We start from the raw sequence: 85,414 nt of genomic DNA on the forward strand, positions 1-85,414 counted from the left end.
AAGGCCAACGAGGGCAGCGGCAAGCCGTTCTTCGCTTACGCCGCTTACACCTCGCCGCACTGGCCGCTGCAGGCGCCGGATGCCTATCTGGACAAGTACAAGGGCGTTTATGACGGCGGTTATGCCGAGGTGCGTGATGCCCGCATAGAGCGGATGAAAGAACTGGGTCTCTACCCTGAGGATATGCAGCCGGCCAACCGTATTCCGGATAACCCCAAGCTGCCGCAGTGGGAGCAGCTGGATGAGGAGCAGCGCCAATACCAGGCCCGCCTGATGGAGGTCTACGCCGCCATGGTGGATAACCTGGACGATAACGTGGGCCGGGTGATCGATTATCTGAAAGAGAGCGGTCAGTACGACAACACGATGATCCTGTTTATGTCGGATAACGGCGCCTCGGGTGATAACCATACCCGCTTCTATCCCCACGGACCGGATACCGATAACAGCCTCGATAACCTGGGCCGGGTAAACTCCCAGGTGGATTACGGTATCCGCTGGGCGGAAGTCAGCTCCGGCCCGCTGAACAAGTTCAAGATCACCAGCTTTGAAGGTGGCATCAGCGTTCCGGCCATCGTGCGCCTGCCTGAAGGGATGTCCCGCACTGGCCTGGTGAATACTCGTATGCGTGTGGATGACCTGTCACCGACCTTCCTGGAACTCAGTGGCACACCGCTACCGGGGGATAGCTACAAGGGACAGGCCAAGCACCCGATCACCGGCCAGTCCATGCTGCCGGCCCTGCTGGGTGAAACCAACGCTGCTGGCGCGAAAAGTGAAATGGCGGGGGAACTGTTCGGTAACCTCTATTACCACGAAGGCGATCTTAAGCTGGTGGGCTATCGTGACCGCCGCACCAAGGAAATGAACTGGGAACTATATGACCTCAGTGTCGACCGCGGTGAAACCAATGACCTCTCGGACAGCCAGCCGGAAACGCTGGAGCGTCTGAAAAAGGCCTGGATGGAATACGCCGATCGTGTGGGGGTAGTGCGACGTCCGGAATGATCTCTAGTTCGTTGTCTGGGTTCATCCTTTTGGCCGCGCTTTGCGCGGCTTTTTTCGTTTTGAAGGAGACTTCCCCCCTAGTGAGGAAATGTGGTTTCAAAGCAGAAAGTTGAGTAAGCAGCAGATGACCGTCAGCTTCATCACCCCTGCTATGGCTTTCTGATCCCGATCTCCCGGACTAGATAGATTGTTTTTTAGGTTTAACACTGCTTTTTAATTATTGTTACACTATAACGTTACATATCGTCGGGGAGGCTTCCCTATCCTGTGAATTCTGATAACGGCACGAGTAACAATGAATGCAATAAGCTCCGCGGTTTTTACCGAGCAACCCGGTCGAGTGGCACGTATTGGTGACCAACCCCGGGTACTGGGTGACATTTACCAGACCGACTGTAATCTGGCTGTCTGGAAACGCGACCTTGATAAAGAGGTTGAACACTACATGGCTCAACTCGCTGAATCGAAGCGTCAGGTTCACCTCCGTTGTCTGGTCGGTACCGGCGAAGAGATGCGAGAAGAAACTGCCACTCAACTCAACCGCGTATTGCCTGCTTTCGCTGGTAAAGACGAGTTGATCGACAACATCTGCGAACTGGTGGAGATGTACCAGTGCCTGTTTGAGCCAAAGCAGATTGGTGTGCGCCTGGCCACACTTACGCGTGCCATGTGTCCAAAATTTCACGTGGATTTTCTGCCTGCTCGCCTCGTTACCTGTTTTAGCGGCGCGGGCACCCAGTGGTTACCGGAACCGGAAAATGCCGGCCCACGTATCCCGGAGGCTGAACCGGACAGGGTCGAGCAGATCAGTACGGGGGATGTGGCTCTATTGAAAGGGGATGGCTGGTTTGAAAATGAGGGCTATGGGATAGTGCACCGCTCTCCGCCCGTGTCAGACGGAGAGATGCGACTGTTCCTTTCTTTAGATTTTGCGGATTGAGTTTGGCAGGGCAGAAGCGCGATTCATGGCATTAACTGCATGAGTCGATGGTTGTTCTGATACTGCCACCTGGGTCGATGAGACTGCTCTCAGGATTCAGACTGATTCACCGTGCTACTTGCCTTCGCCAGCTGCCGCGATACCTCATCCCCGGTAATATCCAGCATCAGGTCTCTGACCCAGCCAATGACCGGATCCAGATCCCGGTATTGGTGCCACTGCAGGGACCAGGGGATTTTCGGGAAGTCGATCTCGGGTTGAACGATGCGGATCGGCAGGAGTTCGCCCCAGAAGTCCGCCAGACGTTTGTGCACAGTGGCGATGCGGTCGGTGCCGATCACGTACTGGGGCAGCTGGCTGTAGGCGCTGACGGTCATCGCCACCTTGCGCTCAACGCCGGCATTTTTTGCCAGTACCGCATCGATACCGGGGCGCAGCTGGCTACCGAAGCCCACGCCGATATGATCCGCTTCTGCGTACTGCTCATGGCTGATGCGGTCACCGATATCGGGGTTATCGGCACTGCAGATGCAGACAAACTCTTCGATAAACAGCTGCAGCTTGGGATGATCGTCATTAAGGAAGGTGTTGGGCATCAGCAGGAAGTCGATCTTGCCCTGATCAAGCTCGGCCCAGGGGTCGTCCCCAGGGGGGGCGATCTCCAGTGAGATACCGGGTGCCTGCTTGCTGATCTCCCGGGCCACGGCCGGCATCACCACGGTGGAGGTGTGGTCCGACATCAGGAAGGTAAGCTTGCGGCTGATATCCGCCGGGTTCATCTCCGGCCGGGTTTCCAGCGTGGTCTGCGCCTGGATCAGCAGGCTGCGGATCGGCTGCACCAGGCTTTCCGCCAGCGGTGTCAGCACCATCTTGCGGCCTACCTGTACCAGCAGCGGATCGTCGAAGTAGTCTCTCAAGCGTGCCAGCGCACCGCTGGTGGCCGACTGGCTCAAAAACAGGCGCTCGCCCGCCCGGGTGATGTTGCGCTCTGTCAGCAAGGCATCCAGCACCACCACCAGGTTCATGTCGAATTTATTGAGTCTCATTGCCTGTTCCTCTGTGTGATACGCCAGAGCGCGCTAATACATTGACCTTACAAGGGATTATGCCGTCAACCAAGGCTGGCCAATATCCGATTAAGGTAAATATTGGCCAACGCTCGGTGAGGCTGGAGGGGAATGGTTAGATATATTCCAGGGTTTTCTGCTCAATCAGCGGTTCTGCCTTGAGCTCCTGGGGCTGTTTGCGTGCCGACGGAAACAGCAGGTAGGCCAGCGCCGGTAGCAGGATCAGTGCACCGACCATGTTCCAGATGAACATGAAGGCCAGCAGGATACCCATATCCGCCTGGAACTTGATCGGCGAGAAGATCCAGGTACCCACACCGATCGCCAGGGTGACACCGGTGAGCATCACCACCTTGCCGGTGAGCAGCAGGGCTCGGTAGTACGCCTGGGACAGGCTCTCGCCCTGGCGCAGCTGGGCCAGCACGATGCTCATCACATAGAGCGCATAGTCGACACCTATGCCCACACCCAGGGCGATGACCGGCAGGGTGGCCACTTTCAGGCCGATATCCAGGCTGACCATCAGTGCTTCGCAGAGGATGGAGGTGAGCATCAGCGGCAGCACCGCACAGACCACCGCTCTCCAGGAACGGAAGGTGATCATGCAGAGGATAATCACGGCGGAGTAAACCCAGATCAGCATATCCTGGTTGGCGTCTTCCACCACGATATTGGTGGCGGCTTCGATACCGGCGTTACCGGCAGCCAGCAGGAAGGTGGCGTCTTCGCTGTTGTTGGCGGCGGCAAAGTCCTCTACCCAGTCGACCACGCGGGTCAGGGTGTCGGCCTTATGATCGGCCAGGTACGCATACTGGGTCAGCAGGCTGCAGGCATCGTTATACAGACCACGTGGCGCGCTGGCGGTGATCATGTTCAGTGTGGCCTGGTTGTTGAGCAGCTCGTACCAGCTCGGGTTGCCTTCCGACAGGCCCACCAGTACGCGGCGGTTCAGCATCGCCAGAGAGTTGGTGGATTCCACGCCGGGCAGGGATTGCAGCTGCCAGTCCAGGTCATCTACCAGTTTCAGCGCTTCGTACTGGGAGCAGCCGTTTACCGGTGTTTCCACCATGATGGCGAAGACGTCGCTGCTGGCGCCGTAGTTGGAGGTGATAAAGGCGTTATCGAGGTTGTAGCGTGAATCCGCTCGCAGCTCAGGTGCGCCGGCATCCAGGTCGCCCACCTTCAGATTCTGGCCGATAAAGTGGCCGCCCAGCGCCATCAGCGCCGCAACACCGATGCAGATAAATGCCCACTTCTTCGCCGTGAACAGGTCGAGGAAACGCCAAACCGGGTGACGGGCGCTGCCCTCCTTGTCTTCCTGCATCGCCTGCAGACTGCGCGCCGCAGCTTTGGGGCTGACTCCAAGGTAAGACAGCATTACCGGCAGCAGCACCAGGTTGGTGAAGATCAGCATCGCCACACCGATACTGGCGGTAACGGCCAGGTCCTGAATCACCGGAATGTCGATAAACATCAGCACGGTAAAGCCCACCGCGTCACTGAGCAGCGCGGTCAGGCCAGCGATAAAAAGACGGCGGAAGGTCTGACGTGCCGCCACAAGCTGGTGCATGCCGCGGCCGATATCCTGCATCACGCCGTTCATCTTCTGGGCGCCGTGGCTGATACCGATGGCGAACACCAGGAAAGGCACAAGCACGGAGTAGGGATCCAGGGCATAACCCAGCACCGGCAGCAGGCCCAGCTGCCAGATCACGGCGGTGAGAGAGCAGAGCATCACCAGCAGGGTGCTCTTGATACAGCGGGTGTACCAGAACAGCACCAGACCGGTGATCGCGATGGCGAGGGCGAAAAAGGCGAGAATCTGTTTCAGGCCGTCGATCAGGTCACCCACCACCTTGGCAAAGCCGGTGATATGGATGCTGATGCTGTCGCTCTGATGAGCCGAGCGCAGGGATTCCAGCTGTTCGGAGAGCTGGGTGTAATCCAGCGGTGTACCATCTGCAGTGGTTTCCAGCAGCGGCACGAAGATGATGCTGGAGCGCTGATCAAAGGCCACCAGCTGACCGATCTCACGGGAGCGCTCCACGTTGCGGCGCAGGTCTTCCAGGCTGTCGGGGGAGCCGTCGTAGCCATCGGGGATTACCGGGCCGCCATCGAGACCGTACTCGGTAACGCCAACCCAACGGGTGGACGGCGTCCACAGCGATTTCATCTGCGCGCGGTCGACACCGGGCAGCAGGTAGATCTCATCGTTCAGCTGGCGCAGGGTGGCCTGGTATTCCTTGTCGTAGATATCGCCGGACTTGTTGGCCACGGCGATACGCACGGCGTTACCCAGACCTGCCAGCTCATCCTGATGCTTGCGGTAGTTCTCGATAAACGGGTGGCTGCCCGGAATCATCTTGTCGAAACTGGAGTTGAAGTTCAGCCCCTGCAGCTGCCAGCCCAGCAATACGGTGACCAGCAGGCAGATTGAGATGATCAGCGGGCGGTGGTTGAAGATCGCGCGTTCAAGCAGCGAACCCGACTTGGTATCGAAATCTTTCATCTTGTTATTCTGTTCGGTTGGTTGCATTGGGGCTTACTCCGCAGCCGCTTTGCGTTGGGTATCCAGCACGTTGGGGCCGTTAAAGCCGATACCGACGAGCTTGCCGTTGGCGGCGCGTACCAGGTCGGTCAGCGGTTGATGTGCATCGGCGAAAGGGATCAGACGTCCGTCATCCAGCAGGCGCAGGATATGGCCACCCTGGTTGGCAAACAGGTAGCCACCATCACCATCAAGGGCGGCGTTGATCGACACAGGGATAGGGTTGGAGAGCGGCTCGAAGGTGTAACCGGTATCGCGGGACTCCAGTACGGTGCCGCGCAGGCCGCCGACGAGTACTTCCGCAGGGGAGGGGGTCAGCAGTGTAAACAGGCTGCCCGGGTAGCCCACATCGATCTTGTCGAAGTGCTTGCCGCCATCCAGCGAGCGGATAAACAGGCCCTGTTCACCGGCCAGATAGAGCGAGTCGCCGTTTTGGGTGATGGCGTAGATATGTGCGCCCCAGTCGTTGGGCAGGTCACCGATCATTGAACTCCAGGTTTCGCCGCCATCGCTGGTGCGAAACGCCAGGCCATAGGCGCCGCCGATGATGCCGTGCTGGCGGTCGCTGAAGTGCAGCGACAGGAAAGGTTTGTCCGGGCCATCCTGGGCCAGCAGTTCAGCGTTACTCAGGCGCTGTTCGTCATCGGAGCGCTGCGCTGCATTGAGCTCGATCTCGATCGCTTCGTTGCCGTCCAGCTTTAGCTTCCAGCTCTCACCGCCATCCTGTGTCGCCAGCACCACGCCGGCATGACCGATGGCCCAGCCGTACTGGTCATCCACAAACTGCACATCGGTCAGCGTCACGCTGACGGGAACACTGACCTGGCGCCAGTTATCGCCGTTATCGTCGGAGAGCAGAATGACGCCCCGTTCGCCCACGGCGACCAGTCGCTTGCCGGCTTCTGCCAGCCCCAGCAGCACAGCGTGTTGAGCGATGGGCGTCATCCGTGCCGGCTGTTGCAGAACGGTCGGCGTGGTTGCCTGTGCCAGGGAAGGTGAGAGCAGAGATAGCGCCAGGCATGCGCTCATCAGGGTGTTGCGCATGCTGGTTGGGAGCGCCCAGGAAACTCGGGAAGCCTGCGCTGCCTGGTTCGAATTAAGGCGTGCAGGGCGGAAAAATTCACTCATTACTGCGGACCTCGGGTGGTATGTCCTGGTGGAGAACAGGCCGGCAGATCTGTTGGGTGTATGCTGCTTCATTATTGTTCTCCAGCATTCGATTCTTGTTGTAGAGCCTTTTTGGGCTGTGCCGCATCCATGTTCGGCGACTATCAACATACGTGGATAGCTATAGATTCGTCTAATCGATAATTAAGAGGTTAGGTATCCGTGTTGCCGATAGTTGGCTCTTGGCCTCGACTCTTGCTCTGGAATCTTGCTCTGGACTCTTGTTCTGGGTAAGGGCCTGAAATGCGAACGCCGGCAGAGCCGGCGTTTGGGGGAGGGAAGCGGGGTAGCTCCCTTGCTTGGCAGGGAGCCGGGCGAAGCGGGCGTTTCTACTCGCTGCTCTGTTCCGCTGCGATCATCTTGTCCAGAACCCTGCGCGCACGCACCGCGGCGGCATCGCCCACCAGCAGGATCGGCTTCATATCCCAGAACTCGTTTTCGCCGATCATGTTCTGCTGGGCTTCCAGCATCGGCAGGTCTTCGGTGCTGAACGGTACCTCCAGGCCGGAGACCTGCGCCTCGGCGATGGTAGCACCCTGTTCACCCATCTGGACCGGCATCGGGAAGGCAAACCAGTAGTGGGTCGTGGTGTCGGTTTCCGGGCTGAACAGGTGCGGCAGCGGGGTTTCTGTGCCATCACTGCGCGGCGCGCCGGTCGGCGTAGCGCCGGCCATCAGCAGCATGTTGGCCGGTGCGTCCCAGCGTACATCGGTCCAGCGATCCACCGGTGTGCCGTGGGGAATACCCATCGCCGCATAGAGGAAGTCCGGCATGATTTCGTTCACGGTCTGGCGGAATGACCAGACGGTGTTCTCGTTCTGCTCAATGCTGGTGATCGCCTGGTTAACATGGTCGCTGCCCAGGGTGCTGGGATGCAGATACTGGATATGGGAGAGGTCCAGAATGTTGTCAGACTCCAGCACGTAGTTGGCCTTGGCGTGCAGGTAGCGCTTGGCCACGTAGAAACGCTCCGGATCCATGCAGGAGAAATCCGGAATCAGCGCTTCGTCGGCGGCTTCCTTGTCGCCCATCCAGATCCAGATCAGGCTGTACTTTTCCACGACCGGATAGGCTTCTACCTTGGCCGCGCGGGGAATTTTACCATCGCCGTGCGGGTTCTTGCTGCAGGCGCCACTGCCGTTGAACTCCAGGCCGTGATAGGCGCACTGGACGGTGTTACCGCAGTGGCGGCCCATGGAAAGCGGTGCGAAACGGTGCGGACAGCGGTTGTGGATCGCCTGGACCTTGCCGCTCTCATCACGAAAAAACAGCACCGGTGTGTTGAGAAGTGTGCGGGTGAACAGGCCTTCAGCGGGGACTTCGTTATCCCAGCCGGCTACGTACCAGGTGTTTTTAAGAAACGGCATCTTATTATTATCCTCATCGATGGATGTTATTCTTTTTAATGTGAGCAGTGCTTACATTAGTATTGTGGATTCAGTTGGTCAAACGGATAAGTATGAAAAAAACCGATACCTACCATCACGGAAACCTGCGTCAGGCACTGATCGATACCGCCTTGGAGGTGGTTCTCCAGCAGGGGCAGGAAGCGCTCTCCCTGCGTGAGCTGGCGACCACGCTGAACGTATCCCGGGGCGCACCGTACCGGCATTTCCCGGACCGGAATTCACTCCTAGCGGCGGTGGCGACCGAAGGCTTCGTGATGATGGGAACGCTGCTGGAGCCGCTGGAAAACAGCAGCGATAGCAGCCTGTCCATCAGCGGAGTGGGGCAGGCGTTCCTTGAGTTTGCCGAGGGCTATCCGCTGCTGTTCCAGCTGATGTTCGATACTCATCTGATGGCGCAGGCAGTGCCCGGCAGCGAGCTGGGAGAGGCGGTGGAAGCGGTGTATAGCCGTGTCAGCGTACTGGTGAAAACTCTGCTGGGGATCGACGATGAGGGTCAGTTGAAACAGCAGATGGTGGCGATGTGGTCGACGCTTTACGGCTATGCGCATCTGCGTCATGCCGACATGCTCAAGCCCTATATGGTGGCCGGTGTGGGTAAAGAGGAGGTGGAGCGTGCGGTATTGGAGACAGCTTTTTCCTTTTCGGGTCGTGCACTTTAGCGGGCAGCTCTTTTGCTGGACCTGAATCAATGGGAATCGCTATCCTGTCTTCAGAAAATTAGTAGTATCTGAAGTGACTCATTGATCTGGAAGCAGGCCCGTTATGAAAAATAAATTGCTTTTAATTGCCGCTGCTACACTTCTTCCCCTTTCCGTGGCGCAGGCCGAAATCACCATCTCCACCGACAAGATGGAGATCAGCAAGGACTGCATCAAGCTCGAAGGTGACAATGTCCAGGTGAAGTCGGATGACTGCAGCTCAGGCAAGTTCGACAAGGGTGACCATGAGAACCGCAGCGTGCATGGTGATGACAACCCGGGTCAGGGTCACGACAAAGACAAGAAGCACAAAAAGTAAGTAATGCCTACCAAGGGCTCTCTTCAGGAGGGCCCTTTTTAGTTGTCGTTTTTAAGATCCTTTAGTCGAGGTCATGCCTTTCTTGTGCGGTAAAGATAACGGGGCTCTATGCCTCATGGCTATCTGAACGCAGCAATCCATCCCCTTTGGCGCAGCTGAGCATCGCAGGCTGAAAGAGAAACAAGGGAAAGGCTGTTTGAACCGCGAAGCGGTGAGTTTCCTTTCCCGCTCTTTCAGACGAGAAGCGCAGGGAAGTCGGCGTAGCCGACCAAGCCTTAGGGGCGGTTTGGGATTGCAAAGGGACTTGTCCGCACAAGTCTCTTTGCTCGGCAGCAGCCGAAACCGGCCTAAAAAAGACTAGGATTCGTGTGATCCCGGCATTCGTCGGTAGGTTTACACAAGCTCTCTTAATATGGAATTTGGTGCAAATCCACCTGATATGCAGGTGGATTGTAATGTCGAAAACGCTGGCTGAGGGTAGTCTGATAAAGCCTGGCGAGGTCGTTACCCGCAGAAAAAGAACCGGCTGCAGGTCATCAAGACCTTGTGAACGGGCTCTGTAGCACGTTCACCTTCACCGGCTGTTTCCAAAGAGAGGTTGCCCGTTAGCCTGTCATCGGACGCCCTCTCGACACGAGCCAAAAGCAGTTGGCTACAAAACCACCGCACCCGTTCAGGTTAGACAAGCTCAGCAGCCTTGGGTAATCCTAAGTGGCGATGGGTTGTATCTGTGCAGCGGATGGAAGCGCTGGTCGACATGCACACGAAAAATACCCGATCAAGAGCCTGTCCTGACCGGGTATCCGTTATCCAGTAGTTAGAACCTAGAACCTAGAACCTAGAGTGTCGCGAGACTCAGCGGTTAGAACTGCATCTCAGGCACATGATCGGGCACAATCAGTCGGCCCGCGGTTTTCTCACGGATCTCTTCAACGCTGACGCCGGGCGCGCGCTCCTTGAGGATAAAGGCGCCGTCTTCGACCTCCAGCCAGGCCAGGTCGGTCAGTACCCTGGTGATACAGCCGGCACCGGTCAGCGGCAGGCTACAGCTCTCCAGTAGTTTGGATTCACCGCTTTTGGAGGCGTGGGTCATGGTGACGATAATATTATCCGCACCGGCCACCAGATCCATGGCGCCGCCCATGCCTTTCACCAGCTTGCCGGGAATCATCCAGGAAGCGATGTTGCCGCTGACGTCCACTTCAAATGCACCGAGTACGGTCAGATCCACATGGCCGCCGCGGATCATGCCGAAGGATTCGGCCGAGGAGAAAATCGACGCGCCGGGGATGGTAGTCACCGTCTGTTTGCCAGCGTTGATCATATCGGCATCCACTTCTTCTTCGGTGGGGAAGGCGCCCATGCCGAGAAGCCCGTTCTCGGATTGCAGCATCACCTCCATCCCGTCCGGGACGTAATTGGCTACCAGCGTCGGAATGCCGATGCCGAGATTAACGTAGAAACCATCCTGAAGTTCGCGCGCCACGCGCATAGCCATCTGTTCACGGGAAAGAGCCATAACAGCCTCCATGTTCGTGAGAAATTATTATTCGATTAAGTAGATCAGGCAGTGCGCAGGGTGCGTTTTTCGATGCGCTTCTCGAAGCTGCCCTGGATCACACGATCCACATAGATACCGGGAGTGTGGATCTCGCTGGGGCTCAGCTCGCCGGGTTCGACAATCTCCTCGACCTCAACCACGGTGATCTTCCCGGCGGTGGCCACCATCGGGTTGAAGTTCTGGGCGGTGTGGCGGTAAACCACGTTGCCGTAGCGGTCTGCCTTCCAGCCTTTGACGATGGCGAAGTCGCCGCGGATCGATTCCTCAAGAATATGTGGTCGGCCGTTAAACTCACGCACCTCCTTGCCTTCACCGACCGGCGTACCGTAGCCGGTGGCGGTGTAAAACGCGGGGATACCGGCGCCGCCGGCACGGATCTTCTCGGCCAGGGTGCCCTGGGGGGTCAGCTCAACCTCAAGCTCGCCCTCGAGCAGCTGCTTTTCGAACAGGGCGTTTTCGCCGACGTAAGAGGCGATCATCTTGCGGATCTGGTGATCTTCCAGAAGGATGCCGAGGCCAAAACCATCGATTCCGCAGTTGTTGGAAACCACTGTCAGATCGCGGACGCGCATCCGTTTGATCTGCGCGATCAGGTTTTCCGGGATGCCGCAGAGGCCGAAGCCCCCGGCGATCAGGGTCATTCCGTTATCGAGTCCTGCCATCGCTTCTTCGTAGCAGCTCACCACCTTGTCGAAACCAGCCATAGGGCTTCCTCCAGCGCTATTGTTGTTATCTGTATGTGTGAGTAGTTATGAGCTGTAGATTGCGTTAGAAAGATTGATAAATTAATTTTGTTTTTTATTTTTATTTATTTGTAATAGTTATCAATCTTCGAGGCGACCCATGACGGTAAAACAGCTGCGTGCTTTTCTGGCGGTGGCTCGAACGCTGAACTTTGCCGAGGCGAGCGAGCTGGTGCACCTGTCGCAGCCGGCACTGAGCCTGGCTATCAAAAAGCTGGAAGAGAGTCTGGGCGGGCCTTTGCTGACCCGCACCACCCGCAATGTAGCGCTGACTCCGGAAGGGGAGGCGCTGTATGAACGGGGCGAGCGCCTGCTGGCAGACTGGGACAACCTGGAGGAGGAGCTGCACCAGCGCTTTACTCTGCAGCGGGGCAAGGTCGCCATCGCGGCGATGCCATCCTTCGCCGCATCATTATTGCCTCTCGGGTTGCTGGCGTATCGGGATGACTACCCGGGCGTGAATGTCGAGGTGCACGATGTGATCGCCGAACGAGTGGTCGATATGGTGCGTGAACACCGCATCGAAGTGGGGATCACCTTCGATCCGGGCAGCAGCGAGGACCTGCGCTTTCAGCCGCTGTTTGAGGATGAATTTATCGCCGTGCTGCCGGCGGATTGTCCCTACGGTAGGGACGGATCTATTACTTGGACCGATCTGCTTAAGTCCGACTTTATCACCCTGCAACGCCCGTCACGGCTGCGATCATTGATTGAGCACCAGCTTTCGGAAAGGGGGTTGCACCTCAATGTGGCGTTTGAGGCGCACCAGCTGGTCACTGTTGGTCGCATGGTGACGACAGGGCTCGGTGTGGGCGCGGTGCCTGGTTTGTGTAAACAGCAGATGGAAGAACTGGGGGCCCGTTGCCTTGAACTGACCGAACCCAGAGTATCCCGGCGCGTAGGCATTGTGACCCGGCGACGGGATCGACTGTCGGCGGCAGCCCAGGCGTTTGTGGATGTGATGGTGCGGCGGTTTAAGGAGTGATATCAGAGACCCGTTATTAGTGATGCTTAAACCAGAAACCTCCTGTCCTTGAGTGAGTATGCGCATGATTTCTCGAGACTGTGCCGAGTTCTGCTGTTCTAAACCGGAAAACATTAGAAATAGGTGGGCCAGCTGATATTAAAGATGAGAAGTAGATTCATCTGCGTTTTTATTTAGGGAAAGCGACGTTATGAGCGAGTGGTTGTAAAAACATGGTTTTAGGTCGCTGAAAATGGGAATGCCAACAGATTATTAATAGCGGCATTCAATGTTTTTTTGCCTGAGATATATATATACGCCGCTGTATGTAAATTGAATTGAAATGTCCGATCCAATAGGGTTCATGGTGTTCACCTCATCGGTGAATCGAGTCTTTTTGCTCCAGAAACAGCCACGCCAGGCATTCTCTGCAGCAGCGCTCTATCTCAGAGCAGAAGCCTGCTTCCGGCTTTTATCTGTCCATGCAATATGAAAAGATTTGATTTAGCTTTTGCTTAATTGTCTCTGTGCAGTGACATTGGCAGCGGTTTCCAGGTTCGGTGCCGCCAGGGTTAGCGATTATCTATTTGGATTTTAAATGGTTTTTGAAAATAGTCGTTTCCAATTTTGTTTCATGTACATAGTGAGCCACTTTCGTACAAGCGTTTGACTTTTACCCCTCCCTTCATAGACTCCCATGCAAAGGAATTAGCGGGCGTGATAAAACCGTTCCAAAAACGAATTGGATGCGGGTAGTTGTTGTTTCAGCGCAGCCGTTGGATGAATTTGCGGTAGGGATACCTATTTTGCAGGGCTTGGAGTTGCTCGAAGGTTTGATTGATGTTGTTAAGGCTCAGTAGTATCTGACCGCGCGACTGGAAGCCCTTTTCCACCCAAGTGGGGTAGGGGGCAAACAATGGCTTTCCCATTTAGTTCCGCTAATGTTTCTCGCGGAGGGGCTCGACCTGTGTTCGAGCCCAACGAGCTATCCTGGTTCGCGCGCAAATCGATACCGCGCAAAGTTCCCCGGCTTTTCAAACGCAAATCACATCAGGGCTCGCCAGCGCTGCCTCAGGTAGAGGCGCTCGAACCCCGCTTTCTTCTCTCCGCTGACCTCGTTCCCTTCGACTTTGCTATCGCCTCTGATTTAGCCGCCGATGTCACGCTGAGATTGGACGATGCCGACGAATATCTGCAGATCGTCGATCAGGATGGTGAGCTTCTCGAAGAGCGCCTGCTGCAGGAAACCTCAGAGGTCCGCATTACCGGCAGCGACCAGTCCGATAGCCTGACCATCGGCCTGGACTCGCCGCTGAGCATCGATGTGCTTTTTTTCGGTGAGCAGGGCGATGACCGCTTGATCGGCCCGAGTAATGATGCGCACTGGATTATCGATGGCGAGAATAGTGGCGAAGTGTTCGGTGTTCGCTTCAGCGATGTTGAGACCCTGGAGGGCGCTGCAGGTAACGAGGATCTGTTTACCTTCGAGTCTGGCGGTTTCGTTGACCTGCTGGAGGGCGGTGATGGTGGCTTCGATACGGTTGAGGTAAGCGGCGGGGCATCGCAGACATACACGCCAACCGGACCTGATTCCGGGTTTATCAGCGTCGATGGTGAATTGATCGAGTACAGAGGGTTTGAACCGGTCGAGATCACCAACCCGACCCTTGGCACCGGCACCATCACCTTCGATCTTTCATCCCTTACCGACGACTCCTTCAAACTGAGCTTCGACAGTAACCCAGACGATTTTAAGCTTGAGTCACTAAGCGGTTCCATTGAGGAGCATATCTTCACCGACCCAGGAGTGGGCGGCACAATTACCATCCAGCTGGGTTCTGGTAATGAATCTATTACCCTATCCAATCTTGAAGATCTCAATGCAGACGTCGTGATCCTGGGCGGCGCCGGCAATGATACCTACTACATCGAAGATGGCTGGGCGCCTAACCTGACCCTGACCGAGGGCGATTCCGGCGGCGACGATACTCTCAATTTCTCCGGCTTTGCCGCTGGTCCGATCAGTGTTACGCCCACTGGCGCGAATGAGGTGACCATTGTCGATAGCGCAGGTGCCGAGAGCGCCTTTGTGCTAAGCGGCGGCACCGAAGACAACATCGAAAATATAGTCGGCGCTGATCTGGAAATGGCGGATAGCCAGTTCACCGAACTGCTCGATGGTGTCGACAGCCTGATTGCCTTCTCCACGCAGTTGATGAGCTACGAGCAGTTTGATACCGAACTGCCGATCCTGCGTGATGACAGCGGCAACGGCGTCAAGCTTGGCCAACTTAATGGTCTTGTCGAGCTGTTAGACGAGCTGCGTCATGAGATCGCCGACTACCAGATCGATAATGCCGGTGCGCTGGATACCGATAGTCTGGTAACCCATCTCGATAACGCTTTCTCCGGTGGTGGCCGCACCCTCGAGTACCTCGGCGCTTCCATATTGGCACCACTGGGCATAGAGGATGGAGACTGGACCACCAGTGATGAGTTCAGCTTTGTCATCTCCACCGCCAGTGGACTGCTAAGCCTGTTCGATAATGAGACTGTCACCGTTACCACCAGTGACGACACGGTGCAGAGCTTTGTCGATGACCTAAACGCCGCTCTCATTACGGCGGGCTTTACCGGCCAGTTGGTGGCCGGTGAACGTGATGGACGTATCTACTTCCAGGTCACCAGTGATGAGGTCAGTGATCTCCAGGTCTCCGCTGCAGATACGGCTACGGCCGACCTGTTTGGCATTCCCGAGGAAGGGATTATCCCCGGTGAGCCCAATATCGCGATCGATGATGTACAGAGCTATCTCAGTAACACCGGTGATCTGACACTTAAAGTTCTGGGCGGTGCGGGTCTGGTCGTCAGTATCGAGAATGGTGCACCCAAAATCCGTCTGGATCTGGACCTTGAGGGTACCCGCAGCAGCGATTTCGGTATCCAACTCGGTGATGAGGGCGATGGCAACGGCATTGTTTTCTCTGACCTGTCCCGTATGCAGGCGGATACCAGCGTAAACTTTGATCTGTCTCTTAGCCTGCTGAGCGCTTTTGGCGGCGACGATTTCAGTCTGGATGTGAGCAGCCTTGAATCGGGAATCAACGCCAATTCCACCACGACCAAGGATGCGGTAAGTGGTGTCGATGCTTCCCATCTACAGGCCGAGGTCGGCTTCCTGGCGGTCTACGCCGAAGGTGAGCTGGATCTGGATGCCGGATTGCAGGTGAATCTGGCGCAAACCAGCGATATCGATCAAACGGATCTGTCTGATGACTTCGATACCAGCGGTACGCTGATCGATACCGATGCGACACCACTCACTGAAACCGATGCGGCGTTCACCGGCAGCGCAAGCATGACCATCGATCTGCAACTGCGTATCGATGACCATATCAACGCAATGGATAACTTCGATTATCTGGCGGCCATTACCACTTCGGACTCCAACCCCTTCCTGTCAGCTAACCCGGACTTGCTGTTCGATGGCAATACCGAGGGGAGCGCGGTAACCGGCGGCTTCCAGCACTTCCTTAACTTCACCGCTATCGATCCTACCGGCATCGTTTCTGTGTTGGGCCAGTATGCATCCACGCTGGATAAACTGCGCAACAACGATCTGCTGCACTCGGTGGAGATCCCCTTTGTCTCGGCCGGGCTGGATCAACTGTTGGACTGGGGCGAGATCTTCTCCGATGCGTTGCTGTTCGATGAGGGGGCCGACGATAGCAAAGATGGCGGTAACCGCCTGGTAACCGATCTGAACAACGCGCTGGAAACCGCAGGTCTGGGCGGCCTGGTTAAGGTGCAGGGTAGCGGTAGTGCCATTGAATTTATTACCGTTGATCCAGATCTGACTAATCTGAAGGTCGTAGAGGTCGACTCCGGTATTTACGATGCGTTTGGCTTTACCGGGACAGAGGAGCTGGCTGTCGATGATGGCGATGTCTGGCGCCTGGTTGCTTCGCCGGCTGTGTTGGGCTCACTGGCAGCCGGTGTGTTCAAGGTCAGCTACAAGCGCAATGGCGTGGGGAGCTTTATTGAAACCGACGTGGAAATTACCGCTGATATGCTCAGCGATAATACCGGCCTCGGCGACGATACCGCAAAACTGCTGGATGCCAACAACAGCGCGACCTACCGCACCGCGCAGGAGTTTGCTCAACTGCTGCGTATCTTCGGCATCGATCAGACCGCTAACTACAGCAGTGGCGCCAACTACGACGAGAGCACTGAGCGCCTGAGTTACGAGATCAACCTGGCCAGCGCCGATCTGTTCGCGTTTGAGCTGCCCACCGACTTCGAACTGGATCTGGCTCCGCTGCTGGATATCGAGAGCGATACCCGCCTGGTGGTCACCGCCGATGGTGGTCTGGATATGATCCTCGGCTTCGATCTGTCTGATGCAGGGCTTGCCGGCGGCAGCATCAATGGCGAGAACCTGAGTGACTTCGGTGTCGAGGTGAAAACCGATCCGGCGATCACCGCCGAAGCCTCGCCCAGTACCCTGGTCGGCCGCCTGACTTCGGATGCTCACTTCACCCTGACGGTTACCGAAACCGACAATAATGTCGAAACCTATGACTTCACCATCGCCGCTGCCGATACTGAAGACAACGTAACCATCGAAGATCTGGTATCGGATCTCAACGATCAGCTGGCAAATGACGCTGCACTGGATGCGTTGATAGAGTTTGGCTGGATTGATAACCGAGTCGCGGTAGCTGAGGAGGTAGCCGGTAGCCTGAAGAGTATCCAGGCCAGTGCAGAGAGTTCTGATTCCGCCGTCAGCCAGATCGGTATACCGTCGGTTAAGCTGATAAACAATACTGACCCTGGTGCCCTGGACAGTGGAGATCGCCTGTTTATGGCCGGCACTGGCGATGCCAGAACCATCATCGGCCAGCTGGATGCGGACGCCAGCTTTGATATTACCCTGAACTACAGCGGTACCGATTTCGACGCGGCTGCCGATACAGGTAACCGTGTGACAACCACGGTCACCATTCTGCAGGCGGATACCGAGTCCAATACCAATATTATCGATCTCCAGGCAGATATCCGTAACGCCTTTGCCAACACCTATCTGGGGGGCTCCGAAACCTTCCTGGGCAGCGATCCAGCAGACCCTGAAACTCCCACATTGAGCCAACTGCTGGATGTGAATGTGCAGGGCACACGGCTGGTGATCACGCTGCAAGATGGAGCGAGCTTCAATGCTGACGACGTGGAAGTGGCTGTCAGTGAGTTCAAACTCACATCCGGCAGTAATGCCGATCAACTAGGCTTCGGCGCTGCGGCGACAGAGTTCGACTCCAATAATGCCGACCTGCTGATTACCCAGGCAGATGGCACCAGCTACACAGTCTCCTTCGATAGTGGCGATCTTACCTTCGATGACATTATCGGAGCGATCAATGCGGCTGGGTCGGTGGTCGCCTCCTACGGTTTGGACGACCCGAGCACGCCCAATGATGAGTCCAATACCTACATTGTCCTGACTGATCCGAGCTTCACCGCGTTTGACGAGGGTGAGGTCGATCCCAACCCGGCAAGCTTCAGGGTGGAAGGGCTGAACGCCTCGAAGGCCAGCATTCAACTCGGCCTTAATGCGGGCCTGTTCGATCCCGGTATTCACCCCACCGGTCAGATCGAGGGTAAGGCGATTGGCGGTGTCACTGTGGCTGATCGTTTCTACGTCAGTTCTTCCAATCTGGACCAGTTCCTGACCGCATCGGCGCGCGTGCAGGCCGGCCACCTGATTGAGGGACTGGAGGTCGTCACCACCGGAGCGAGCACTGAACTCACTTCGGGCGATTATGCCTTTGCCAGCGACGTGGTCGGGCTGGATATAGAGGTATTCGATGCCAGCGGATTTGTCGCCGGTACCTATGAAATTACCGCCGTCGATACCAATACCAACACAATCACTATCGACTGGGATACCTCTGCGCTCAGCATTGCAGGTCTTAGCGGTGGTATTGGGGTGCTGCAGACAGGCGTCAATGCAACCGCAAGGGTCGGCTTCGTTGGCGTGAATATCACTGGTGAACTGGACGTCGGCATCGAAGTGGCACTGGGTATCAGTGACGATGCAGGTTCACTCTTCGACACGGACGGTGTTCTAACTCTCGATCAGTTGCAGAATGTCGACTTTAGCGACCTGGGCCTGCGTGATGTGTTTGACCTGCCGACGCTTTCGCCACTGGCCGAAATTCAGGCGATAGATGCAGCTAACGAGTATGGCTATCTCGACCTTGAGGTGGGTATAGAGGCGGGTTCGGTCGATTTCTCAGCTATTGCAGCCCTGTTCGATGCGGATAATCCCACCATATCCATGCGCATCGTAGCCTCTGGCGATCCGCTGCTGGGGCTGCGGCTGGTGGAGGCCGACTATACCCAGCTGAGTGCCACCACGTTTGAAGTGGATGGCGATTTTAGCGCACTACTGACCGATGCTGAACTTGATAGCGACAGCAATGGCGATCCCGATGGTGACGAGCAGTATCTGGTGATCACTCTGCCGCCTGTGGATCCTGATGATGAAACCAGTAAGCCGACACGGGCCAAGGTCGTCTCAGCCGTTTATGACAGCATCGACGAAACCACACTGGTGACTATCGAAGCCTTGTCGGCTGACGATAACTACGACGACTTTACTCTGCCTGACGAAACGGTAGCCGCCGAGCTGGAACTGCTGGAAAGCGCCTCACTGTCGCCGCTGGTGGATGTGGATACCACCGGTTTCGATAGCCTCCTCGACTTTGAGAACTTCGGCTTCGGCAACATACTTGATCTGCTGCAGGCTGTTTCAGCCTTCCTCAGTCAGTTTGAGTCCTTCGACTTCCTTGATGTAAACCTGCCGGTCATCGATAAGAGCTTCAACGACCTGCTGGGCCTGGCCGAGCAGTATACGCAGATGATCGATGATGCTATCGACAACCCTGCAACGACATTGCAGCTGCTTGAAACTCAGCTTAATACCGCCATCGGCATCTCTTCATCGCAGTTCGACGCGATAGTCGATGTACTTAATGCCAATGACGAGGCGGACCCGGGGGATACCGATCCTTTCTCGGCTCCAACCGATGCGGTGGATATCGCGCTTGTCGATGGCAACCTGCTGCAGTTGAGCCTTAATCTGGGTGCGGTGTTTACCGAGAGCCTGCCGGTGGGCTTCAGTGACAGCGACCTGAATCTGCCGGAAGTGTTCGGCGATACCCTTAACCTGGCCGGTTTTGCTGATCTGGCGGCTGAAGGTGCCGTGTTGATGACGCTGGATTTCGGTATCGATACCGAGACCGGTGAATTCTACATACTTGATGGTACCCAGGCGGTAGGCGGTATCACCGTGGGTGGCGAGCATATTTCCTTCACTGCTGGCCTTGGACCGTTCATGGTCGCTATCGGTGATAAACGACTGGATAACCCGGCGGAGACCGATATTTCCCAGATACACCTGCAGGCAGCCGCCGGCGTGAAGGTCGATTTTGCAGCAGGGGGGATGACGACCTCAGAGTTTGATGGTGGTGCGATCGAAGGCGCACTGCTGGACGTTAGCGGTGGTGTAACGCTGGGCGGTATCGGCTTAGGTGGTGCATTTGAAGGTACCGTTGGTGATGGCACCGAGGTGATCTCCGGCTCGGTCGATGGTCGTCTGCCGGTATTCTTCCCCAACGAAGGTAACCATATCGGCGATATCCTGATCGGTGAAACCTTCGGCAGCGGTTACGGCGACCTGGCCAATATCGACAGCCCGTTCTTTAAGGTTGACGGTACAAGCCCCAGTGCAGGCGATCTGGTGGTGGATCTTTCCGAGCCGCTGGGCTTCTTTACCGACTTCAGCCTCGATGATCTGAGCCTGTTCTCTACTCTGATTCTGGCGGTGGACGGTGTCGATTATCTGCTTGAATTCCTCCATGACACACTGTCCGGTGAGATAGGCGGCTTTACCTTCCCGATCCTCGGCGATGATTTTGCCAAGGCGGCGGATTTCTTCCAGACCATTCGTGATGAGCTGATCGGGCCACTGCGTGATGCGATTGAAGCGGTGGAGGATGCGGCCCTCGACTTTGCCGATCCGGACAAGAACATCATCTCCAAGATGTTGTTTGATCTTTTAGGCCCAGACGGACTCGGTATCCTGTTGCCAGAGGGCGCGGACCCGAACTCATCGTCTGATCAGGTGTGGACCGATGCATTGAGCCTGGCATCGCCAGGCGAAGCGATCGGCCTGATGACCAACTATGACGACTACCTGTTCGGTACCGGCTTTGATGGTCTGAACGATTACAGCGAAAGCGAATCGGATGAGATCGGTGAAACCGAGATCCTCTGGAACATGACGCTGGGTCAGGTTTTCTCTCTGGTCGATGCGGGCTTCGGCTTTGATATCGGTATTCCGGGCCTGGGCCTGGAAACTGAAGGGGATTTCGGGCTCGATGTCTGGTGGGCAATGGATTTGACCTTCGGCCTCTCTTTCGCAGAGGGCTTCTTTATCCAGGTGCGCAACGATGAGGGTGTCGATCCCGAGCTTGAGGTACATCTGGAGGCCGAGTTTAGTGAAGGCACCGAGATTACCGGGCAGCTTGCATTCCTGCAGTTGGTCGGCACGGTGACCGACCTAAATATCGACAATGATCTCGATATTACCAACGGTATTGATATCAGTACCTTCTCTACTGGCATCACCGCCGCTTTCACCATTGACCTCTTCAATGAATCCCTGGATGAGGATGCCGGAGACGCCCGTATCGGCTTTACCCAGTTGGGTAGCCTGGGCTTCGACTTCCACGTCGATGCCGAAGCCACGGTAGCCTTGGCGCTTGAACTGGGGTTAAACGACGACTTAGGGCTGACCGGATTCCCCACCGTCACCTCCGACTTCCTGCTCTATTGGGCAATCAATGCCGATCTTGAGGATCTGTCAGGTGACATGATCTCTGACGGCCTGAAAGTGGTTGGCTTCTACGATATCCAGCTGGATCTGGGTGAGTATGTCAGTGAAGTACTGGGGCCGATCGTCGACGAGGTGGCCAAGTTTACCGGGCCGATTCAGCCAATTATCGATGTGTTTACCACACCGCTGCCGCCGCTGGCTCAGTTAGGTCTGGAGCTGACGCTGCTCGATCTTGCGGCCACCTTCGGTGACTTCGATCCTTCGCTGATCGAGACCATCGCTGAGGTGATTACCCTGATCAACGAGATCGCAGCGATCAGTGATGATACCAGCCTGTTGCTGCCGATTGCCGACCAGTTCGTTGTTTATAACAACGGTTTCGATGTCCTGTTCTCATTGACGCCGCTGCTGACCAGCGCGGCTTCGAAAGCTGAGGAGGTGTTTGAGGATGCTCAGGATGTTGCCGGTGCTATAGGTGGACTGGTGGGAGATGTCGCTTCTGCCATCGGTAATCTGGATGGTTCCGGTAGTGCCGATATCGGCAAGACCAAAAAGACAATGACCAAGGTAACCAGCCATGAGAAGGGGGCCTTTGGCTTCCCGATCTTTGAAGACCCAATGCAGATATTGGGGCTTCTGATGGGCAATGATGCGGTGCTGGTGACCTACGATATCGGTCGTTTCTATGCCGCTTTCCAGTGGAGTCAGTACTTCCCGGTTTATGGTCCCTTGGGTATTGCCATAGGGCTGGAGATCTCCGCTGAGATCGATTTTGCCGTGGGCTTCGATACTGCGGGTATTCGTGAGTTTGCCGAAACCGATTTTGAAAACCCGGCCCTCATTCTGGGCGGTTTCTATATTTCCGATACCGAAAACCCGGATGGCTCCGGTCTGGATGTGCCGGAACTGACCTTCCTGGGCGGTATCACCGCGGCGGCTGAATTGAACCTGGGTATTGCTCGCGCAGGCGTTGGCGGTGGCTTGTTCATACAGATTGAATTTGATCTGTTTGACCCGAACAGCGACGGTAAAATCCGCTTGCCTGAACTGGCAGGCAACTTTTTGAATGAGGCCAAGTACGGTTCTCCGGTGTTAGCGCCTCTGGCTATTTTTGATGTGACCGGTGAAATTTTTGCCCAGCTGTTCGCTTATCTGAAAATCGACTTCAAACTCTTCTCCATCGATCTTGAGTTCGACATTACGCCGCCGATCACGATACTCACCTTCGAGATCGACTTTGCGCGGCCGCCGATTCTGGCCACAGAGCTGGATAACGGCGACCTGATCCTGAATACCGGTGACTACGCCGAGGATCGTCTGCTGGGCATTACTTCAGACATCGGCGAGGTGCTGACCATCACCAAGCACAACGCTTCAGGTGGCAAGGTACAGATCGATGTCACCAGCCCCGGTGCTGTGCTGGGTGAAGACTCCGATCTGCTGCTCAGTTATGAAATGGATGAAGGCAGCACGCTGAAGATAAACGGCGGTGCCGGGAATGATGAGTTCCAGCTGATCGGTTTCGACGACGACGAGATCTACCTGGAGGTAGACCTGGGCGAAGGCGATGACATCCTCAATGTTCAGGGGGCACCGACGAGCGGCGTCAGCGGCAGCCGCTTCAATATCATCCGTGGCGGCGCCGGCAATGACATCATCACGGCTACCGGCGGCAGAGATCTGATCATCGGTGGCTCCGGTGTCGATATTATCGATGCCGGCTATGGCGATGATCTGGTGATTGGCGATGAGTATGAAGAGTCTGGCCCGACCCTGACCGTGAAGGTGAAGGGAACTGACAGCGGCGATACCCTGAGCGGTGGCGCAGGCAACGATATTCTGATCGGCGGTGGCGGCGTTGACGATGTCAGCGGTAATGGCGGCACCGATCTGGTGGTTGGTGACGGTGCGCTGCTCACCTTCAGTTCGCCCTCAGCGATCAAGGTATTCAGTAATCTGAAAGCGCTTAATCAGGGCGGTGTGCGTGAAACCGAAGAGCTCGCTACAAGCTTCGGCGACACCCTCTCCGGTGGTGCCAATAACGATATTCTGTTTGGCGGTAACGGTGGCGATACCATCGATGGTGATGGCGGTGCCGATATCATCTTCGGCGGCTTCGGTCCCGACTCCATCAATGGTGGCAGCGGCGCCGATATCATCTTCGGCGATACCGGCTTCTTTGCCGAGGCTGACGACAAAGACAACGCGGTTAACGGCGATGGCGGCGAGGCCGATGAGATCTACGGCGGCACCGGTGAGGATCTAATCTTCGGTGGCGGCGGCGGTGACCTGATCTACGGGGATGAGGGCGATCCGACCAGTGGCGCTGCCGATACCATCTACGGCAACAGCGGTGCCGATGTTATTCACGGTGATGGCGGTGCCGACTGGATCTACGGTAACGGTGAAGGTGACCAGATCTACGGCGATGATGGCGACGATAACCTGGACGGTGGCGCTGGCGGTGACCTGATCAAGGGCGGTGATGGCGATGATGTGATTACCGCCACCAAGGGTAACGACTTCCTTGATGGCCAGGAGGGCAGCGACAACTATCTGACCAAGAACCAGGGTGGGGCTACCGGCTCGCTGATCAGCGTTATCGACTCTGGCGTCAATGACGATGATAACGATGTGCTGCTGATTACCGGTACGCCGTTCGATGATACTTACCTGCTGCGTTCCAATACCGATGGCTCCAACGCCTTCGTCGCCCTGCTGAACGACTTCAACGCGGTTGAGCGGATCAACTACTCCAAGTCATTGGAGCGGATCAAGCTGGATACCAGCCTGGGTGATGACTATGTTGCGGCCGATGATACCGCCGCTGAGTTCACCATCGACGGTAACCTCGGTGACGACCGCTTCCAGATCGGCCAGATGTTCAGAACCCAGCGTACCGAGAGCGATGCTAATGTCGCCATCGATGATGTGTTCCTGACCATCGAAACCACCCGAGGCTGGCTCTCCAACGGTATCAGTCAGGCGATGACCATCGAAGGCAGCGCCGGTAACGACGAGTTCACCGTATTCCATAACCTGGCGGTGTTGACCCTCAACGGCGGCGATGGCGACGATATCTTTACCGTGCGTGCCTTTGCGCTGGCCGGCTCTCAGGAACCGCAGCGTGAGCGTACCGATATCACCGGCGGTGCCGGTGCCGACCTGGTTGAATATGCGGTCAATGCACCGGTCAATATCGATGGCGGTGACGGCTTCGATACCCTGGTGGTGATCGGTACCGAGTTTGGTGATGACTTTGTAGTGACTGAGGATGGCGTCTATGGCGCCGGTCTCAATGTTAACTTCGTCAATATCGAGTCCCTGCGCGTGGATGGCGCCGAGGGTAACGACCGCTTCTTCGTGCAGTCCACCAGCGAGAAGGTGATGACCGAGCTCTTTGGTGGCCTGGGTGAAGATACCTTCTTCATGTCCGGCGATACGCCGCCGGTGGTTTCCAACGACCTGCTCGGCCATAGCGGTCTGGTGCTGCATAACATCGAGACTACCGAAGACAGCGACGAGAGCTTCAGCACCCAGTCCCTGTTCGGTATCTCCAGCAATGTGGCGGATAACGAAGAACCCTTTGCGGTGATCCGTCAGACCGATGGCTCTACCATCGTGACCGAGAGCAGCATATTTGAGGGTGGCGGTGACTCCTACGAGATCGTACTGACCCGCAAGCCGGATGAGGATGTGGTGATCAAGGCGCTGGCGCCGCTGCCGTCAAGCCAGAACCGCGAACTGGGAGCCTTCGCCTTCAGGGTCGAGTCGCCCACCGGCGTTGAAAGTGCCGATGGCACCTCCGTGAGCCTGACCTTTACCACCGATAACTGGTATCTCCCACAGGTGGTCAATGTTTACGCAGATACAAAGGTACTTGAGGATAAAACAGGTAAGTCGCCGATAGGCGGAGTATTTGTTCGTCCTGAAACCGATGGCTTTGATCCAATCGCCGATGACAACACGAACGGCATCGCCGACGATCTTGAGTTCAGCTTCGATGATAACGCCTATGAAGGCATCCACTACGGCGTGATCAACCATATCGTAGTGGCCGGTACCGACGCGATTCAGGGCGACCTGGCCTCAGATACGGTTGAGGATGGCTTGACCGTTACCCTTACCGATCCTCTCAACGGCTGGGCCGTTGAACAGGTGATTGGACGCTCGATCCAGATCATCGAGGGCATAGGTATTGGGGATAGCCGTTACATAGTCGATGCGGTTGATAATGCCGGTACCTGGACGCTGACACTGGATCGCGCCTGGAGCGATACCGATCTGCCGGATACCGATAGCACCTTCGAGATCCGTATCGACGATGCTTTGGTGGGCATGGTCGACAGCGTCAACGAAACACCGGATGCGCTGGATATAGACGGTTACCCGGATGATTCCACTATCTTCTACGCAGAGGCCGATTTCCCGGCTAACTACCTGCCGGGTGGGCTGGGTGCCGAAGGGCTCACCGGACGCATACTACAGGTTATCGGTGGTGCCGGTGCCGGCCAGCAGAGGATGATCCTTGGCCACACCGGCGATAATGGACTGATCCTTAACGGCGACTGGAGCACCGATCTGGACAGCACCAGCGTCTTCCGCATTGAAATCTACGATGGCCTGATCCTGCCGAGCGTGCAGGTGCAGATCAACGACAACGATTTCAACGGCATCCAGGTCGATGAAACCGTCGGCTTCGATGACGACGATGATGTGCTGAACGCATCCGATGTGGTGGATGATTACGACACCATTACCGCGGTGATTGAAGGTGGCGATGGCGATCAGATCGGTGAGTGGGATGTGCTCAATATCAAGCTGAGCAAAGTGCCCACCGGTGATGTCACCGTTAACTTCATCTTCGACGAGGATCAGCTCGAAATTCTTGATGCGACCGCTATTGGCAGTGGTCCGATCACCTCGATGATCTTTAGTAATACCGACACCGCGAGCATCGTCGTGCGGGCGGTGGATGATGGCCTGCGTGAAGGCTTCCACAACGAACTGATCCAGTTTGAGGTCAGCGGTGGCGATAGCGATGCCACCAGTGAACAGACCGATAACTTCTTCTATACCGAGGATAATGCGACTTACTTTGTGGGTCTCAACCACCGTCCGGACCCGGCAGCCATTGGCACCACCGACGGTATCATCTCCGTTACCGTCGATGGCGTTGATATCTACGCGCTGGAGAGCGAGAGCGAGAGCGCCGGCGATATCCGTTACGTAATCTCCGGTAACAAGATCATCTTCACTGATGATGACCTGGAGAATCCGGGACTTGTTTCAGTCAGTGGGCCGATCATTGTCGAGTACAAGACCACCAATGATGGCTTCGCCAGCACCTTCAACCCACCGATACTGGTGCGCATGTCCGATAACGATGCGCCCACTGTGCTGGTACGCGAGACCAACGGCTCTACCGACCTGATCGAGGTGGATGTGGATGGTATCGAGGATATCGCGGCCGAGCTGCGTGGAGATACCTATCAGCTGGTGCTGACAGCCTCACCGGAGGATGGCAAAACCGTCACGCTGACGCTGACCCCCGAGATCACCAAAACCACCCGCACCGGTGGTATCCGCCACGATGCCATACAGGTCATCCTGTCCAACCCGGATCTGGATGCCCGCATGGTGGATAACGGCGATGGCACCTTCACCGTTACCTTCGACGACAGCAACTGGGATATCCCTCTGACCGTTGGTATAGAAGCGATAGATGATGAAGTGGTCGATGGTGGCGATACCAAAGAGTTCGCACCGGGACCGAATACTCTCAGTGGCATTCTTGGACCGGTATTTGTCGATGGCGCGGGTGGTTCCGGCTCTATGGATATCAATAATCCGCTGATGTTGCCGGATGAAACCAACGTAAAACCGGCCAATGGCGACCTCCTGGATATCTCTGAAGATGGCCGCTTCCTCACCGTGAATTATGATGATCTCGTTGGCTCACTGGCCGAAAACGGTTTGACCGAGATCGGCGAACTGATCGACAACACCATCGAGGTAACAGCGGTTCAGGACCTGGAAAATCTGCTTCACTCCACCATCGGCCAGTTCCGCCAGATTATCGGTCTGACCGGTGACCTGGCCGGTACCGGTGACAAAGAGGTGGTTATCGAAATCAACGAGGCATACGGTTTCGATTCGGAAGCGGGCGAAAGCTGGACCGATATCAAGAGCTACGCCATCACCGCGCAGAGCCTGAACTTCTTCGTTGATGAGACGATCCAGATCGACGTGATGTTTGTCGATGATTCCGACAGCCCGGCAGACAGCACCGGTACCCTGACTACTACACGCCTGTACGGCCTGAATATGGGCCCGGATATCACTATCGGTGATCAATTGCGTCCGGGAGGTATCAGCTACAACGACCTTGAGGTGATCGACATCAATCTGGGTGTGGGTAACAACACTCTGAACGTACTCGGCACCTACAAGCGTGATGATGGCTACCAGAGCTGGACCATTATCCGCAGCGGCGACGAGACCATTCCCTGGGATAGCGACCCGAATCGTGATGGCGATGAAATGGGCGATGTGGTTAATCTCTTCGTCAACGAACAGGATATGCTGCTGTTTGGCCTGAACGATGAGGCCAGCAATCCTGAAGATGCCCTCGAAGTGACCGACTACACCGGGCCTGAGCCTAATGCCTACGCTGAGATCTACTCTGAAGGCGCGGATTTCGGTGGTGATGACAGCCTGGCGGGTATGCAGCTGCAGATCATCGAAGTGGATGGCGATAACGTCACCGTCAAACAGTCGCTGAATATCGTCGGCAACAGTGCAGATACGCTGGAGCTTGAGGGCGAGTTCATCCCGGATGAGATTGCGGGCGATCCCGCTGACTTCCCGGATGGCTACCAGTTCCGCATTATCAACCCGGCGGATGGCAACATCGCGGTTGATCTTGGCAAGGGTGACGACATTCTCAATGGCGCCCCGAACTGGGGACCGGGCGGCTCGGCACTGGAATCCACCCTGCGCATTATCGCCTTCGGCGGTGAAGGCGATGATCAGATCACCGGTGGCTCCGGCAATGACATCCTGTTTGGTGATAAAGGGCGTGTGGACTTCTTCAATGAAGAGGGCGCCATCGTTACCCGCCTGGGTTATGCGGTGGATCCGATCCTCGGTTTTGTTACCTCCTACGTGGATGACACTAACGGAGATGACCCGGATACGCTGACCGACAGTGGTGCTGCCTTCCCGACACCGGATGAACTGCAGGACGGTCTGGGCAGCGACGATATCGGTCTGCGTGGGCTTTATGTGGACGTCAACAACGGCTTCGGCTTCCTGCAGACACCGAAGCTGATTCTTGGTAACGACGCCACTTCTCTTACCACCGAACCGTTCGACGATAGCCTGGATCCGCCGGGACCTGAGGCGGGGGATGAAAGTGAATACCGTATCTCCACCTATCCGGAAGACCAGACCGATGGCGTGGTCCGTGATCCGAGCCTGATTCTGACCGTGGATAACGGCGTGGGTGGTAACGATCTGATCAACGCCGGTGCCGGTAATGACCAGGTATTCGGCGGTGCCGGTAACGACACCATTGATGCCGGTGACGGCGACAATATGGTGGCCGGTGACGGTGCGCGCATCGATCTGACCCTGCCTACTGGCGATCTGGCGGTGTTCGACTCGGAAGATCCGACACCGGTTATCTCTCTGCTCACCAGCTTCCGCAGCATCGGTTTCGCCTACGGCGGTAACGATACCATCACCTCCGGCAACGGCCGTGATCGCATTATCGGTGGCGCCGGTAGCGATACCGTTCACAGCGGAGATAACGAAGACATCATCTTCGGTGACAACGGCAAGATCAGCTATGACGATGGTGTGATTACCACCATCGAAACGCTGGACTACGTCGGAGGCCCGACCGATGGCGCGGGTGTCTACAACGACACACTGAACGGCGAGGGTGGTAACGACATTATCTTCGGCGGTCTTCAGGGCAGCCCGGATATCATCAACGGCGGTGCCGGCGACGATATCCTGCTCGGCGATAACGGCAAGCTGACCTATGACGCCGATGCCGGTGGCGATCTGAGCACCCTTGATACCATTGAAAGCTATCAGGATGGTATGGGCGGCGCCGATACCATCTCCGGTGAGGCGGGCTCCGATACTATTCTCGGCGGTACCGGTGGCGATACGATCTACGGTGACGATGTGTCCGCCTCCAACGGCAGCGATGATGGCGGTGATCTGATAATCGGCGACAACGCGGTGATCGATCTGATCCTCAACAGCGTCAGCCGCATCACCAGCAGCATCGATGACGGTACCACTGGCGGCAACGATATAGTGGAGGCCAATGCCGGTGCCGATATCGTGATGGGTGGCTACGGCGGCGATATGCTGGATGCCGGTGACGGTGACAATATCGTGATCGGTGACGATGCCACCCTGATCTACATGGGCCTGGCCTACTTCCCGGCCATGCCGACAGTGCGCCCGGGGGATGATAATGATGCCTCCGACATCGACGAGATCATCTCCACCTCCACAACCTCCGGCGGTGGTGTCGATACCATCACTACGCTTGGCGGTAATGACATAATCATCGGTGGCCGTGAAGGTGACACCATAGATGCCGGTGACGGCGATAACCTGGTGATCGGCGATAGCGGTCGCATCCGTGCCGCTGCAGCAGACGCTCCGCAGATCAGTGGTCAGCCGATGACGCTGGGCACTGTTGAAACCACCCAGTTCGATGATGGCGGTGCCGATATCATCAATACCGGAACCGGCCGCGATATCGTCTTCGGCGGTGCGGGTGGCGACAATATTGATGTGGATGCCGGCGACAACCTGGTCATCGGCGATGACGGTAAGATCGTCTACACCGGTACCGACTTCGGTGGTAGTGGCGTTGGTGATGACAGCAACCCCGCCGACATTGATGAGATCGTCTCTACCTCCACTACAGCTGGCGGCGGTGCCGACAGCATCACCTCACTGGGCGGCGACGATATTGTTATCGGTGGCCGCGAGGGCGATACCGTTGATGCCGGTGATGGCAATAACGTCGTGATAGGCGATAGCGGACAGATACTTGCCGCCGCAGACAATGCGCCGCAGATCAGCGGCCAGCCGATCACCTTCGGTGTGATCGAAACCACGGAAACCGATGATGGTGGTGCGGATAGCATCACTACCGGCAGCGGTGAGGATTGGGTACTCGGCGGTTATGGCGGCGATACCCTCTATCTGGGAGCCGGGGCTGATATCGCACTGGGCGATAATGGCGAGCTGATATTTGATCGGGATGTGACCGTTAGCGTCGATGGCGAGAGCGTTTCCATCATCGAAAACGGCGGTGACGATGCATCCACCCTTGATCGAATTCGCACCACGGCACCGACCCTCGGCGGTAATGACACCATCAACGGTGAAGCTGGCGGCGATATTCTGATCGGCGGTACCGGTTCAGACTGGGTCATGGGTGATGACCTGACCGGTTCCCACGGCGATACCGACGGTGCCGACCTGATCGTCGGTGACCAGGTGGATATCGGCCTCGTCGGTAATGTTCTGAAAGGTGTTATCACCACCGAGCGCGATACCAGCGATGCTGGTGATGGCGATGTGCTGATCGGTAACCATGACGAGGATATCCTCATCGGTTCGCACGGCGACGATATGATCGATGGCGATATCGTCAGCGGTGATGCGGATCTGAGTGACGATCTGATCTTCGGTGATCAGGTCTCCCTGTATAACCGCGACAGCGATACCACCAGCCTGCGCTACCGTGTGCTGAGCGGCGATCATATCTATGGCCGTAGCGATATCGACGGTACTGATATAGAGAGTGGCTCGGTGCTGGTCACTGGTGGTGCCTACGATCAGCGCAATGCGATTGATACCCAGACGGACAACGGTGAAACGCTGATCCCGTCCGGCAGCACCTCCGGTTGGGCCAGCTGGCAGATTGTCGAGCTGGATCACAACACGACCGTTGCCGCGCTGGAATCCAACCGTTACGGCGATGATTACATCGCCGGTAACGCCGGTCACGATATGATCTTCGGCCAGCTCGGCAACGATGTGATCCAGGGTGACGGTTCAATCGAATCAGCCATCGCTTCGGTTGATCCAGACAGCGTTGGCGCCGAGCGTGTCGATGATGGTCTGATTGAAGTAACTCCGGGGCAGTCTGTTGCTGCGACCAGCCTGGATGTGACCGCCTCCTTTGAAGCGGTAACCGACGGCGATGACTATATCGAGGGTAACGGCGGTGACGACGTGATCTTCGGTGGTCTGGGTCAGGATGATATCGTCGGCGATAACTCCAGCATGTTCTCGCTCGACAGCATCGATGAGCGTACTCCATCCGGTTCAGATCTGATCTTCGGCGGTTCCGGTGAGCGTATCGACCGTAACGACCTCGTGGGCGATAGCGAAGCCGATATCGTCTTTAACGAACGCCATGCTCGCGATGCCGATGCGATAGCGGGTGATAACGCCAATATCTATCGTCTGGTAGGTATTAACGGCGCAGAGGGTAGCGATCCCTTCCTCAGCTTCAACTATGACGCTGACAGCAACTACGAAGATCGTGGTGATCGCCGTATTATCGCCCGCGCCGTCGATCTGCTCGACTACACACCGGGCGGTGAAGACTATGACGCCAACGCCTCAGCTGATATCGGCTTTGCCGACGAGATCCACGGTGAATCCGGTGATGACTTTATCTACGGTATGGTCGGCGGGGATATCCTGTTCGGCGATAGCGAAGATGACGATCTGATCGGTGGCTACGGTGCCGACTGGATCTCCGGCGGAACCGGCGGTGACGGTATCCTCGGCGACGATGGCCGCATCTTTACCAGCCGCAACACCACATCCGGCGAGTCGCTCTATGGCGTGGCGGGCTTCGCCAACAACGAACTCGATCTGACCATCAGCACGCCGGGTAATATGCAGCAGGCGGTGATCAATGTCTCGGGCGAGCTGAAGAAAACCGTCGATCTGACACCGTTCAAACTCACCGACAGCGATTACGATGCCGATGATCCAGCCGACGCCGACGATATCCTCTACGGTGGCTGGGGCGATGACTTTATGCACGGCGGCGCCGGTGACGACGCCATGTCCGGTGCAGAGGCACTGGAGATGTTCTTCGATTCACCCATCCCGATGGACGATGTGCTGCGCTTTGGCGAACTTCGTGCCGGTGAGTTCTACGACTACGACGAGTACAACGCACTGGCCCGGATCGGCGGCTTCCTCCTCAACTTCAATGAAGCTGAAGGTGAGGCTGTTGATGATGATGTTTCCAGTGATGGCAACGACCGCCTGTTCGGTGATCTGGGCAACGACTGGATCGTCGGTGGTACCGGTCAGGATCGGATGTACGGCGGTTTCGGTAACGATCTGCTCAATGCCGATGATGACCTGAGTACCAATGGCGGCCATAACGACGTGCCGGATACCGATCCGAGCTACGAGGATATCGCCTACGGCGGTGCCGGACGCGATGTGCTGATCGGTAACACCGGTGGCGACCGTCTGATCGACTGGGTCGGCGAATTCAACAGCTACCTTGTACCGTTCGCGCCGTTCGGCGCAGCGACCGTCAGCCGCACACTGCAGCCGCAGTTGATGGATTACCTCTACGACCTTTCCGAGGGGGATGGGGCTGACCCGACCCGCGCGGCCGATACCGGCTCAGACCCGGATCGTAATGGCGAGCCCTATGGCGAGCTTGGCGTAGTGGTTCAGAAGGACTTCTACTGGCAGGATCAGACCGGCGCACCGGCCGATCCGCAGGCAGGTAACATCCCGGGTGGTGCACGTGATGTGCTGCGCTCTGCAGACTTCAACGATGGCCAGAACCTGACCATGTTCGCCGATAGCGGCGAGTGGACAGTGGATGGCTCGGTACTGCAGGTTACTGCAACCGATATCGGTGGGGATGCAGTGGCCGTGCTTGATCTGGATGACCAGCTGCCAAGCTACTTCGAGATCGTCGCCACCATCACCATGGAGAAACCTAAGGGTGGCTGGAAAGCCAACAGCTACGTCATCTTCGACTACCAGAGCGAGACCGACTTCAAGTTTGCCGGTATCGATGCCTCCCGTGACAAGATGCAGCTGGGTCACCGCACCGCCGAGGGCTGGATCATCGATGCGGAGACTTCCGCCAAGATTCGCCCAGGGGAGTTTTATAACGTCCTGGTAGCGGTCAACGGTACCAACGTAACGGTGGCGGTGAATGGTCAGGATTACTTCGCCCATACCTATGATCCGCGGGTTGATGCCGATGGTTGGGTCTACGGCCTGAACGACGGTATGGTCGGTTTTGGGGCCGAGAACTCCAAGGGCACGCTGGATAACATTGCTGTCCAGGTGCTGCCGCCGGAGTACACCCTGAACCTGACCGAGGACTTTGAAGACGCCGATGTTCAGTTCCTGGCGGTTCCGGTCAGTGGTGAGTGGACGCTGGCTGGCGGCGAGTATCAGGGGGTTGCGCAATCGGGCAGCCGTGCCATCAGCCTGCTCGATGTGGGTATGGGCCACGACGGCGGCCTGCAGGAGAACTCCGTACTGGATATCTCCGCCACCCTCAATACTGAGGCTACCTCCGGTATCGTCTTTGACTACTACAGCTCAGATGACTTCAAGTACGCAGGTTTCTCTGCCGAGGGTGACGAGATAGTCATCGGCCACTACAAGGGTGGTCAGTGGTATGTCGATAGCCGCAGTGATTATGTGGTCAGTGCCGGCGTCGATTACGACCTGGGTCTGTCGATCAAGGGCACGACTGTGGATCTGTCTCTGCGCGAAAGCAGTGCCGAGAACTGGCAGGCCAAGCTGGGCCATGTCTTCAACGCGGTTGCCGTGGATGGTGGTTTTGGTCTGCTGGTCATTGAGGGTAGTGCCAGCTTCGACAGTGTCAGTGTGGCCACCAATGATGCCTTCTTCAGCGAACACAGCGATGCTCTGATGGCCAAGACCCTGGGCGCCGAGACCGAGGCGACCCCGGTATCGGCAGAAGCGCTGAATCTGTTGTTGGTCGAATCGAAACAGCGTCTGGCTCGGCTGATGAAGCTGGGTGACGCGGAAATGGCTCTGCTCGATAGCGTCCAGATCGATTTCGCCGATCTGGAAGGTCGAGTGCTTGCCGAAACCTCAGGTTTGACTATCACCCTGGATCACAACGGCGCCGGACATGGCTGGTTTGTCGATGCTACCGCCTCTATGGATGAGGAGTTCCGCAGCTTTACACCGCAGAGCGGTAATCGTGTGGCGACACCTAGCAGTGAAGCTGCAGGCCAGAGTGACTTGCTCTCTGTCCTGGTTCACGAACTGGGCCATGTGTTGTCTCTTGAACACGGTACAGGATTCATGGATGCCAACCTTGCGGCCGGCGAGCGCTTCCTCATGCCTTCTGAGGCTTTGGCGACACCTCAGCAGGGGGCCTCATTGGCTACCAAGGAAGCGGCACAGGTGCAGATATTCGATGAGGTTTTGGATCGGTTGTATAACCCGGCAGAGGCTCGTTTGATCTCAATGTTCAATATACAACCGGCGGAACTGGAAAATACGGAAGAAAATACCGAGTTCCTGATCAAGATCGATGATGAAGGCAATAGTTTTACCGCTGAGAATAATAAGAAGCCGGCGAATCCAGGTGTTATCGCCAGTGACGTAGGATCAGCCGGTAAAATTAAAGCAGGCGTAGTCAATTGGTCAGATAAAAGCAATATTGTTAGCTTGATAAAATCGAAGATTTGATTTTTAAGATATTGAATACTAAGGAGTAAATTGTTTTTCTATTTAACTGGATGAGATCTATATGCTGGTCTAGTCTGTAAAAGACTCTTTGATATCAACCAGAAGGGAAACGTTATGGATAAGAAACAGAGCAACGGTGAAAATGGTGCAAATGTTGAAGATGGTCGTCCAGCAGCACCGATCGTGGACTGGGACGACTCTGATATGCGAAGTACCTATGCCAATGTCGTGAATGCATCAAGTACCAGGGAAGAGGTAAACCTGTTTTTTGGTACAAACGAAACTTGGAAAATAAGCGAAAAGCAGGAATTTCACGTTAAACTCAGTGACCGCCTTGTTCTGAATCCCCATGCAGCCAAACGTCTCTGGTTGTTGATGGGAGCTGTATTAAAGCAGTATGAATCCCGCTACGGGTCTCTCGATATAGGCACTTCAGCGGCACCCACTCCGACCACTCCCCCGACAGATAAAAGTGTTCAGTAGTCTCTTTTGATCTTTTCTCCCTCCGGGCGTACTCCCGGAGGGCGTTATTGTAGGGGGAGGGACCCAGTGTGAGTGGCACACATACCGCTGGTCAGGCTACTGCAGGTGAAAGCCGAAGTACCTACACGCTGCTTGAACAGGCCCTGTGGAAACAGTTCCGCAGTGCTTCCTCCAATGAAGAGTGGGCCAGTCACTGGCTCGCGCTGCAATGTCATCTTATCGGTGATGCACTGAATGCCGTGCTGGTATTGGGCGAGCCTGAGGTGGGTCCCTTTGCGCCGGCGGCGGTCTGGCCGCCCGAATCCTCAGTCGCTGCGGAAACCGTCAAGGCTGCCGAAAGCGCCATGGCCGAGCGCAGAGGGGTGGCGCTGCACAATGGTGGCACAACCGCGACCTCTATCTCTCTGGCTTACCCGATTCTATTACGCGAGCAACTGTTTGGCGTTGTGGCGATCACGGTAGGTGATGCGGCGGTCGATTCGCGCCGCGCGCTGCGTCAGCTGCAGTGGGGGAGTGGTTGGGTCGAGGTGCTGATCCGTCGAACCCAATATGACGATGATCTCGAACAACGTCAGCAAACCGAAGCCGCCTTTGATCTGATCGCTTCAGCCCTGGAGCCAGCAGGGGCTCAGGACGCCTGTAACAGCGTCGTGACAGAGCTGGCGCAGAAGCTGGATTGTGACCCGGTCAGTGTTGGATTTATCAGCCGCTCGGGTTGCCGGGTTTATGCGATCTCGCACTCCGCTGAGTTTGGCAAGCGCATGAACCTGGTACGCAGCATCGCAGATGCGATGGACGAAGCGGTTGATCAAGAGGTGATTGTGCATTACCCGGTTCAGGAAGGTTGGGAGTACCGCGTCACCCGCGCCCATCAGTGGCTTGCTGAACAGCAAAATTGTTCCGCGGTACTGACTATTCCCCTTCGTGCAGCAGGCTCCCCCTGTGGAGCGCTGGTGTTGCAAAAAAGCGAAGGAACCTTCAGTGAAGCGGACATTACGCTGTGTGACGGGGTGGCATCAGTACTAGGGCCTATCCTGCTTGAAAAGCGCAATAATGACCGCTCGGTCCTGTTCAAGATTTATGAGTCCCTGCGGCTGCAACTGGTACGTTTGTTCGGACCACATTATCTCGGCCGCAAGCTGGCTTCAGTGATCCTCCTGGGGCTGGTTGTTCTGTTTTCCTTCCTTGAAGGCGAGTATCGGGTGACCGCGCCTGCTCGCGTCGAAGGTCAGGTACAACGGGTGATTGTAGCTCCGCTTGAAGGCTACCTTTTCACTCAGCATGCACGGGCCGGCGAAGAGGTAACAAGTGGTCAGCTGCTGGCAACGCTCGATGATCGTGACCTGGTACTGGAGCGGTTACGCTGGAGCACCACCCTGCATCAGCGTCAGAGTGAGTTCGATCGCGCGCTGGGTAACAGGGAACGGGCAGAAGCCAATATTATTCAGGCACAGATCGACCAGGCCGCGGCCCAAATAGCGCTTTTGGATGAACAGCTGGCGCGTACCCGCATCGTTGCACCCTTCGATGGCGTGCTTGTCAGCGGAGATCTGACCCAGTCGATTGGTGCCGCAATGGAGCGGGGCCAGGAACTGTTTACTCTGGCTCCGCTGAATGAATATCGCGTCATCCTTGAGGTCGATGAAACCGATATCGAGTCTGTGTCGGTGGGGCAGACCGGTTTATTGCGGCTGTCGTCGGCACCGGAAAATGAACTTGAGTACCAGGTTGAGCGCTTGACGCCCTTGGCGGAGCAGGCCGATGGGCGCAACTTCTTTGCCGTTGAGGCTTCGCTCTCAGCGGCGGATAGCCATGTACGTCCGGGGATGAAGGGGGTTGGGAAAACGCTGGTGGGTGACCGGCTGCTGATACGTATCTGGACCGAAAAAATGGTCGACTGGATACGCTTGAATCTCTGGAAATGGATCCCCTGAGGAAGCGCTTATGTCATCCAGATCGTTCTATAGCGCCAACTGGTATCGTGTCGCCAATTTTAAGCCACGCTTGAGACACCATACCAATATCCATCGCCAGACCTACCGTGGACAAATCTGGTATGTACTCCAGGATCGCTCTTCGGGTCGCTTTCATCGTTTTACGCCTGGCGCCTACTTCGTTATTTCGCTGATGAATGGTGGCAATAGCGTCGAGCAGATCTGGGACCAGGCCTGCGAGCACCTTGGCGATGATGCCCTGACCCAGGATGAGATGATCAGGTTGCTTGCACAGCTGCATCAGGCGGACGTGCTGTTTGGTGATGCCTTGCCTGACCTGCATGAGCTTACCGAACGCGGAACCAAGCGCAGCCGCAAGAAAAAGTTGATGAGCCTGATCAACCCGCTGGCGCTGCGTATCCCGATTTGGGATCCCGATGACTTTTTGAGCGCCACGCTGCCGTTGGTGCGCCCCCTGTTCTCCTGGTTTGGCATTTTGCTGTTCATCGCGGTAGTAACCTATGCATCAGTGCTGGCCGGGATGCACTGGTCCGAGTTGACACAGAATATAGTTGACCGGGTTTTAGCCACCGAAAACCTGTTTGTACTCCTGTTTACCTATCCCTTCGTTAAAGCCTTTCATGAACTGGGCCATGGCTACCTGGTTAAGCACTGGGGTGGTGAAGTGCATGAGCTGGGCGTCATGTTTCTGGTATTTATTCCGGTTCCCTACGTGGACGCCTCGGCCGCTACGGCGTTTAAAAACCGTTATCAGCGAGCATTGGTTGGCGCGGCAGGCATAGTCACCGAGCTGTTTGTCGCGGCGCTGGCGATGTTTGTATGGCTGAACGCGGAAGAGGGGCTGGTACGGGCGATCGCCTTCAATATGATGCTGATCGGCGGTATTTCTACACTGCTGCTGAACGGGAATCCCCTGCTCAGGTTCGATGGCTATTACATCTTCAGTGACCTGATCGAAATCCCCAATCTGGGGATGCGGGCAAACCGGTATATCGGCTACCTGATTCAGCGCTATCTGTTCGGGGTCCCTGATGCCCAGTCCCCCGTTACCCAGAGTGGCGAACGGCCCTGGTTCGTTTTTTATTCTATCGCTTCCTTTATCTATCGCCTGATTATCATGACGGCGATCGTGATGCTGGTTGCCTCCAAGTTCTTCGTGGTCGGCGTCCTTATCGCTATTTGGTCGGTCATTTTGATGCTGGGTATCCCACTGTTCAAAATGCTCGCCTTTCTGTTCTCGGCTCCCATATTGCGTCGCAACCGGGGGCGGGCTCTGGGTGTATCCGCGTTGTTTGTTCTGCTGGTGTCTTCGGTGTTGCTGGCCTTGCCCTTGCCCTATGCCACCCTGGCGCAGGGAGTCGTCTGGAGTGACGGTGAAGCGGCGATCCATGTGGGCGCTGATGGTCAGGTAGTGGAGTTGCTCGAACAGCCCAATCGGCGCGTTCAGGCGGGCACACCGTTGATAAAACTTGAGGATCCGCTGCTCGCCTCACGCACCCGCATACTGCACGCCCGGGTGGATGAGCTGGAGCTACGTTACGCAGACCGGGACTTTGTCGATCTGACGGAAGCAAAAATGATCGCCGAACAGCTGCGCCACGCAAGGGCGGATTTAGAGCTGGCAAGGGCGAAACAGAACGCTCTGCTGATCAAGAGCCCCAGAGATGGCGTGTTCATTATGCCCCGAGCCCAGGATCTAATCGGACGTCACCTGAGCAAGGGGCAGATCCTGGGTTATGTCATTGTGCCTGATGAGCCGCTGATCCGAGTCGTGGTGCCAGAGGAGGAGGCAGACCTGGTACGCGAACGCCTGGAAAAGGTTGAGATACGTACAGCCGATCGGATCGAGCGTGTATTGCCGGCGGGGATCGTTCGAGTGGTGCCCGAGCTGTCGGATAAATTACCGAGTTTTGCGTTGAGTAAGTCGGGTGGGGGCCAGTTCTCGCTGGATCCTGCACAGCAGGAGCAGATGATCTCCCTGAGTCGTTTTCTGGTTATAGAGCTGAAGCCCGAACTCGAGCTAAATGCCAAGGAGATGGGCGGTCGCGTTCATGTGCGTCTCAGTCACGGTTACGAACCGTTAGCGGGGCGGATCTATCGTCATGTGAGGCAGGTCTTCCTGAAACACTTCAATGTCTGATACCGGTTTCCTTCTTCCGCCCTTGTGCTTCCATGATGAGCGCAGCGACCCCGGTCTGAGTTGGTCCGACCGGGCAGAGGCGCGTTTGACGGGGATAGTGGCACCTGTGAACGACCGGCTTGAGCGCTATCGAACAAGGAGTTTTATCACCCGAATTGGGGTGTTAGAGGACGATATATCGCTGCTGGACGATCAGGCCTTGTCAGAAGAGCTGACCCGGCAGCGTCAATATTTACGTCGTGAAGGGCTCAAGGGCGACGCGGTGGTCAGAACCTTTGCGTTGCTGAGAGTCATCGCTGAGCGGCAGTTGAAAAAGCGTCCTTTTGATGTGCAGCTACAGGGGGCTCATGCACTGCTCAATGGGCGGGTGGCGGAAATGGGCACGGGTGAAGGCAAAACGTTGACCGCCTCACTGGCTGCAGCGACGGCAGCTCTGGCGGGGATCCGGGTACATGTCGTTACGGTGAATGATTATCTCGCACAACGCGATCAGCTGGAGATGAGCGCCTTCTACACTGCCCTCGGGCTCAGGAGTGCATCTGTGGTTCACGAAACCGCGCCTGAGCAGCGCCGGCAGGCTTATGCGTCCGATATCGTGTATGTCAGTAACAAGGAGGTGGCGTTTGATTATCTGCGTGACCGCCTGGTGCTGGGATCAGCGCCCAGCAACATACGCATGAAGCTGGGATCCATCACGCACCAGGCACAGCAAACAACCGTAATGCGGGGGCTGCATTTCGCGATTGTTGATGAGGCCGACAGTGTCCTGGTGGATGAGGCTCGCACCCCGTTGATTATCTCGAAAAAGACCGACGCTGCGGCCGAAAAAGTCTGGGCGGAAGCCGCCTGGGACCTGGCTGCGCTGCTGGAGCAGGAGGTGCATTTCAGCCTCGACCCGGCCCGGCGACAGATTCAGCTGACCGAGAAGGGAAAGGCGTTTCTGGCGGACCAGGGGGAGCAGCTCGGTGGCGTCTGGCGCGGAAAGGTAAGGCGCGAGGACGGGGTACGTCAGGCCCTGATGGCGCGTCTTCTGTTCCATCGCGGAGAGCATTATCTGGTCGTCGATGGACGGGTGCAGATCGTCGATGAATACACCGGCAGGGTGATGGAAGATCGCAGCTGGAGTGATGGTCTGCATCAGATAATCGAAGTTAAAGAGGGGTGTGAGGTGACCAGTCGCAAGCTGGCTGTTGCACGCATGACCTACCAGCGCTTCTTCCGTCGCTATAAACGGCTCGCCGGCATGACCGGGACGGCTGCCGGGTTGGCCGATGAGTTACGTGCGGTTTACCGCCTGCCTGTCACGCGTATACCGCCAAACCGAGCCAGCCAGCGCAAGAGGCACCCGGCCTGCTACTGCCGCACGCAGGATGACAAGATGCGCTTGATAGTGGCGGAGGCGGCAGCGCTGCAGGAGGCGGGGCGTCCCGTTTTGATAGGTACCCGTTCGGTGCTGGCTTCGGAGCAGGTGAGTTCTGCTCTGAGCGATAGAGGGATAGAGCATGTCGTGCTTAACGCCGCCCAGGACCAGGAGGAGGCACAAATTATCGCCGAAGCGGGTTGGGCCGGGCGCGTCACCGTTGCGACTAATATGGCGGGTCGAGGCGTAGATATTCGGCTGGGGCCCGGAGTTCACGAGCGCGGTGGGCTGCATGTGATATTGAGTGAGCGACATGACGTACGTCGGATCGACCTTCAGCTGGAAGGGCGCTGTGGTCGCCAGGGGGACCCCGGGAGCACCCGGGTGTTGCTCTCCATGGAGGATCCGTTACTTGAGGCGCTGCCTGGCCGGCAGCTGTGGTTTTCGCTGGCCAGATTGCCAGGCCTCAAGAGCATGATTCTTGGCCTGGCTTTTTCCCGGGCGCAGCGCCGGGTTGAACGGTCTCACTCTCGGGTTAGAAAGGAGTTGATGGCTGCAGATCAGAGACTTTCCCGTATTTTGGCACTGTCTGGAGGTATGGAATGAAACCGTTTCCGCTGTATGGAGCTTTGCTGGTCGGATGTTTAGCGCTTGCGCCGGGCCTGAAGGCGGAAGAGTTCTTTGCACAGGGGTACAAGTGTGTGATCGAGCCTAGAGCCACCATTAAGTTAGGTAGCTCGGAGGATGGAGTCATCGAAGAGGTGCTGGTGAAAAGAGGGGAAAAAGTCACAGAGGGGCAGCCGGTCGCTAATCTGGAGCGTGCGCTGGAAACCATATCGGTCGACCTGGCCAAGATGAAGGCTGAGAGCAATGAGGCAATACGCTCCGCTCGTGTGCAGGTCGATTTCAGGCGCAAGGAGCTCGATCGTTTAGTCTCTCTGCGGGAAAAAAATGTCATCTCCGCCAAGGATTACGATCAGGCGGAAGTGGAGCTGCGCCTGACCCGTTTGTCGCTCGATAGCGCCGCCTATGACAGGGATATAGCGGAGGTTGAATACGAGTATGCCAAGCAGAAGCTGGCACGAAGAGTTATTCGCAGCCCGGTCGATGGTATCGTCACAGAAGTCTCGCTCGGCAAGGGTGAATATGCTTACGAACAGGCGCCGTTAATGACGATCGCCGCGATAGACCCCCTGCATGTGGAAGTGTATCTGCCGGTTCAGCTTTACTCTGAAATAGAGATCGGAATGGCAGCCGATGTCTCTCCTGAACTGGTGTCGGATAGCAGCTATCGGGCGTGGGTTATAGCGATTGACTCGGTGTTCGATGCATCGAGCCGCACCTTTGGCGTGCGTTTGGAGTTACCTAACCAAGACTACCAGTTGCCCGCCGGCATGCACTGCTCGCTCCAGTTTCTTCGCGGTGAGGAGGGCTCCATTGCCCAGCAGGCCCAGACCGAGGCCGGTTCCTGAACACTGGAAGGTCCTTTTGATGGCGTTCAGCCGGGCAGCGTAAACCTTGCCACCAGCCCCGGTTTTCCATCTTCCCGGTCGAGTAGCTTGACCTCGGAGCCATGCAGCTCGGCGATCTGATGTGCGATCGACAGCCCCAGCCCGCTGCCGTCGCTCTTGTTGTGGCCGCGGTAGAAGCGCTCGAACACCCGCTGTTTCTGCTCTTCGCTAAGTCCGGGTCCTGAGTCGATGACACTGATCTGCACCTGGCCTTTCTGATTCTCCAACTCGAGTGTGACCTCGCCCCCTCGCGGGGTATAGCGCAGGGCGTTATCCACCAGGTTGCGCAGCAGAATACTGAGGTAGAGCGCGTGGCCCTTGGCCTGCAGATCGGTATCGGGCGCTGTCAGGCCCAGGTCGATCTGGCGGGCGATGGCAAAGGGAATCTGATCTCCAATCAACTCGCGGCAGAGTTCGGTCAGGTTGAGCGGCGTGTTGTCTGCCAGCCGCTCCTGCGGGTCCAGACGGCTCAGGTGCAGCAGCTGCTCGACGATGCGGTTCATCCGTTTGAGTCCGCTGAGGATCTGTTCGCCACTGCGCCGGGACTGCTCATCCGTGAGCTCCGCAAACAGGTTTTCGCAATGGATCTGCAGGGCCGCCAGCGGAGTACGCAGTTCATGGGCGGCATCGGCCGTGAAACGGCGCTCGCGCTCGAAGCTGAGCTTGAGGCGCTGCAGCATGCGGTTCAGGGCGCGCACCAGACCGTTAATTTCAGTGGGTACCTCCTGTAGACGCACCGGATCCAGGTGACCGGAACCGCGCTCGGAAACCTCCTCACTCAATGTAACCAGAGGCTTGAGATTACGGCCGATCTGCCACCAGATCGCCAGGCAAAGCAGAGGCAGGAAGACCAGAATTGGCAGGGTGTTGGTGAGGGCGATTTTGGTGGCGATCTCGGTACGTGCCTTATCGCTTTGCACCACCTGGATATGGTTCTGGCCCTGTTCGCCGATCAGCGTAAACATGCGCCAGTTCTCGCCCGGGTGATCCAGGTCGTGATAACCATCCACCGGCTCATGGTCGATCCATGCGGGAAAACTTGGTGAGGCGATCAGCACCTGGCCGGCGTTGCTGACGATGCGGTAGGAGAGTTTCTCTTCATAGGGGTGGGCGGGCGTCCAGGGCTCTTCGTTCTCGATCACCAGCGGCAGCGAGGCGTCATCCGGTGCCAGCTGTTCCACCAGACGTGCCATCTGTGCCATCTGCGCGTCGAACAGCTCCTCAGCCTCTTCCTTGGCGGCAAGGTAGGCAAGGGTGGCGGTGGTCAGACCAGCCAGCAGGCCGAAGGTAAGCAGGCTGATGGTCAGCGTTTTACGGATCGAACGCATCTGTCTATTCGGCCTTGTCGATCATGTAACCCACACCGCGTACGGTGCGGATCAGAGAAGGATCCAGCTTTTTACGCAGATGGTGGATATGCACTTCCAGAGTGTTGCTCTCCACCTCGGCACCCCAGCCATACAGAGTCTCCTCTAGGCGGTCGCGGCTGAGGATGCGGCCGGCGTTTTCTGCCAGGGTTTGCAGCAGGCCGTATTCTCGTCGAGACAGGGTGATGTTTTCACCGCGGTATATAACGCGCTGTGCCTGGGCATCGATCTGCAGTTCTCCCAGAGTCAGCAGGGTATCGCTATAGCCCTTGTAACGGCGGGTGACGGCGCGCAGGCGTGCCTTGAGTTCAGACAGATCGAATGGCTTGAGCAGGTAGTCGTCGGCGCCGGCATCGAGCCCGGCGATACGGTCCTCGACCGCATCGCGAGCGGTCAGGATCAGCACCGGCAGTTCATTGCCGTTGCGACGCAGCTTGCGCAGCATCTCCAGGCCGTCCATACCGGGAAGGCCCAGATCCAGCAGCAGACAGTCAAAGTGCTCCAGTTGCAGTGTATGCCAGGCATCTTCGGCCGAGGTGACCCAGTCAGCGGTTTCTCCAGCTTTCTGCAGCGCCGCCCGAATGCCGTCGCCCAGTAAGCGGTCATCTTCGACCACCAGTATTCTCATACCTGTTCCTTAGCTCAGTTTCTCGAGCAGTTGTTCCACTTCCTGGCGACGTCCGGCGTCGGCCTTGGGACGTTGTGGCCTCGGCGGTGCAGCCAGCGCTTTTTGCAGAGCAGCTCGCGCGGCGGCTTTATCGCCCTCATCCAGCAGGTAGCTGCCGTAAAAATAGTTGCTATCGAGCCCGTTCGGGGAGATCTCCAGCGCCTGCTTAAACAGCTCGGCGGCCTTGTCGTCGTCGCCGAAACCCAGTGGCCAGCCGGGAACCTTGTGGTACAGCGTCCCCAGGCTGGTCAGCGCCGAGCCGTTTAGCGCGGCCGGGTTCTGCTCGATCGCCTGTTCAAATAGTTTGCGCGCCTTTTTTGCCAGTTTTAGTGCGCCCAAACCGCCTTCGGCGCCTGCCTGGGAGCTGACCGCTATACCCTGCCAGATTAGCAGTTCGGTATCCTCAGGGTACCTGTCACGTGCCGCCTCAATCAGCGCGGCGAGGGTGGCAAAAGCGCTGGCACGCTGTTTTTCCGGAAGATCATACTGGATTTTCGCCCACTGATGCTGGATCGGTAGCAGCTGCTCATCGGTGGCTGCCTGAGCGGGCAAGGCCAGGGAGGCTGACAGTCCGAACGCTGCGCTGAACAGAGATATACGCAAAAACTGGAAAGGCTTCATTTTCAGGCCCCTTTACCGCTCAGGGAGCGTTCCTTTAATGGATGTTGATCCCGGTGTGATGCTTGATGGCGAGCAGTCTGCGCGCCTGTATCTACGTCAGTGCTGCGCGCATAAGGTTTTATCTTGTGCAGCTGACGTTTGAGCATCGCGCTGATCAGTTCCGGGCGCAGGCCGTTGAGGCGTACCAACAGCTTTTCCGGCCAGCCGACGGCGGCCTGGGCCTTGCCCGACTCCAGCAGCTTAATGGCCGCCTCGGCCACCGTTACCGGTGCATCGCTCTTACCGCCGGTGGCTGCCAGCATCTGATTGGCGCGATACGTGTTGATTGCGGTGGGGCTAGCACGGGGTGCCAGATATTGAACCTTCAGTGATGTGTCGGCGTATTCCCGTGCCAGAGATTCGCTGAACATGCGCAACGCGCCTTTACTGGCGCAGTAGGTGGTGTAACCGGGATAACCGATGGCGCCGAAGGCGGAACCGATATTCAGGATGCGAGGCTCAGGTTTGGCGGTAAGATTTGGCAGCAGCGCCTGGGTGAGCAGGATCGGCGCGGTGACGTTAGTCGTGATCAGCCTTTCGATCAGCTCCGGCGATTGCTCGTCAAACAGGTTGAAGCAGCCGATACCCGCGTTGTTGATCAGTGTGTCCAACAGGGGGAAAGAGGTAGAGACGCAGTCAGTCAGCCGTTTGCGGCCCGCTTCATTACTGATGTCGGCGCTGCAGGTCACCACCCGCGGGCACCCCTGTTCCATGCACTTGCTGGCTATCTCATCCAGCGCTTTCTGGTTACGCCCGTGAAGCAGCAGACTGCTGCCACGGCGTGCCAGAAGGATGGCCAGCGCGCTGCCGATTCCGCCAGAGGCTCCGGTAATAAGAATGTGACGATCTCTGAATTGCATCGGTTTTCCCTTATTGCGTTGGCAGGCTGCGGAAAATATCGCCGTAAAGACGATAGAAAACCCGCGCGCTGTGGATAATACGTTGCTGTTGCTGAGGACAGTCGATCCGGTTCATCAGTTCTGCAAAGAATTGAATGTGGTCCTGGTCCAGCGAACCGTGGGAGCGCAGGTAGCTGAATGCGGCATCCGGCAGGCCCAGCTTTTGCTGGATGATGTGAGACATCGGCGTGGCCAGGTTCACGCTGGTACCTTCCAGCACCTGCACCATGCCGAAGAAGCCCACCGGCGCCACGCGATGGATCAGGTCATAGGCGTAGGCCACCATCAGTTCGGTTTCTATGGCGGGTTGGCCATGGCGGATCGCTTCCTTGTCGGCGCCACAGGCGGCCAGGTCGTTGAGAATCCACTCCTGGTGGCCGGTTTCCTCTTCGATATATTCCGCCACCGCCTCACGCAGCCACTCCTGGCTTTCATGCAGACGACTACCGCAGGCCATCAGCAGCGGCAGCGTATGTTTGACGTGGTGATAGGCCTGGGTCAGAAACGCGATGTATTGGTTCTGACTGATATCGCCGTGCTTGCACGCCTGAATGATCGGCGCCTGTAGCAGATACTCACGGGCGGCTTCGGTTTCCTGTTGCAGCGTTTGATAGAAAGACATGATTAACTCCAGGCCAGAGGGGCGGGCTGATAAAGCGCTTCGATGCGGTCGGCGTAGCGCGATGCGATGGCATCTCGGCGCGGACGACCATTGGCGGTGTAAAGACCGTTCTCTGCGGTCATGGCGGTTTGAATCCGGCACCAACCGGCAACGCGGGCATAATCCGGCAGTTGTGTATTCAATCGCTGGCGGATCGCTTCCAGGGTGCTGTCATTCAGTGAAGGCGCGTGAACGAGCAGCACGTTGAACGGTCTGGCTTCGCCGAACAGTACCGCCTGTTGCACACGGGGCTGGGCCACCCATTCCGATTCGACCCACTCCGGGCTCAGGTTGCGGCCAAAACTGGAGATCAGCACATTGCGCTGGCGGCCGCGAATGCTTAGAAAACCGGTGTCGCCGATCTGTGCCAGGTCCCCGGTGGCGAAGTGGTCGCCTTGTGGCGCTTCACCGAGGTAGCCCAGCATCAGGTTGCCTTCGATGATGAGCTCGTTGTTGGGGCTTAACCTGACGCGGTTGTGCGGCAGGACACAGCCCGCTGTACCCGGCTGATCCCTGTCCGGTGTGTTCAGGCTGACCACCGAGGCGCATTCCGACAGGCCGTAACCTTCGTAAGCCGGCAGGCCCACCTTGCGGGCGCGCTCGATCAGGTCTGCACCGACGCGGGCACCACCCACGGCGATAAACTTAAGCACAGGCAGCTCGACGCCGGCTTCCACTGCGCCGGTCAGCGCTGCAAGGATCTGCGGCAGACCGATTAGCGAATCGGGTTGGTAACCCTGAAGGCTGTGGGCGAGGGCGCGCAGATCGAGCTCACTGGAGCCCTTCAGACCCAGTGTTTTTAGCGAGGGAGTGAGTAGAGTGCCGCCCAGCAGCAGGGCGCAGTAAACCCCGGCGATATTCTCCAGCAGCGTCGCCAGCGGCAGCAGGCAGAGGTGGCGTGACAGGCCCAGGTGCGTCAGGCGTTCTACCAATGACTTAGCGACTCGCAGCTGGTTGTCACTGCTCAGGCAGACGCCCTTGGGAGTACCGGTGGTGCCGGAGGTAAAGGTGATTTTTGCGGTGCCAGCGTGCAGCTCTGGGTAGCCGCTGGGCAGGCGGGTAATCGTCAGCTGGTCATCGGTCACAGTAATCAGCGTGTCGATACCGCTTGCTGCCAGCAGGTGCTGGCGCTGTGGCTCGCTGAAAAACAGTGGCACAGGGACCAGCACCCGGCCCAGCTTCAAGGCGGCCAGATCGGTCAACACCCATTGGCGGCTGTTATCGGCCAGCAGGGCGATACGCTCGCCGGCCTCAGTCTCCAGGCGTTCGGCCAGCTGGTCGATCGCTACGGGCAGGTCGCGCCAGTACAGCGTCGTGGTTTCATCCTGCAGTGCCGGTTTGTCCGGTTGAATGGCAGCGTAGCGCGCCAGTTCAGTGAAAAAGCGATGTTTCATGGATGCGTTCCATCGGCAGCAGAGGGGTGGTCGATGTGGGACGACGGACACCCAGGCTTTCGAGCATCTGCAGCCTGGGCTGGTTGAGCGTCAGATTGATCGCCACCACCTGTGGATTCTGTTCGTAGTAGCGTCCCCAGTAGCTGCGGCTTTTGCCGGGAAGCGAGCTCAGTCGTTCTGGCCGGGCCGCCGCCAGGGGATGCAGCACCAGACCGAGGCGGGTAAAGCTGTTGATCAAAGTGGGTGTCAGTGTCAGTACCGCCCAGTCCATACCGCGACGGCCAAAGTAGTTCGCCAGCACCAGAATCAGCTGGCGAATAGCGCCAGGCCGGTCGGTGGCCAGATTGCCAAACTCGACGATCTGGTGGCGCAAAGCGGAGTGCTGTCCGAGCTGGCGTAACCGTCGTTCTATCGGTGTGTCCAGGTAGGCTTCCAGGAACAGCTCGCTTTCGTTGGCCCACTGGAAGCCGGCCGCAGCGTGGATCTGACGACTGTCGGTTTGCGTACTGATCAAGGTAGGCAGAAAGTCGTCGATCCAGGCCGAATGAATGGCAGCAAAACGCGCGCGGATAAACGCCTGTATACGCACGCGGGAAAGGTCTTCCAGCCTGTGCAGTTGTAAGGTTAAAGCGGTTTCCTGGGCGGGTATGCGTGCCTTCATGGGCGGCCTCCTGTTCATAACTCTGCGAGTCTAGGGAGGTAAACTTAAAAGAGTCTTAAATGAGCAGGGTCTGAATTAATATCTGGCGGCAGGGTAGGGCGGGGCGCACGCGTGAATGATCGTGATGTTGCGGGGCAGAGTCTGGGCCAATTCGGTGTAAAGAAGTGTAAAAACACTGTTACCTTAATCGAACTAACTTACCATTGGACCCCAAGTGGACAGGATTTGTAGCGAGAAATCAGTGGGAAATGATGTATGTAGTCGGTTGGGATGCCGGGCCTGGCCGCAGCCGTTCCGAGACCGGTATAAAAGGATAAACAGTGCCCGAGCAATACTCGGGGCTGCGGTTGTACTCTTTATGGCGGGTTGTGCAGCTCCGGAATCGCTGACCATCGATCAGACAACCCAGGTACCTGAACAGTGGCGAGCCGATCAGGCTGACGAGCCGCGTGAGCAGGCTAACGCCCCCGGCTGGCTGGCAGGGTTTAACGATGCCAGCCTGGAAGCCCTGGTTCAGGAGGCGATGGATAACAACCCCGGCCTGGGTGCCGCACGGGCGCGGGCCGAGCAGGCTTATCAGGCGGTGGTCATCGCTGGAGCGGATCGTTACCCCGGCGTGGGTTTGAGTTATGACCTGAGCCGGCCGGAGAGCGGTACCACCAGCTTTTCCCTGGCGGCCGGTTTCAGCTGGGATGTGGATATCTGGGGTGAACTCAGTGCTCGCCAACGCCAGGCTCAGCTTGAGTATGCCAGCGCGGAAGCGGACCTGAAGCAGTCCCGCGAAACCCTGGCTGCGGATATAAGTCGTGCCTGGTTTCGTGTGCAGGAAACTCAGCTGCTGCTCGATCTCTTCCGCGAGCGTAGCGACAACCTGAAATCCGATCTGGCGGTGATCGAGTCCGGCTATCGCCAGGGGCTTTATGAGGCGCTGGATCTTTACCTGGCGCGCAACGACCTGAATGCGCAGTTGGCCACCGTATCGGAACAGGCGCTGGCACTGGCCGAATCCCAGCGTGAGCTTGAGCGGCTGCTGGGGCGCTATCCGGCGGCTGCGCTTAGCTCGGAGCAGAGCCTGCCGGTGCTTGAAACCGCGGTACCGCTGGTGCTGCCCTCTGAGATGGTGGTACAGCGGCCGGATCTGCAATCAAGCTGGCTGAGTCTGTTGGCCGCCGATGAGGGTCTGGCGGCGGCCCATCGTGCCCGCTTCCCCAGTTTTTCGCTCAACGCCGATTACGGCGGTAGCAGCGATGATCTGAGTGAACTGGTCAGCAGCGGTAATCTGGCCTGGCTGTTGGGGGCGTCCCTGACTCAGCCGCTGTTTGATGCCGGCAGACTGCGGGCGCAACAGGATCAGCAGCAGGCCCGGCGTCAGGAGCTGGAATTTAACTACTTGAGTGACCTGTATAGCGCATTCAGTGAGGTTGAAAATGCGCTGGATGCCCGTGACGCACTGGCAGAACGCTATCGCCTTTATCTGAGTGCAGAAGAGAACGCCCTGCAGGCGGAGCAGCTGGCGTTTGAGCGTTATCAACGAGGCCTGGAGGAGTTCACCACCGTGCTGGAATCCCAGCGACGTTCCCTGGATGCGCAGACCAGCGTGATACAGCTGCGCCGCTCACTGCTGGAAAACCGCGTAGCCCTGGCGGTTGCTCTGGGCGGTAGCTTCGAAAACCTGTCCACTGAAAACCTGGCAAACGCCGAACCGGAGACGACATCCCAATGATCAAGAAGTTATTGCCGTTGGTGGTTATCGCCGTGCTCGGCGGCATCAGTTACCTGATTTTTCACAACCCGCCCGAGGCGAACCGGATGCCGGCGCAGCGTGAGGCCGCGATCAGTGTCGAAGTGCAGGAGATCAGCCCCGCTGACTACCCGATCCAGATCGAAAGCTACGGCCGGGTACGGCCGCGTACACAGAGCGAGCTGCTGCCGCAGGTTTCCGGTGAAATAGTCTGGGTTCATCCCGACCTGCGCGCCGGCGGTTTCTTTGAGGCGGATGAAGAGCTGCTGCGCATCGATGATCGCGACTACCGCACCGCACTGGCCGAAGCCCAGGCGAGCCTGGCCACCGCCCGCCAGACCCTCAGCGAAGAGCGCGCCCGCAGTGAACAGGCGCGGGCCGACTGGACCCGTTTAGGCAATGGTGGCGAAGTACCGGATCTGGTGGCGCGCATGCCACAGCTCAATGCTGCAAAAGCCGCGCTGGCGTCAGCGGAAGCGGCGGTCAGTAAAGCAAGGCTGGACCTGGAACGCACCAGTATTCGCGTGCCCTACGCCGGGCGCGTGCTGGAAAAATCGGTGGATCTTGGCCAGGTGGTCTCCAGCGGCACAGCGCTGGCCACCGTGTATGCGGTGGACTATATCGAGGTGCGCCTGCCGATCCAGAGTCGTGACCTGGCTTATATCGACCTGCCGGAGCGCTACCGTTATCAAGATGAGGTCAGCACGCCGCAGCCGGATGTGACCTTTATCTCCGATCTGGTTGGCTATGAAGAGTGGCAGGGCAAGGTGGTGCAGACCGAGGGCGCCATCGATGAAGCCAGCCGCCAGCTCTACGTGCTGGGGCAGATCGATGATCCCTATGGTGCCAAGGCCGAGGGCCGGGTGCCGCTGAAGATCGGCCAGTATGTTCGAGCGCGCATCAAAGGTCGCACGCTCTCTGATGCGATAGTGATTCCCAACCGGGTGATCTACCAGGGGAGTTATGTCTACCTGGTTGAGAACGGTACCGTGCAGCGTCGCGAGATCCGTATTGGCTGGCAGGATGAAGAGCAGGCACTGATCAGTGCAGGCCTTGCGGCCGGCGACCGCCTGGTGATGACAACCCTGGGGCAGGTGGTGTCCGGCACGCCGGTGCGTGTGCGGGAAGCAGCTGTGGTCAGCTCCCAGGAGCAGGGGGCGGAGCCTGCGCGAACGGGAGGTGACTCATGATCGCCTGGTTTGCGCGCAACCATGTAGCCGCCAACCTGCTGATGCTGACCATCGTGTTTGCAGGGTTAATGTCGCTGAATTTCCGTATCCCGCTGGAGATCTTCCCCAGTTTTGAAGCGGATACTATCAGTGTCCAGGTCACCCTGCGTGGTGCCAGCCCGGAAGATGCGGAGACCGGCCTAGCCACCCGTATTGAGGATGCAGTGGCAGACCTTGAAGGGATCGAAGAGCTGAGCAGCCGCTCCGTGGAGGGCGGTACCACGGTGAATATCGAGGTGGAGGATGGCTACGACCCTCGCGATCTGCTGGCCGATGTAAAATCCCGTGTTGATGCGATCAGCGCTTTCCCCGTGGATGCGGAGAAGCCGGTGGTGTCACTGGCGACCTGGACGCGCGAGGTAATTACCGTAGCGCTCTCCGGCGATCTAAGCGAAAAGGAGTTGCGCAGCTACGCCGAAGATGTGCGTGACGACCTGCTGCGGCTGCCCGGTGTCACCCAGCTGGAGCCGGTGGGCGTGCGCGCCTATGAGATCGGCATCGAGATATCCAAGGACCGGTTGCGTGAATACGGCCTGACCCTGGAAGAGATCGCCAGCCGGGTGGGCAACAGCTCGCTGGATCTATCCGCCGGTAACGTTAATGCCGCCGGCGGCGATATCCTGATCCGTGCCAAGGGGCAGGCGTATCACCGCGATGAATTTGAAAATATCGTCATCAAAACCAATCCGGATGGCAGCACCCTGCGTCTTGGCGATGTGGCCCGGGTCAGCGATGGTTTTGAAGAGAGTGATCTGCGCAGTCGCTTCAACGGCCAACTGGCGGTGATGCTGGAGGTGTACCGCGTTGGTAACCAGAGTGCCATCGATGTGGCCAACAAGGTGAAAGACTACGTGGACTCCCACCAGGGCAACCTGCCTCAGGGGCTGACCATGAGCTATTGGGATGATGATTCCCAGATCGTTAAATCGCGTCTTAACCTGCTGATCAGCAACGCGGTGCAGGGCGGCATCCTGGTGCTGTTGATGCTCACCCTGTTCCTGCGACCCTCCATCGCTCTCTGGGTGTTTATCGGCATCCCGGTCAGCTTTATGGGCGCGTTTCTGTTGATGCCGGTGTTCGGTATCTCGCTCAATGTCATGTCGCTGTTCGGCTTTATTCTGGTGCTGGGTATCGTCGTCGATGATGCGATCGTCACGGGGGAGAACGTTTATACCCATATGCGATCGGCGGAAACCGGGCTTCAGGCGGCGATTCGCGGCACCCAGGAGGTGTCGGTGCCGGTGACCTTCGGTGTGCTCACCACGGTGGTGGCGTTTCTGCCTATCGCCTTTATCGAGGGGCACCGCGGCGCGATTTTCGCCCAGATCACCTACGTGGTGATTCCGGTACTGCTGTTCTCGCTGATCGAATCCAAGTTCGTGCTGCCTTCTCACCTCAAGCATATCCGTCTGCGCAAAGAGGAGGCGAGTGGTCGCTTCTCCAGAATGCAGGCGCGCTTCGCCGATGGTTTTGAACGCGCGATTCTGCGCTATTACCAGCCGATGCTGGGTATGGCGCTGCGCCATCGACTGACCACCCTGGCGATCTTCAGCGGTACCTTCATTCTGATCCTGTCGCTGGTGTTCAGTGGCTGGACTCAGTTCGTGTTCTTCCCGCGTATCCAGAGCGATACCGCCCGGGCACGGCTGACCATGCCTGCGGGAACGCCCTTTGAAGTGACCGATCGGGCAGTGGTGCTGATGGTGGACGCGGCGAGAAAGCTGCAGGAGCGCTACCGTGATCCGGATACCGGCGACAGCGTGGTGGAGAACATCTTCTCCGCCACTGGTCACGGCGGCAGCCCGGAAAGTGGCCGTGTCGACTTCGAGCTGACCCCGTCTGAACGGCGCGATCCTTCCCTGAGTACGGCGAGGCTGGTGCGGGAGTGGCGCGAGATGGTCGGCGAGATCCCTGGCGCGGAAACCCTGACCTACCGTGCCGAGATCGGTCGCGGTGGTGATCCGGTGGATATCCAGCTCAGCTCCAATAACGTCGACGATCTGGCCGCCATGGCGGCGCTGATTCGTGAACGGCTGGAAACCTACCCGACCCTGTTCGATATCTCCGATAACCTGTCCGACGGCAAGGAGGAGCTCAAGGTTGAGCTCAAGCCCCAGGCCTATGCGCTGGGTCTGACCCGCAGCGATGTGATCCGCCAGGTGCGGGAGAACTTCTTCGGTATCGAGGTGCAGCGGATCCAGCGCGGCCGCGACGAGGTCCGCGTTATGGTGCGCCTGCCGGATACCGAGCGTGAGGCGATCAGCAACCTGCGCCGGGTGGAGATCGCCACCGACAGCGGCCTGGTGCCGCTCGATGAAGTGGCCGAACTGGTGCCGGATCGCGGCGCGGCAACCATCTACCGTATCGATCAGCAGCGCACGGTCAGCGTACTGGCGGACCTGGACAAGGACAGCACCAACACCACGGTGCTCTACCGCGATCTGGCGACCTTCCTCGATGACCTGATGCTGCAATACCCGGGGGCCAGCTACACCATGGAAGGTGAGGCGCGGGAGCAGGAGGAATCCTTCTCATCCCTGCTGGTGGGCCTTGGTTTTGTGCTGTTTGCGATCTACAGCCTGCTGGCGATCCCGTTCCGCTCCTATCTGCAGCCGCTGATCGTCATGTCGATCATCCCGTTCGGCGCTATCGGCGCGGTGGTCGGCCACTGGATCATGGGTATAGACCTCACCATTATGAGCATGCTCGGGCTGCTGGCCCTGATCGGCGTGGTGGTGAACGACAGCCTGGTACTGGTGGAATTTACCAACCGCCGCCGGGCGGAACTGAGCGAAAAACTGGGCCAGAAAGCCGCCGTCTTTGAAGCGGTACTGACCGCCGGCGCTTCCCGCTTCCGTCCGGTTATTCTCACCTCGGTCACCACTTTCTTCGGACTGCTGCCGCTGCTGTTCGAAAAAGCGGTACAGGCCCAGTTCCTGATTCCAATGGCGGTTTCCCTGGGCTTCGGCATCCTCTTCGCCACTCTGATCACGCTGATCATGGTGCCGGTGAACATCATGCTGCTGGAAGACCTGAAAGGGCTGCTGCGCGGCAAATCAGCAGACTCGCAAGAGGGCGATGAACCGCCGCAAAACGGCCGCCTGGAATCCAGCCACAGCTAGGCGGGTTCAGGTAGAAAAAGCCGATTTGATCCTCCGTGCCAGAGGGGATTGAATCGGCTTTTTTATGCGTTGGCCTTCGAAGTGTGCTGTTAGGCGGTGGTAATAATGCCTGTCTGGTTTCTGCCCAAAATCCAACAGGGCTCGATTCCCAACGACTCTACTGAGTACGTTCTTAGATCCCCTTCGGCGCAGCCGAGCATCGCAGTCTGAAAGAGAAGTTAGGGAAGGGCTGTTTGAGGCGAAGCCGAGTTTCCCTTCCCGCTCTTTCAGGCGAGAAGCGCAGGGAAGTCGGCGTAGCCGACCCAGTCGTTGGGGCGGTTTGGGATTATCAAGGGCCTTGTCCGCACAAGGCCCTTGATACGCCAGCAGGCGGAACCTGCGTTCAAAAAGTGCTGATGAATTTGAGGATATCCACTTTGTTCATAAATCACACAAAAGTGTCTTCCTCGAGATAAGACCGCACAGGCTGCCTCCTGCCCCACTGGAACTCAAACCCCGTCCCATATTCTGCAACCCCCCGTTCCGACCTCAGACAGATTCAACCCTCTTCGAAAGTGAGATAATGAGAATCGTTATTAAAACGAAAAGCGTTCGGCAAGACGCTGAACCGGATCTTATTCGATGGAGAACGTAATGCGCGTAGGCAAAATTCTCGCTGCCGGTGCCCTGGTACTGGCAGGTAATGCGGGGCTGGCTCAAGCGGCTGGGCAGCGGGTCATATCTTTCGATCACGGCAGCCTGGATACCCTGGACGCCCTCGGCCTGGGCGATCAGGTCGTAGGCCTGCCGAAACAGGCGCTGCCGGCCTACCTGGAGCATTACAACACCGATAAGTACGTCGATGCCGGTGGTCTCAAAACGCCTGATATCGAAGCGATTAAAGGTAGTGCACCTACGCTGATTCTGGTTACCGGACGTCAGGGCGAAGCGATCAAAACCCTGGAAGAGGTGGGTATCGTTCACAACACCACGCTGCCGGAAGGGGAATACTGGTCGGCGGTCTCCAGCAATGTTATGGCGCTGGCCGACTACTTTGATGCCGCCGACAGCGGCGAGCAGGCGCTGAACGAGCTAAAAGCCTATATCGATGATCGCAAGGCTACGCTGGATCAGTCAGAGACCCTGCTGGTCGTGACACACAACGACGGTAACTTCGGCCTACGGACCGAGCCGGTGGTTTACGATCTGCTTGGCTTCTCCGTGCCCCAGCTGCCGGATGACGTTGAATCTCACACCCGTGGCACCCGCGTATTCACGCCGCTGACCCTGGATAACATTCTTGCCATCGATCCGGATCAGCTGCTGATCGTCGACCGCAGCCAGGCGATTGGCCAGACCGACAAGGCCCTGGATCTGGATAAACTACGCAGCGATCTGAATGCTGCCGGTGGTGATTCCATCGCTATCAACTACCTGACACCGAAACTCTGGTACCTGTCCGGTGGTGGTCTTGAGAGCGTTCGTCTGCAGGTGGATGAAGTCGCTAGCGGACTTTGATGCGAACGACCAGGTGACACGAAAAAGGCCAGCATTTCTGCTGGCCTTTTTCGTATGTTTTATCCAGTCCTGAATAAGGCTTATTGCTGGGAGAATAGACTAAGTTTCTGAGCGCAGATTCTGTTCCCCTTTGACGCAGCCGAGCATCGCAGGCTGAAAGAGAAACAAGGGAAAGGCTGTTTGAACCGCGAAGCGGTGAGTTTCCTTTCCCGCTCTTTCAGACGAGAAGCGCAGGGGAGTCGGCGTAGCCGACCAAGTCTTAGGGGCGGTTTGGGATTATCAAGGGCCTTTCCGCTAAGGCCCTTGATTCGCCAGCAGGCGAAACCTGCATCCAAAAAGTGCGCGAATATCGATGAGCAGAAGGGGGAGTCGGGAAGTTGACTACTAAGCTTACCGCCGCGCCCTCCGCATATTCGTCAGCATCGGGCTGCCGGTGACCGGGTCCGGCATGATCTCGCAATGCACATCGTACAGGTGATAAACCAGGTCCGGGGTCAGGATATCCGCAGGGGCGCCCTGGGTGATGATCTCGCCGTCGCGCATGGCGACCAGATGGTCGGCGTAGCGGCAGGCGCTGAGCAGGTCGTGAACCACCATCGCTATGGTCTTGCCGTGGTCTGCGCTGAGGTGGCGGATCAGTTCGAACACTTCGATCTGGTGGCCCAGGTCCAGGGCTGAGGTGGGTTCATCGAGCAGCAGCATCGGTGTGGCCTGAGCCACCGCCATGGCGATCCAGGCGCGCTGTCGCTGGCCGCCGGAGAGCTCGTCCAGTACGCGGTCTTCCATCCCTTCCAGGTCCGCCGAGCGGATCGCCTTGGCGACGGCGTACTGGTCTTCTTCGGACCACTGGCTGAGCCAGCTCTGGTGTGGCTGACGGCCAAAGCGCACCAGGTCGGATACGGTCATGCCTTCAGGCGCCGTCGTTTCCTGCGGTAGAAGCGCCAGTTTGCGCGCCACCTCACGAGCCGGTTCGCGATGGATATCGCGGCCATCAAGCAGGATGGTGCCTGCCTTGGGTTTGAGTACGCGGCTCAGCGCGTTAAGTAGCGTGGACTTGCCACAGCCGTTGGGGCCGACGATGGCGGTGATTTTGCCGCCGGGAAGTTGCAGGTCCAGTCCATCGATAATCACCCGGTGGCCGTGAGCCACCTCCAGTGCCTTGGCTTCGATAGGGGCGACGTGTTTGCCCAGGTCGATGGTGGGTGAGGTTACAGCATTCATGGCTGGCTCCTGAAAGAGGGGTTTAACAGCATCCAAAGCAGGTAAGGGCTACCGACCACGGCGGTGACTATCCCTACCGGTATTTCCAGTGGTGCCAGCATCATGCGACCGGTCAGGTCCGCCAGCAGCATCAGCAATGCACCGCAGAGTGTTGATGCCAGCAGCGGAACGCCGCGATGCCGACAAAGCGTTCTTGCAAGTTCCGGTCCGATCAGTGCGACGAGGCCGACCGGGCCTGCGACAGCGACAGCTAAACCGGTTAGCAAGACGGAGAGGATCAGACCGTTTCGGCGCACCCGTTTGAGGTTGATCCCCAGGCCAATGCTCACCGCCTCGGACACCTGCACCAGCCGCAGCGAGCTGGCCCAGCGCAGTGCCAGCAGGAGGCAGGGCAGCAGTGCGGCACCGAGCAGCAGAGTTGCCTCCTTGCTCCGTGCGTTCAAGCTGCCTACGGTCCAGGGGAAGGCCGCATTGGCATCATCAATCGCCACGCGGCTGAGCATGAACTGTGTGATGGCGCCACTGATGGCGCCGATGGCGACGCCTGCGATGATAAAGCGGTAGCCGCGGCTGCCGTTGTCACCAGAGAGTCCAAACGCCAGCGCGGTTGCGGTGGCGGCGCCGACCAGTGACATAGCCGGTGGCGCCAGAGCGATACCGGTGCCGATTACCGACGCGACCGCAAAGGCGGTGGCGGCGTTGTCGATACCGATAATACCTGGTGTGGCAAGGCGGTTACGGGCCAGAGTCTGCATCAGGCAGCCCGAGAGCGCAAAGGCGGCGCCGGTGGCGAAGCCCGCCAGTACCCGGTGCAGCCGCAGCTCCTGTACTACCAGTTTATGCAGCGCTGGGCCCTCGCCCCAGAGGGCGGTCCAGACCTCGGCAGGGGAGAGCGACATGCTGCCCATGCAGAGGGAGGCGGTAGCGGCGGCGAGAGTGAGTACAAGCAATGTGAGGTTAACTGCCACGGACCTGCGTGGTACGAGCACAGAAAGTTGTCTTGAACCCAGGCGGCCCTTGAGCAGCCAGTAGCCCCTCGGGGCTGTCGATCCTGGTAGCGTTGAGGATAGGGGCAATTCAGCATTCATCGTATCTTCCTCAAAGCGCAGGCATGCGTTTGCCGCGCACAACCAGCAAAAGCACCGGTGCGCCGATGATCGCCGTCAGGACACCCAGCGGGAGTTCCGCCGGCGAAACGAGAAGGCGTGACAATATATCCGCTACGATGAGGATGATCGGACCGATTGGCAGACAGAGCCACAGGGTACGTCGGATATCGGGGCCTGCGATAGCGCGGGCGATAAAGGGCACAACCAGGCCAACAAAGATGATCGGCCCTGCCATCGCAGTGGCTGCACCCACGAGCAGTGCGACCACCAGCACGGTTATCAAGCGTATACGGCCGGGTTTGTGGCCCAGGCCTTGTGCTGCCCGTTCACCCAGAGATAGTGCCGCCAGGGGGCGGATAACAATCAGCATCAGGATGATAGCCACGGCCAGAGAGGGCAGCAGATGATAGAGGTCGTCCAGGTCACGCCCGGCCACGCTGCCGGTAACCCAGAAGCGGATCTCGTCGGCGCTGCGCTGATCGAACATCAGCAACAGTGAGGTCATCGACAGCAGCAGGCCGGTCAGCGTGGCTCCTGCCAGCACGAGACGAATAGGATCGTTCCCCACGCCCTGAATACGGGCAGCGCTGAGCACAATAAGACACCCGGCGAGGGCTCCGAGCTGGGAGACGTAAACGGTCAGAGTGGCCGCGCTGGCACCGAGCATGAGCATCACCGCGACGGCGAAGGAGCTGCCGGCACTGATGCCGAGCAGGCCAGGTTCGGCCAGTGGATTACGCGACAGGGTTTGCATCAGGGCTCCGGCGCAGCCCAGTGCAGCACCGACCACCAGTGCTACCAGGGTTCGCGGCATTCTTAGCTCAAGCACGATAAAGCGCGCTTCGTCGCTGCCACCACCGAACAGCACTGGCAGTGCATCCGCTGGGGTTACGTCTCCGGCGCCAAGCAGCAGGCTGGCGATACAAATGATAAACAGCAGAAATCCCGCGGCCAGAGGCGGCGGGATTAATCTGTACGGAGGTAAGGACGAAATCATTGCTCTGTCTGTTCGATAACCATTTCCAGTCGGTCGAGGATGGCGTTAGCCGCCATGGGTCCGCTGGTGCTGCTGAACAGCTGACCATCAACTGGCACGACGCGATCGTTTTTGACCACTTCCAGTCGCTGGAACGCCGGTGATTTGCTCGCGGCTTCCACGGCTTCGCGTCCATCTTCATTCAGTGTGGCGAGGAACAGCCAGTCGCCGTCGATCAGAGAGAGTTTCTCGAGGCTAAGCGGTGAGCTGTGGGCACGATTTTCATCGATAATACCGGCAGTCTGCATCTCGAAGCCCAGACTGGCCAGTACATTGGATGCAAACAGTTTATTCGACATCAGCAGTGCGCCCTGGGGCATCCAGCGCGCCAGTGAGGCGTTACGGCCTGTATCCGGCATGCTGGCGTCCAACCGGTCTTTCAGGCCAGTGGCGCGCTCGGCGATATCGTCCAGAACCTTATCCATCTCCTCTTCGCGACCCAGTGCCTTGGCGAACAGTTTGCTCTCTTCTTTCCAGGCGCCTTCCTGTTGGAAAACATTGACCGAGGGGACGATGGTCGGTGCGACGGCGCTAAGCAGTTCATACTGCTCCTCGCTCAGGCGGGAAGAGGCCAGGATCAGGTCTGGCTGCAGTGCGATAACTGATTCCAGATTGGTCTCCCGAGCGGTGCCAACGATGCTGATGCCTTCTACGGAAGGCTGAATGTAACTCGCAACGCTGTCACCCTGTCGGGTTGTAATCGCGCCGACGGGTTTAACACCCAGCGCGACAGCCGCATCAAGTGCTCCCTCGTACAGGGTGATCACGCGCTCGGCGCTGTCATCGACGGTGACGCTGCCGTAACGGGTGTCTAGCTGTACTTCCTCGGCCAGGGTCTGGCTGGCGATCAGGCCAAGCGCCAGAGCACCGGTCATCTGACGTAGCGAGGGGATCAGGGATTTAAGTGACATAGTCTATGTACTCCGTTAACCAGGATAATGTCGGTCTAGCTTTAAAATGTGATGTTTACGGCCAGCCAGTAGCGGCGGCCATCGGCGATGTAGCCGTATTCGTCGTAGTCGATCTCTTCATCAAACAGGTTGTAAACGCCGGCCTTGAGAGTGGCCTGATCATTCAGACGGTAGCCAAGACCTGTATCAACCTGGGTGCTGGACGGTGCCACAATCGAGCTTTGGGAAGGGCCGGTTGTAGGCTGGCTCTCCTTGCCGCGATAGGTCAGACGGGTCCAGTGACTGAGTGATTCGGTGGCCTGCCAGTCAAGGTTTGCCGAGAACAGATGCTTGGGTAACTGGGTCAGTGGTTCGCCTTCGTTTTCGCCGCTCTTCTGCTCTGAGTCGGTGTAGGTGTAACTGGCACTCAGATCCAGACGATCTGTCAAAGCCATATCCAGGCTAAGCTCCACGCCCTGGGTTACCGCTTCGTCCACATTGATTCGGTAGGTGGGGTCTGATCCGAACTGGTTGGTGCCATCGGTACACACATCGGCGGGGCAGGCGATGCGGGTAATCTTGTCGTCAAAGCTGTTATGGAAAACAGTTATCGAAGCATCGACGTTATTAAATCCGTTGTAGTAGAGCGCAATTTCCTTATTTAGAGAGGTTTCCGCTTCCAGATCAGGGTTGCCGTAGATATTGCCGCCACGGCTGACCTGGCCCCAGTCGGGGGTGATTTCACGCAGGTTTGGAGCGCGATAACCTCCTGCGACGCCACCTTTGACGGTCCATTCAGGAGCCAATTGGTAGACGGCATAGAGTCGAGGGCTAATATGATCGCCATAATTGTCGTCGTCGTCCAGACGTGCACCGGCGGTCAGGCTGAGCGAATCTGTCAGCATCCACTCATCTTCGGTAAAGATTGCCCAGCGGCTGCTTTCGATATTTGACAGGTCAGAGATCTGGTTGGTGGTGCCGTCCTCCAGCTCCTCTTTCTCGTAGCTGGCGCCGATGGTTAGGCGATGATCCTGGCCTATGGGGGCCACCAGGCTGGTTTTCGCGGTGGTGTTTGTGATTTCGATTTCGCGGGTTTTGTTCTTGGTGCTTTCGCGCTGGATATGGCTGTCGGTGGTGCCGAAGTTCCAGCGTCCGTTATGGGACAGCGCGAAATGGGTGTTTTTATGCTTGTCGTGGGAGTCGCTGCAGGCGCCGCGACAGCCTTCTTCCGGCAACGACGCGCCCATATGGGCTGTGCGTTCCTGGTCCGTCAGGCCTGCCTCAAACAGAATGTCATGATTTTCGGTGGGCGTAAGCGAGAGCCGGGCGTTAATGTTCTGTAGCTCTTTATCCTCGTTGCCCTCGAGGATCTGGTCCTCTTCACGGTTGTAGAGGCGACCATAAACCTGCAGGCCCAGCTTGTCTTCAACCAACGGTCCTGAAAGGTTGAAGCTGGATTGATAGTAGTTACCCGAATCCTGATCTTCCTGAATAGTGACATCCTGCTGGATACTGCCACCCCACTCATCCTGAACTTTCTTGGTGATGATGTTGATCACACCACCAATGGCGTCAGAACCGTAGAGGGTGGACATGGGGCCACGAACCACTTCAATGCGTTCGATCGAATCCAGCGGCGGCAGCCAGTCGGTTTCAAAGCCTGCGCTGCCGTTGGGACGGCTTTCGCGGCTGGATACGCGCTTGCCATCGACCAGCATGAGGGTATAGCTGGCAGGCATGCCTCGCAGGCTGATGTCGAGACCGCCACTGGCACCACCGCCACCGGTAACGGTGACTCCGGGCGTGCTGCGCAGGGCATCGGTGAGGTCTGAGTAAGCACGTTTTTCCAGCTCTTCACTGGTGATAACGCTGATGGAGGCGGGCGCTGAAGTGACATCCTGTTCGAAGCCGCTGGCGGTAACGACCAGATCGTCGAGTTGAATCGTGTCCTCGGCGTGACCGATTCCGGTGATCAGAGCAAGTCCCAGCGCGACGGTCAGTTGCGACCGAAGCATCCTTGGCTTCGCGGTGTGGGCTTCAGGCATGTCCATCTCCTGTCATTAGCTGAATAAGTGTCAGTCCGTTTAATTAGTGCTAATGATAATGGTTCGTATTTATTTTTGCAGTCTGGTAGAGTAGCACAACCTGTTGCATAAAGTGGAACGTTTTAAGGAGTGAAAATGTTTGGTCTTAAAGAGCTTGAGGCTTTTGCTGCCGTCATGGACAGTCGCAGTCTGACCGACAGCGCCCGCGAACTTTATCTGCCGAAATCGACCATGAGCCGGCGCATCCGGCACCTGGAAACCGCGCTCGGCCAGCGTCTGCTGCGACGTGAGTCGAACCGTCTTATCCCCACTGAAGCGGGGCACCTGTTCTACCAGTACTGCCAGGAGATCCTGAATCTGGCGTCCCAGGGACATTCGGCGCTTGAGGAGCTGAGCCAGGATGTCAGCGGTCGTCTCGATGTCTATTGTCATGACCTGCTGCTGCGTGGCTGGTTCAGTCGTCAGGTGCTGGGTTTTATGGACGCCCATCCGGGGCTTGAGATGCAGCTGCATAGCCAGTTCAACCCGCCGGGCCCGGACATGGTGGAAGGGATCTGCATCTGGGTGGGGTCGGAACCGGATACAGCCCTGCGTTGCGAAAAGCTGGGCGTGCTGCGCCAGGGAATATACGGCCATCCCGATTATCTGGCGCGCCTCGGCGAGATCAGCCACCCCCGAGAGGTAGCGGAGCACGCCTGGGTGGATCTGACCCTGCAGGGCAATCAGGGGATTGAGCTCTGGCATCCCGATGAGGGGTACTATCGTCCGGTCGGTCCCTCCCGGCGCTTTGCCGTGGACAGCGCGCTGATCCAGGTTGATGCCATCGTCAACGGGGGCGGTGTGGGCCTGGTACCGCACTGGACCGTGGAGCTTCGAATGAAGCATCATCCGGGCACGCTCGAGCAGTGTCTGTGTGATTGGCAGGGGCCTTCGCTGGGCGTGTATCTGCTCTATCCCTATGGTCAGCAGCCGCGCCGTGCGCAGGTGTTTCTCGATACGATCCGGCATGCCGTGCCGGAGAACTGGCGTACCTGAGCCGCGCACATATCCCGCGTCGTAAATTGCCAAATTCGCCGCCAGATACGATCCTGAATCATAAAAGCAGAGATGATCGGGGGTATCGGCGGCTATGCTTAACTACCGTTTTCCGCGCAAACAGGCGCTTTTCCTGATTAACGATGTGGTGGGTGTTCCCAAGCCTGCGGGTGATGCGGACCATGACGAACTCGATGCCGAAATGCTGGCGGCTATCTTTGATGAAGCGGCACGCTTTGGCGAAAACCTTCTCGCTCCTTCCAACCGGCAGGGCGATCTGGAGCCGGCTAAGCTCACCCCCGACGGGGTGCAGGAAACCTCCGGCTTTGCCGATATCTACCATCAGTTTTGCGAGGCCGGCTGGCCCTCTCTGGCCGGCGATCCGGAATATGGCGGTCAGGGCCTGCCCAACCTGCTGTCTGTCGCCACCAACGAAATCTGGCAGTCATCCAACCTGGCCTGGGCGCTCTGCCCGCTGCTGACCTCCGGTGTCATAGAAGCTCTGGGCGTTCACGGCACCGAGGAGCTGAAAGCACTCTGGCTTGAGAAAGTCACCAGCGGCGAATGGACCGGCACCATGAACCTGACCGAGCCGGATGCCGGCAGTGATCTGGCTGCGCTGAAAAGCCGCGCTGTACCGCAGGGTGACCATTATCTGATAACTGGGCAGAAGATCTATATCACCTGGGGCGATCACCGGATGGCGGAAAATATAGTGCATCTGGTGCTGGCGCGATTGCCGGATGCCCCCGCTGGCGTAAAAGGTATCTCCCTGTTCCTGGTGCCCAAATACCTGCTCGATGAGCAGGGCAGCCCCAGCAAGCCGAATGATCTGCGTGCGTTGGCGGTGGAGCACAAGATGGGGATCCACGGCAGCCCCACCTGCGTGATGAGCTACGGCGATAACGGCGGTGCGGTAGGCTACCTGGTCGGTGAGCCGCACCAGGGGTTGGCCTGCATGTTTACCATGATGAACAGTGCGCGCCAGGCGGTGGGTCTGCAGGGGCTAGGCATTGCCGAGCGCGCTTACCAGGCGGCGCGGGATTACGCCCGCGAGCGGGTGCAGGGTACTCTGGCCGATGGCAGCCGGGTCACGATTATCAACCACCCGGATGTGCGCCGCATGTTGGCGCAGATGCTGGCTTCCTGCGAGGCAATGCGCGCCTTCGCTTATGAAGCGGCCGCGGAAGTGGACCGCGCCCGCGTGGCGGAGGGCGATGAGCGTAAGAGACGCGAGGCCCGGGTGGCACTGTTTACACCCTTGGTGAAAGGCTGGATGACGGAACTTGCCCAGGAGGTGTGCTCCCTGTCGATGCAGGTACACGGCGGCATGGGCTACATCGAAGAGACGGGCGTCGCTCAGCTATACCGGGATGCTCGTATTCTGCCGATCTACGAGGGCACCACCGGGATTCAGGCGCTGGATCTGATCGGTCGAAAAATTGCGGCGGACCGGGGCGCAGCCCTGGGTGATCTGTTTGCCGAGATCGATGCGGCCATCGACACCTGTACGCTGGCGCCTGCGGTGCTCAGCGATGGTCTGCGTGAAGCGCTGGCGCAGTCTCGACGCTGTGTCGATGGCCTGATGGCGAGGGTCAAGGCCGATCCAGCAGCGCCGGCAGCGGGCAGCGTTAACCTGATGCTGCTGCTTGGTTATCTCTGTGGTGGCTGGATGCTGCTGCGCAGTTCACAGCGCGCGGCAGAGCATGAGCAAAAGGGCGAAGATAAGGCTTTCTGGCAAACCCGGCAGCAGGTGGCCAGTGCGTATGCGGAGCAACTGCTGGGGCGCTGTAGCTCACTGGCACAGGCCGCTGGCGCCGGTTCAACGACATTGATGGCCATCGATGAGGAGCAGTTCTAAGTCACACCAGGGGTGTGTCGCCGGGCCGGGCTAAGAAGCTCTTTGCCCGGCCTCCGCTGCCTGAGTGAGCAGCTGGCTTAATTACCTTCCGCGTCGGCATCCTCGCGCTTGATCACCTTGTGCTGATCTTCGCTGCGACCGCGTTTCCAGTAGCTGGAGATATACAGGCGTTCACGCGGCGGCTGCCAGGTCTCTTTGAAGTGCTGGCGCAGTGCTCTCATGCTGGTGAACTCGCAAGCGGTCCAGATCGAGGGCTCGCCCTCCGGCAGATCCAGTTTGCTGATGTAGTTCAGCAGTGTCTGGTTATCGTCGCGGGGCGAGGGATCTACGACCCAGTGCAGTTTGATGTTCTCGGGGTGTTTCAGCGGCTGGGCATCGTCTTCATGCATGATCGATATCACCGCGTGTCCGCGGGCGTCCTCGGGCAGCTGCTCCAGGTTAACGCTGATAGCGGGCAGGGCGGTCATATCGCCGGCCAGCAGGTGCCAGTCAGCCTCCGGGTTGATCATCTTCTTAGGGCCGGGGCCGCCGACCAGGATACGCTCACCCGGTTGGGTGCTGGCCGCCCAAGTGGCGGCAGGACCTGCGCCCTGAGCGTGTTCAGCGTCGCCGTGCAGGTTGAAGTCCACATCGATCTCGCCGGGGCGTTGATGGCGCACGGTGTAGGTGCGCACCAGCGGCTTCTCACCCTCTGCCTGTGGGAAGAACAGCTTGATATAGGCGCTTTCCTGATCGTCCGGGAACTGGCTCATTCCCTCACCGCCCAGCGTGACGCGGTGCATGTTGGGAGTGATACGGGCGGTGCGGATCACCTCTAGCTCTCTCGGTTCGGGCTTTTTCATATAATTTAACCTGCCTCTTTTTCTGTTGGGCGATGTGTTGGGTCCAGTGCCGCCTGCTCCGTCATACGACCTGCGATCTTTTCAAAGATTTCAATCTCATCCGCTGTCAGCGGGGAGGTCAGGCGTTGGGTGACTGCCTCTTCCACCTGGTCCAGCCGTTCTCGTAGCTGCAGTCCCGCTTCAGTGGGTTCAAGCAGCTGGCTGCGCCGATCCTGCGGATGGGTCACCTTCATGATCAGTCCATTTTTGACTAGCTCACTGACTACCCGGGCAATCTGAGCCCGGTCGCGGCGCATCTGGCTGGCAATATGGTGGGCAGTGCACTCTTCAATGCGGCAAATCCCCTTGAGCACGCGGATATGGGTGATCGGCAGATCGATACCCTGTTCGCGGATGGTTTCCAGCATCAATCGCCGGTAGGCGTGCATCAGTTTATGCAGGGTGTCGCTGAGAGGACGGGGTGACATGGATAGACCTGTTTTTGAAACTCGATATTAGTTGATAAAGTCATCTTATTTTTTATTTGATGATAATGTCAATCATTTGCGCTTTTGGCTCGATATCGGAAGAACCTTTGTCGTGGCCGGCGAGACAGGGCTGAAACGCCCATAGCCCTTGTATGTCGGGGCGCAAAGAGGCGTGAGCTGGGCCGGTGAGCGATTTTGATCACTCTATGTTGTCGAAATCATGTACAGCTTCTGCAAGGGGGTTAGATCGCCCTGTGTTAATATTGACGCAGATCAAAAGTTGTTCAGGAACCATTCTGAACGGCGCTCTTGCAGCATCCTTCTTCGAATTTATAACGCCTGGCCGATTCTCTGGCGGGGCGTCTCTGTATTTACGCTAACAGTCCTATCAGGAGTGCTATCGCGAACCGATTTTTCAATTGATAGTCAGGAAACAACCCATGAATGCATGGTATCTACTCTGCTTGTTATCGGCCTTGGCCGTGCTCATCGCTTACACCAACCAGTATGTTCTGAAACTTCAGACAACGATTGCTATAACCACCGGATCGGTGGTGATCTCCCTGCTTTTAATGCTCTCCTTCAAGCTGATCGGTGACGATCTGGCGACATCCATCACTCATACCCTCGGTAGCCTTAACTTCAACCAGTTACTCCTGAAAGGGATGCTGGGCTTCCTCCTGTTTGCCGGTGCTCTGGAGATCGACCTGCCTGCGTTGCGCAAGCAGCGCTGGGAGATCACCGTGCTGGTGCTGTTCTCGACCCTGCTTTCCACCGTCATCGTCGGCTACCTGGCCTACTGGCTGCTGGGCGCGCTGGGCTGGTCGGTACCGCTGATCTACTGTCTGCTGTTCGGTGCGCTGATCAGCCCTACCGACCCCATCGCCGTGCTGGCGATCATCAAGCAGATGAATGCTCCCCAGGGTATTTCGATTCAGGTAGAGGGGGAGTCTCTGTTTAACGATGGTGTCGGCCTGGTGGTGTTCACCACGATTTTTGCGGTGGCGTTTTCCGGTACCGAGCCTACTGTGGCGGGTGTCGCAGAGCTGTTTTTCAGCGATGCCCTCGGTGGTATCGCGTTCGGTTTTGTGCTGGCGCTAATCGGTCACTTCCTGCTGTGTAACTCCCGTGAGGACGCCAATATCCGTCTGTTGATTACGCTGATGATCCCCTCGGCCGGTTTTGCCCTGGCCAACATGATGGAGATCTCCGGTGCGCTGGCGATGGTGGTGTCCGGTATCTTTATCGGCAACGTCACCCGCGCCAAGGTGGCAGACCCGAATGACCCGAGCAGCTCGCAGTACATCAACAACTTCTGGCACGCCACGGACAGTTTTCTCAACGCACTGCTGTTCCTGCTGATCGGCCTGATGCTGGTGACCATGAACGTGACCCTGGTTGAAGTGGGACTGGGGCTGCTGATGGTGCCGGTTGTGCTGCTGGCGCGCTTTATCAGCGTGGGTATCCCGTTCAGCGTGTTTCGACGCTTCCGTCGTTATGACGTCAACTCGGTGAAAATCCTCACCTGGGGTGGTCTGCGTGGGGGCTTGGCACTGGCCATGGCGGCGTCGATCCCCGATGGCGAAATGGTGGTAAAAGGGGTGGATATTCACAACCTGCTGCTGATCATCACCTATATGGTCGTGATCTTCTCCATCGTAGTCCAGGGGCTGACCATCGCGCCGATGATCCGCAAGAGCATCAAGGCGAACCGCATCGAGGTGCGCAAGGAAAAGGCGGAGCAGCGTTCGGAAAAGCCCGCCTGAGATGAGATCAATGGTTTGCGAGGATGTTCAGTAAAGCAGCGTCCGAGAAAAACGCTAAAGCGAAAAGCCGGGCCGCTCAGCCCGGCTTTTCGCTTTCAGCCCAGGCGCTCAAACACGGTCGCTATCCCCTGTCCCATACCGATACACATGGTCGCCAGGCCCAGCGATGCGTCACGCTGTTCCATCAGGTTGACCAGGGTGGTGCTGATCCGGGCGCCGGAGCAGCCCAGTGGATGCCCGAGGGCGATGGCGCCGCCGTTCAGATTCACCCTGGTGTCGATCTGATCCACTAGCTTCAAGCCGTTGAGTACCGATAGCGCCTGGGCGGCAAATGCCTCGTTCAGCTCGATAATATCCAGGTCGGCGAGTTTCAGGCCCGCGCGTTTTAGCGCCTTTTCGGTGGCCGGCACCGGCCCGTAACCCATGATGGATGGATCGCAGCCCGCTACCGCCATGCTGAGCACGCGGACGCGGGGCTTCAGCCCCAGTTGCTGCGCCTTGTCGGCGGACATCACCAGCAGGGCGGAAGCACCGTCGGAGATCGCTGACGAGCTGCCCGCGGTAATGGTGCCGCCTTTAGGGTTGAATACCGGCTTCAGCGTGGCCAGGGTTTCGACGCTGGTGTCGGGGCGGATCACCTCATCCTGCTCTATCAGAATCTTAAAGCCGCGCTCATCGAGCCCTTCGGTGGCGATGATCTCGTTTTGCCAGCGCCCCTCCAACTGGGCCTGATGGGCCAGCCGGTGCGAGCGGGCGGCAAACTGGTCTTGCTGCTCACGGGAGATGGCGTTCATCTGTCCCAGCAGTTCGGCGGTAAGCCCCATCATCATCGAGGCCTTGGTGACCTGCTTCGATAGCGCCGGGTTGATGTCGATACCGTGATCCATGGCCAAGTGGCCCATATGTTCGACGCCACCGACGATAAAGCAGTCGCCGTTGCCGCTCTGTATCGCCTGGGCGGCGCTGTGCAAAGCGGACATAGACGAGCCGCAGAGGCGGTTGATGGTCTGACCCGCGACGCTGTGAGGCAGGCCCGCCAGCAGGGAGCTGTTGCGGGCAATATTGGCGCCCTGTTCCAGGGTCTGGTTGACGCAGCCCCAGATCACATCCTCGATATTGGCCGGGTCCAGCGCCGGGTTGCGCGCAAGCAGGGCGCGCAGGCAAACAGCGGAGAGTTCTTCGGCGCGCACCTGGCGGAAGGCGCCGCCCTTGGAGCGGCCCATGGGGGTACGCAGGGCATCTACGATCACCACATCGCTGGCTAGAGTGCTCATGCTTTATCCTCCCTGCCGAAATAGGTTTTACCGGCCTTTGCCATCTCCAGCATCTTCTCGGTGGGCTGGTACAGCTTGCCCAGATCGTGAAAGCGTTCAGCCAGGCGGCAGACGTTGTCGAGCCCCTGTTGATCCAGGTAGTAAAGCGCGCCGCCCCGAAACGGCGGAAAGCCGATGCCGTAGATCAGCGCCATATCCGCTTCTGCCGGGGAGCCAACGATTCCCTCCTCAAGGCAGCGCACGGTCTCGATACAGAGCGGCAACATCATTCGGGCGATGATCTCCTCGTCGCTGAATTCCCGCGGTGTGCCGGTCAGATCGCCAAGCAGGGCGGGCAGTTCATCATCCACCAGCTTTTTCGGCTTGCCCTTGCGGTCGGGTTCGTAGCGGTAAAAGCCCTGGCCGCTTTTCTGCCCCAGCCTGCCCAGCTTGAATAACCGCTCGATAGCGGTCTCACCGCTATGAGCCATGCGGTCCGGGTAACCCGCAGCCAGCACCGCATCGGCGTGACAGGCGGTGTCGATGCCGATCACATCCAGCAGGTAGGCCGGGCCCATGGGCCAGCCAAAGGCCTCCATCACCTGGTCGATCTGGCGATAGTCGGCGCCATCGTTCAGCAGTGAGGAAAAGCCGATGAAGTAGGGGAAGAGTATGCGGTTGACCAGAAACCCCGGGCAGTCGTTAACCACAATGGGTGTTTTGCCCAGCGCCTTGGCGTAGGCGACAGTCTGGGCAATGGCACGGTCAGAACTCTGTTTGCCGCGAATCACCTCGACCAGCGGCATGCGGTGTACCGGGTTGAAAAAGTGCATGCCGCAGAAATTTTCCGGATGCTTAAGCGCGCCGGCCAGATCGGTGATCGATATGGTGGAGGTGTTGGACGCCAGGATCGCCCCCTCGGGCAGCTGTTCTTCTACCTCGGCGAGCACGCTTTTTTTAACCTTTGGATTCTCCACCACCGCTTCAACTGCCAGATCCACGGTGTTGAAGTCGCCAAAACTCAGGGTGGCGCGGATATTATTCAGCGCTTTCGACAGCGTCAGGCTGTCTATCTTGCCACGCTCCAATTGTTGGTTGAGCAGCTTCGTAGCCTCATCGAGCCCCAGTTGTAGCGCCTCTTCGTTGATATCTTTCATCAATACCTTGGTGCCTCGCGTTGCACTCTGGTAGGCGATGCCGCCTCCCATGATGCCGGCACCGATGACCGCCGCCCGGCTCACAGGTGGCGCGTTTTTCTCATAGTGTCGGGTGATTTTCTTCACACCCTGTTCTTTAAGGAAAAGGCCAATAAGCGCCGCCGTAGTGGGGTGAGTCGCGACCTTTGGAAGCTCGGCGGTTTCCACTTCCAGCGCCGCATCACGTGATAGGGAAGCCTGTTTCTGGATTGTCTTCAGCGCTGCAAGCGGGGCGGGGTAATGGGGGCCCGCCTTGGCGCCTATTAAACCCTTGGCGGATTCAAACGCGAGAGTTTGTTCCAGCGCTGACAGTTTGATCGACTGAAGTTTTTCAGTGCGGCGAGCCCGAAAGTCGAACCTGCCGGAGATGCACTCCTCCAGCAGAGCGATAGCGGCATCGTGGAGTAGCTCCGGTTCCACCAGCGTATCCAACACGCCCACCGCCAGAGCATCGGCCGCCGAATATTGGCGTGCGCCGCAGATCCACTCGATGGCGTTATCCAGACCAATCAACCGCGGCAGCCTGACCGTGCCGCCCCAGCCCGGGAAAATACCTAGCTTCACTTCGGGAAAGCCGATTTTGGCTGAGCTATCCCCGACCCGGTAATCGCAACTAAGTGTCAGCTCCAGCCCGCCACCTAATGCCGCACCGTTTATGGCGGCAACGGTGGGGAAGGGTAGGTCCTCTATGGCGTTGAATAACCCTTGGGTTGCGCTGGTCAGCTTACGGATTGCGGCCTCGCCCGCGGCAAAGGCGGGCAGAAACTCTGTGACATCGGCGCCGACGATAAAACTCTCTTTATCGCTGCGCACCAGCAGACCCGTCACTCCAGGTTCAGCTTCTAGCGCAGTGATCGCTTCATTTAACTCGGCGAGGGTGGCCTGGTTAAGCGTGTTGACGCTCTGGTCGCCGCTGAATATGAGTTCGTGGATGCCCGCGTCGAGCGCCCTGAGTTGGACCGAATGACCTGCCATCAGCATGCTGGCCTCCTTGGTTGTGAAGCGGGGTGACTTGTTATTTATCCCCGATATTCACCAGTTTAGAAGATGAATCGGTTCCAACAATGGTTAGGGATATTGTCGACGCCAGCTTCCTGATCGGAAGTGTTCCATTTTTCGGCATGGCTTGTGCCACGCTTTAAACTATTGATTACGAATAATAACGATTATCATTAACTAAATCTTGTATTTCAGTTGTTGCACGTTTGTTGAAAGGTGATGAAGTTGAACCACAAAGAAACTAACTCAGTAGATCCGGTACTTTGGCGTCGGGTGCAAAAAAGTGCGTTGCAAAGAGGCGTATGCGGCCTCGGTCTGGCGGTCAGTGCGTCGATGGCCTGGGCGGCAGAGCCGGTGCAACTGGATGAGATGGTTGTTTCTGCGGCAGGTTACGAGCAGGAAGTGGTTGATGCCCCGGCATCTATCAGCGTTATCACCCGTGAAGACCTCGAAAAGCGTCCGTTCAAGGATGTCACCGATGCCCTGTCCGACGTGCCGGGTGTGGTCGTTACCGGCGGTGGCTCCAGCGCCGATATCTCCATGCGCGGTATGGGCGGTAAATACACGCTGATCCTGATCGATGGCAAGCGCCAGAGCACCCGTGAAACCCGCCCGAACAGCGATGGTCCCGGTATCGAGCAGGGCTGGATTCCGCCCCTTTCAGCCATTGAACGCATCGAAGTGGTGCGTGGCCCCATGTCATCGCTGTATGGCTCAGATGCGCTGGGCGGGGTAATCAACATCATCACCCGCAAAGTGGCTCCGGAGTGGGGTGGTGAAATCAGCGCCGAAACGATTCTGCAGGAAGATGACGATTCCGGCGATGAGCGTCGCACCAACTTCTACGTTAACGGCCCGATGATCAACGACAAGCTGGGCCTACAGGTTTACGGCCAGTATTCTGAGCGTGATGAGGATGAGATCCTCAACGGCTACAGCGATCAGAGCAACGGCAACATCAACGGTAAAATGACCTGGATGCTGTCCAAGGATCAGACGCTGAAGTTTGAAGCGGGCCACTCACGCCAGCGTCGCGCCACCAATCCGGGTAAATCCTCACCCACCAGCGGTCGTGGCAGCGATCCTACCGATGTGGTTTACGAGCGCGACAACTTCGGCCTCACCCATGAGTTCAGCAGCGATATCGGTCAGCACGATACCTACTACACCTATGACGAGACCGATAACCCCACCCGCGACATGAATTATCAGGAGCAGGTGCTCAACCACAAATCGGTATTTAACCTGACCAACCAGGTGCTCACGATCGGCGCCCAGTACGACAAGCAGGAACTCACCGATGGCGGTAACCAGACCGGCACCATGCAGGACCTGACACGCTGGCAGATGGCGCTATTTGCCGAAGACGAGTACTTCCTGACAGATAGCCTGGCGATCACTACCGGCCTGCGTTACAACCGCGACGAGAACTACGGCAGCGCCTGGACTCCGCGTATCTACGGTGTCTGGCATGTTGATGATCAGTGGACACTGAAAGGTGGTATCAGCTCCGGTTATCGTTCACCGGATCTGCGTCAGGCCACCGATGGCTGGGGGCAGGCCACTGGCGGCCGCGGCGGCAACGCGGTGATCGTGGGTAACTCGGATCTGGAAGCGGAAAAAAGCGTGACCGGTGAGATCGGGGTGAACTGGCAGAACTACGAGGGTGTTCAGCTGGGGCTGACGGTCTACCACACCACCTACGAAGACAAGATCACCGAAGATCGCTACTGCGATGTGAGTAACGGTGATGCTTCCTGCGTATACATGGGGCACGACTACGACTTTATCAGCACCCGTTACAACGTGGATGAAGTGGTAATGCGCGGTGTTGAAGCCACTGCCAGCCTGCCGCTGACCGACACTCTGGAGCTGGGCGCCAACTACACCTACACCGACTCCGAGCAGCGCTCCGGTGACTTCAAGGGCGAACCGCTGAACCGCCTGCCCAAGCATATGTTTAACGCCAGCCTGGACTGGACACCGAGCTACGAGCTCAACGTCTGGAGTCGCCTCAACTTCCGTGGTCGCTCGTCGGAAGGCCTGAGCCGCACCAGCATGGTTGAAGAAGTGCCGAGCTACACCTTTGTCGACGTCGGTCTGCGTTACCGTCTGACCGATAGCACCACCTTCTATACCGGGGTTTATAACCTGCTGGATAAAGACGTGTACTACGACAAGTACAACAAGGTGCTCGATGGCCGTCGTTACCAGGCCAAGATTCAGTACAACTTCTAAGGTAGTCCTTCAGTAATTACTTTTTTAGCCACCCTTGCGGGTGGCTTTTTTTTGTCTGAAAAAACTCCAGCCAATTTGCTGCAGGCCGGTAGTGCTGGTATATCCACTCTGGCTGTATGAGAATTGGAACCGTTGATCGGCCGAAGCAATATCGCCCGCTTTATCTGGCCGTCAGGGACGAAGTTCAAACAAGGAAAGGTTTATATGAAGATGCATCTCGCGCTCGCTGGCGCAATCCTTCTGGCAGGCTGCACAAACACGGTGGAGACCATAGACGGAGCAGCTACTCAGGAAATGGAGTTCAGCGTTGGTCCCGAAAGAGTCGATTGCATAGGTGTTGGTCCGATGAAGTGCCTGGTTGTGAATGGCTCGATGTTCTACGACAAAATACAGGGCTTTGAGTACGAAGAAGGCTACCAGTACCGGTTGAAAGTAGCGCGTAGTGAAAGGGAAAATCCTCCCGCGGATGCCAGCCGTTACGAATATCAGTTGATCGAGATAACCAGCAAACTACAGGTCATGCCCTGATAACCTGTTGCCCCAGGCTGGCTCAGTGCTCTAACCCATTCGCTAAGAGCCAGCGATTCATTTAATACACAGCGCACGGCAGTGCATCCTCAGATCTGTTTGATTTTTTCCTCCCCAGTGGATGTTCGATAGCCTATTTGGGCATGCTATAGCTACCCGATAGGTAACACCTATTCCATCTATAGCGAGATGAAAATTCCATCTCGGCCATGAGCTGCTAACTTGAAGTCATCCGAAACGCACTGGGCCGCGTAGTTTCCAGGTCAGTGTGTTGATACAAGCCGCAGGCTAAACAGGGTCGTTGAAAATCTCAATTAAAGAGATAAACCGAGAGAGGTGGGAAAGATGGATCATAACAACAGCTCAGCCGGCAAATGTCCCGTGATGCATGGGGGCAACACGGCGAGCGGTCATTCGAATACCGATTGGTGGCCGGAATCACTGAACCTCGACATTCTGCATCAGCATGACAGCAAGACTGACCCGATGGGTCAGGATTTCGATTACAGCGAAGAGGTACGCAAGCTCGATTTCGACGCGCTGAAAAAAGATATGCACGATCTGATGACCGATAGCCAGGAGTGGTGGCCGGCTGACTGGGGCCATTACGGCGGTTTGATGATCCGCATGGCCTGGCACGCGGCGGGCAGCTACCGTATCGCTGATGGTCGTGGAGGCGGCGGTACCGGCAATCAGCGTTTTGCGCCGCTGAACTCCTGGCCTGATAACGTAAGTCTCGACAAGGCCCGTCGTCTGCTCTGGCCGATCAAGAAAAAGTACGGCAACAAGGTTAGCTGGGCTGATCTGATTATTCTGGCCGGTAACGCCGCCTATGAATCCATGGGACTGAAAACTTTCGGCTTCTCCTTTGGCCGCAAGGATATCTGGCATCCGGAAAAAGACACCTACTGGGGCGCAGAGAAAGAGTGGCTGGCGCCTTCCGATGAGCGTTATGGCGATGTGGCCAAGCCGGACACCATGGAAAATCCGCTGGCTGCGGTACAGATGGGGCTTATCTATGTAAACCCTGAAGGGGTGAATGGTCATCCCGATCCGTTGAAGACCGCCGAGCAGGTCCGCGAGACCTTTGCCCGCATGGCGATGGATGATGAGGAAACCGTAGCGCTTACCGTGGGCGGACATACCGTGGGTAAGTGTCACGGTAATGGTGATGCCGACGCGCTCGGCCCCGAGCCGGAAGCGGCCGACGTGGAAGAGCAGGGCCTTGGCTGGAAGAACCCCAATAAAACCGGTAAAGGGCGTTATGCCATCACCTCCGGTATTGAAGGGGCCTGGACCAGCAACCCGACCCGGTTTGATATGGGCTACTTCGACATGCTGCTTGACCATGAGTGGGAGCTGAAGAAAAGCCCTGCCGGTGCCAACCAGTGGGAGCCGGTGGATATCAAAGAGGAAGATAAACCGGTTGATGTAGAAGATCCCTCCATCCGTTACAACCCGATCATGACTGACGCCGATATGGCGATGAAGATGGACCCGGCCTACCGGGAGATTCTCGAAGGCTATCGCAAGGATCCGGCCCGCTTCCAGGATGCATTTGCTCGTGCCTGGTTCAAGCTGACCCACCGCGATATGGGGCCGAAATCCCGTTATATCGGTCCGGAAGTACCGGCCGAAGACCTGATCTGGCAGGATCCGGTGCCGGCAGGCAGCACCGCATACACCGAAGAGGTGGTGCGCGAACATATCGAACACTCGGGGTTATCGATCAGTGAAATGGTCAGCGTGGCCTGGGACAGCGCCCGTACCTTCCGTGGCTCCGATATGCGCGGTGGTGCCAACGGCGCACATATCCGCCTGGAGCCGCAGCGCAGCTGGGAGGGTAATGAACCAGAGAAACTGGACAAGGTGCTGGCGATCTACGCTGATATTTCAGCGAAAACAGGGGCTAGTATTGCCGATATCATCGTGCTGGCCGGTAGCGTCGCTATCGAGAAGGCCGCCGAAGCGGCGGGCTACGATATTCGTGTACCGTTCAAGAAAGGGCGCGGCGATGCCAGCGAAGACCAGACTGATGCGGACTCCTTTGCACCGCTGGAGCCACTGACCGATGGTTTCCGTAACTGGCAGAAGAAGGACTACGTCGTTAAGCCGGAAGAGATGCTGCTGGATCGCGCTCAGTTGATGGGGCTGACTGCACCGGAAATGACCGTGCTGATCGGTGGTATGCGTGTTCTCGGCACTAACTATGGCGGTACCAGTCATGGCGTGTTTACTGATCGCGAAGGCCAGTTAACCAATGACTTCTTCGTCAACCTGACCGATATGGCCTACACTTGGAAGCCGGCGGGCAAGAACCTCTATGAGATTCGTGACCGCAAGACCGATGCGGTGAAGTGGACCGCGACCCGGATCGACCTGGTGTTCGGCTCCAACTCGATCCTGCGCTCTTACGCCGAGGTGTACGCCCAGGACGATAACCAGGAGAAGTTCGTCAACGACTTCGTTAAAGCCTGGACCAAGGTGATGAACGCGGATCGGTTCGATCTCGACTGAGGGCCAGTAGGTCTGGCAATGAAAAGAGCCACCGTCGCAGGACGATGGCTCTTTCTTTTTCTGCTCAAATTACCGCGCATCGGGAATTTACGGGTGTTAGGGCCCCTCAGAGCTCCCGGAGATAGTAGTCTCTAACCTTTACCATTCGTGCGGACGGCACCCGATTGAGCAGTGTCTCAACGCTGTTGCTGTATCTTGAAAACACCGACGCTACCCGGTCGGTGCGTCTCATCAGGTGATAGCACTGCATAAGTCCGATGTAGTGATCCTCTTCAGTCGGATCGAGTTCCAGGGCCTTTTCGAAGTAGGGGATAGCTTCTGCATGGGCTTCTAGGGCGATAAGGTAGTGAGCAATTTTTTCCAGCAGGCGATTGAAGTTCCTGTTGATTCTTTCACGGGCGCTGTCGATCCAGGCTTCGCCATGATATTCATATAGGAACGGCTGCTTGAAGGTGTCTGCTAATACCTGAGCGCTTTGAACGTTGCACGAGTCGATATCGGCCGGGGACTCCCAGAAAGCAAGTGCATCGACCCAGCAGTCCTCCGACAGTGATAGGGTGTTGTTGCGGGTAATAATATACTGATCATCGCCCAGGCTTTTTCTTAGGCGGTAAAGCGTGGTTTTTAACGATTTGTAAGCCGCATCGCCATCGGCGTCTCGCCAAAGGTTATCTGCGATAAAGTCGAAACTGATGTTTTTGCCGCCGTAAGAAATAATGAATTTCAACAGCTCGAGCGGCTTTTGTTGCAGTGTGATGCTCTCTTCGAGATCGCCTGCGGCTGCTACTACCTGGAAGCTATCGAGCGTATGAATTCGGATGCTGTACGGCCAGAGGTGTGCATAGAGCGACGGCGATACAGGCAGCAGGTTGTGTTCCTTTATGGTCTTTTTGACATAGTCTGCTTCAATACCGTTGAGTAGGGCTTTCTCACATAAACAGGTAAACAGTTTCTTACCGATGGTCGGTATAAAGATAAAGTTCTGCCGGTGGGCGAGCTCAAATGCATCGGTCAGCTTGTCACTGCTTCTATCGTTTTCGTTGCTATATTCCAACCAGGCTTCTACGCATAACGCTTGGTATTTCAAATAGTTGGATCCAAGCCACTGGCTATCCGATAGTTCCGTAAGAATGGACCGGGCCTGATCTAGTTCCCCCAGCTCATGACAGGCAAACGCCAGTACTATGTTCGACCAGTGCACCGGGTAGGTCGCTCCGGAGGTGCGATACAACTCATTGGCTTTGCCAAGATCGTGCTTGGCTTTAAACAGGTCCGCCTTGTACAAAGCGGAAACACCGGACAGGAAAAGAATATCGGCACGGCGGACGTCGGGCATCTGAGTATACTGGTCCATCAGCAGCTTTATTTCATTGTCAGCCAATGCAAACTCATCATCGCGAAGCAGGGATAAAATCAGAATATAACGGAACCAGAACTCATATAATCGAATACCGGATTTATGACCCTCTTCTAGACTGTTTCTACACACCTCAATCGCTTTTTTTCCGCTCCCCAGAACATAGCCGTACTGAAAAGCGTCGATCAGTTGCGTCTGCAGTTTTAGAACAGGAATAGATTCCAGCTGCTGACGTATGGGCTGCAAAATATTCAGCAGGTGATAGGTGCTGCGATCTTCCCCGGCAAAACGATAATAGATCATCATGTTGTTGCAGCGCCTTAGCAGGGCAACCGGGTCGTCACAGTGTTCCAGTGCCGCCTTGGCAGCGGCTTTCCAGCGCTCTTGCAATGGGTGGTTCAGTGTCCTGAATGAGGTTGCAAACAGCACGACGCAGGCCAGGCTCTCGCACAGGGGGGTTATATCGCTTTTACAGCGTAGCAGCAGCTCCTCCAACTCCTCGAGGCAGGTTTCAAGCAAATCGTAGCCGGTACCGGAGATCGCCAGGGCTTCAAAGTAATCCCCGTAGGCTAGAATCGCCTGTTCGATCTGCTCAGCTTCAGTGTAAGCATTGATGGCCCGACGGATCATTGTGCAGGCGTGAACCGGTGAAGCGATAAGCTGGATCTTGCCTATCAACAGAAGTGTATCCGGATCTCCATTGATGAACTCATCTGGTATGCAATCGAGCCAGCGGGTGAGCTGTTGTATCAATCCCTGGTCGATAAAATGTCGCGCATTTATTGTAATCAGCTGTTTGGCATCGGAGAAACGGCGGGTGTCTATGTAAAGCTCAATCGCCGCTTCATAAGCTACCTGGTCGACGAGTAGCTGTGCTGACTGGCTTAGGGTCTCTGCGAGCTCCTGTGGCGAGTAGGTCGCAGCAAAGACGTTATTCAGATATTTCTTGAATAAAGGATGGAAACTGTAGGTTTCATTAGCGCCAGGATGAGATTCAATAAAAAGATTAGATCTCTTCAGAGTATCAATCAGCTTGGCACTATTATTAAGGCCCGTTATCTTTTGCGCCATACCTTCGGTGAAAAATGGCATAAAAGAAGTTTTTAATAATAGTGTCTTGGTATCGGATGATAAACTATAGAACACTTCTTTTGCAAAAAACTGAAAGCTATCCTGGTTAAGGTATTTAGATAAGTTGCTGCTCGTTCCCGAGGGAAATGTATTAGCGCTTAAGATAAGGTTAGATGAAATTAATCGGATTCCCGCCGCCCATCCAGCAGTTTCCTCTAAGATGATATCTATCAACTCAGAATTTACATTATCTGTATATTCTTGTTTTAAAAACTGCCTGGTTTCTCTTCGGTAAAATTTTATATCTTGCCAGTCGAGGCGATACATGTTGCCTCTTGCCTTAACAGTTACAAACTCCGGCGTCGGTGTCTCGCGACTGACCACAATAATCTTGAAGTGCTCGGGCAGGCGTTCAGCAAACCGGCTTACAAGTCTGTGTACAGGGGACTCGGACGAAAGCTCGTGGTAGTCATCAAGAACCAGAAGCGTCTTGTTCTCAGGGGCATGAGTGGCGAGAGTATTAAAAAAATTGTCTGAGAATGTATCGGGCCCTAAGGAGTACTCAAGCGTAAACTTTGGCAAGTTCAGATTGTCATCGGAGAATGCTCTTTTAGCAGCAAGCGATAAATGGTGGAAAAATGCTCCTGGAGAGCAATCTGAATGATCGAGCTTTAACCAGATATTAGTAGTTTTTTTATGCTGAACGAAGTCTGCGATCAGCGTTGTTTTGCCTGCTCCACCAGGTGCTGAAATCCAGATCAAAGGCGCCTGTGAAGAGTCCAGAGACTCAATCAAATGATCGCGACGCAAGATGTTCGACAAAATGGGAGCTGTCAGCTTACTGCTGATGACTGAAGATCCGTCCATGAATAACTGTCTGTTTTTCCACACTTAAATATAGAGGTCGGCCTTCTCTCGACCGTATAGGAATGCGTTGCCTTGAGTTTTTATTAGTTTATTTGAATATAATTAAGGCTTTCGTCTACGCTTTTGGTTATATGACGACCAATATACATTTCCTGTCGCGTCGGGCAAGTTTAAATCGTAAACAGGCTCTACTGGCTCGGCACAGAGGATGGGATTATTAGGAATAAAATCAGTGGGATGCTATGAAAGAGCAGGCCTGGACAGCTTGTGTGTCGGGGCTGGCTCGTCAATGATAGAGCCATTAGAGATAGTGGGGGAGTCAGGCCTTTGTGCTTATCGCTGCTGTGGCTTCTTGCAGCTCGCAAACTGAGACCGCCCGGGCCGAAGTGGTTCGGTCAGGGCGGACTGGAGAGACTGTCTTCAGAAAGTTGTGAGATTCAGGGTAATCTTATCCCGTTATCTACGACTCTGACTTCGGTATACAGAGTCTCGCGTTGATCCTGGCCAGCTGTATTTTTGGCGTTGGGTATACGCTGGGCCTGCTGGATACTGCGGTGGTAGGGCGTACCGACGGTATCCATCGGGGCGATGATTTCTAACACGCTCTCGTTAAAGGTCAGAGTGTAGTTAGCCGCGTCGAGTCCATATGGCACCAGGCTGAAGATTCCGGCTTCACTGGCCCCTTGAGAGGAGCCCCCCCACTGCAGGAGACCGGTGAGCACCGATGCATCTGCCTTCGGAGAGGTAATCCTGCTGTTGAGAATAGATGAAGCATATGCAGAAAAATAATATTTTTCAGTGATTTTTATACTTATTATAAAATTTTGGTTATATTGATCAAGGATTAAACAGCCATCCTGGGGATGGCTGTTTAATATCAATTCTTACAGGTTAATTGGTGGGCGCAACCTCTATACCGGTATTTCCATTAGCTAAGTTTTTCCACTCAATTCTGAGCGGGTCAATTCGAGATACGACGAATTTTTCTTCGCCATCACTCTTTTCATGATCGCCTAAAATATCGCCGCCATAGATTGAAATGTCATAGTGATCGGATACGAAAATAGCTTTCAGCGATGCAGGCAGTAGAGCGCCATTAATGCCGTCTATTGCTACACTAGCCGCGGAAACACTGGTCGACGAAATCGCGAGAGCGGTTCCTGCAGCTACCAGGGCTGTGCTACTTCCACCGCTGAAAGGCACCAGAACAAGCCCTGCGACACCGATAACCACACCAGTAATGGCCGCACCAAAACTCAATATGTTGGCAAAGTCTTGATCGTGATTGAATTTGTTGCTTTCTGTACCTACAACTGCGTGAAAGTCAGACCAGCCCATGCCAAACTTATCAAAGTTATATGACTCGCCAGGCTGAAGATCATTTTTGTAGTACTGGACAATACCCTTCCAAGTCATGCAAATATGTATAGGAAGGTTAGTATTATTGGTGATTTTTATGTTGCTCATTTTTTAAATCCTTTTAATAATATTTTATTTTACTAAAGTTTATAGTGGTTACTTATCTCCTTTTTGACCGGTCTATACGATGTATATTAAAGGCCTTTGGGTAACAGATCGGTCACAAAACGTATTTTTTGAAAATAAAAAGGGCGATTAAAAATCGCCCCGGATACGTAAATGCTAGTTGTATGGTTGAACTGGATTAAAAACGATAATTCACGCTGGCCCAGACCCGCGGGTTTCTGTCCTTGGTGTCGGACTCGGGCTGGCCGCCTTCCAGGCGCCAGGCGGAGGTCAGGTTGAACTGCCAGTCCTTCAGGCTCGCACGGAGGCCAAGGCCGGCACCGGCCAGTTTGCGATGGTTATCGCCTTCGGCCCAAGGGCGGGTATTTAACTCTATGGCGCCTGCATCGTAGAACAGATAGGGCTGAAGCTGTTCGTACTGATAGCGAAGTTCCAGCTGAGCCAGCCAGCCGCGATCACCAAAGGCTTCACCTTCGGGATAGGCACGCACGCCGTTGGCGCCGCCCAGGCCCATGCCTTCCGATGAGTCCAGGTTGTCGTAGGTCCATTGGCCGTTGATACGGCCGTAGAGTGTCCACTGATCGTTCAGGCGCTGCAGTCGAGCGAGCTCCAGGTTCAGCTTGCTGTATTGGCCTTCGGTTTCCGCGGTCATCCGATCCACGAAAGCAAGTGTCTCGTCCAGGTCCAGGTCTCCAGAAGTAAAGCTGAAATCAGACCAGGTCAGACCGCCGCCAAAGAAGCCGTCGCGATGGTCGAAACGCAGGCTGGCGGTTACCGATTCGCTGGATTTCTTATTACTGAAAAAGGGCGAGGCGGGTTTGTCCTGAAGGTGGTTATAGCTGTAGCCCAGATCCAGGTAGAGGTTGGTGTTCTGTGAGCGGATCAGCGGATACTCCACTCCCAGGGTGCCGATTCGTGCTTTGCCGGTGGCACCGAGATCCTCGAACTCTTCACCCAGTTGGTAGTAGGTTTGGGTATAGCGCAGGTAGCCGCGAGCACCGGTGTTGGCAATGGGCAGGCTATATCCCAGGTTGCCGTACCAGAGCTCCTCTTCAGTAGCCATCAGTGCGAGATCCAGCCTGTCGCCGACAGTAGCGAGACGGTTGACCGAAGCGGTCGCCAGGGTGCGCCAACTACCGGTATAGCGGTTACCATGATTGTCTACGCCGAGGGATCCGGAGACCTTTTCCTCTGCCTTCACTGCGATTGCTAGGTCGCCGGTACCGGTGGTTTGCCCAGGCATTAATACCGGGTCGATGCTGACCCCGGGAAGATCGCCTAGCAAGTTGATGGCACGGTTGAGGCTATTGCCCTGGATTGGGTCACCGGCCTGCAATTCAGGCAAGCGGGCAGCCATGGATTGAGCGAGTTCATCGGAGCCATTAAACCTGATTTCGCCATACCGGCCCTCAACCACGCCAATAACCAGCTTGCCTGATTTCAGTGTCTGCGGGGGAAGATAAGCGAGGCTGAAGGGGTAGTCCTGCTGGTGATAAAAGTCGGTAATACGCTGGGACAGGCGCTGCAGTCCCGCCATATCCTGAGACTCACCAACCGCATCATTGATCACGGCCAGAAGCTGCTCCTGCGTGAACAGGCTGTTGCCCTCAAAGTGAATCTCACTGATCTCAATCTGAGGGCCACCCGGTTCTGCGGTGGGTTCCAGGCTCTGCTCATCGATTGTCATGGTAGTAGAGCGCAGTGTTGGTTGTGCTGGCTGACGCATCTCATTCAACACCCGGCCAGCATCTGGCGGAGTTTGCGCGAGAAGCGGTGTGGTCTGGCTAAAGGCGGCAAGAGCAACAAGCAGTGGCAAGGGACGTAAACGAAAAGACAGAGGGCTGGTGTGATTCATGAGCTTGGCAGTTCCTTGGTAGTGCAATGCATTTAGAACGTCAGACGTCCGGGTCAGTGTCTGCCGTGTGCCCCGTTATTCCGCTTAAGTGCGTTGGGCACATCGTAAACAAAGGCAGGGAGAGGGCGACTGTGTCGCCGCCCCTTTGCCGAGTAATCAGGGTAGGCGGATGCCGCGATCGACAACTTGCAGTTCGGTATGCGTGCTCTGCTGAGCGGAGCTGCGCGCGTTCACCGGTTTACTGCTAACCGCCAGCTGCTCTGCTTGCTGGATACTGCGGCGGTAAGGCACGCCGACGGTATCCATCGGAGTGATGATCTCTAACACGCCCTCGTTAAAGGTCAGAGCGTAGTTAGCCGCGTCGAGTCCGTATGGCACCAGGCTGAAGATCCCGGCGTCTCTGGCCCCTTGAGAGGAGCCACCCCACTGCAGAAGACCGGTGAGCACCGATGCATCTTCGCCATTAACAAAGCCGCGATAGGTGACTCCATTTCCGCCTCTCCAGGCGGAACCATCCAGTACCCAGGTCAGATCGTTGGCCGTGATAATCAGCGGCGCCTTATCGATGGTCAGGGCGCCATCGACAAAGGTCAGTTCATAGTTACCGTCGGTGCCGGCTGCGCGGTGTAAATAGGTACCGGCGTTCTTGCCACTACCGCCGTTGGTGCTGACATCGGTGAGCACGCTCTGATCTTCGCCGCCGACCAGACCGTCAACCGTAAAGCCGTTCACCTGCTGGTTAGCGCCGTTATAGGTGGTGCTACCGCTGTTCGCGGTGACGGTAGCCTGTGCCTTATCGATGGTGAGGGCGCCATCGACAAAGGTCAGCTCATAGTTGCCGTCGGTGCCGGCTGCGCGGTGCACATAGTTACCGGCGTTTTTGCCGCTACCGCCGGAAGTGGATACATCGGTGAGAACGCTCTGATCTTCACCGCCGACCAGACCGTCAACGGTAAAGCCGTTTACCTGCTGGTTAGCCCCGTTATAGGTGGTGCTGCCGCTATTGGCGGTGACGGTGGCCTGGGCCTTATCGATGGTCAGGGCGCCGTCCACAAAGGTCAGCTCATAGTTGCCGTCGGTGCCGGCAGCGCGGTGCACATAGGTGCCCGCGTTCTTGCCGCTACCGCCAGAGGTGGATACATCGGTGAGTACACTCTGATCTTCGCCACCGACCAGACCGTCAACGGTGAAGCCGTTCACCTGCTGGTTAGCGCCGCTATAGGTGGTGGTACCGCTGTTGGCGGTGACGGTGGCCTGGGCTTTATCGATGGTCAGGGTGCCATCGACAAAGGTCAGCTCGTAGTTACCGTCGGTACCATCAACTGTATGCGCG

General features: G+C 57.0%; 48 protein-coding genes (1 of these 48 only partly in view). 21 read left to right on the forward strand and 27 right to left on the reverse strand.

Annotated elements, in window-relative coordinates:
- Both CLV83_RS12055 and CLV83_RS12060 read left to right on the forward strand, forming a co-directional pair.
- Positions 1-1,008: the 3' portion of an arylsulfatase gene (locus CLV83_RS12055; protein ID WP_132292421.1), read on the forward strand. It extends 630 nt beyond the left edge of the window; only the last 1,008 of its 1,638 coding nucleotides appear in the window; its start codon lies off the left edge, out of view; it ends in the stop codon at positions 1,006-1,008.
- A 295-nt stretch (positions 1,009-1,303) separates the two neighbouring features.
- Positions 1,304-1,948 carry a DUF1826 domain-containing protein gene (locus CLV83_RS12060; protein ID WP_132292424.1) on the forward strand — a complete coding sequence of 215 codons (645 nt, stop codon included), beginning with the start codon at positions 1,304-1,306 and terminating at the stop codon, positions 1,946-1,948.
- Positions 1,949-2,037: 89 nt separating this feature from the next.
- On the opposite strand, the gene CLV83_RS12065 is transcribed toward CLV83_RS12060, so the two are convergent.
- From CLV83_RS12065 to CLV83_RS12080, 4 genes are all read right to left on the reverse strand, one after another.
- Positions 2,038-2,994, reverse strand: a complete 957-nt coding sequence (locus CLV83_RS12065) for a LysR family transcriptional regulator (RefSeq protein ID WP_132292427.1) — start codon at positions 2,992-2,994, stop codon at positions 2,038-2,040.
- Between the two features lie 136 nt (positions 2,995-3,130).
- Positions 3,131-5,551: an efflux RND transporter permease subunit gene (locus CLV83_RS12070; RefSeq protein ID WP_132292430.1), complete on the reverse strand. Its 2,421-nt coding sequence runs from the start codon at positions 5,549-5,551 to the stop codon at positions 3,131-3,133.
- 6 nt (positions 5,552-5,557) lie between these two features.
- Entirely contained in the window at positions 5,558-6,691 is a 1,134-nt protein-coding gene (locus CLV83_RS12075) for a WD40/YVTN/BNR-like repeat-containing protein (RefSeq protein WP_207894845.1), read from the reverse strand.
- A gap of 368 nt (positions 6,692-7,059) precedes the next feature.
- Positions 7,060-8,097 carry an aromatic ring-hydroxylating oxygenase subunit alpha gene (locus CLV83_RS12080; RefSeq protein ID WP_132292433.1) on the reverse strand — a complete coding sequence of 346 codons (1,038 nt, stop codon included), beginning with the start codon at positions 8,095-8,097 and terminating at the stop codon, positions 7,060-7,062.
- 92 nt (positions 8,098-8,189) lie between these two features.
- Here CLV83_RS12080 and CLV83_RS12085 point away from each other — a divergent pair, with 92 nt between their 5' ends.
- Positions 8,190-8,798: a TetR/AcrR family transcriptional regulator gene (locus tag CLV83_RS12085; RefSeq protein ID WP_132292436.1), complete on the forward strand. Its 609-nt coding sequence runs from the start codon at positions 8,190-8,192 to the stop codon at positions 8,796-8,798.
- Positions 8,799-8,901: 103 nt separating this feature from the next.
- Positions 8,902-9,156 (forward strand): CG2 omega domain protein, encoded by a 255-nt coding sequence (locus tag CLV83_RS12090; protein ID WP_132292439.1) that lies wholly within the window; start codon positions 8,902-8,904, stop codon positions 9,154-9,156.
- 862 nt (positions 9,157-10,018) lie between these two features.
- On the opposite strand, the gene CLV83_RS12095 is transcribed toward CLV83_RS12090, so the two are convergent.
- Entirely contained in the window at positions 10,019-10,675 is a 657-nt protein-coding gene (locus tag CLV83_RS12095) for a CoA transferase subunit B (protein WP_132292442.1), read from the reverse strand.
- A 44-nt stretch (positions 10,676-10,719) separates the two neighbouring features.
- Complete coding sequence (locus CLV83_RS12100) at positions 10,720-11,421, reverse strand: CoA transferase subunit A (RefSeq protein ID WP_132292445.1); 702 nt, start codon at positions 11,419-11,421, stop codon at positions 10,720-10,722.
- Between the two features lie 139 nt (positions 11,422-11,560).
- On the opposite strand from CLV83_RS12100, the gene CLV83_RS12105 reads away from it, so the two are divergent.
- The 7 genes from CLV83_RS12105 to CLV83_RS12135 all read left to right on the forward strand — a co-directional run bounded on the left by CLV83_RS12105 (position 11,561) and on the right by CLV83_RS12135 (position 42,506).
- Positions 11,561-12,445, forward strand: coding sequence for a LysR family transcriptional regulator (locus tag CLV83_RS12105; protein ID WP_132292448.1), 885 nt, complete (start codon positions 11,561-11,563; stop codon positions 12,443-12,445).
- A 946-nt stretch (positions 12,446-13,391) separates the two neighbouring features.
- Positions 13,392-35,096, forward strand: coding sequence for an LEPR-XLL domain-containing protein (locus CLV83_RS12110; protein WP_165900296.1), 21,705 nt, complete (start codon positions 13,392-13,394; stop codon positions 35,094-35,096).
- A 114-nt stretch (positions 35,097-35,210) separates the two neighbouring features.
- The gene (locus CLV83_RS12115) at positions 35,211-35,579 is read left to right on the forward strand and encodes a DUF3467 domain-containing protein (protein WP_132292454.1); all 369 of its coding nucleotides are present in this window, start codon (positions 35,211-35,213) and stop codon (positions 35,577-35,579) included.
- Positions 35,580-35,647: 68 nt separating this feature from the next.
- Positions 35,648-37,513: a GAF domain-containing protein gene (locus CLV83_RS12120; protein ID WP_132292456.1), complete on the forward strand. Its 1,866-nt coding sequence runs from the start codon at positions 35,648-35,650 to the stop codon at positions 37,511-37,513.
- Between the two features lie 10 nt (positions 37,514-37,523).
- Positions 37,524-39,674: a PqqD family peptide modification chaperone gene (locus tag CLV83_RS12125; protein WP_132292459.1), complete on the forward strand. Its 2,151-nt coding sequence runs from the start codon at positions 37,524-37,526 to the stop codon at positions 39,672-39,674.
- Entirely contained in the window at positions 39,667-41,640 is a 1,974-nt protein-coding gene (locus tag CLV83_RS12130; RefSeq protein ID WP_132292462.1) for a preprotein translocase subunit SecA, read from the forward strand. Before CLV83_RS12125 ends, CLV83_RS12130 begins: the two co-directional genes overlap by 8 nt.
- Positions 41,637-42,506 carry an efflux RND transporter periplasmic adaptor subunit gene (locus tag CLV83_RS12135; RefSeq protein WP_132292465.1) on the forward strand — a complete coding sequence of 290 codons (870 nt, stop codon included), beginning with the start codon at positions 41,637-41,639 and terminating at the stop codon, positions 42,504-42,506. Before CLV83_RS12130 ends, CLV83_RS12135 begins: the two co-directional genes overlap by 4 nt.
- A gap of 26 nt (positions 42,507-42,532) precedes the next feature.
- On the opposite strand, the gene CLV83_RS12140 is transcribed toward CLV83_RS12135, so the two are convergent.
- Genes CLV83_RS12140 through CLV83_RS12170 form a run of 7 tightly spaced genes read right to left on the reverse strand, consistent with a single transcriptional unit; the run spans position 42,533 to position 48,854 of the window.
- Positions 42,533-43,873 (reverse strand): ATP-binding protein, encoded by a 1,341-nt coding sequence (locus CLV83_RS12140; RefSeq protein ID WP_132292468.1) that lies wholly within the window; start codon positions 43,871-43,873, stop codon positions 42,533-42,535.
- 4 nt (positions 43,874-43,877) lie between these two features.
- Entirely contained in the window at positions 43,878-44,540 is a 663-nt protein-coding gene (locus tag CLV83_RS12145; protein ID WP_132292471.1) for a response regulator, read from the reverse strand.
- 9 nt (positions 44,541-44,549) lie between these two features.
- A complete protein-coding gene (locus tag CLV83_RS12150; protein WP_132292474.1) occupies positions 44,550-45,200 on the reverse strand; it encodes a tetratricopeptide repeat protein in 651 nt (216 codons plus the stop codon).
- A 2-nt stretch (positions 45,201-45,202) separates the two neighbouring features.
- On the reverse strand, positions 45,203-46,099 hold the full coding sequence (locus CLV83_RS12155) for an SDR family oxidoreductase (protein ID WP_132292477.1): 897 nt from the start codon (positions 46,097-46,099) through the stop codon (positions 45,203-45,205).
- Between the two features lie 10 nt (positions 46,100-46,109).
- On the reverse strand, positions 46,110-46,760 hold the full coding sequence (locus tag CLV83_RS12160) for an iron-containing redox enzyme family protein (protein ID WP_132292480.1): 651 nt from the start codon (positions 46,758-46,760) through the stop codon (positions 46,110-46,112).
- 2 nt (positions 46,761-46,762) lie between these two features.
- On the reverse strand, positions 46,763-48,193 hold the full coding sequence (locus CLV83_RS12165; RefSeq protein WP_132292483.1) for an AMP-binding protein: 1,431 nt from the start codon (positions 48,191-48,193) through the stop codon (positions 46,763-46,765).
- Entirely contained in the window at positions 48,171-48,854 is a 684-nt protein-coding gene (locus CLV83_RS12170; protein ID WP_165900297.1) for a thermostable hemolysin, read from the reverse strand. The genes CLV83_RS12165 and CLV83_RS12170 overlap by 23 nt, the downstream gene beginning before the upstream one ends.
- A 358-nt stretch (positions 48,855-49,212) precedes the next feature.
- Between CLV83_RS12170 and CLV83_RS12175 the strand changes: the two genes are divergently transcribed.
- The 4 genes from CLV83_RS12175 (at position 49,213) to CLV83_RS12190 (ending at position 56,443) form a co-directional block, all read left to right on the forward strand.
- A complete protein-coding gene (locus tag CLV83_RS12175; protein ID WP_132292489.1) occupies positions 49,213-50,577 on the forward strand; it encodes an efflux transporter outer membrane subunit in 1,365 nt (454 codons plus the stop codon).
- Positions 50,574-51,785, forward strand: a complete 1,212-nt coding sequence (locus CLV83_RS12180) for an efflux RND transporter periplasmic adaptor subunit (RefSeq protein WP_132292492.1) — start codon at positions 50,574-50,576, stop codon at positions 51,783-51,785. Before CLV83_RS12175 ends, CLV83_RS12180 begins: the two co-directional genes overlap by 4 nt.
- Positions 51,782-54,946 carry an efflux RND transporter permease subunit gene (locus tag CLV83_RS12185; RefSeq protein ID WP_132292495.1) on the forward strand — a complete coding sequence of 1,055 codons (3,165 nt, stop codon included), beginning with the start codon at positions 51,782-51,784 and terminating at the stop codon, positions 54,944-54,946. The genes CLV83_RS12180 and CLV83_RS12185 overlap by 4 nt, the downstream gene beginning before the upstream one ends.
- Before the next feature lie 633 nt (positions 54,947-55,579).
- Positions 55,580-56,443, forward strand: a complete 864-nt coding sequence (locus CLV83_RS12190) for an ABC transporter substrate-binding protein (RefSeq protein WP_132292498.1) — start codon at positions 55,580-55,582, stop codon at positions 56,441-56,443.
- Positions 56,444-56,833: 390 nt separating this feature from the next.
- Here the strand turns inward: CLV83_RS12190 and CLV83_RS12195 are convergent, their stop codons facing one another.
- The 5 genes from CLV83_RS12195 to CLV83_RS12215 all read right to left on the reverse strand — a co-directional run bounded on the left by CLV83_RS12195 (position 56,834) and on the right by CLV83_RS12215 (position 62,744).
- Complete coding sequence (locus CLV83_RS12195; protein WP_132292501.1) at positions 56,834-57,664, reverse strand: ABC transporter ATP-binding protein; 831 nt, start codon at positions 57,662-57,664, stop codon at positions 56,834-56,836.
- The gene (locus CLV83_RS12200) at positions 57,661-58,632 is read right to left on the reverse strand and encodes a FecCD family ABC transporter permease (RefSeq protein WP_341540378.1); all 972 of its coding nucleotides are present in this window, start codon (positions 58,630-58,632) and stop codon (positions 57,661-57,663) included. Before CLV83_RS12200 ends, CLV83_RS12195 begins: the two co-directional genes overlap by 4 nt.
- A gap of 130 nt (positions 58,633-58,762) precedes the next feature.
- Positions 58,763-59,770, reverse strand: a complete 1,008-nt coding sequence (locus tag CLV83_RS12205; RefSeq protein WP_132292507.1) for a FecCD family ABC transporter permease — start codon at positions 59,768-59,770, stop codon at positions 58,763-58,765.
- Positions 59,767-60,720 (reverse strand): ABC transporter substrate-binding protein, encoded by a 954-nt coding sequence (locus tag CLV83_RS12210; RefSeq protein WP_132292510.1) that lies wholly within the window; start codon positions 60,718-60,720, stop codon positions 59,767-59,769. Before CLV83_RS12210 ends, CLV83_RS12205 begins: the two co-directional genes overlap by 4 nt.
- A gap of 41 nt (positions 60,721-60,761) precedes the next feature.
- Complete coding sequence (locus CLV83_RS12215) at positions 60,762-62,744, reverse strand: ligand-gated channel protein (protein WP_424399123.1); 1,983 nt, start codon at positions 62,742-62,744, stop codon at positions 60,762-60,764.
- A gap of 135 nt (positions 62,745-62,879) precedes the next feature.
- On the opposite strand from CLV83_RS12215, the gene CLV83_RS12220 reads away from it, so the two are divergent.
- Positions 62,880-63,779: a LysR family transcriptional regulator gene (locus tag CLV83_RS12220; protein ID WP_132292513.1), complete on the forward strand. Its 900-nt coding sequence runs from the start codon at positions 62,880-62,882 to the stop codon at positions 63,777-63,779.
- A gap of 94 nt (positions 63,780-63,873) precedes the next feature.
- A complete protein-coding gene (locus tag CLV83_RS12225; RefSeq protein WP_132292516.1) occupies positions 63,874-65,640 on the forward strand; it encodes an acyl-CoA dehydrogenase family protein in 1,767 nt (588 codons plus the stop codon).
- 77 nt (positions 65,641-65,717) lie between these two features.
- Here CLV83_RS12225 and CLV83_RS12230 read toward each other — a convergent pair whose 3' ends face one another.
- The gene (locus CLV83_RS12230; RefSeq protein ID WP_132292519.1) at positions 65,718-66,482 is read right to left on the reverse strand and encodes a siderophore-interacting protein; all 765 of its coding nucleotides are present in this window, start codon (positions 66,480-66,482) and stop codon (positions 65,718-65,720) included.
- A 5-nt stretch (positions 66,483-66,487) separates the two neighbouring features.
- Entirely contained in the window at positions 66,488-66,949 is a 462-nt protein-coding gene (locus CLV83_RS12235) for a MarR family winged helix-turn-helix transcriptional regulator (RefSeq protein WP_132292522.1), read from the reverse strand.
- 440 nt (positions 66,950-67,389) lie between these two features.
- On the opposite strand from CLV83_RS12235, the gene CLV83_RS12240 reads away from it, so the two are divergent.
- Entirely contained in the window at positions 67,390-68,715 is a 1,326-nt protein-coding gene (locus CLV83_RS12240) for a cation:proton antiporter (RefSeq protein ID WP_132292525.1), read from the forward strand.
- A gap of 95 nt (positions 68,716-68,810) precedes the next feature.
- Here CLV83_RS12240 and fadA read toward each other — a convergent pair whose 3' ends face one another.
- Positions 68,811-69,989 (reverse strand): acetyl-CoA C-acyltransferase FadA, encoded by a 1,179-nt coding sequence (fadA, locus tag CLV83_RS12245; protein WP_132292528.1) that lies wholly within the window; start codon positions 69,987-69,989, stop codon positions 68,811-68,813.
- Complete coding sequence (gene fadB, locus CLV83_RS12250; protein WP_132292531.1) at positions 69,986-72,145, reverse strand: fatty acid oxidation complex subunit alpha FadB; 2,160 nt, start codon at positions 72,143-72,145, stop codon at positions 69,986-69,988. Before fadB ends, fadA begins: the two co-directional genes overlap by 4 nt.
- 243 nt (positions 72,146-72,388) lie before the next feature.
- Between fadB and CLV83_RS12255 the strand changes: the two genes are divergently transcribed.
- The 3 genes from CLV83_RS12255 (at position 72,389) to katG (ending at position 77,446) form a co-directional block, all read left to right on the forward strand.
- Positions 72,389-74,401, forward strand: coding sequence for a TonB-dependent receptor domain-containing protein (locus CLV83_RS12255; protein WP_243642374.1), 2,013 nt, complete (start codon positions 72,389-72,391; stop codon positions 74,399-74,401).
- Between the two features lie 204 nt (positions 74,402-74,605).
- Entirely contained in the window at positions 74,606-74,929 is a 324-nt protein-coding gene (locus tag CLV83_RS12260) for a DUF4377 domain-containing protein (protein WP_132292747.1), read from the forward strand.
- 345 nt (positions 74,930-75,274) lie between these two features.
- Positions 75,275-77,446 (forward strand): catalase/peroxidase HPI, encoded by a 2,172-nt coding sequence (gene katG / locus CLV83_RS12265; RefSeq protein ID WP_132292537.1) that lies wholly within the window; start codon positions 75,275-75,277, stop codon positions 77,444-77,446.
- Positions 77,447-77,552: 106 nt separating this feature from the next.
- Here the strand turns inward: katG and CLV83_RS12270 are convergent, their stop codons facing one another.
- From CLV83_RS12270 to CLV83_RS22600, 5 genes are all read right to left on the reverse strand, one after another.
- The gene (locus tag CLV83_RS12270; protein WP_132292540.1) at positions 77,553-80,741 is read right to left on the reverse strand and encodes an AfsR/SARP family transcriptional regulator; all 3,189 of its coding nucleotides are present in this window, start codon (positions 80,739-80,741) and stop codon (positions 77,553-77,555) included.
- Between the two features lie 437 nt (positions 80,742-81,178).
- Positions 81,179-81,463, reverse strand: coding sequence for a hypothetical protein (locus CLV83_RS12275; protein ID WP_132292543.1), 285 nt, complete (start codon positions 81,461-81,463; stop codon positions 81,179-81,181).
- Positions 81,464-81,632: 169 nt separating this feature from the next.
- Positions 81,633-82,208, reverse strand: a complete 576-nt coding sequence (locus CLV83_RS12280) for a hypothetical protein (protein WP_132292546.1) — start codon at positions 82,206-82,208, stop codon at positions 81,633-81,635.
- A 196-nt stretch (positions 82,209-82,404) separates the two neighbouring features.
- Positions 82,405-84,081, reverse strand: a complete 1,677-nt coding sequence (locus CLV83_RS12285) for a ShlB/FhaC/HecB family hemolysin secretion/activation protein (RefSeq protein ID WP_132292549.1) — start codon at positions 84,079-84,081, stop codon at positions 82,405-82,407.
- Between the two features lie 156 nt (positions 84,082-84,237).
- The coding region (locus CLV83_RS22600) for an MBG domain-containing protein (protein ID WP_207894847.1) at positions 84,238-85,414 on the reverse strand (1,177 nt) is incomplete at its 5' end.

Origin of the sequence: Marinobacterium mangrovicola (assembly GCF_004339595.1) — a bacterium.
GTDB classification, from domain to species: Bacteria; Pseudomonadota; Gammaproteobacteria; order Pseudomonadales; family Balneatricaceae; genus Marinobacterium_D; species Marinobacterium_D mangrovicola.

Excerpts from the sequence above, each read along its gene's own strand:
- CLV83_RS12135 (WP_132292465.1), top strand. The coding sequence starts at position 41,637 with ATGAAACCGTTTCCGCTGTATGGAGCTTTGCTGGTCGGATGTTTAGCG.
- CLV83_RS12160 (WP_132292480.1), bottom strand. The coding sequence starts at position 46,760 with ATGTCTTTCTATCAAACGCTGCAACAGGAAACCGAAGCCGCCCGTGAG.
- CLV83_RS12115 (WP_132292454.1), top strand. The coding sequence starts at position 35,211 with ATGGATAAGAAACAGAGCAACGGTGAAAATGGTGCAAATGTTGAAGAT.
- CLV83_RS12125 (WP_132292459.1), top strand. The coding sequence starts at position 37,524 with ATGTCATCCAGATCGTTCTATAGCGCCAACTGGTATCGTGTCGCCAAT.
- CLV83_RS12060 (WP_132292424.1), top strand. The coding sequence starts at position 1,304 with ATGAATGCAATAAGCTCCGCGGTTTTTACCGAGCAACCCGGTCGAGTG.
- CLV83_RS12140 (WP_132292468.1), bottom strand. The coding sequence starts at position 43,873 with ATGCGTTCGATCCGTAAAACGCTGACCATCAGCCTGCTTACCTTCGGC.
- CLV83_RS12080 (WP_132292433.1), bottom strand. The coding sequence starts at position 8,097 with ATGCCGTTTCTTAAAAACACCTGGTACGTAGCCGGCTGGGATAACGAA.
- CLV83_RS12270 (WP_132292540.1), bottom strand. The coding sequence starts at position 80,741 with ATGGACGGATCTTCAGTCATCAGCAGTAAGCTGACAGCTCCCATTTTG.
- CLV83_RS12150 (WP_132292474.1), bottom strand. The coding sequence starts at position 45,200 with ATGAAGCCTTTCCAGTTTTTGCGTATATCTCTGTTCAGCGCAGCGTTC.
- CLV83_RS12195 (WP_132292501.1), bottom strand. The coding sequence starts at position 57,664 with ATGAATGCTGTAACCTCACCCACCATCGACCTGGGCAAACACGTCGCC.
- CLV83_RS12090 (WP_132292439.1), top strand. The coding sequence starts at position 8,902 with ATGAAAAATAAATTGCTTTTAATTGCCGCTGCTACACTTCTTCCCCTT.
- CLV83_RS12070 (WP_132292430.1), bottom strand. The coding sequence starts at position 5,551 with ATGCAACCAACCGAACAGAATAACAAGATGAAAGATTTCGATACCAAG.
- CLV83_RS12105 (WP_132292448.1), top strand. The coding sequence starts at position 11,561 with ATGACGGTAAAACAGCTGCGTGCTTTTCTGGCGGTGGCTCGAACGCTG.
- CLV83_RS12100 (WP_132292445.1), bottom strand. The coding sequence starts at position 11,421 with ATGGCTGGTTTCGACAAGGTGGTGAGCTGCTACGAAGAAGCGATGGCA.
- CLV83_RS12225 (WP_132292516.1), top strand. The coding sequence starts at position 63,874 with ATGCTTAACTACCGTTTTCCGCGCAAACAGGCGCTTTTCCTGATTAAC.
- CLV83_RS12155 (WP_132292477.1), bottom strand. The coding sequence starts at position 46,099 with ATGCAATTCAGAGATCGTCACATTCTTATTACCGGAGCCTCTGGCGGA.
- CLV83_RS12260 (WP_132292747.1), top strand. The coding sequence starts at position 74,606 with ATGAAGATGCATCTCGCGCTCGCTGGCGCAATCCTTCTGGCAGGCTGC.
- CLV83_RS12215 (WP_424399123.1), bottom strand. The coding sequence starts at position 62,744 with ATGCCTGAAGCCCACACCGCGAAGCCAAGGATGCTTCGGTCGCAACTG.
- CLV83_RS12205 (WP_132292507.1), bottom strand. The coding sequence starts at position 59,770 with ATGATTTCGTCCTTACCTCCGTACAGATTAATCCCGCCGCCTCTGGCC.
- CLV83_RS12095 (WP_132292442.1), bottom strand. The coding sequence starts at position 10,675 with ATGGCTCTTTCCCGTGAACAGATGGCTATGCGCGTGGCGCGCGAACTT.
- CLV83_RS12170 (WP_165900297.1), bottom strand. The coding sequence starts at position 48,854 with ATGAAGGCACGCATACCCGCCCAGGAAACCGCTTTAACCTTACAACTG.
- CLV83_RS12220 (WP_132292513.1), top strand. The coding sequence starts at position 62,880 with ATGTTTGGTCTTAAAGAGCTTGAGGCTTTTGCTGCCGTCATGGACAGT.
- CLV83_RS12230 (WP_132292519.1), bottom strand. The coding sequence starts at position 66,482 with ATGAAAAAGCCCGAACCGAGAGAGCTAGAGGTGATCCGCACCGCCCGT.
- CLV83_RS12130 (WP_132292462.1), top strand. The coding sequence starts at position 39,667 with ATGTCTGATACCGGTTTCCTTCTTCCGCCCTTGTGCTTCCATGATGAG.
- CLV83_RS12065 (WP_132292427.1), bottom strand. The coding sequence starts at position 2,994 with ATGAGACTCAATAAATTCGACATGAACCTGGTGGTGGTGCTGGATGCC.
- CLV83_RS12190 (WP_132292498.1), top strand. The coding sequence starts at position 55,580 with ATGCGCGTAGGCAAAATTCTCGCTGCCGGTGCCCTGGTACTGGCAGGT.
- CLV83_RS12180 (WP_132292492.1), top strand. The coding sequence starts at position 50,574 with ATGATCAAGAAGTTATTGCCGTTGGTGGTTATCGCCGTGCTCGGCGGC.
- CLV83_RS12185 (WP_132292495.1), top strand. The coding sequence starts at position 51,782 with ATGATCGCCTGGTTTGCGCGCAACCATGTAGCCGCCAACCTGCTGATG.
- CLV83_RS12145 (WP_132292471.1), bottom strand. The coding sequence starts at position 44,540 with ATGAGAATACTGGTGGTCGAAGATGACCGCTTACTGGGCGACGGCATT.
- CLV83_RS12165 (WP_132292483.1), bottom strand. The coding sequence starts at position 48,193 with ATGAAACATCGCTTTTTCACTGAACTGGCGCGCTACGCTGCCATTCAA.
- fadA (WP_132292528.1), bottom strand. The coding sequence starts at position 69,989 with ATGAGCACTCTAGCCAGCGATGTGGTGATCGTAGATGCCCTGCGTACC.
- CLV83_RS12175 (WP_132292489.1), top strand. The coding sequence starts at position 49,213 with ATGGCGGGTTGTGCAGCTCCGGAATCGCTGACCATCGATCAGACAACC.
- CLV83_RS12280 (WP_132292546.1), bottom strand. The coding sequence starts at position 82,208 with ATGAGCAACATAAAAATCACCAATAATACTAACCTTCCTATACATATT.
- CLV83_RS12085 (WP_132292436.1), top strand. The coding sequence starts at position 8,190 with ATGAAAAAAACCGATACCTACCATCACGGAAACCTGCGTCAGGCACTG.
- CLV83_RS12210 (WP_132292510.1), bottom strand. The coding sequence starts at position 60,720 with ATGTCACTTAAATCCCTGATCCCCTCGCTACGTCAGATGACCGGTGCT.
- CLV83_RS12240 (WP_132292525.1), top strand. The coding sequence starts at position 67,390 with ATGAATGCATGGTATCTACTCTGCTTGTTATCGGCCTTGGCCGTGCTC.
- katG (WP_132292537.1), top strand. The coding sequence starts at position 75,275 with ATGGATCATAACAACAGCTCAGCCGGCAAATGTCCCGTGATGCATGGG.
- CLV83_RS12285 (WP_132292549.1), bottom strand. The coding sequence starts at position 84,081 with ATGAATCACACCAGCCCTCTGTCTTTTCGTTTACGTCCCTTGCCACTG.
- fadB (WP_132292531.1), bottom strand. The coding sequence starts at position 72,145 with ATGCTGATGGCAGGTCATTCGGTCCAACTCAGGGCGCTCGACGCGGGC.
- CLV83_RS12235 (WP_132292522.1), bottom strand. The coding sequence starts at position 66,949 with ATGTCACCCCGTCCTCTCAGCGACACCCTGCATAAACTGATGCACGCC.
- CLV83_RS12075 (WP_207894845.1), bottom strand. The coding sequence starts at position 6,691 with ATGAGTGAATTTTTCCGCCCTGCACGCCTTAATTCGAACCAGGCAGCG.